Genomic DNA, 87,993 nt, shown 5'->3' on the forward strand with positions numbered 1-87,993 from the left:
CCCGCGGCCCCGCCCCCTTCTCCGTGCCGGTCGCGTGCGCGGCGGGGACGCTGGTGCCTCGCCGCGCAGGCGACCGGCACCGCCCAGCTCACCCCGGGTGCCGGCACCCCTTTGCGTCACCGCCCACGGCGCTCGGACGCACGGGGAGTCTCCTCGACCAGACGCCGCGTGATCCACAGTGGTGAGGTGACGGCGTTGCCCATGACGACGGCGTGGGCCCCGGCCTCAAAGGCCTGCCGGACCTGCTGCGCCGTGCGGTAGCGACCCTCCGCGATCACCGGTATCTCCAGCCGCTCGGCGAGCTGGGCGACGAGTCGCAGGTCGGGGCCCTCCGTCGGCGGGCTGGTCGGCGTGTAGCCGGAGAGTGTCGTGGCCACCGCGTCGGCACCGGCGTCGACCGCGGCCAGGCCCTCGGCCAGGGTGGAGATGTCGGCCAGCACCAGGGCGGCGGTGCGCGAGTGCACCGCGCGTACCGTGTCGGCGAAGCTGCCCGCGTCCGGACGGGGCCGGTCGGTGGCGTCGACGGCCACGACGTGCGCCCCGGCCGTGGCGGCCCGCACCGCGTGTGCCGGGGTCGGGGTGATCATCACTCCGGTGGTGCCGTGTTTGACCAGGCCGATCACGGGCACGTCGACGGCGGCGCGGATCGCCGCGATGTCGTCCGGCCCGTTGGCGCGGATCGCCACCGCACCGCCCGCCGCGGCCGATGCGGCCACCCGGGCCTGCACGTAGGCGTCCCGCATCGGGTCGTCGGGCTCGTCGGGCAGCGGCTGGCAGGACACCACCAGACCACCGCGCATGACGTCGAAGACCGTCACCTGTCCTCCATCGCCATTCGGGCTGCCCCGATCGCCACGGCGTTGTCACCGAGCGTCGACGGCAGCAGCGGTACGTGGGACCAGGCCGGTAGCAGTTCCGCCTGGTAGGCGCGGGTCGCCGCGGACAGCACCGCCGGCGCCGCGCCGCCGGCCAGGACGACCGCCTCCGGGTCGAGCAACGCGACGAGTCCGGCCAGGGCCGCGCCCAGCGTCTCGCCGGCGTGATCCAGCACCCGCTGGGCGGCGGCTTCGCCGGCTGCGGCCCGGGCGGCGACCTCCCGCCCGCTCACCTGCTCACCGGCGGCCAGGGCGTAGGCGGCGGCGATCCCGCTGCCGGACGCCACGGCCTCCAGGTGCCCCCGGCGCCCGCAGCCGCAGCGCAGCTGCTCCGCGCCGGGTACCGGCAGGTGGGCGACCTCGCCTCCCGCCCCCTGGGCGCCGCGTTCGAGGCTGCCGCGCCGGATCAGAGCCCCGCCGAGGCCGGTCCCGACGGCGAGCAGGAGCAGGTGCTCCCGGCCGCTCCCCGCGCCCGTCCACGCTTCCGCGAGCGCGGCGGCGTTCACGTCGTTGTCGACGTGCACCCGGCGGCCCAGCCGGGCGCTCAACTCGTCGGCGATCCTGGTGCCGGCCCAGCCGGGCAGGCTGTCCGTGGCGTACCGGACGGTGCCGGTGGCCGGATCCAGTGTGCCTGCGGCACCCACCCCGACACCCGCGACCCGGCCGCCGCCCAGGAGCCGCCCGGCCAGTTCGGCGGCCGTGTCGAGCACCATCGTCGGCCCGTGCCGGGCGGGTGTGGGGGCCTGGACCCGGGCGGCCATCCGCCCGTCGGGGGTGAGTAGTAGGGCGATCGTCTTCGTGCCCCCGATGTCGATGCCGAGATACGCGACGTCCGCGTTCCCCGTGGCGAATCTGTCGATCATGGTTCCGTTTCTCGGGGTGACCGGTGATTGTCGTGTCGATCCTGGTTGAGCTCTCGCAAGCCCTAGTTTCGGCCCAGACCGCAAGCTACGCTACGGCGGATCAGAAGCGTGTACCGGGATCGGGTGCCCGCCGCCCGCCCGCTGCGATCCGTCCCGCGTACGGCAGGGCTTCGCGGCGCCACCGGCGCTGGCCGAGGCGCTCGGTCCGGGGCGGCTCCGGGCAAGTTACGGCCCCGGCCGCAACGTTTCGAGCCACGCTCCATTGATCAGTGAAGGAGACCGATGATACGGACAGGACTGCGGTCCGCCGCCCTGCTCACCGCCGGCGGGCTGCTCGCCGGCTTCCTCGTCGTCACCGCCGGCGGCGCGGTGAACGCCGCCCCGCCGCCGGCTCCCGCCCCGATCGTCGGTGCGGAACAGGACCTGGGCCACGCCATCAATTCGCGGGTGCTCTCGCAGTACCAGGCGCAGGGCGTCGACCGGCAGGGGCGCCCACAGGCCTACTGGGTGACCGCCGGCAACAGCGAGGTCACGGCGATGTTCCAGGTCACGGACATCCGGTCGGGAAAGGTGGTCTTCGGCCAGCGGCTGCCCTCCGGTACCGGTAGCTGGGCGGTCACCTTCGCCAGGCCGCAAGGCGCCGTCTACTTCGGCATGACCAACGGCGCCGTCTACACCTGGTCCCCCGGGGACACCTCGGTCACGTCCCTGGGCGTGCCGTACCCGGACGAGCAGATCTGGCGGATGGCCGCCGCGCCGGACGGTGTCGTCTACGGCGGGACGTACCCCAGCGGGAAGCTCTTCTCCTACGACCCCGCCACGAAGCGGTTCACCGATCACGGTCAGATCGTGCCCGGGGAGACCTACGGCCAGGCGCTCGCGATCGACGACCGGTACGTCTACTTCGGCACCAAGCCGAACGCGAAGCTGGCCCGCTTCGACCGCGCCACCGGCGAGGTGCGGCCGATCGCGCTGCCCGCGCAGTACGCGGACGAGGAGGCCGTCTACGACCTCACCCTCGCCGGGGGACACCTGTTCATCCGGCTCGACCATTCCAGTGACCTGCTCGTCTACCGTCTCAGCGACGGGGTCGTCGTGAAGATCGTCCCCGCGATCTCCGGCCGGATGGTCTCCGAGACCGATCCCACGGGCCGGTACGTCTACTTCCGCATGGTGGCCGACGGCATCGTCCGGTACGACCTCCAGACCCACACCTACGCGCCGGTCGGATGGAAGCCGAACGCGCTGCCGGGCAGTTGGGAATGGGTCGACCTGGCCGACCCGGCGTGGCCCGGACCGACCCTGTCGATGACGTACTACTACGGCCGCGTCTACCTCTGGAACCCGCAGACCCGGCTGACCCGGTACATCGGCGAGCAGGACCTGGAGGGCGCCCCCAACCCGATCCAGGCGATGGGGGCCGGGCCGGACGGATCGGTCTACATCGGTGGATTCCTGTCCCCGCCCGGGATGGCGCGCTTCGACCCGGCCGACGACTCCATGACCCTGCTGTCCGGCGCCGGGCAGGTGGAGGGTTTCGGAATCCGCGGCGACCACCTGCTCTACGGTCGCTACCCGGACGGCAACCTGCTCTCCTACGACACCACCAGGCCATGGGCGTACGGGTCCAACCCGGCTCCCAGGACAGTCCTCGGCGACGAGCAGCAGCGGGCGCAGGCCTTCGTCGACCTGGGTGAGACGGTCGCCGTCGGCAGCATCCCCCGCGCGGGTCGCCTCGGCGGCGCACTGAGCTTCTGGACGCCGTCGACCGGTGCCGTGCAGACCTACCGGGACGTCGTGCCGCAGCAGAGCGTGGTCAGCCTGGTCGAGCACGACGGACTGCTCTACGGCGGCACCTCCGTCAACGGCGGGTACGGCATCGAGCCGACCGCCACCGAGGCCGAACTGTTCGTGTTCGATCCGCAGACCCGGCAGGTGGTCGAGCGCGTGGTCCCCGCACCCGGCGGCTCGGCCGTGAACGCGCTGGTCGTCGACCCGGACGGCACCATCTGGGGCCTGTCCGACGGCACGTTGTTCACCTTCGATCCGACGACCCGCACGGTCACCAGGTCGGAACGGCTCTTCCCGAACGAGACGACGATGTACGGCCACGAGCGGGGTCTCGTCCTCGCCGGCGACGGCTTCTTCTACGCGTCGGTGTCCGACAGCCTCTGGCGGATCGACCCGGCGACGTGGAACGCCGTCGAGCTGGCCGCCGGCCGGGTGGCATTCCTCACCAAGGGCGGCGACGGCAACCTCTACTACGGCCGGGTGTCCCGCCTGTATCGGTGGAACTTCGCGCTCCCGGCGGTGTGCAGCCGCGTCGTCAGTGGCAGGTACGCGGGGCCGCTCGACGTCACGACGGGGACCACCTGCCTGCGGGATGCCACGGTGTCCGGGCAGGTTTCGGTGGGCAACGGGGCGACGCTGGTGGTCCGGGACAGCACCATCGAGGGACCGGTCGTGGCCCGACGGGCGGCCGGCGTGACCGTACGGGACAGCTCGGTGGTCGGGCCGCTCTCCGTTACCGGCACCACCGGTGACTTCAGGCTGGTCGACTCGTCGGTGGCGGGGCCGGTGACCGTGGTCGACGGACGGGGGCCGTCGGTTCTGGCGGGCAACGTCATCGAGGGCCCCCTGCGCTGCACCGGCAACGAGCCGGCGCCACAGGACGACGGTCAGCCGAACGAGGTGACCGGCCCCGTGCAGGGGCAGTGCGCCACGCTCTGACCTCACGTGGCCCGCGGCCGGCGCTCCGGATGCCATCCGGAGCGCCGGCCGCGGCGTGCCGGGCCAGGTGCGGAGGTCGGGGCTCGTCCCGCTCACCGCGGCGGAGCGCCGGGGGTGCGTCCGACGGATCGAACCCGATCAGAGTCCGCAAGGGTGCGGGCGGAGGGGAGCGACTCGCGCAGAAACCGGTTACAGTGCTCGGACCGGACCACACGACGACAGGAGGTGCCCCGGTGACGAGCATCAGCGACCACCAGCCGGCAGACGCCCGATCCGACTGGGAGTCACGGATCGCGTTGCGCAGCGACGAGGCGGGCACGACTGACGGCACGCCCGTCCTCGCCCCGCCGGAAGGTCTGGCGGCGGTCGCCGGAGTCCACCACGTCCGTCTCTCGTGGTCCCCGGTGCCCGGCGCGGTGGGTTACCTGGTGCACCGCGCGCCGGTGCGCGACGGCGCCGCCGACGGCGAGCTGACCCCGATCGACCACCTCGGCGGTGACGTCCTCGCCATCCCCGACACCTGGTACGTCGACACCACCGGCGAGCCCGGCCAGCCGTACGCCTACGCGGTCGCCGCCGTCCCCGAGGTCACCGTCACCGGCCCGCTCGGGGCGCGGGTGACCTGCGCGTCGCTGCCCGCCACCGGCGTCGCCCCGACCGTCGTCCTCCAGGTCGACGCTGCCGCGGACGGCGCCGCGCTGGCCCGGCCGTGGCAGCCGATGATCGGTAGCGAGCGGCTGTCCCAGCTACTCTGCACGGACACCTCCGGCGGCCGGCAGATCGGCGGCGAGCTGCTCGCCGCGCTGCGCCGCATCCGCGACGAGATCGGCGTCGAGACGGTTCGCGCGCACTCGATCCTCCACGACGACCTCGGCGTCTACCGGGAGGTCGACGGCGAGCCGGTGATCGACTTCTCCGGCGTCGACCGGGTCTACGACCTGCTCCTGTCCGTCGGGCTGCGACCGGTCGTCGAGATCGGCTTCATGCCCCGCGACCTGGCCAGCGACCCGGAGCGGACGGTCTTCGAGTACCGGGGGGTCATCTCCCCACCGAGGGACTGGGACCGCTGGGGCGAGTTGGTCCGCGCCCTCGTCGCGCACCTGCTCGACCGGTACGGCGAGGAGGTGCTGGGCTGGGACTTCGAGGTGTGGAACGAGGCCAACCTGGAGGTGTTCTGGTCGGGCACCCGTGAGGAGTGGATGCGGCTCTACGACGTGACCGCCAAGGCGGTCAAGGACGTCGACCCCCGGATCCCCGTCGGTGGGCCGTCGTCCGCCGCCGCCGGCTGGGTCGACGCGCTGCTGGAGCACGTACGGCGCTCCGGCGCTCCGGTCGACTTCGTCTCCACGCACACCTACGGCAGCCCGCCGCTGGACCTGCGCCCCACCCTGGAGCGGCTCGGCTTCGGGCACGCCCGCATCCTGTGGACCGAGTGGGGCGTGACGCCCACCCACTTCCACCCGGTCAACGACGGCACGTCCGCGGCGACGTTCCTGCTCACCGGCATGCGCTCGGCAGCGGGCCGGGTGGACGCCCTGTCCTACTGGGTGGCCAGCGACCACTTCGAGGAGCTGGGCCGACCGCCACGGCTGTTGCACGGCGGCTTCGGTCTGATCACCGTCGGCGGGATCGCCAAGCCCCGCTACCACGCGCTGCGGATGCTCAGCCGGCTCGGCGATACCGAACTGCCGGTGCGCGCCGGCGGGGACGGCGCCGGCGGCCTCGTCCAGACCTGGGCCAGCCGGCGCGCGGACGGCAGCCTGGCCGTCCTCGTGTGGTCGTCCACGCTGGACCAGTCCAAGCGCGACGGCGACCCCGCGCTCGCCCGCCGGATCCGCCTGGTCGTCGACGGCGCGGCCGGCCGGACCGTGACCGCCACCCGGCTCGACCGCGAGCACGGCGACATCACCACCCTGGCCGAGCAGCTCGGCATCACCGAGTGGCCGGTCGGAGAGCAGTGGGACGCGCTGCGCGCCGTCGACGCGCTACCGCTCGAGGAGGTCGCCACCGCCGTCGAGGGCACGGCGGCGGTGGTGGAGCTGCACCTGCCGCAGCCGGGCGCGGTGCTCGTCGAGGTGGCCGGAGGCTGACCGTGCGGCCGAACCCTCCGCCGCCCGACGCCACGACCTCCGGCGCGGCCACGCCCGCGGCCGGCGCCTCCACGTCCGCGGCCCTTCGGGCGGGCCGCGAGCCCCCGGGCCTGCCGGGGCGGGGACACGGCCACGGCATCCGGGTACGGGCAGGTCGCGGGCAGGTCGACGTCGACTGGGATCCGGTGCCCGGCACCGCCGGCTACCTGGTGCACCGGGCCGACGGCGACGGCCCGTACCGGGTGGTCGACCATCGCGGCGGTGACCTGCTCGCGGTGCCCGGCCCGCCGTACGCCGACACGACCGTCGAGCCCGGGCGGCGCGTGCGGTACGCGGTGCGCCCGGTGCTCGACCCGGACCGGCCCGGCGACGGTCCGCTGGGGCCGGGATCGGCGCCGGTCACGGCCCGCGACGGCGGTGACGCGGTGGTCGAGGTGACCGTCGACGCCGCCCACCCGGTCGGGCCGGTGCCCCGCCCGTGGCGGGACATGGTCGGCTCGGAGCACCTGAGCCTGCTGCTCTGCACCGACCGGGTGGGCGGCGAGGAGATGGGGGCCGGGCTGGCCGCCGCGCTCGGCCGGGTGCGCCGCGAGCTGGGCGTCGAACGGGTCCGCGCGCACGGCATCCTCGGCGACGACCTGGGCGTCTACCAGGAGGTCGACGGCCGCGCGGTGCACGACTTCACCGGCGTCGACGCCGTGCTCGACGCACTCGCCCCGACCGGCCTGCGGCCGGTGCTGGAGCTGTCGTTCGTGCCGCGGGCGCTGGCCCGCGACCCGTCCCGCGAGGTCACCGCGGCGGGCGTGTCCAGCCCGCCCCGCGACTGGGACCGGTGGGCGGCGTTGGTCGGCGGCCTCATCCGGCACCTGCGGGCCCGAGTCGGCGACGCAGAGCTGCGGCGGTGGGCGGTCGAGGTGTGGAACGAACCGGACCTGGACTGCTTCTGGACCGGCACCCGCGAGGACTACCTGCGGATGTACGACGTGACGGCCAGGGCGGTGCGCGAGGCCTGCCCCGGCCTGCCGGTCGGCGGGCCGGCGACCGCCGCGACGAGATGGATAGAGCCGTTCCTCGACCACGTCGACGCCTCGGGCGCGCCGCTGGATTTCCTCTCCACCCATGTCTACGGCAGCCCGCCGCTGGACCTGCGACCGGCCCTGGAGCGGCACGGTCGGGCCGGCACCCCACTGCTCTGGACGGAGTGGGGCCCCTCCCCCACCCACTTCGCGCCGGTCAACGACTCGGTGCTCTCGGCCGCCTTCGTGGCCACCGGGATGCAGGAGGCGGCCGGCCGGGTCGCGGCGCTGGCCTGCTGGGTGGCGAGCGACCACTTCGAGGAACTGGGCCGTCCGCCCGCGCTGCTGCACGGCGGGTTCGGGCTGCTGTCGGTAGGCAACCTGGCCAAGCCCCGGTTCTGGGCACTGTGGATGCTGGAACAGCTCGCGCCCGTGCAGCTCGCCGCCCGGCTCGACGGGGACGGCGCGGGAACGCTGGTGCGGACCTGGCCGTCCGTCGACCCGGACAGCGGGCGGATCGCCGTGGTGCTCTGGAACGGCACGCTGGACCAGGGTGTGCTGGGCCGGCCCGACCAGCGCCGCCGGCTGAGCCGTACGGTGCGGCTGCGCATCGACGGGCTGCCCGCAGCCGGGTACGAACTCCGGCACCGCCGGCTGGACGAGCGGACGTCGAACCTCGCCGCGACCGCGCGCCGGCTCGGCGTCGACGGCTGGCCCACCGAGGAGCAGTGGGCCGGGCTGCGGGCCGCCGACACCCTCGCCGGTGCGGGACCGCCGGTCACCGTCGCGCCGGACGGCGGCTGCCTGCGGCTGCCGCTGACCCTGCCCCTGCCGTCCCTCGCACTGGTGGAGCTGACCCCGCGATGACCCACACCGGACCATGGTGGCGGGAGGCCGTCACCTACGAGGTGTATCTGCGTTCCTTCGCCGACGCCGACGGCGACGGTCTCGGGGACCTGCCCGGTCTGCGTTCCCGGCTGCCCTACCTGGCCGCGCTCGGCGTGGACGCCGTCTGGGTCACCCCGTTCTATCCCAGCCCCGACCGCGACGCCGGGTACGACGTCACCGACCACCGCGATGTCGACCCCCGGCTCGGCACCCTCGAGGACGTGGACCGCCTCGTCGCCGACGCGCACCGGCTCGGCCTGCGGGTGCTGGTCGATTTGGTGCTCAACCACGTCTCCTCGGCCCATCCGTGGTTCGTCACCGCCCGCGCCGCCGGCCGCGGCTCGCCGGAGCGGGCCCGGTTCCACGTCCGGCCCGGCCGCGGCCCGGCCGGTGCGGAGCCGCCGAACAATTGGCGGTCCATCTTCGGCGGCTCGGCGTGGACGCCGTTCGGCGACGGCGAGTGGTACCTGCACCTGTTCGACACCGAGCAGCCCGATCTGCGCCACGAGCACCCGGAGGTGGCCGCCGACGCGCTGGCCACGTTGCGGTTCTGGCTGGACCGCGGGGTCGACGGCGTCCGCTTCGACGCGGCCGGCTCGCTGTGGAAGGACCCCGACTACCCGGAGCTGCCGCCCGGCTGGCAGCCCGGTGACCCGGCGCCGTACAGCGACCGGGACGAGGTGCACGAGATCTACCGCCGGTGGGCGCGGGAGCTGGCGTCGTACCCGGGTGACCGGCTCGGCGTGGCGGAGACCTGGGGCGGGCCGGAGGTGATCTCGCCCTACCTGCGCCCCGACGAGCTGGGGCAGGCGTTCGCGATGGACCCGCTCTACTGGCCGTTGCGCCCGCAGCCGTGGCGCGAGGGCGTCGAGGCGCTCCTGGCCGCCACCACCCGGCACGGGCGGCTGCCCACGTGGGTGCACGGCAGTCACGACGTACGGCGAGCGGCCGACCGGTGGGGACCGGACGGCGCGCGGGCGGTGCTGCTGATGATGCTGGCGCTGCCCGGCGCGGTCTACCTGTACGCCGGGGACGAACTCGGCCTGCCCGACGTCGCGCTGCCCGACGACGCGATCCGCGACCCGGTGTTCCGCCGCTCCGGCGGCGTGGACCGGGGGCGCGACGGCGCCCGGGTGCCGCTGCCGTGGACCGCAGGCCCGGCGCCGTACGGTTTCGGCCCGGCCGGGTCCACGCCGTGGCTGCCCCAGCCGTCGGGCTGGGGAGCGCTCTCGGTGGCCCGCCAACGCCACGACCGGACGTCGGCGCTGGCCCTGGCCCGGGCGGCGCTGCCGCTGCGCGGTACCTGCTGGCGGGGTCGACCGGCGCGGCTGTCCTGGCGCGAGGCGCCGGCCTGCTGTCTCGCCTTCCGGCGCGGCGCCGGCGGGCCGACCTGCCTGGTGAACCTCGGTGACGGGCCGGTCGACTGGCGGCCCTACGGGGACCGGGTCCTACTCGCCAGCGGCGCGGCGGGAGCCGGCAAGCTGCCAGCCCGCTCGACCGCCTGGCTGGCCTGACCGGCCGGCCTCCCCTCCCCCGTCACCGTGGGGAGGCCGGTCGGGGCCCGGGGGCCGCCGGGCAATGGCGGGCGCCCTGATGTCAGGCCGACGGCGTGCTCTCCCTGCCGGTGGCTCCCGCGAACGGGTTGGGGATCGAGTCGAGCAGCAACCTGGTGTAGTCGTCCCGGGGGGTGCCGATCACCTCGCGGGTCGGGCCGCGCTCCACCAGGATCCCCTGGTGGAGCACCAGCACCTCGTCGGCGAGCAGCCGGGCGCTGAGCAGGTCGTGGGTGATGTAGAGCATCGCCAGCCGCCGCTCTCGGACCAGCTCGCCGAGCAGCTCCAGGATCTCGGCGCGGATCGACACGTCCAGCATGGAGATCGGCTCGTCGGCGATCAGCACCTGCGGCTCGGGGGCGAGGGCCCGGGCGGTCACCACCCGCTGCCGCTGCCCGCCGGAGAGCTGGTGCGGCAGCTTGTCGAGGAACTGCCCGGCCGGGGCGAGCCCCACCCGCTCCAGCAGCTGGGCCGCGCGCTCCCGGACGGCGTCGCCGCGCAGCCCGGCGAAGTTGACCAGCGGCCGGGACAGGGCGTACGCCACCGTGCGGGTCGGGTTCAGCGCGCTGAACGGGTCCTGGAAGACCATCTGCACGTGCCGCCGGTAGTCGCGCAGGGCCTGGCCGCGCAGCCGGTCCACCCGGATCCCGGTTCCGGAGCCGCCGGTGAACCGCACCTCGCCGGCGCTGGGGCGTTCCACCCCGGTGATGATCCGGGCGATCGTCGACTTGCCGCTGCCGCTCTGCCCGACCAGGGCGGTCACCGCGCCGGGGCGCAGCGCGAAGGACACCTCGCGGACGGCCTCGACGGTGCTGGTGCGCAACCCGCGCCGGCTCGTGTAGCGCTTGCTCACGTTCTCCACGGACAGCACCGCGTCGCCCTCGCCCGCGGGAGTGTCGGCCTGCCGGGTCAGGGTGCCGGCGGCCGGGAAGTGGCTGTCGAGGGTGGCGGCGGCGCCGAGGGTGACGAACGGCAGCCGGTCCTCCTGGGCGACCAGGCAGCGGACCAGCCCGCCGTGGTCGGGGAGCAGCCGCGGGTGCGTCGTCCGGCAGGCGTCCTCGGCGTGCGGACAGCGTGGGGTGAAGAGGCAGCCGGTGTGCGGCCGGGACAGGTCCGGTGGCCGACCGGGAATGTAGGTGACCCGCACGTCCGGCAACCGGGGGTCGGCGTACGAGCCGAGCAGGCCGCGCGTGTAGGGGTGCCGTGGCTCGTGGAGCATGTCGGCGGCCCGCCGGTCCTCCACGATCTCGCCGCCGTACATCACCATCACCCGGTCGGCCATGTCGAGGACGGCGCCCAGGTCGTGGCTGATGAACAGCACCGCGAAGCCGAGCTCGCGGCGCAGCTCGGCCAGCCGGGTGAGGATCCCGCGCTGCACCACCACGTCCAGCCCGGTGGTGGGCTCGTCGAGCAGCACCAGCTTGGGACGCAACGCGAGCGCGAGGGCCAGCGCCACGCGCTGTTTCATGCCGCCGGAGAGCTCGTGCGGGTACGCCCGGAGCACCCGCCGGTCCAGGGACACCAGCTCGAGCAGCTCGATGGCCCGTTCGGTGACGTCGCCGGGCACCTTGTGCGCGGCGAAGGTGTCGGCGAACTGCGCCTGGACCCGGATCACCGGGTTGAGCGAGTTCATGCTGCTCTGGAAGACGGTGGACAGGTCCGCCCAGCGCAGCTCCCGCAACTGCTCCTCCCCGGCGGTGGTCAGGTCGACGCCGTCGAAGGTGACCTGGCCACCGGTGATGCGGGCCGGCGGGGAGAGCAGCCGCAGCACGGCGTTGCCGAGCGTCGACTTGCCGCAGCCGGACTCGCCGAGCAGGCCGACGAACTCGCCCTCGGCGATGGTGAACGAGACGTCGTGCACGGCCCGGTTCGCCGGCAGGTCGCGGGGGGTGTACGTGACGGTGAGGTGGTCCACCTCGAGCAGGGTCATGTCAGTCCTCCCGCAGGTGGGGGTTGCTCAGCGCGTCGATGCCGAAGTTGATCAGCGTGAAGGAGGTGATCAGCAGGGACAGGGCCAGGCCGGGGGCGACCAGCCAGGCCCACTGGCCGGTGAGCAGGGCGCCGCCGAGGCTCGCCTGGTTGAGCATGGTGCCCCAGCTGACCGTCTGCGGGTCGCCGAGCCCGAGGAAGGCCAGGCCCGCCTCGCCGCCGATCGCGCCGAGCGCCGCGCCCATGAAGCCGACCACGATCAGCGAGGTCATGTTCGGCACGATCTCCCGGGCGATGATGCGCGCGGTGCCGTCGCCGGCGAACCGGGCCGCGGTGATGTAGTCGCGGGTGCGCAGCGTGATGATCTGGGACCGCTTGATCCGGGCGCCGTACGCCCAGCCGGTCACGCTGATCACGAAGATGATCAGCCACAGCCCGCGGACCGGGGCGTACGCGGCGAGCGTCACCATCAGCGGCAGCGCGGGCACGACCAGCCCGAGGTTGATCAGGAAGGACAGCACCTCGTCGACCCAGCCCCGCAGGTAGCCGGCGGTCAACCCGATGACCAGCCCGATCAGGGTGGACAGGGCACCGGCCGCGAGGCCGACGACGAGCGAGGTGCGGGCGCCGACGACCAGTTGGGACAGGACGTCCTCGCCTTGGGCGGTGGTGCCGAGCCAGTGGCTGCCGGTCGGGCCGAGCGAGGTGGGGAAGGCGTCGTCGCGCGGGTCGTACGGCGCGACGAGCGGCGCGAAGACCGCGACCGCGATGAACGCGGTCAGCATCAGCAGCCCGATGCGGCACTTGCGGTTGCGCCAGAGGATGACGAACCAGCCGGGCAGCCGGCTGTGGCGGGCGAGTTCGGTGGCGGCGGCCTGGACGCCTTCGGTGTCCGTGCCCGGGGCGGGTACGGCGGGGGCCGGCGTGCTCACGCGACCTCACCCCGCTCGTCGCGGGCGATTCTCATGCTGACTCCACCTTTCGCACCCGTGGGTCGAGGAAGCCGTACAGCAGGTCGGCCAGGAAGTTCGCCACCAGCACACCGATCGTGGTGAACAGGAAGATCGCCTGCATCAGCGGGTAGTCCCGGCTGGACACCGACTCGAGGAGCAGCCGGCCCATGCCGGGATAGTTGAAGACCGTCTCGACCAGCACGGTGCCGCCGAGTACGCTGCCCAGCGCGATGGCGAAGCCGGTGACGTTGGGCAGGATCGCGATGCGCGCACCGTAGGTGATGGCGATGCGTCGCCGGGGCAGGCCACGGGCGACGGCGAGGCGGGTGTGGTCCTCGCCCAGGCTCTGCACCATGTTGTTGCGCATGCCGATGATCCAGCCGATCGGGCCGGTGATGAGCAGCGCCACGGCGGGCAGCACGCTGTGCTGGAAGGCGTCGGAGATGAAGATCCAGCTCCAACCGGGTGAGCTGCCGCCGCCGTACCCGCCGCGCTCGGGGAACCAGCGCAGGGTGATCGCGAACACGTAGATGAGCAGCAGGGCGAGCCAGAAGAACGGCAGCGTCCCGAGGAACGTCGAACCGAGGGTGATGACCGAGTCGACGCGGCTGTTGCGGCGGTACGCGGCCCAGGTGCCCAGCAGTGTGCCGACGACGAACGAGATGATCTGGGTGACCCCGACGAGGATCACGGTCCACGGCAGCGCCTGCCCGATCATGTGGGTCACGCTGTAGGGGAAGTAGGTGTACGACACCCCGAAGTCGCCCTGCACCACCGCGCCGAGGTACTGCAGGTACTGCTCGAAGAGATTGCCGTCGGGGGTGCCCAACATGATCCGGACGGCCTGCAGTTGGGCCGGGTCGACGCTCTCGCTCTGCCCGGCCAGCCGGGACACGATGGCCTCGGCCGGGTCTCCGGGCTGCAGCCGGGGGATCAGGAAGTTGAGGGTGACGGCGGCCCACAGGGTGCCGAGGAAGAATGCGAAGCGTCTGGCGAAGTAGGCCACGGGAGCCATCCCTTCTCCTCCGACGGGCCGGCCGACGCGCGGGGCGCCGGCCGGCCCGTCGGCTACTTGGCGTCGGTCGCGGCGGGCTGCAGGTTGGTGATGATCAGCAGGTTGTCGCTGGGCGCGGCGTAGGGGTTCTGTTCGTTGGGCCAGCCGGTCGCCTTCGCGGTGCGGTACTGGAACCACTTGGCGCCGTACCAGAGCGGGATCATCGGCACCTGCTCGGTCATCACCCTGGTCAGGTCGGCGACCGCGGCCTTCTGCGCCGCCTCGTCGGTGGCGGTGCGCAGCCTGTCGATGAGTTCGTCGGTGCGCGGGTCGTTCCAACGGACGAAGTTGCTGACCGCCTTCTTGCCCACCGGCGCGGACTGGTCGCTGGCCAGCGGCTCCTGGAAGTTGCGGAACATGTTGCAGCTGCCGCCGTGCACGCCGAGCAGCATGTCGTAGTTGCCGATCGCGCGGTCGTTCTCGTACGCCTCAGGGGTGGGGGTCTCGGCCCGGACGGCGAAGCCGAGCGCGGTCAGGTTCGCCACGATGATCCGCTGCGCCTGCACCCAGTCGGTCCAGGAGCCGGGCACCCGGAAGCTGAAGGAGATCGGCTTGCCGTCCTTGCCGACGCGCTTGCCGTCGCCGTCGCGGGGATAGCCGGCGGCGGTCAGGTCGGCGTCGGCCTTGGCCGCGTCGTAGCCGACCACGCCCTGGTTGGGGATGTCCCTGGGCAGCCAGTCGGCCTGGCCGGGCACCACGAGACCGGTCTGGCTCGCCGGCTTGACGTAGCCGAGCTGCGCCTTGTCGACGATCTCCTGCCGGTTGAACGCGGGCACCAGCGCCTTGCGGAAGGCGGTGTCGTTGAACGGCGCCCTGGTGAGGTTCATGTAGACGCTGATCGAGCCGCCGGAGGGGTACCAGTACTTGTTGTGCTCCGGGTCCCGGTCGACGTACGCCTTCTTGACGTCCGGCACGAACATGGCGTTGGTGTCGTACTCGCCTCGGCTGAGCTTGAGCTGGTCGATCTGCCCGCCACCGTCGGCCTTGTGGAACCGCAGCTCGTCGACCTTGACCTTGTCGGCCTGCCAGTAGTCGGCGTTGCGGCCGAGCGTCAGCTGCTGGGGGTTGAACGCCTTGACGGTGAACGGTCCGGTGCCGACCGGCCGGTCGGCGTTGGTGAAGGTCACCGGGTCGCCGACGGTGGACCAGACGTGCTTCGGTACGACCTTGATCTCGCTGAACAGCGTGAACGCCGCCGCGCCGGGCTGGGTGAACCGCATGGTGACGGCGTGCGGGTCGGTCGCCTCGACCGCGCTGAGGTACCGCCAGATGCCCTTGACGTCCAGCGCCTTGTGCGCCTTGAGCATGTCGTAGGTGAAGGTGACGTCGTCGGCGGAGAACGGTTTGCCGTCGTTCCACTTCACCCCGTCGCGCAGCTTCCAGACGAGCGTCTGCGGGTCGGTCCACCTCCATTCGGTGGCGAGCCAGGGCTTGGCCTGGCACCCGTAGTTGTCGTAGGTGATCAGCTGCTCGAAGACGTACTCGGTGGCGCCGAGCCGGCTGGCCTCCAGGTACGGGTTGTAGTTGGCCTGCGGGTTGCTGCCGCCGCCGAAGTCACCGTAGTCGAGGAACGCGACCCGCCCGTCGGTGCCGGGGCCGGACTCCTGTTCGGTGCCGGTGCAGCCGCTGGCCGCGAGGGCGACGGCGGCCGCGATCGCGGCGATCCGGGCGAGCTTCGATCTCTTCATTGACCGATACCTCCAAGGGGGGCGCCCGTCGGGCAGCCGCAGCTGCGGCGCACGACGAGCTCGGTGGGGAGGACGATGCTGTCGGGAGCCGCCGCGCCAGGGGCCTCGACGGCGTTCAGGATCAGCCGGGCGGCCTCCGCGGCCAGGTCCCGCACCGGCTGCCGGACGGTGGTGAGCGGGGGCGAGACGAGCGCGGCCATGGGTGCGTCGTCGAACCCGGTGATCACGAGGTCCTCGGGCACCCGCAGGCCCCGGCCGAGGGCGCCGACGAGGACGCCGAGAGCGATCTCGTCGTTGGCGCAGACGACCGCCTGCGGCGCGGCCCCGTCACGCAGCAGCTGCTCGGCGGCGAGGACGCCGTCGGGCTGCTGCATGGCGACCCGGACCGGCTCGGCGGGCGGGGTGAGCGCCAGCTCCCGGTGGGCGGCGAGGAAACCGGCCCACCGCTCGCTGATGTCGGGCGACCCGTCCGGGTTGCCGACGAAGGCCAGGTCGCGCAGGCCGTGGTCGACGAGCAGGTGCCGGGTCAGCCGGGTAATGGCGGGCGCGTTGTCGACGCTGACCGAGGGAACCGTCCCCGCCCCCCGGCCGGCCAGCACGACGACCTGGACCATCTCGGCGAGCCGGAGCAGGACCGGTTCGGAGATGGTGCCGCCGATGACCGCGATCCCGTCGACCCGGCGGGCCATCTCCAGCACCTGCGCGTCGGAGTCCTCACGCATGTGCGTGCAGAGGATGTGCACGCTGGCCCGGGCCGGCACCGCCTCCGACTCGAAGCCCTGGATCAGCTCGGTGAAGTAGGGGCCGGACAGACCGGGAAAGACCAGGCCGAGCGCGCCGTGCCGGCCGGCGGCCAACGCCCGCCCGAGGTGGTCCGGACGGTATCCGTGCTCCTCGATGGCTTCGAGGACGCGCCGGCGCATCTCCTCTGACACCTGGCCGGTGCCGTTCCAGACCCGGGACACCGTGGCGACGGAGACGCCGGCCAGCCGGGCGATCTCCCGAACCGTGACCCGACTGTTGCCCATGGCCCCCTCGATCCGTAACGTGCGGTTTACAGAAACCGGTTTCAGGCACCATAAGCAGGTGCGAGCCAGATCACAAGTGGACGCCTGGGAAGTCCGGCGAGAGGAAGAGGGAAACCGCATGTCGCGAGTTCTTCTCCACGACCGCAGGATCGTCGTCGACGGTCGACCCCGACTGCTGCTCGCCGGGGAGGTGCACTACTTCCGGCTACCCCGGGCCCAGTGGACAGACCGGCTCGACCGGCTCCGCGAGTGCGGCGGCGACACCGTGGCGACCTACGTGCCGTGGCTCTGGCACGAACTACCGGACGGCACAGTGGACCTCACCGGCCGTACCCACGAACAGCGCGACCTCGGCGGCTTCCTGGACCTGGCCAACGCGCGGGGTCTGCAGGCGATCGTCCGGCCCGGCCCGTTCGTCATGGCCGAGATCAAGAACGAGGGCATCCCCTACCGGCTGTACGACGAACACCCGCACCTGCTGCCGACCACCTGGGACGGCGCGCCGATCGACACCCGCACCATCGACTACCTGGCGCCGGAGTTCCTCGCCGCCGCCGACGGCTGGTACGCCGAGGTGATGCCGGTGATCGCCGAGCGGCTCGCCGACCGGGGCGGGCCGGTGGTCGCCGTCCAGTTGGACAACGAGATCGGGATGCTCTCCTGGGTGACGAACTCACCCGACCTGACCGACGGGGTCTGCGAGGACCTGCGCCGGTGGGCGGTCGACCGGTACGGCAAGGGCGGCGCCGCCGAGCGGACCGGCGTCGACCCGGGCGACCCAATTGCCTGGTCGGCGGCGTTGCGAACGCCGGCCGAGCCGCGGTCCCTGGCGGTGCACGACGCCCTGGGCCGCTACATGCGCGACCGCTACCGACGCTACGTCGCGGCGCTGCGCGCCTCCGCCGAGCGGCACGGAGTGACCGGGGTGCCCTTCCTGGTCAACGTCCACGGCACCGGAGGCGGGCGCGGGCGCACCTTCCCGATCGGAATCAGCCAGCTCTTCGAGGCCTACCGGGGCCAGCCGCAGCTCACCTCCGGCTCCGACTACTACCTGGGCGACCTGACCGTCACCAACGTCGCCGACCTGTACGTCGGCAACGCCTTCCTGGCCGCCGTGCACGACGCCGACCAGCCACTGACCTCGCTGGAGTTCGAGGCCGGCAACGGCGACTACGGGCAGGACCTGTCCACCCTCTACCCGCCCGAGGCGGTCGAGCTGAAGACCCGGCTCTGCGTGGCCCAGGGCAACCGGCTGCTCAACCTCTACCTCTTCGCCGGCGGCTACAACCCGCCCCTGGCCGAGCCGGTCGGCGACGGAAACGACCGGATCGCGTTCACCGGAGAGCGGCACGGATTCGCCGCGCCGGTCGACCCCGAGGGGCGACTCAACCCGACCTTCGACGCGGCCCGGCGCGCGCTGCACGCCATCGGCGGGATCGCCGACCTGCTGGCCGACTCCGACGAGGAGCACGACGGGCTGGCGCTCGGCTTCGTGCCCGACCACTACCTGACCGAGTACCACCACCCGGCCTCGGCGTCCCGCGCCGAGCAGGTCGCCGACCTGGAACGGTTCCGCGGCATGGGCCCGCGCGACGTGCTGGCCCGGGCGTTGCTGCTCGCCGGCTTCTCGTTCCCCGCCGTCGACCTCCAGTCGGCCGACCCGGCGACCACTCCACCGGTGATCGCCCTGGCCAGCGCCGCCACCCTCGGCCGAGACGTCCAGCAGCGGCTGGTCGCGCACCTGCGCCGCGGCGGCCGGCTGCTGCTGCACGGTGTGCTGCCGGAACGGGACCACGACGGCACCCCGTGCACCCTGCTGGCCGACGCGCTCGGGCTCACCGTCACCGGACGGTCCGACGGCGGACCGCACTACTTCCCCTCGGTCGTCGGGGTCGGCTGGACGGCCGAGGTCCGGGTCGGCTACGCCCAACGGCTCGCCGGCGCGACCGCCGAGCCGCTGCTGACCGAGGTGGGCTCCGGCGAGCCGTGCGCGGTGGAGGTCAGCGTCGGCGCCGGCCGGGCCCTGGTGGTCACCGCCGACGTCCCCTGCGACCTGGGCTTCTGGCGTACCGCCCTGGACCGGCTCGGGGTGCGTCCCCGACTCGCCCCCGACCCGGACGGCCCCGGGCTGGTGCTCACGTCGACCGTGGACCGCGCCGGGCAGCGGCTGTTGCACCTGGTCAACGTGGCCCCGTCGGCGGTGACCGTCGCGCTGGGCTGGCACGGCGAGCCGGTGCTGGCCGGCCGCCGGCTGCGGGTGCCCGCGCGGACCGGGCTGGTCCTGCCGTACGGAATCAGGGTCGGCGCCGCGACGCTGGTGGAAACGACCTGCGACCTGGTCGCCCAGCACGGCGACGAGGTGCTGCTGCGCCCGACACAGGGCGACGACGAGGTGGTGCTCGCCACCGACCGGCCGGTCCACGCGAGCCGGGGCATCGTGACGGCGGCGGACGGGCGGGTGGTCGTCCGGCTGCCCGGCGGACCCGACGACGAGCCGGTCCGCATCGGCGTGGGCTGACGGCGGCGGCGCTCGACGGCAGCCGCCACGACGTCACCGAACGGGCTGCCGGGAGGGGCCGGAGGCGCGGGAGGGTCGTCTCCTCCCCAGGGAGGAGACGCGCTCCGACCGTCGGCCGTAACCCGGGCTTGAGGTCGGGCGAACTCAGCCATGCCTCGCACCAGCATCTGCAGGTATGACAACCACACTTCGTCGGGCCGCACAGTGGAACCGCCCACTGATGACCTTCGTCTGGGCGATGGCCGTCCTCGCCGTCGTCTCCGCGGTCGGCATCGTCGCCGACTCGCGGGTCCTCACCGGCGTGCCGATCTGGCTCAAGCCGTTCAAGTTCTCGGTGTCCTTCGTGCTCTACGGCACCACCCTGGCCTGGATGCTCTCCCTGCTGCCGCGCCGCAGCCGGATCGCGGAGTGGGCGGCCACCACCGTCGTCGCCGTGGGCGTGGTGGAGATGGCGATCATCGTCGGGCAGGTGCTGCGCGGCACGACCAGCCACTTCAACGAGACCAGTCCGCTGAACGCCGCCCTGTGGCAGCTGATGGGTGCGACGATCATGGTGCTGTTCGCCGCCCACGTCGTCATCGGGATCGTGGTGCTCCGGCAGCCGATCGCGAACCGGGCCGGCAAGACCGCGATCGGGTGGGCACTCGGCCTTACGCTGCTCGGCATGCTGGTGGCGATTCCGATGGCGATGCCCGACCAGGCCCAGAGCATCGAGGGGGTCGCCGGGGCGCACAGCGTGGGCGTGCCGGACGGCGGGCCGGGGCTGCCGCTGGTCGGGTGGAGCACCACCGGTGGGGACCTGCGGATCGGGCACTTCGTGGGGCTGCACGCGTTGCAGGCGCTGCCGATCCTGGCCATCCTGCTGACCCGGTTCGCCGGCGGGCGACTCGACGAGCGCACCCGGGCGCGGCTGCTGGTCGTCGCCGGCGGCGCGTACGGCGCACTCACGCTCCTGCTCACCTGGCAGGCGCTGCGCGGGCAGCCGCTGCTGCGGCCGGACGCGCTCACCCTGACCGCCGCGGCGGCCCTGGTGGTGGCCACCGCCGCGGCCAGCGCCGGCGTGGTGGCGGCCCGTCGGCGCCGACCGGAGCTGGTGCTGGCCGCATGACCGGGACGCTGTTCACCCTGACGTTCGCGGTGGCCGCGCCGTTCTGGGCGCTGATGATCCTGCTGCCGCACTGGTCCGTGACCGGCCGGGTCATCAGGTCGCCGCTGATCGTGGCGCCGGTCCTGGCGATCTACGCGATCCTGGTGGTCCCGGCGCTCGCCGAGGTGCTGCCGGCCGTCGCGTCCCCGACCCTGACCGGCATACGCGACCTGCTGGGCACCGACGACGGCGCGGCGGCGGCCTGGGCGCACATGATCGCGTTCGACCTGTTCGTCGGCCGGTGGGCGTGGCTCGACAGCCGGGAACGCGGCGTCCCGTCGCTGGTCATGGCGCCGGTGCTGGTGCTGACGATCCTGCTCGGGCCGCTCGGCCTGGCCGCCTACCTGGGCGTCCGGGCCAGGTGGACGAGCAAGGTTCCCGCCCCGAGCCGCAGCGCCTAGGCTGACGCCGTGAGGTGGGTGGGGCGGCTGTTCGACGCGCGCGACACGCTCGTGCGGATGCTGCTACTCGACCTGAGCGGCGTCGGCTACCTGGTCCTCGGCAACCCGGCCAGCGGAAACACGCCGCCCGCCATGCAGTGGGTCCTGGCCGTGGCCGCGTTCGCCGTCGCGCCGGTGCTGCACCGCCGGCCCCTGGCGAACCTGGTGGTGCAGACCGCACTGCTGGCGGTGGCGATCGGCCTGATCGACGACATTGCGATCAACCAGGTGGGCGCCAGCTGGGCGTTGCTCGAGCTGACCATGCGGGCGCGCCGACCACGGACCATCTGGCTGGCCGCCGGGCTGCTGGCCGTAGTCGACCTGACCGACTCGATCGGCGACCCGTTCCTGCGGGTCCTCTCCGGCGTCTTCGGGCTGCTGGTGGAGGTCGGCGTTCCGCTGCTGCTCGGCCTGGTCATCCGGACCACCCGGGAACTCGCCCGGCAGGCGCAGGAGCGGGCGGCGGAGGAGCAGCGCCGGCGCGAGTCGGAGAGCCGCGCCGCGCGCGCCGACGAACGCAGCGCCATCGCCCGGGAACTGCACGACGTGGTCGCGCACCACGTGGCGTCGATGGTGCTGCGGGTCGGCGTCGCGCGGCACGTGCTGACCGACCTGGACCCACGGGTGCACGAGGTGTTCGACGACGTGCACGGCACGGGAAGCGCGGCCCTGGCCGACCTGCGCCGGCTGGTCGCGGTCCTGCGCGACCCCGAGGGCGTACGCGGCGACGCGGCCCTGACCGCGATCGAGCCGTCGGCGCTTCCGGCCGCCCTCGGCGCGACCGTCGACCGGGCCCGCCAGGCCGGCGTCACCGTGGAGGCCGACATCGACCCGGCGATCGGTTCGCTCGACGCGGTCCGGGGTCTGGCGGTGTTGCGCCTGACCCAGGAGGCGCTGACCAACGTGGCCAAGCACGCCGGCACGTCCGCGCTGGCCCGGCTGTCCGTCAGCGTGGTCGACGGGGCCGTCCACTGGGAGGTGTCGGACGACGGTGGCGGGTGGGTGCCGGCGTCGGTGCCGTCCATCGGAGGCCACGGCATCACCGGCATGCGCGAACGCGTCGAGGTCCTCGGCGGTCAGCTGGAGGCCGGGCCGACGGGCGCGGGTTGGCGGGTGCGTACCGTCCTCCCGGTCGCGGCCACCGCGCCGGCGCCCGCTTCCCGCTCCCCCGCCGCCACGCCGGCCTCGTCGGTGCCGCAGGAACGCGAGGCCCCGGTGGGGCCGCGCACGGCGGAGCCGGCATGATCCGCGTCCTGCTGGTCGACGACCAGCACCTCATCCGCGCGGGCCTGCGCATGCTCTGCGACGCCCAGACCGACATCGAGGTCGTCGGCGAGGCCGACAACGGCCGCGACGCGATCCTCCTCGCCGCGCGGCTCATTCCCGACGTCGTCGTCATGGACCTGCGCATGCCCGGCGTCGACGGGATCACCGCGACCGGCCGCATCCTCGCCGACCGCCCCGCCACCCGCGTCGTGGTACTGACCACGTTCGGCGACGACGACCACCTCTACCCGGCCCTGGCCGCCGGCGCCTGCGGATTCCTGCTCAAGGACGCACCCCCCGCCGACCTGCTGGACGGCGTCCGCCGGGCCGCCGCCGGGGACAGCCCGTTCAGCCAGGAGGTGCTGCGGCGCCTCGTGCACCGCGCGGTGCACGTCCGCGCCGAGACGCCTCGGCCGGTCGAAGGGCTGACCGCCCGGGAGCAGGACGTGCTGAACCTGGTCGCCGAAGGCTTTTCCAACACGGAGATCGCCGAACGGCTCCACATCGGCGTCACCACGGTCAAGACCCACATCACCAGCCTGATGACCAAGACCGGCAGCCCCAACCGGGTACGCCTGGCCCTGTTCGCCCGCGACGCCTGAGTCCGGGCCGGCACGCCTGGGCGACACGCGACGCCGTGCGGTCCGAGGGCCGACCACGGCGTGGACGACCTCATTTCCTGGTACGGGTCACGTCCTGAAGCGACCTCACCCCCGGCTGGTGAGTCAGATGGTGATGACCACTTTCGCCCGCGCGTGTTCACCTTCGAGGTACCGGATGGCCTGGGGCACCTCGTGGAGCGGATAGGTCCGGTCGATGACCGGGGTGAGGCGGCCGGTCTCGGCGTGGGCGCGGAGCGTGTCGAGGTGTTGCCGGCCGGGTGCCGTGGTGAGTGTGACGATGCGGTGTCGAACGAAGGGTGCCAGCAGCCGTCCGCGCGCGAGGAGCCAGATCGGTCCGATGAGGCTGCCGCCCCGGTACACGCCGCCGCCGGAGAGCACCAGCGTCCCGGTCGGGGTCAGCGCCCGCCGGAGCGCGGTGAGTGAGCGGTTGCCGACCAGGTCGAACACGACGTCGTGGCGGCGGGGATCGCGGGTGAAGTCGTCGCGCGTGTAGTCGACGACGTGTTCGGCACCGAGGGAGCGAACCAGGTCGATGTTGCGGGTGCTGCACACCGCGGTCACGGTCGCGCCGAGTGCCCTGGCCAGTTGGACGGCCAGGGTGCCGACACCGCCGGAGGCGCCGTTGACGAGGACGCGGTGGCCGGGCTCGACCTGCCCGACGTCACACAGTCCCATGAGCGCGGTGGTACCGGCCAGCGGCAGGGCGGCCGCCTGCTGCGGCGTCAGGTTCGCCGGCTTCGGCGCGACCAGGGTCTCGGGCACGCATACGTACTCGGCGAACGCGCCGTTGGCGTCGCCGAGGTCGCCGAAGACGGCGTCACCCGGGCGTACCTGCCGGACGTGGGTGCCAACGGCCTCGACCCGGCCGGCGAAGTCGCGGCCACGGATGCGCGCCCGGGGCCTCGACCGGCCCATGGCCAACCGCGCCATCCGTGGGTCGCCACGCATGGCGTGCCAGTCGTACGCGTTGAGCGCGGCGGCCTCGACGCGCACGAGCACCTCGTCGGCGGCGGGCACCGGCGCGTCGACGTCCGCGAGCGTGAGCGTCTCCGGCGGGCCGTATCGGTCCTGGACGATCGCCTTCATCTTCCCTCCCCTCAAGGTGTACGGCGTACACCGCATGGAAGCAGCGTAGGTGTACGCCGTACACCCGTCAAGGCGGTTATGGTTTCCACCGTCGCCGGAAAGACGAGGACCGAGATGGCTGAGCAGGCTGACACGCTGCGCCGGACGCCGCTGAGCAGGACCCGGGTCCTGCGCGCCGCCGTCGCGCTCGCCGACGAGGCCGGGATCGAGTCCCTCAGCATGCGCAACCTCGCCCAGGATCTGGGCGTCGTGCCGATGGCCCTCTACAAGCACGTGGCCAACAAGGACGAACTGCTCGACGGCATGATCGACATGGTCGTCGGCGAGATCGACCCGCCGGTGCCCGACGCCGGCTGGAAGCACGTGGTCCGCGGGCGCATCCTCTCGGCGCGGCAGGTGCTGCGGCGCCACCCCTGGGCGCCGCTCGCGATCGAGTCGCGGAACATGGCGACGCCGGCCATCCTCGCCTACCTCGACTCGGTGGTCGGGACGTTGCGGGCCGGCGGGTTCTCCGCCGACCTCGCCCACCACGTGATGCACGCGATGGGCAGCCGGATCCTGGGCTTCAGCCAGGAACTGTTCGACGCCTCCCGGCGCGCCGGCCGGTCCGGCATCACCGACCCCGACCCGCCGGCGGCCCTACCACCGGAGGTCGCGGCCCGATTCCCGCACCTGGCCGAAATCGCCGGGGCGGCATCCCACGACGACGAGTCGGTGGTGGGGCAGGGCTGCGACGACCAGTTCGAGTTCGAGTTCGCGCTGGACCTGCTGCTGGACGGCATCGAACGGCTGCACCGGCAAGGCTGGACGTCGTCGCGCCGACCCCGGTGAGACGGTGAGCGGTTCCGGCTCGGCTGGCAGGGCCAGCAGTTCACGCATGGTTCTCGACTTGTTGGGCCTGGGCGTGACCCGCCATCGATAGCGTGCTCGCGACTTGACGTGAGAGGGAGATGGCATCCATGACAGAGCACATCGATCCGGGCCTGGCCCGTCGCGGCCTTCTCAAGCGTAGCCTCGTGACGGCAGCCGCACTCGCCGCGCTCGGCCCCCTGGAAGCTCTCAGCGCGCGTACCGCCGGCGCGGCACCGATGAGCAAGCGCCCGTCCAGCCCCGACTACGGTCCGCTCTACCCGACCAGGGACCACACCACGGGGCTGGAGTTGCTGGCCCTGCCCAAGGGCTTCGAGTACATCAGCTACGGCTGGACCGGCGACCTCATGTCGGACGGCGTGGCAACCCCGGGTTCGCACGACGGGATGGCCGCGTTCCGCCGCCCGGACGGCAAGATCGCGCTGGTCCGCAACCACGAGCGTGGCAGCTACACCGGTGCGTTCACCACACCGGCGTACAACCCGGCGGCTGGTGGCGGCACCTCCAACCTGGTGTTCGACCCGGACCAGGGCAAGTTCCTCGAGTCCTGGGGCAGCCTGTCCGGCACGATCCGCAACTGCGCTGGCGGGCCGACACCCTGGGGCACCTGGCTGACCTGCGAGGAGACCACCGAGATCGCCCCGGACGGCACTCGCCACGGGTACGTCTTCGAGGTCCCCTACGACCGCAAGGGTGACCCCCGTCCCATCAAGGCGATGGGGCGGTTCAGCCACGAGGCGGTCGCGGTCGACCCGAGGACCGGGATCGTCTACCTGACCGAGGACGCCACCCCGTCCGGCTTCTACCGCTACCTGCCCAACAAGGCGGGCGAGTTGTCCGCCGGCGGCGAACTGCAGATGCTCGTCGTGCAGACCCCGGACGGATCGTCGTACTCGACCTACGCCGACGGCACCGGCGTGGAGTACCGGACCTCCTGGGTCACGGTGCCCAACCCCGACTACGCCCCGGGCGAGACCCGCCCCGCGGTGCAGGGCGCCGCACTCGGCGCCGCCGTGTTCAAGCGGCTCGAGGGCGCCTGGTACGGCAACGACCGGGTCTACATCGTGTCCACCAGCGGCGGGCCGAAGGGCCAAGGCCAGGTCTTCGAGTACGACCCGCAGGCCGAGACGATGCGAGTGCTCTTCGCGTCGCCGGATGCCAGCGTGCTGAACAACCCCGACAACATCTGCGTCAGCCCGCGCGGCGGCATCGTGCTCTGCGAGGACGGCAGCGAGGGCGAATACCTGCACGGCCTGACCACCGACGGCGAGATCTTCCCGTTCGCGCTGAACCAGGTCGTGATCCCGGCTGGCGGGGTCCCCGGCAAGTCGGTCGCCCCCGGCGACTACGCCGGTTCCGAGTGGGCCGGGTCGACCTTCGATCCGAAGAACGGCAACTGGATGTTCGTCAACGCGCAGAGCCCCGGTATCACGTTCGCCATCACGGGCCCCTGGCGCAACGGTTCGCTCTGATGCGCTGATCGCGCCGGAGAGGCGGGTAGCCGCACGGGGGTTGCCCGGGAATCCCGGACAACCCCCGCCCCTTCCCCGCTACCCGAGCGGCTGCGCACCACGGGCATCGCGCTCGTCCAGGCCGGCCGGGCCCTGGCAGTCACGGATCGCCCAAGCCCGGAACCGCGGCCACCACCTTCCGGTGATCGATGTTCGGCAGCGGGCGGCGTCACTTTTTGTGACCCTGAACGGCGTGGGCACAGCACCCGGACATGAGACCGTTGAGCTGCGCGTGCACGGGGTTTCCGGCGCGTCGGCGGAGAAGATTCTCGACCACCCGATCGTGGTGCGCGTCGCCGGGGATCGGCACGCGGGGTTCTATCGGCCCCGGCCGGGAACCGGCGCGGCCGGCGGCGCCACCGCCGGGGTTGCCGTCGAGGCGTACCGCTGGGGCACGCTGACGGCCGGCGCCGCGGTGCGCACGGCGTCCATGCTGCTGCTGTTGCCGTTCATGCTGGGCAACCTCGCGATCTGGCTGCGCCCGACGCCGACCGACCGGTTCGGCCTGCTCGGCGCGCTGTGCCGCCTGCTCGCCGGCACCCTCACCGCCGCCTTCACGCTCTCGATCATCGGCGTCACGCTGAACCTCGTCGGCTGGCAGTGCGTGCCACACGTCGAGTGCCGGACCGGCCGGCCCCACCTGTCCTGGCTCGCCACGCTGCCGATGGGCCCGCGCCTGGCCGTGCTGTCGCTCATCCCACTGCTCGCACTCCGCCTGGTCTGGGCGATCGGCGCGCGCTCCGCCCGGGCGTTCGAGGGCTTCGGCCCGACCTCGGCCGAGCCACAGGCCTCGGAGATGACCGAGAGACTCACCACCCGCGGGTTCTGGGACGACGAGCGCGTCACCGCCTGGCTTCGCCAGATCCACGTCGGGATCAGCGCCGGCACGCTCGACGCCAGCCTGCTCGCCGCCCTGTCGGACGGCGGGCGGAGTCGGCCGGGCATGCTGCTGTTCGCCGCCGCCGCAGCCCTGGTGGCATTCTGCGCGGTGCTGCTCTGCCTGCCCGTGCCGGCCGGCCCCGCGCAGGCCCGTCGCCTCCTGCGCCCGCTGTGGGCAGCCACCGCCGGGGTGACCGTCCTGAGCCTCGGCTACGCCGCCCTCACCCGCGCGGCCCAGCCCGTGATCGGGCAGTTGCCGGGCTACGAGGGCAGCACCGGCGGCCTGGTCGCGGCACAGGGCATCCTGCTCGTGGCGATCGCCGTCGTCACGTTCGCCCGCCAGTGGACGCAGCCGACCGGGACCCGCCCGTTCCTGCGCGGACTCGGCACGCCCGTCGTGGCGGCGTTGTCGGTCAGCGTCGCCGCAGCCTTCACCGCCACCCTGGTCTTCCGGGTCGCCGACTACCTCGACCGCGGCTACATCCCCAATCCGATCCGGCCGAACCCGCCCGTCCTCGGCCCCCTGGAGCCGCCCGTCTCGTACTGGTGGGCCGCCCTCGCCGGACTCACCGCGCTGCTGATCATCACCGGGGTCACCACAGCTACGCTCGTGCTCAGTCGCCGCCGGCGGCAGACCCTGGCCGAGCGCGTCGTCGAACAGGACTACCCGCAGGTGCCCCTCGACGCGGTGCCCCGGCTACGCCTCGTGCGGGAGACCGTCGCCAAGTCGCACGTGACCGAGGAGCTGGCCCCGATCCTGGTCACGTTCTTCGTGATCTCCTCGCTGGGCCTGGCCACCATCACGCTGGACCTGATCGGGATCGGTCCCACTCAGCTCGCGGCAAAACTCAGTGGCCAACGCGACGGAACCGGCCTGCTCGTCGCTCACGTCACCGACGTGGCGATCTGGGTCATCAGCCTGCTCGTGATCGGCCTCATGATCCTCGGCTTCCGCTCGTACCGGTCGGCCGAGACCCGACGCCTCGTGGCGGTCCTGTGGGATCTGGGCACTTTCTGGCCCCGCACCGTCCACCCCTTCGCGCCCCCCTGCTACGCCGCCCGGGCAGTACCCGAACTGACCAAGCGGGTCTCCGCGCTCGCCGCGCAGGGCCCCGTGGTCATCTCCGGACACAGCCACGGTTCGGTCCTGGCCGCAGCCACCGTCCTGCAACTGCCGCCGACCGCCCTGCCCAGGGTCTCCCTGCTGACCCACGGCTCCCCGCTGCGCCGCATCTACGCCCGCCTCTACCCGGCCTACCTCGGCCAGCAGGCGCTGTGCGACCTGGGCGGGCGACTCGACTGGCGGTGGCGCAACCTCTGGCGGGACACCGACCCGATCGGTGGACCCATCTTCGAGCGCCGGGGTACAGAGCCACCATGCGACACCCCGGCAGCCGAATCGGTGGACATGCGGCTCCGCGATCCCCACGCCGTGACCATCGACCCGGCTGACACCGTGCCACCGCCCGTCGAGCGCCACTGGCCGTACCACACGCAGCCGCAATACCAGGCGGCCGTACGCGACCTCGCCGATCGGTCGGCCAGCAGCAACCCCTCGCTACGGTCATCCCCCTGAACTGGCGCGGGTTCACTCCGGCGCGAGCGAACGCCATATCCGGTCGGGCAGTACGCGGGCAGCCTGCCCGAGATCGATGCCCGGCACGCCGGCGAGCCACCGGCGCGCGGTCTCCGCCACCGGGCCGATCAGCAGCATCTCGATCAGAGGCTCCGGCAGGGTGGCGATCTCACCGGCCGCCATGCGCGGCGCCTTGGCCGCCGCCACCTGCTCGGCGTGCGCGGCCAGGTAGCCGGCGTAGGCCGAGGCGTGGATGAAGCGCGCTGCGGCCGTGTTGTCCTCGGTGAAGCGCAGGTAGGCCACGACGATGGCGCGGACGCCGGTGCGGGGGGTCCGGGCCCGGCTCAGCGCCGTGATCAACTCGTCGAACAGCGCCGCCATGCACCGGCTGTACAGCGCCGCGGTACGCCGCCAGGCTGCGCGGTGACCGCCACCATGACACTCCCTGACGGCACGCCGTTCCCCACCGCTACGGCTGCCTGCACCACGATCGGGTGCGGTGCGTCGCGGCCCACCCCCAGCTTCCCTCCCAACCGGTCCCGCGATCGCCATCGGGGTACGGATCACGATTCGCCGGCCTATCGATGGTGTTGGTGGAACGATGGAAGGCGTGGGAACTGCGAAAACTGCCATGCCTGCTGTCTCGCCGCTCGCTGGTGAGCCGATCAAGCGTGCCGATGCCGAGCGGCTCGCGGGAGTGCTGAAAGCATTCGCCGACCCGGCCCGACTGCGACTGCTCAGCCTGATCCAGTCCGCTCCGGAGGGCGAGGCGTCCGTCAGTGACCTCACCGCGCCGCTCAATCTCTCCCAGCCGACCGTGAGTCATCACCTTCGGATCCTCACCGAGGCCGGCCTGCTCGAGCGCGAGAAGCGCGGCGTCTGGGCGTACTACCGCCTGGTGCCGTCCGCGATCGCGGCGATAGCCGACCTGTTGACGCCGCCCCGCAAGCGGGCGACGAAGAAGGCCCGCTGAGCGGCGAAGAAGGCCCGCTGAGCGGCACTGTCGAGGACCGCGCCGTCGTAGCGCGCTGACAGGACGATCCGGTGCGGATCATCCCTCGCCTCGTGGATCCTCGCCGACGCCCGGACGGATCAACATGCGCCTCGTGCTGATCACCAGCGTCATCACCCGCAGCACCGACACAAGGCACCGGACCACCCGCGGCGGGCGGGGCACCGACTTGAGGCCGTTTGCGCACGGCCCACCCGGGAAGACGACGAGCGGAGTGGCGCGCGGAGCCGCCCGCGCCACCGCACCACGGGGAGGCCGACATGGGTGACCGGGAACGGCTGCACGAACTCCGCCAGCAGGCGCACAACGCGGGCATCGAGGGTAACTCCAAGATGACAGAGGAGCAGCTGCGCGAGGCCCTGCGGAGAGTCGGCAAGGGCGAACAGCCGCAGATGGCCAAACACCAGGCCAAGCGGTGACAGACGCGAACGGTGCCGGCACCCGTTGAAAGGCGGGCCGGCACCGCTCGCGGTTCTGAACTGATCGTTTTCCGGGTTCCCTGCCGCCCACCCGAAGACTCCCGACACACACCTCACCGGCCGCCCTGCCGCCCCCACACGGTCAGTACGGGCGTTCGAACGCCTGGCAGGGCCATGGCCCGCACCAGCCCAGCCTCCAGCCGACGGCATCTCCGGACGACCTACGACGGGCTCAGACCCCCGATGAGCCAGCGCGGCCATCCCACTGACGTGCGGTTTTGAACGCGGCCAGGCCCCTTCCCGGTAGGCGGTCGGGAAAGCCCGGACGGGCACTGCGGAAGGCCCGAGGACGGCCGAAGGCCGCCCACGGCAGGCCGTAGGCGGCGAGAATTGGTTCACGGAGCCGGAGGGACCTCATGCCCGACGTCCGGTACGGTCCCGCCGTGGACCTTCGATGTCGGCGAGCTGCCACCACGCGAGTAGTAGGCACTACCGCACTGCTGTCGGGCCTGCTGATCTCCGTGCTCACGATCTCCAGCGACTCAGGGCTGACCGAGCCGCACTTCCTCGCCGGGCTCCTTGTCCTCACAGGCATCGGACTGCGCATAGAGGCCGCGATCATGGCCTCCCGCGCGTAGCGCGAGCCCGGTTGGCCGCGAGCGGCCGATGCCCGCCGGAGGCCGCCAGCGGGCCGAGTGCGCCCAGCATGCCCGCACCTGCGCGGCGCCTTGATCCCGAACGGCCGTTTCGGCGGGTAAGTGGGCCTCCTGCCGGCGCCCGGGACGCCGGGGAAGCTCCGTTGCATGAGCGACGCCGCGCTCCCGCGCGCGGCCCTGCGGCAGCTCCGGGGCACCCAGGTCATCACCACCCTGTTGAGCTGCAGCCACGACCTGATGGTCACGCCTGCGACCGACTTTCCCTCCCTCCATCCAAAAGTTCCGATGGATCGATGGAAAGTGATAACGTCACCCATCGATCTTTTGATTCGCGGGAGCGTATCGACCGGTCCAGGGGAGAAAGTTGCACGGCTCTTCCCGCATGGGAGCCGCACCCACCAGGAGGAACCATGACCGCACCGAAACAACGGCGGCGTCGAGCCGCGCTCGCGGCCGCAGCCGCCGCTGCGGCGACCCTGCTCGCCGCGGCCCCCGTCACTCCGGCCACAGCCGCACCCGCCACCGCCGAAGTTCCGCCGCAGGAACCGGGCGTCACCCTGCGCTCGTACGACATGGGTGTCCCGCTGTCGGCGCTGTGCACCCTGAAGCCCGCGCAGACGCCGAACGTCGACAAGCTCATGCCGCAGATCAACTGGACCGCTACGGACGAGTTCGGCCTGTCCGACCGGTTCATCAGCCACGTGACCGCCAACCTCGCGGTGCCCACCGACGGTGACTACACGTTCCGGCTCACCAGCGACGACGGGTCACGCCTGACGATCGGCGACCAGCTCGTCGTCGACCACGACGGCCTGCACGGCGAGACCTCCCGGGAGGGATCGGTCACCTTGAGCGGCGGCCTGCACCCGTTGTTCGTCGAGTTCTTCGACAACGGCGGCGGTCAGGTGTTGCGGCTCGAGTGGCGGCGCCCCGGCGCCGACGGCTTCGAACTCGTGCCGACCTCCGCGCTGAGCACCGACGCAGGCGTCGTGCGCGTCACCGCCCCTGGCTGGAAGTACTGCGAGGGGGCAACCGACTCGGCCGGCGACGGCCTGCCCCTCGACCGGGTGCACCCCGGGTACACCCTCACCGACCTGCGTCCCGAGGGCTTCCGGCCGCAGGTCACCGGCATGGACTTCATGCCCGACGGGGACCTGGTCATCTCCACCTGGGGCGGCACCGACAACATGACCGGCGAGGTCTACGTGGTCGAGGGCGTCACCGGGAAGAGCGGCCCCGCGCAGGTGACCTACCGCAGGTTCGCCGAGGGGCTGCGCGAACCCCAGGGGGTGGCGGTGGTCGACGGGACCGTCTACGTCAGCCAGAAGCACGAGCTGACGGCCCTGCGCGACACCGACGGCGACGGCGTCGCGGATGACCACCGGACGGTTACGACCTGGCCGTGGGGCCGCAACTTCCACGAGTTCGCGTTCGGCCTGCTCCACCGGGACGGGTACTTCTATCTCAACCTGTCGGTCGCCATCAACTACGGCGGTGCCACCACGGTGCCCCAGCCCGCGCCGGACCGCGGCACCTCGATCAGGGTGAACGCCGCGACGGGCGAGATCACGTATGTCGCCGGGGGGCTGCGCACTCCGAACGGGATCGGTTGGGGTCCACGCGGCGAGGTCTTCGTCACGGACAACCAGGGGGGCTGGCTGCCGGCGTCCAAGCTGGTCGAGATCCAGCAAGGAGCGTTCTACAACCACTACACGACGCCGGCGGGTCGGTTCGACGACAAGCCGGTGACTCGTCCCGTCGTCTGGCTTCCGCAGAACGAGATCGGAAACTCGCCGTCCACCCCCGTGCTGCTGAAGCAGGGTCCGTACGCGGGGCAGCTGGTCGTCGGCGATGTGACCTACGGCGGCCTGCAACGAGTGTTCCTCGAAAAGGTCGAGGGGCAGTACCAGGGTGCGGTGTTCCGGCACACGCAGGGACTGGAGTCCGGCATCAACGAGGTGACCCTCGGCCCCGACGGCGCGCTCTACGTGGGAGGCCTGGGCGCCGGCGGCAACTGGGGTCAGGAGGGCAAGCTGACGTACGGCCTGCAGAAGCTCACGCCCAACGGCACCTCGGTCTTCGAGGTCAAGCAGATGCGCGCGTCGCATGTCGGGTTCGAGCTGGAGTACACCGAGCCGCTGTCGGCCGAGACCGCGCAGAAGCTCGCCGACGCGTACCAGGTGACGCAGTGGCGCTACGGTGCGACGAGCCAGTACGGCGGGCCCAAGCTCGAGCTGGAGACGCTCAAGGTGACCAAGGCCGAACTGTCGGCGGACGGCCGCACCGTCAAGCTGCGGATCGCGGGCCTGAAGGAGAACCGCGTGGTGCACGTGCGCTCCCCGCGTCCGTTCTCCTCGGCTGACGGCGAGGAGCTGTGGAACACTGAGGCCTGGTACACGCTCAACGAGATCCCGGGTCGCGTGGTGCAGCCGCAGACGTTCTTCGAGGCCGAGGAGGGCCGCACCGTCGGCGTCGGCATGGCCACCGACCACGCCGCCTACTCCGGTGCCGGCTTCGCCGCCGGGTTCGCCCAGAACGGCTCGTCGACCAGTATCTCCGTCGAAGTGCGGGAGAGCGGGACGTACGACCTGGCGATGCGCTACAGCAACGGCCCGAACCCCTACTCGGGCGAGAAGCAGCTGAGCATGTACGTCAACGGTGCACGAGTGGGGCGGACGGTCTTTCCCTCCACGGTGACCTGGAAGGAGTGGGGCACCGTCACCACCACCGTGCGCCTGGAGAAGGGCCGCAACCTGGTCGAGTACCGCAAGGAGGCCGCGGACTCCGGGCACGTGAACCTCGACGTGCTCGCCGTCCGGCCGCACGGCGAGCGCATCACGCTGTTCGACGGTGGAGAGCTCACCGAGTGGCAGCACAGCGACGGGCGCGAACCCGGATGGGCGGTTGCCGACGGCGCCATGACGGTGCGCAACGGGGACCTGCGCACAGTGCAGGCCTTCGGCGACTTCCGCCTGCACGTCGAGTTCAACCTGCCGCTGTACCCGCCGGACGTGACCGGCCAGGCACGCGCCAACAGCGGCGTGTACCTACAGGAGCGCTACGAGATCCAGGTGCTGGACTCGTTCGGCATCGACCCTCCACAGATCAACGACGCCGCGGCCATCTACAACCAGAAGGCCCCCGACGTGAACGCGGCGCTGCCGCCCCAGACCTGGCAGACGTACGACATCGTCTACCGGCAGGCCCGCTACGACGCGGCCGGCAACAAGGTCCAGAACGCGCGCGTCACCGTCGTGTGGAACGGCGTCACGGTGCACGACGACGTCGAGATCCTCGGCCCGACAGGAGGCAACCGCCCGGAGGGCCCGGCGACGGGCGCCATCCGGTTGCAGGACCACGGCAACCCCGTCCAATACCGCAACATCTGGATCGAGCCGCTCGACCTGTAGTTCCAGCGGCCAGAATGCGGACGGCCGGACCGGTACGCCGGCCCGGCCGACCGCCTGGCGGCCGCAGCAGCCACCCCGACGGCTCGGGTCGCCGTTCGTGGTGATGCCTGGCGGCGGGCCGGTCCGACGACCCCGAGCCGTCGGCCCGGCCCGCCACGCTCGGATCACACCGTCACGCGGACACGTGCGCCACCCCGGGCCGCCCGCTCTGCACGTGGACGCTCGCCCGCGTCGACACCGGCGCGCCCGGCGCGTTGACGAACGGCACCACCCGGTAGTCGGTGCGCATCTCGTCGCGGCCCAGGTGGCACACCTGGTACCCGCGCTGGGAGTTGTGGAACTTCATGTGCGGGTTCTCGGCCAGCCAGGTCACGCCGAGGCTGTCGTGGTCGGTCCCGTTGCCGCCCGAGCTGATCGACGTGCCGAGGAACTCGGTGCCGATCGTCCGCGACCCCGGGTCGGAGAAGTCCAGCTTGAGATCGGCGGCCACGCTGCGGTGGGCGTCACCGGTGACGACGAGGAAGTTCTCGACGTTCCGCTCCGCCACGCCGTCGAAGAGCCGCTGGCGCGCGGCGGCGTACCCGTCCCAGGTGTCCATGCCGTACCGCTCGGCCGGGCCTGCGGTGTGGTCGGCCTCCATGGCGAAGATCTGGTTGCCGAGCACGTTCCACCGTGCGGTGGACGCGGCGAGCCCGGCCAGCAGCCATGCCTCCTGCTCGGCGCCGAGCATCTGCCGCCTCGGGTCCCAGCGCAGCGACGCGTCGGTGAGCTGCCGGTCACGGAACCGCCGGGTGTCGAGCACGTCGAGCTGCAGCAGGTCGCCGAACTGCAGGCGCCGGTAGACCTGCATCTCCGGGCCCTGCGGCATCGACGACGCCCGCAGGGGCAGGTTCTCGTAGTACGCCTGGTACGCGGCGGCCCGGCGGAGCCGGAACACGGCTGGGTCCTGGTCCGGCTCGGTGTCCGGCTGGGAGTGGTCACCGGCCCAGTTGTTCTCCACGTCGTGGTCGTCCGGCGCCACCACCCAGGGCCCGGCGGCGTGCGCGGCCTGCAACGACGGGTCGAGCTTGTACTGGGCGTACCGGATCCGGTAGTCGGTCAGGGAGAACGTCTCGACGGCCGGGCAGTGGGCGCGGCCGATCGAGCCGGCGCCGCCGCCCTCATAGATGTAGTCGCCGAGGTGGACGACGAGGTCCAGGTCCTCGCGGGCCATGTGCTCGAACGCGGTGAAGTGGCCATCCGTGTAGGCCTGGCAGCTCGCGAACGCGAAGCTCAGCGACTGGAGCGCGGTCCCGGGGCGCGGTGCCGTGCGGGTACGGCCCACCGGGCTGACCTGGTCGGCGATACGGAACCGGTACCAGTACACGCGGTCCGGCCGCAGGCCGTGCACCTCGACGTGCACCGAGTACCCCCAGTCGGCCGTGGCGCGTTCGACGCCGCGACGCACCACCCGGCGGAAGTTCTCGTCCTCCGCCATCTCCCACCGCACCAGGACCGGGCGATCGGGCATGCCGCCGAGCCCGTCGAGGGCGAGCGGGTCCGGTGCCAGGCGGGTCCAGAGCACAACACCGTCGGACGTCGGGTCACCGGACGCCACACCGAGTGTGAACACGTAGCCCGGCAGGGTGACCCGGCTGTCCGAGGCGGTGGACGTCGCCGAAGCGGGCTCGGCGGCGAGGACCGCCGCACCCGCGGCGATACCGCCGAGAGCGAGAAAGCGACGTCGGGGCAGCGGGAGTGGGGAGTGTGACATGAGGCGTTGCCTTCCGGACAGGTCGGGCATCTGTTCCTCGACATCCCAACGGCCCGGTCTGACGCTCCCGGGAACGGGTGGTGAACGGAACGCATTTTGATGTGGGGTTTTCTGGTCACGTCGATCCCCGGGCGGTGACAGCCGACAACGGTCGCGCAACGTTCTCGTGTCGGTGGCCGGTCGCCGCTGGCGGATCGAGGAATCGCTCCAAGCCGCGAAGACCTGCCCTCGGACGGGAATTCGGGTCCGCCGTTCGGCTCGCGGGGCGCGCCGATAGGGCCAGCGAACCTCGACCGATTTCTGTATGGTGCCCGCCATGATCCGCACGCCCACATTTACCGCCGCCGCTGCCATACTGCTCGCCCTGACCGGATGCGGCGAAGACGGAGACAGCAGCACCTCTCCTGCGTCGGCGCCGACCACGCCCGCCCTGCTCGCATGCGGCGACCTCTTCAAGCCAGGTCAGAAGATCGAGCAAGCGGAGGCCGAACGCGGATGTCTCGACCGTTCCGGCGGCGTCCAGGTCGTCGGGGGGTTCCGCTGCGACGACGGCCGCGACCTGTGGGTGATGGACTCCTCGACGGGCGCGCCGGCCGGGTGGGGGTTCGGTGACAGCGAGTTCGTCGCGGTGCAGGACGCGGCGAGCGAATCCGGCTTCCAGAAGGCATACCAGATCTGCAAGCCGTAGCGCCGCACGCAGCACCCCGCATCCGCTGACCGAGGGCGTCACCGTCATGGTGACGCCCTCGGCACCCTGGTGGCGGTACCTGCTTCTGCTCATCGACCAACAGCTGGGGCCCGGCCGGGCCGGGCGGACGGACCGCGCGGAGCTGACGCTCCGGTGCCTTCGCCGTTACCGTGAGGGCTGTCGCCAGGAGGAGGAGGTACGGACATGTCGGAGCGGCATCCCGCGCTCGCGCGACTCGCCCCCCTCGTCGGCCGGTGGACGGTGCAGCCGAAGGTCCAGGGCCTCGGTGCCGGGTGGACGAACTTCTCCTGGGTCGAGGGCGGCAGTTTCCTGCGGCAGTTCTCCGACGCCGAGCCGCCGCCGGCCAGCGCACCGCGAGCCTGGCGAGAGAACAACCCGTTGCCCACGACGTCGCTGATCGGGCTCGACGACGCCGGCGGGGAGTTCACCATGCTGTACGCCGACGCGCGCGGCGTGCACCGGGTCTACCGGATGACCTTCGGCGACGGCGTCTGGCGGCTGACGCGGGACGCCCCCGGCTTCAACCAACGCTTCACCGGCACGCTCAGCCCGGACGGCGACACCATCGACGGGCAATGGGAGACGTCCGAGAACGGTGTCGACTGGCGGCTCGACTTCGAGCTGACGTATCGCCGCTGACCAGCCGGCCGAGCCCGCTCGCGTGGCTGATCGGCTACGCGGTCGGCGCTTCGGACAGGTTGCGGTCGATGTGGTCGGCGTGGAACAGGGCTTGCCGGAGGAGCCGCCGAACGTGCTCGTCGGCGGCGGAGTAGTAGACGAACGTTCCCTCGCGACGTCCCTTGACCAGCCCGGCGAGGCGGAGCTTGGCCAAATGCTGACTGACTGCCGTGGGGGCCGCTCCGGCCAGTTCAGCAAGGCAGGCGACGGACGATTCGCCCTGCAGGAGCGCCCAGAGGACCTTGATCCGGGTGGGGTCGGCCAGGAGTCGGAACGTCTCGGCCGCCAGATGCACCTGCTCCTCGTTGGGCATGTCGAAGTCGGGCAGCGACGTGTGCATGGCCTGAGCATACCGACCATCCCGCTATTTGCGTATCTGCATGACTGCGCATATAAGATGCCTGAGTGACGACGAGCGTGGAGAACCCGTCCACCGCCCAGCCCGTGCATCCGGTCCCGACGCGTCGGGCTGGTCAGCGGCGGACAGCCCTGTGGTCGCTGCGGGAGGTCCGCTGGGCTGCCGCGGCGACCGGCCTGTTCGGGCTGGGTCTGCTGACCCAACTGTCCCCCGCTCCGAGTTGGGCGTGGTGGGCGTTGTATCTGGCCTGCTACGTCGCCGGCGGGTGGGAGCCGGGCTGGGCGGGCGTGCAGGCGCTGCGCGAGCGCAAGCTCGACGTCGACCTGCTGATGGTCCTGGCGGCGGTCGGCGCGGCGGCCATCGGGCAGGTTCTCGACGGGGCGTTGCTCATCGTCATCTTCGCCATCTCCGGCGCGCTGGAAGCCACCGCCACCAAACGCACAGAGGACTCCGTCAACGGCCTGCTCGACCTCGCGCCCGACACAGCCACCCGCCTCACCGCGACCGGTCAGGAGACCGTCGAAGCCGCCGACCTGCACGTGGGAGACGTCATCCTGGTTCGCCCCGGCGAGCGGATCGGTGCCGACGGCGAGGTCACCCACGGCGCGAGCGAGGTCGACCAGGCCACCATTACCGGCGAGCCGCTGCCCGTGGACAAGCACCCCGGCGACGAGGTGTTCGCCGGCACCCTCAACGGCACGGGTGCGCTCGGCGTCCGCGTGACCCGTCCGGCCGGCGACACGGTCATCGCCCGGATCGTCGCCATGGTCGCCGAGGCCAGCGGGACGAAAGCCCGCGTGCAGCTGTTCATCGAGAAGATCGAACAGCGCTACTCCGTGGGCATGGTCGCCGCCACGATCGCCCTCTTCGTGATCCCGTTGGCGCTGGGTGCCGAGCTACAACCGACGCTGCTGCGCGCGATGACCTTCATGATCGTCGCCTCCCCGTGCGCGGTGGTGCTGGCCACCATGCCGCCGCTGCTGTCCGCGATCGCCAACGCCGGCCGGCACGGTGTGCTGGTCAAGTCCGCCGTGGTGATGGAACAACTCGCCACCGCCACGCGGATCGCGTTCGACAAGACCGGCACCCTCACCGAAGGCACCCCGCACCTGACCGACATCCGGCTCCTGCCCCACGCCAGCCTCACCGAAGACCGACTGCTCGCCCTCGCCGCCGCTGCCGAGAGCTCGTCTGAGCATCCCCTCGCCCGCGCTGTCGTCGCAGCCGCCCGCGATGCACAGCTCCCGCTACCCCCGTCGGACGCCTTCACCTCGGCTCCCGGGCGCGGCGTCACCGCCCACGTCGACGGCTACCAGGTCGACGTCGGCAGCCCCGTCGGACTCCTCAAGAGCCACGACGACTCACTACGTGCCATCGTCGACGAGCTGGAGCAGGCGGGCCGAACAGCGGTCGTGGTCCGGGTCGATGGCGAACCCGTCGGCGTGTTGGGCCTCGCCGACAAGCTCCGCGCGGACGCCGCCGCAACGGTCGCGCAACTCACCGCGGTGACCGGAGCGCGCCCGCTGCTCCTGACCGGCGACAACGAACGCGCCGCCCGACGGCTCGCCGCCGAAATCGGCATCACCGACGTCCGCGCCGGCCTGCTCCCCCAGGACAAGGTCACCGCGGTGCGCGAACTGGAAAACCACGGGGACCGCGTGGTCCTGGTGGGCGACGGCGTCAACGACGCCCCCGCCCTGGCCGCCGCCCACGTCGGCGTCGCAATGGGACGCGCCGGCGCCGACCTCGCGCTCGACACCGCCGACACCGTCATCACCCGCGACGAACTCGCCACCCTGCCCGCCGTCATCCAGCTGGCCCGCCGCGCCCGCCGGCTCGTCATCGCGAACCTCGCCATCGCCGGAACCTTCATCGCCGTCCTGGTCGCCTGGGACCTCATCGGCACGCTGCCCCTGCCGCTCGGCGTGGCCGGCCATGAAGGCTCCACCATCATCGTCGGCCTCAACGGCCTCCGCCTGCTCCGCCGCGCCGCCTGGAATCGGGCAGCTCGCACCGTCAGCGGTTCTGTGCCGGTGCGGCGATACCCTCCTCGATGGCCAGCCGGGTCAGCTCCGGCCGACGACGACGCCCCGTCTTCTCCCGGATCCGGTCGAGGTGGGATCGGACGGTACGGACGCTGATCGCCAACGCCTCCGCGATGTCCTGGTCCCGTTCGCCGGCTGCCAGCAGCGACAGCACCTGACGTTCCCGGTCGGACAACGGCACCCGGTACAGCGGCTGCCGTCCCCGGGACGAGTCCAGCAGGATCGAGGCCAGGGTCGGCGACACGTAGGTGTTGCCGGCGGCGATCTCCCGTACCGCCCGGAGGATCTCGTCGGCGTCGGCGTCCTTGGTCAGGTAGCCACGGGCCCCGGCGGCGATCGCCCCGAGCACGTCGGACTGGTCACCGTGCGCGGACACCACCAGCACCCGGTGGCCCATCCCGGTGACCGCGACCACCGCCGCCGCGTCGCGTACCCCCGGCAGCCGCAGATCGAGGATCGCCACTCCCCCGCCGGGCTGCCGGTACGCCGCGAACTCCTCCACCGACTTGGCGGTCACCCTGACCTGGACATCCGGTGCGTCCCCGAGCGCCCGGACCAGCGCGGCCCGGTAGAGGGGGTGGTCCTCCACCACCGACACCTCGATCGTCGGCACGCCGGTCACCGGGGCTCCCCCGCGCCGGTGGCCGGGGTGGTGACGCCCGGCGTGGCTGGCCGTCGGGCGGCGGCCGGGTCCAGCACGGGGCCGACGGGGAACAGCGCCAGCACGGTCGGTGGCACCGGTGTGGGCCGAACCGTCCCGTACCCGAGCGCCTTGAGCGCGTCGCCGTCCGGTACCGGATACCGCACGCCCTGGTCGGTGAGAAGGAAGACGGTGCCGAGGGCGGCCTGCGGCGTCGGTCGCTCGCGCACCACCGCGGCCCGACCGGCCGGTACGAACACTCTGTCGGCTCGCGTACCACCGCCGGCTGCCAGCGGCTCCGCCCCGGCCGGCACGCCGGTGGCGGCGCCCAGCCTGACCACCGCCCGATCGCCGTCCACCGTCGCACACACCGCGGCCCCTTCCTGCGGCGCCTCGGCCGGCGGGGCGAGTCGGGCCGGATAGTCGGCGGCCTTACCGGCCACCGGCCGCGACTGCGCCACGTCGGCCGGCGTCACCGGAATCTCGCGCGCCGCGCCACCCGGGTACGCCGCCCGGTTGGCCGGATTGCCGAGCACCAGCGCCGCCTCGGTCTGCCCGATCGGCAGCAGCCCGTCGGCGCGGACCAGGTAGTAGCGGGGTTCGGTGCCGACGGTCGTGGCGGCGAGCACCTGGCCGACCCGGGTGCTCCGGTCACCGATCCGCGGCCCGGCGGCGCCTACCCCCGCCACCGTGATCAGTCGCAGGTCCGGGCCAGCGATCACCGCGCTCAGCCAGGCCGCGCTGACCGGCAGCGGGCGTACCGCGTCGTAGCCGAGGGCCACCGCCGTGGCCGAGTCGGTGATCCGGTGCCGGCGACCGGCCACCAACGCGTGCTCGGTACCGTCCGGGCCGGCGACCAGCAACGCGGTCGCCGCGTCCACCTCGACGCCCACCGGCGGAACCCCGGCCAGCGCCGTGGTGACCGGCGCGGTGCCCGCCGGCCGACCGTCGGCGGTCTGCGCACAGACGGTGAACGGCCCGGTCGTCAGCCGATCCCGGCCCGGCAACGACGCCGGCGCGCCCGGTATCCCGAGCGGGACGCCGCGCGGCGCACGTGCCAGCGACTTGCTCGACACCCGGCTGGTGGCGGTGCCGTCACCGCCCGCGAGCAGGCGCGCGGAGGCGTAGTTGAGCATCGGGTGCAGCAGCCCGTCGGTGCCCATCACGTACGCCGCTCCGGTGTCCTTGTCGATCACCACCTGGCCGGGCTTGCGCCAGTCGGTGTTCGCCCCGGGCCGCAGAAAGCCGTACACACCGAAGCCGGCGGTCACCAGCAGGGCCACCGCCGCGCCGAGCGCACACCCGATGACCAGACGGCGACTCGGCGACACCGGGTGGTTGGCGTCACCGACCTGCAGCGCCGAGACGAGCCGGCGGCGAAGGAACTGGTACGCCTGTAGTTGGTCCCGCTGTGTCCACATCAGTTGGTCCCCGCCATGGTGCGATGCACGCCCGGTGCACTAGAACTACGGATATAAGGTACGGATCGCCGACGAGATCGAGCCCAAGGAGCCGAGCCATGCCGCCAGCCGCACCGGCCACCGCACCGCCCCTCGATTCCACCCGGCAGCGGAGTGCGCCGCCGATGCCCGTACCACCGGTGGGGCCGCGCACCCTGCGCGGGCTCGGCGTCGGCCGGCTGATGCTCTGGCAGACCGCGGTGCTGGGTGCGGTCGCGGCCGGCGGACCGTCCGGTGCGGCCGGCGGCACCCTCACCGGGGTGGCGGCGGGCGTGGTGCTCGCTACCGGGGTGCGCTGGCGCGGCCGGTGGCTGTCCGACTGGGTGGTGGTCCGGCACCGCTTCCGGCGCCGCGCCGGAAATGCCCTGCCGGCCCTGCCCGGCCTGCGGACCCGGACCGACGCGGACCGGGCGGGTAACCGGATCGGGCTGGCCGGTGACGGCACGTCGTGGAGCGCGCTGCTGCGCGTCGAACCCGACGGTGACCTCGACGACCTGCTGCGCCGGCTGCTGTCCCACTACGACGACCCCGATCTGCCGCTGGCCGGCGCGCAACTGGTCGACTGGACCTCGCCGGGCACCGGCAACGCGGCGCGCTGGATCGCCATCCGGCTCGACCCCGAGACGGCCACCCGGGCGGTACGGGCCCGCGGCGGCGGCCGGATCGGTGCGGTACGTGCCGCGGGCACCGCCGCGCTGCGGCTCGCCGCCGACCTGCGCGCCGGCGGGCACCAGGTCACCGCGCTCGACGGCGGTCAACTGCGCGACGCGTGGGCCGCCGTGCTCGGTGTCGATCCGCGGCGCGCGGACGACCCGGGCACGGAGACCTGGCACTACTGGTCGCTGGGCATGCTGCACCAGGTCTGCTTCCGGCCACGCCGAGCCGCCCGGAGCCTGAGCGAGGTGGCCACGCTGCTTCGCCGGCACGCCGTCACACCGGCGCTGGTCAGTGCCGTGTCGGTACGGTGGGACCGGCAACGCGGCGGCGGCACCCGCAGCACGGCGCTGATCCGGCTCGGGGTGCCCGCCGGACCAGCCCGGGAGGCGGTCGCCGAGGCGGTCGGGAAGGCCACCGCCGGCTTCGACCGGGACCTGGTCCCACTGGACGGGGCACATGCCGAGGCGGCCTGGGCCACGCTGCCGCTGGCTGGCCTGCCAGTGGGTTAGCCGCCCCATGCGCGTGCCGCGCCGTAGATGTCGAGCACCGCGCCCGCCACCGGCACCAGACTGAGCAGCGCCAGGAACTCGACCACGTCGAGCAGCCGGCCCCAGTACGGCGACGGTGTCCTGGCGGCGGCCCGGACCGCGTACGTCCCGCAGACCACTCCGGTCACCAGGAGCAGCCCGGCGAGGAGCAACCGCGTTCCGGGCCCGCCGGCCAGGCTCGCCCGAGCCGTCAGGCCGAGCACCGACGCGGCACCCGCCAGCAACAGGGCGGCCCGCTGGCCGACGCCGACGTAGGCCCGGGCGCGGAGCAACAGCGCTACGCCGGCCAGACCGGCCAGCGCCCACGCCCAGCGACCGCCGCTCCACAGCAGTATCCCGGCGCAACCGGCCACGATGACCGCCAGGCCGCAGAGCAGACCGGTCAGGATCCGTTCGGCGGCCTCGGTGTCCGCGACCACCTCGGGTCCGAGCGTGGGCCGCTCGTCCCCCCGGAACGCCTCCATGTCGGTCGGTACCCCGGGCAGCGGCAGCCGGCCGAGCCGAAGCGCGAGCATCGGCAGCGCCGGACTGGCCACCACGGCCACGCAACAGGTGACCGCCGCGACCGAAGCGGGCGAGGAGGCGGTGAGCAGGTCGGCGAGCGCGCCGAGACTACCCACCGCGGCAGCCACCGCGGCGGCGGCGAACCGCTGCTCCGCCACCACCACGGCGGCCACCGCCGTGTAAAAAGTGGCCGCCGCGCCGGCCAGCGCCAGTCGACCCGCGGTCAGCTCCATCGCCGCGCCCAGGCCACCGATCGCCGACAGCCCGCCGATCATCGCCGCCGGTACGCCACCGGCGGCCACCGCCGCGCCTAGACCTCGCTCGCCGAACGCCCGCGACAACGCTCCGCTGGCAAGCAGCAGTATCAGGGCCAGGATGCCGGACAGCAGCGCGACGGTCGACGCGGCGAGCCCGCTGTAGCCGACCGCGACCGCGACCGCGGTGAAGGCCAGCGCGGCGACCGCACCGCCGACCTTTCGGGACGCCGATGCCCGCCACACCCCGGGCCGGTCCGCGGCGGCGCTCGCGATGGCGTCCACCACGTCGTCGAAGAGCATCGGGGTGGCCCGTCGGTCGACCGTGTCCAGGTAGAGCACCTCGCCGTCGCGCACCCCGGCGCCGCTGACGGTGACCGCACCGTCCAACGGCGGCCCACCGAAGCGACGCAGTTCCCAGCCGACCCCGCCGGCCCGATCGGCCCGGTCGGCGTTGGTCGCCAGCAGCCGGACCAGTTGCGGAAGCAGCTCCGCCACCGTGCTCTGTATCGGCAACGACACGTCGAGACGGGCGTGGGGAGCTACCACGGTGACCCGCCGAGGGGCAACCGCAGTGGTCACTGCTGCGCCTCGCCGAGCAGCGGGGCGTACTTCGCCTCGTTGGCCGCCGCCAGCTTGGCCAGGCCGTCGTTCACCGCCTCCAACACGAGTTGACCGAGGGTGTGCGCGTCGTAGCGACGCATCACCTGCGGGTCGATGGTCACCTCGGTGAACCGGCCGTCACCCTTGAGCTTCACGGTGACGTCGCCGTTGCCGGCGTACGCGGTCAGCTCCATCGTCGCCACCGAGCGCTGGATCTCCTCGATCCGCTGTTGCTGCTCACGCACCTGGGCGAGCAGATCCTCGATCGCCGGTTCCATCTGTCGTCTTCCCTCCGGTGTCACCGCTACCCGCCCGTGCCGTGGCCCGCCAGTGGGCTACGGCCGCCGCCCCTGCACGTCGTATTGGATCGACTCACGGGTATGAGTCGCAAGGTTTGCGAGATACACGTACTGCGCGGCGGTGGTGTAGGCATCCATGTAGTCGGCCCGGCCCGGGTCGGCCCGGGCCCACCGTACGGCCTCCTCCGCGGCCGTGCCATGCAGCGCGCCAACCGGTACGGTCGGGGCCGATCCGCCGTTGCGTAGCTCGAAACTGGCGAGGTCGCCGGCCGCCGTGTAGACGGTCCCGTTGCCGGTGAACTGCGGGTGGTGGAACACATCGGTGGGCACGCTCTGCGGATGCACCGGAGCGGGTGCCTGCAGCGCGCCGGTGACGACGTCGGCCGCCTGCCCGAAGGCGAAGCCGGCGAACCCGCCGACCTCCGGCAACTTGCCGACACCGAACCCGACCACGTCCTTGACCGCGTTGGCGATCGCCACCTGCCGGGCGTACGCCTCCTGCGCCGTACGGGTGGCCTGCTCGGCGTCCTGCACGTTGGCGTACCAGATCGCGTTGGCGGCCGCGGCGTTGGTCAGGCCGTCGACGTTGCCGGCGTACCGGCCCGCCTGTTCCATCGGGATCGTGCCGGCGTCGGCCTGGCGCAGCAGGTACTCCTGGTACAGGTCCGCCGCCGCGCTGATCTCGTCACGACCGTCCTGGGTGACCTGACCGAGCATCAGCATGTGCCGGGCGTCGGTGCTGCCCAGGCGCTGCGCCGCCGGATCGGTGTCCAACCCGTCGAGCGGCTGGGCGTACAGGTCCAGGTTCGGCACGGTGGCCCGGGCGACCGCCTCGGCGAAGTGCGGGTTCTCCCGCGTCGCGGCCAGGGTCTGCGGGTACGACGCCGGGTCGGTCATCGTCTGCGTGAGGTTGACGTAGGCACCGCGGGCCAGGTCATGCTCGGCGGGATCGGCGGTTCCGGCGCCGATCCAGTCGACGACCCGGCCCGCGGTGCTGCCGTCGTCCGCCCACCCGAAGCCGGCCAGTCGGCGCAGTGTCTCGCCGTCGCTGGCCAGCGCCGCGTCGGCGACGTGGTTCCGGGTGGACACGTCGAGCAGCGTGGTCATCGTCGCATCCACCCGGGGCTTGTCCCAGAGCACCGCGTCGTCGGTCGACACGTAGTACCCGGGCTGGTCGGGGCTGTGCCGGGAGGGGTCGTCCAGCCGCTGGGTGACGTCGGCCATCTCGCCGACCCGACGGGTCACCGCGGCGGAGTAGTCGGCTCCGGCGACGAGATCCCGGTCGGCCGCGCCGGTCAGCTGCGACAGCGCCTCCCACTGGGCGTACCGGGGCACGTCGAGCCGGTTGGTGTAGACCGTCTCGCCGAGCACCCCGGTCAACGGTGCGCGGCCCGGCGTCGCCGGCACCTCGTGCGTGAATCCGAACGAGTTGGTGCCGATGTTGGTCTCGGTGGCCGCCGGTGTGTGCACGAGGTCGCGGACCGCGGCAGGCAGGTCGGCCGGGTCCTGCGACAGGGTGAGGATGCCGTTGCCGACGGTCCGCAGCATCTCCTGCCGGTCGGCGGGGGCGAAGCCCGGGGCGGTCTCGCCGAAAATGCCGAACAGACTGGTCTGGTAGCGGTGCTCGGTGGCGTTGACGTAGCCCGGCAGGTCGAACACCCGGTCGCCGAGCGCGCCGTAGAACGAGGTCAGGAAGGCCTTGTCCGCGGCGGACGGTGGTTGGTTGGTGCGTACCCGGTCGGTGATCACGGCGAGCTGCGCCATGCTCTGGCGGAACTGCGTTGGCGAGGCGTCTCCGGCGAGCGCGGCCCGCACCGCCTCTCCCGCCAGACGTCCGTCGGCGCCGGCCGCGGCGGCCGGACCGGCGGCGCCCACCGGGTGCGGCCCGCCGAGCTCGGTGGCGACCTGCGCCAGCACCACGCCAAGCCGGTCCCACACCCCGCGCATCGCACCCAACGCCTGCTCACCGATGTTCCGGGCGTGCCCGAGCAGAACGGAGACCTGGCTGCTCGGCACCGCCCCGGCGGCGGCCACCAGGAGCTGGGCGTTGGCCCGGAACCGGGCGATGACCGTGTCGGCGGTGCTCGCGGCGGCCTCCAGGCCGCCGGCTGCGCGTTCCAGCGCGGCGGCGTGCCGGCGCAGTCGCGCCTCGGTGCCGTCCAGCCCGGTGGTGACCCGGCCGGCGGCGGCGCCGAACGCGTCGTACGCCGAGCCGTGCCACTGCGCCGAGAGCCCGGTCCGGCGTCGGACCAGCTCACCGCAGACGCCCGCCGCCTGGTCGGCGATCGCCAGATAGGAGTGGGCCACGGTCCGCAGCCCGGCCGGGTCGCCGGTCATCTGCCGGCGGTATTCGGCGAGCACCGTGGCGTACCGGGAGAGCAGCCAGGACAGCGCGCCCGACAGGTTCACGGTGTGGCCGACCAGGGCGGGAGAGACGCCGGTCACCGGTCAGTCCACCTTGATCGAGCCGTCGGCGCCGACGCTGATGTCGGCGTTGACGCTCTGCCCACCGGAGCTGGCGGTGACCTCGATGTCGAACGCGCGTCCGGTGTCCACCGGCACCTCGACGGTCAACGTCATGTCGCCCTTGCTGGCCGTGATCGTCACCTCGTCGTCGCCGTCGTCGCCGGGCCCGGACGGGGCGGACGAAGCCGGCCCGTCAACCGGCGCGGCCGGTGGGATCGGCAGCGTCTGCACCGGGCCGTGTGGCGTCATCGTCACCGGCGCCCCACCGGGGAGCGAGGACTGACCGGGGTGGACCGCGACCCACTGGTCGGTGCCGAGCGCCGGCGGCAGATAGCTGCTCATCGAACCGCTGGCCGGGTAGCCCACGCCGGTGAACGTCGGCATGCCGTAGCCGCTGGTGCCGAAGCTGCCGCCCAGGGCCACCTGTCCCGCGCCGGTGGCGACGCTGGCCATCGGTGGTGGCGCGAGCACGGGGTTGCCCGCGCTCCCGGGCGGCAGCGCCGGAGCGGGTGCCGAGCCGCCGTCGTTGTTCTTCGAGAACAGCTGCTCGACCTGGCCGACGATGGTGGCCAGACCGGTCAGGATCTGGCCGAGGTTGGTCACCCCGATGGCGGTGAGGATGCCACCGATACCGGTGAGGAACGCCTTGAGGATCCCGGTGGTGCTGACCGCCAGGGCCCGGCCGGCCGCCCGGGTGTACGGATTGGACATCAGGGCGGCCACTGTCGGGTTGACCGCGCTGACCACTGCCCGGTAGGCCGCCTGCGCGGTGGTCAACTGCGCGGCGGCGCCCTCGAGTTCCCGAACGCCGGCGTACACGGTCTCGATGATCTGCTGGAAGCTGGCGAAGGACTTGTTCAGCTTCTGCACCACGGAGTCGCTCGCCGACCCGGCGGACCACACCTCACGCAGTTGCTCGCGGGCCCGCTCCAGGTCGGCCAACAGGGTGACCAGTCGGGCCACCCGCGCGGTCAACGCCGCTGAGTGGGCAAGGATGGCTTGCGGGTTACCGCCCACGATCGTGGGCAGTGCGACGGTGCCGGGCCCGCGTCCGCCGGCGGCGGCGTCCATCGCGCCCGAGTTGGGGATGTCAAACACGACGCACCTCTCTCGGCTTCAGGCCGTCGGGGTTCACCACAGCGAGGTCGCATCCGTCATCGGGCGGTAGACCCGGACGCGTCCGAACTCCGCCGCCGAGCCGACTGCTCCGTGGTTGTAGAGCTGGCCGCCCGCGCCGGCGACGCCGATGACCGGGCCACCGTCACCGACGACGGGCTGTACGACCACCACGTCGCCGGGGTGCACCAGGCCGGAGACGTCCCGCCCGCTGCCCGAGTAGACCGCCAACAGGCCGACCCGTTCCTGGTTGGCCGGGCTGCGGTCGAGCCAGTCGGCGAAGTCCCGCGCGTCGCGGAAGGTCACTTCGGTCAGGGGCCGGGCCGAAAGCTCACCGAGCCCCGCCCGGCCCAGGTAGTCCAGGATGTTGCCGACCGACCCGGGCTCCCCCGCCGCGCCCGCGCTGTCGTTGATCGCGTAGCCGGCGAGGGCGGCGCTGGGCGCCGCACCGGTGCCGGTGGGCGCCCCGCCCAGCGCGGCGGCGACCGCCCGGTCCGCGTCGTCGTAGTCGTTGGCGCTGCGGTGCACCAGGTCGTTGATCTCCTGCAGCAGTTGCAGCAGCGTCCGCATGGTGCCGACGACCTGCCCCTGCATCGCGATGTTCGCCGACGCGACCGGCGAGCCCAGCTTCGCGAACGACGTCGGCGCGAGGGTGAGCCGCTCCAACTCCATCACCGTGCTGTACGCCTGGAGCAGAATGCCGACGACGTTGCCGACCACTCCCCGTACGGCATCCGGCCGCACGTTGTACGACGAGCCTGTCGTCATCGTTCGCACCTTCCCGCCAGATCGCCCACGCCGGGCCGGGCAACTCGGCCGCGCTGAGGCGGTTCCCGGTTCGTTGCGGGTCATCGTAGGTTGGTGCGCGCGAGCCCTTAAACGGCAAAACTACCCACTACCTGCTCTGTCAAAGTGACCACGGGTTCCGATTCTTCGGGCCGAGGAGGCACCGCCGGATGTCCGCCGACACCTTCCGCCGCCGGGCTGTACTGCCCGAACCACCACGCGGCGAGATCATGCTGCAGTCCCCGCCCGCCCTGCCCCGCGGGTCCGGCCAGGCCGGCATGCAACTGATGTTCATGCTGCCGATGATGCTCGGCATGGGCGCCATGTCATTCGTCTACATCGGACGGTCCGGTGGGGCGATGACCTGGATCTTCGGCGCCCTGTACATCAGCGCCATGGCCGGCATGCTCATCATGAGCCTGTCCCGTGGCGGCGCCTCGAAGAAGGCGCAGATCAACGACGAACGACGAGACTACCTGCGCTACCTCGGCGGCCTGCGCGGCCAGGTCCGTGAGGTGGCGGTCCGGCAACGGGAGACGGCCCTGGCGGCGCTGCCCGACCCGGCCGACCTGTGGTCGTTCGCCGGCACCGAGCGGCTCTGGGAACGGGCCCGCACCGATCCCGACTTCGGCCGCGTCCGGGTCGGCACCGGGCCGCAGCGGCTGGCCACCGCGCTGCGGGCGCCGCAGACGGCCCCACTGGAGGACCTCGATCCGGTGGCGTCCACCTCGCTGCGGCACTTCATCCGCACCTACGCGACCGTCGGCGGGCTGCCGGTGGCGGTGTCCCTACGTTCCTTCCCGCGGGTCACCCTGGCCGGCGACCGCCCCGAGATCCTGGCCCTCGCCCGGGCCCTGCTGGCCCACCTGGTCACCTTCCACTCCCCGGACAATCTGCGCGTCGCCGCCTGCGTCGGGCCAGACCGGCAGGGCGCCTGGGACTGGCTGAAGTGGCTGCCCCACGCGGTGCATCCGGGCCGGGCCGACGCGAGTGGACCGACCCGGCTGGTCGCGCCCACCCTCACCGAGTTGGCCGCGCTACTGGCCGACGACCCGGCCGACCCGGCGGCCCGCGGCCCGTTCAGACCCGGTGCCCGGCCCGAGGCACCGCACCTGCTGATCGTGCTCGACGGGGCCGGCACGCTGCCCGATGCCGGGCTGGCCCCACCCGACGGCCTGGCCGGCACCACCATGCTGGAACTCGGCGGCGGGTCCGGCGGTGGCGCTGACGCGCTCGACCTGGTGATCTCCGAAGGTCGGCTCGGCATGCGCACCCCGGACGGCGTCTCGCTGGTCGGCGTGCCCGACCGGCTCAGCGTCGCCGGCGCCGAGGTGGTCGCCCGGCAGCTCACCGCGCTGCACACCGGCACGGCGACGGCCAGCGAGCAACCGCTGTCCACCACCTTCGGCCTGGCCGACCTGCTCGGCATCGGCGACCCGCGCCGGCTCGACCCGGCGGTCACCTGGCGCCCCCGGTCGGCCCGGGACCGGCTGCGCATCCCGATCGGAGTGGATCCCGACGGGCGCCCGGTCGACCTGGACCTCAAGGAGTCGGCCGAAGGGGGCATGGGCCCGCACGGCCTGGTCATCGGGGCCACCGGGTCCGGCAAGAGCGAGCTGCTGCGCACCCTGGTCACCGGGCTCGCCGCCACCCACTCCTCGGAGACGCTCAACCTCGCGTTGATCGACTTCAAGGGTGGCGCCACCTTCGCCGGCATGACCGGCCTGCCGCACACCTGCGCGGTGATCACCAACCTCGCGGCCGACCTGACCCTGGTCGACCGGATGGCCGACGCGCTCCGCGGCGAGCTGGTCCGCCGCCAGGAACTACTGCGGGCCGCCGGGAACTACGCCTCGGTACGCGACTACGAGCGGGCCCGGACCGAGGGCACGCCCCTGCAACCGCTGCCCTCGCTGCTGGTGATCATCGACGAGTTCAGCGAACTGCTGTCCAGCCGGCCCGAGTTCATCGACCTGTTCGTGATGATTGGTCGGCTCGGCCGCAGCCTCGGCGTACACCTGATGCTCGCCTCGCAACGGCTCGAGGAGGGGCGGCTACGCGGCCTGGACAGCCACCTGAGCTACCGGATCGGGCTGCGCACCTTCTCCGCTGCGGAGAGCCGGGCGGTACTCGGGGTGTCCGACGCGTACGAACTGCCGCCGGTACCCGGCTCGGCGTACCTGAAGTGGGACACCACCACGCTGCAACGGTTCAAGGCCGCGTACGTCTCCGGCGAACTGCCGCCCGAGCAGGCCGCCGCCGTGGCCGAGGAGATCCCGTACGAGCGGCGGGTGCTGCCGTTCGGGCTCGCCCCGCTGGCGCCGGCCGAGCCGGTACGCGCACCGGCCCCGACGAACGCCCCCGACACCGCGGCGACCAAGGGCGAGACCGTGCTGAGCGCCATGATCGGCCGGCTGCTCGGCAACGGGCCCGCCGCGCACCAGATCTGGCTGCCGCCGCTGGCCGAACCACCCGCCCTGGACCAGCTGCTGCCGCCGCTGGGCGTCGATCCGCGGCGCGGTCTGACCCCGGTGGGCTGGGCCGGCAACGGGCAGCTCACCGTGCCACTGGCCATCGTGGACAAGCCGTTCGAGCAACGCCGGGACCTGCTGTGGGCGGAGCTGTCCGGGGCAGCCGGGCACGCGCTCGTGCTCGGCGCACCGCAGAGCGGCAAGAGCACCCTGCTGCGCACCCTGGTGTCCGCGCTGGCGCTCACCCACACCCCGACCGAGGCGCAGTTCTTCCTGCTCGACTTCGGTGGCGGCGGCCTGGCCACCCTCGCCGGCCTGCCGCATGTCAGCGGCTACGCCAACCGGATGGACACCGAACGGGTCCGCCGGATCGTCGCCGAGCTGACCGGCCTGCTGGCCGAGCGGGAGCAGTCGTTCGCCGCGCACGGCATCGACTCGATCTCCGACTTCCGGCGCCGCCCACCGCCCAGCCCGGACGGGCGGACGTTCGGCGACGTGTTCCTCGTCGTCGACGGCTGGATGACCCTGCGCCAGGAGTTCGAGCCGCTGGACGAGTCGGTCACCACGCTCGCCGCCCGCGGCCTCGGGTTCGGCCTGCACGTCGTACTGTCGGCCAACCGGGCGATGGAGATCCGACCGGCCCTGCGCGACCTGATCGGCACCCACGTCGAGCTGCGCCTCGGCGACCCGGCCGACTCGGCGTACGACCGGCGGGCCGCGGCCGACGTGCCGAAGGGGGCTCCGGGACGCGGGCTCACCGCCGACAAGCTGCACTTCCTCGGCGGGCTGCCGCGCATCGACGGCCGTACCACGGTCAGCGACCTGCCCGACGGCGCGAGCGACCTGGTCAAGCAGGTGGACGCGAGCTGGCACGGCCCGCGCGCTCCGCAGGTGCGGTTGCTGCCCAGGCTGGTGCCGGCCGCCGACCTGCCCGGTCCGGTTCCCGGTGACCGACGGATCCCGATCGGGCTCGCCGAGGCGGACCTGGGACCGGCCTACCTGGACTTCGACGCCGATCCGCACTTCATCGCCTTCGGCGACGTGGAGTCCGGCAAGACCGGGCTGCTGCGGGTGCTCGCCCAGCAGATCGAGGCCCGTTATCCGGTGGCCGAGGCCGCGGTCATCGTCGCCGACTACCGGCGCGGGCTGGTGGACGCCCTCACCGGCCCGCACCTGCTCGGCTACGCCGGCAGTGAGCCGGTGCTCGAGCAGCTCGTCGCCGAGGCCGCGGAGGGACTGCGGCGACGCCTGCCCGGTCCGGAGGTGACCGCCACCGAGTTGCGCGAGCGCAGCTGGTGGAGCGGCCCCGAGCTGTTCGTCCTCGTCGACGACTACGACCTGGTGGTGTCACCGAGCCGCAACCCACTCGCGCCCCTGCTGGACTTCCTGCCGCAGGCCAAGGACGTCGGCCTGCATCTGGTGCTCACCCGCCGCTCCGGCGGCGCCAGCCGAAGCCTGTTCGAGCCGGTCGTGCAGCGGCTGCGCGACCTGGGTACACCGGGCCTGCTGCTCTCCGGTTCCCGTGACGAGGGCGCGCTGCTGGGCGACGTCAAGCCCAGCAAACAGCCACCCGGACGTGGGCAGTTGGTGGACCGACGGACCGGGGTGTCGCTGGTGCAGCTCGCCTGGGCACAGACCGACCCGGCCTGATCCGAACCGGTCGACGCAGGGACCCGGCGGCCCCGGCCGCCGGGTCCCTGTGGGTAATAGTGCCGTGTCGGCGACGGGTACTTGTGCCGTACTACCAAGGGTGACGGATGCATAGCATCCCCAGCGTGTACGGCGCCGCGAGTCGGCGCGCGACCCTGCCAAGAGGAGGTGACCCGACGTGGCCAGTCCCGGATACCAGAGTGATGCCGCCGCGATGACGCGAGCGGTCAGCGGGTTCGACGAAGCCGCCACCAACACGGCTCGGAGCATGGCACAACTCGAGAGCGAACTCGTGTCGGTCCTGAGCCGGTACGCCGGTAACCAGGCCACCGCTTTCTGGCAGCTGCAGGGCCGGCTGCAGGAGAGCATGCGGGTTGCGTCACGGGAACTGCAGACCATGTCCGGTCTGGTCAACGAGAGTTTCCGCAACTACAACACCGGTGATATGGCGGCCGCCGACTCCCTGCGGGGCCTCACCGGCGCCGTGGGCGAGGGAAGCCCCGTACTCAGCCGGCTGGCCGGCGCCTAACCTGCCCGGAAAGGGGTGATGTGAAATGACCGCCGATGTGATCAATGTGGAATTCGGCGCGCTGCGGGCCGCCGCCGACTCGCTGCAGGTCAAGGCCCAGGCCTTGAACGGCCACGTGGAACAGCTGCAGAGCAGCCTGGCCCCGATCAAGCAGACCTGGTACGCCTCCGGCAGCGCCGCCGGTCAGGCCGCGGAGCAGTCCGAGACGCGGCTGCGCGCGGCACTGGCCGACATCATCGCGGTGATCGGTCAGTTCTCCGGCAAGGTGAACGAGGCGCACGACACCCAGTTGGCGCTGGAGAACAGGAACACCAGCTTCTTCGCCTGAGCCGGGGCGATCCGCGGCGGCGTGGGGTGGGGCGGGATCCGCCTCCACCCGACGCCGCCGCCCCGCTGGCCGGCGTTGTTCCCAGCCGAGCTCCGAGACAGGAGAGCGCGACGATGTCCCACGAGGAGTCGTTCCGGGTCCACCTCGAATCGCTGCTGGCGTTCGCCCGCGAGTTGGAGGACCAACTGGAGGCGATGCGCAAACCGACGGACGGCCTCGGCCAGTTGCGCATCCGGCCGGTCCGGCTCGGCGAGTTCGGCGAGGCGGCGTCGCTGGCCGAGCGGCACCGGGCCGCCGCCGAACAGATGCACGAACTACTGCACACCGTGCGGGAGGCGATCGCCTTCGCCAACGACGTGACCCGCATGATCGCGGACGGGTACGCCGACTACGACATCGGCGTCGCCACGTCCTTCCGGGCGCACGGAAGGGACTGACACGATGCCGCGTGGACACGGTCGGGCGCGTAGCGACTTCAGCCAGTACAGCCACCCCGAACTCATGCGAATGCTGCACGCCGGCGATCCGAAGTCGGTGACCGAGGCGGCGGAGGGCTGGGGAGCCGCCGGCACCGCGCTGCACGAGCGCGCCGGCGACATCGAGCGCCAGCTCCGCGAGTTCGAGCAGTGGTGGGACGGCGGCGCCGCCCGACAGTACAAGTTGATGATCAACGATCTGACCTCGGGTATCCGGCAGGTGGCCAGCACCGCGTTCACGGTGCGCGACCTGGCCTACTCCTCCGCCGAGGCGCTCACGACGGCCCAGAAGTCGATGCCCGCCCCGGTCGCCGTACCCGATCTCGCCCCCTCCGTCGTCGCCGCCGCGACCACGCCCCTGGTCGTACCCGCGGACACTCCGGCCAGCACGGTCGACACGCTCCGCCAGCACCAGGCCGAGGCGGTCGCCGAGGTCCACGCCCAGCAGCGGGCACAGGCCGCCTCGAACGCGGCCCACCAGCAGGCGGTGCAGGTGATGTCCACCCTCGCCACCGAGTACGTCACCGCCGAGGACGCGATGCCGGTCACCCCCAGCGCCGCGTCCCGACCGGCCACCGGCACACCGATCGAGGAGCCACCGCCGGTCACGCCAGCCCCACCGCTGGCTCCGCAGCCCGGTGGCGACCCGCCGTCCGTACCGGCCGGGACACCGGTCGACCCGGACAAGGCGCCCGTCGACCCGGACGCGGTACCGCCGGCGACCCAGCCCCGGCCGCTGTTCGGCACGATGTTCACCGCCGGGTTGGCCGCGGCCGCCGCCGCGCTCGGCGGGCGGTTCGCCACCGTGCCGCCTGGGCTGGGGGCCAGGCCGAAGGACGAGAAGAACGGCGAGAAGAAGGAAACCGCCCCGGTCGCCACGGCCAACGACAAGGCCACCGCCGGCGGTGCCCGGATCTCCGCCGGCGGCGCGGGTGGCGGTGTGGGTGGCGGCGGAGGCGGCGTCGACATGTCGCCGGTGGCGAGCCAGTCCTTGGCTGGTCAGGCCGGCGGCCCGACGGCGAGCGGGCTCGCCGGAGCCGTGGGGACCGCCGCCGGGGTAGCCGCGGCGAAGGGCATGGCCGGCGGCTTCATGCCGGCGATGCCCTTCGCCCCGATGGGCGCGGGCGACGCCGCCGGCGGCCGGCGCATCCCGCCCTGGCTGGTCGAGACCGAAGACGTGTGGGGCGAGCAGTCGGTGGTGACGCCCGCGGTGATCGGCGAGGAGCCTGAGTCGGACCAGCCCGGGACCCGGTCATGGAGGTGACCAGCGCCGGATTCCGAGCCGTCCCGACCGCACTGGACGCCGCGGCGACCGAGCTCACCGGAAGCGCCGACCGGTTGAACACCATCCGCGGGCAGCTCACCACGCATGCCATCGACGGCCAGGCGTTCGGGTTGGTGCCGCAGTCCCAACGAGCCATGCAGGCACACGGCAACAGCCTGCAGCTCAGCAGCACCGAGCTGGAGTCGGCGGCGACGCAGACCCGGCGGTTGGCCACCGGGGTGACCGCCGCGGTGACCAACTACCGGCAGGGCGACACCCAGGTCAGCCAGGCATTCCGACAGTTGCTGGGTGGTCTGGCCGGTGGCACCACCCTGGCCGCCGCCGGGGCCACCGCGCCCGCCGGCACTACCCCCTTCGGCACCCGGATCGCGGCCAACCGGTCGGCGATCACCGCCGAGTTGGCCGCCGAACGGCAACGCCTCGCCGGCTATCAGGCCCAGCTCACCGGGGACCCGGTCGCCGACCACCGTCTGCAGGAGACCATCACCCGGTCGCAGGCGCGCATCGAACTGTACGAGAACGTCATCGCCGAAAACCGCAAGATCCTCTCGTTCGACCCGTCCGGTGACGGATCGATGGTCGAGCTGGTCGGCGACATCGACGCCGGCACCCGGAACGTCGCCGTGTTCGTCCCGGGCACCTTCTCCGAGCTGGCCAACTTCGAGCGGTACCGCGACGCGGCGGCCGGTTTCGTCGACGCCGCCCCCCGGCGGGACCTGGCCATGGTCACCTGGATGGACGGCGACCTGCCCTCCAACCTGTTCCCGCAGGCCCCGTCGGCCAGCTACGCCGACGAACTCGGGCCCCGGCTCGCCGACTTCTCCCGTGAGCTGCGTGCCGAGATCGCCGGCTCCGCTGCGGCCGGCAACGACGTGCAGGTCACCTTCGCCGGCCACTCGTACGGCGGCGCCGTGGTCGGCACCGCCGAGCAGCACGGGTTGGACGCCGACCGGGTCCTGCACATCGAGTCGGCGGGCATGGGTCACCGCGTGGACGGCCCGGAGGACCTGCGCCCGGCCCAGCCCGATGTGCAGCGCTACTCGATGACCGCCCCGGGCGACCCGATCGCCTGGGTCCGGGACATCAACATCTTCAACTGGGGGCACGGGGCCGACCCCGACGAGTTCCCCGGTGTGGTCCGGCTGGAGACCGGCAACTACCCCGACGGCCGACCGCTGGAGGGCACCTCCGCGCACTCCGACGTGCTGACCTACCACAGTGACGCGTGGTGGAACATGTACCAGGTGTTCACCGGCGGCCCGGTGGTGACGGTACCGTCGACGCCATGACCAGCCCGATCGACTACGAGCCGCTGGCCGCCGTGGCGGGGCCGCTGCGGGCCGTGCTGCACGCGGTCGCCGCGCGGTTCGGCGCCGACGCCCGCATCAGCCGCGACGAGCAGCTCGACTGCGACCCGTTCCGGCCGGCCGGCGTACCGAGCGAGTCGGTGCGCTGGGAGTACAACCTCCGGGTTCCCGTCCCGCCCGGCGCCGTCGAGATCCTGTTGACCGAGGTGGTGCCGGAGCTGAGCGCGGACGGTTGGCGAGCCACCGACCGCAGCGGCGAGTCCGAGGTGGCCTACCAGTTCCAGCGGGACGGGGCGAACCTCGGCGTACACATCTCCCGGGACGGCACCGGCGAGGTGGTGGTCGGCGGCTCCAGCCGCTGCGTACCGACCGAGATGCCGTAGCACCAGCCGCACCACGGGTGGGGCCGGTCAGCCGCCGGGACGCCAACCGCGGGCCCGGCCTCGACGCGCCACGGCCGTACCGATCCCGAGCAGCAGCGCCGCCCCGAGTCCCGCCGACGCCAGCGGCAGCACCAACGGATCCACACGGGTGCCAGGGGCCGCACGGGCCGCGGCGACCGGCTGCGCGCTCGCGCCCACGGGTCCCGGCGGATCCTCGACGCCCTCTGCGGCCACCGCCCGGTACGGATCCACCATTCCCCAGCCGAGCTGCGGGTGGTGCCCGTCAACCGCGGTTCGCTGCGCGGTCGACTCGATCCGCCGCACCACCTCGGCGGCGCTGAGTTCCGGTCGGTAGGACCGCAGCAGCGCCGCCGTGCCCGCCACGTACGCCGCCGCGTAGGCCGGATCGTCGACCGTGGGTGAGTGTCCCAGCCGACCGGCCGCTCCGGCGGAGAGGCTCACCAGTTGTCGTCCCGGGGCGGCCACCCCGATGTGGTCACCGGATTCGGTCGAGGCCACCGCGCCGTCCGGCCCGAAGGCACCGACCGCCAGCACCCCGGGCAGGGCGGTCGGGTAGCTGGTCGCACCCTGGTTCCGCGCGCCGGAAGCGGCCGGCGACACCACCACGATGTCGGCCGCGATCGCCCGTGCGGTGGCGTCCCGCAACTGGGCGCTGTTCCTGGTCGCCGGCAGTACCACGTAGATCACTCGGGCGCGGGCGGTGACCGCGAAGTCGATGGCGGCGGCGAGCCGGCCGGGGTCGACGTTCCCGTCTCCCTGCCTGGTGGTCTGGGTGTAGCGAACCGGGAGCACGGACACGCCGGGAGCCAGACCGGCGAAGGTGGTCTTGTCGTGCGGCCGGGCGGCGATCAGGCCGGCGGCGAAGGTACCTCGGCCATCACAGTCGTCGGTGGCCCCGGAGCGGTTGGCCAGGACGTCCCGACCTTCCTCGACCTGGCCTGGGCGAAACTGTGCGTTACGGGCGTCGACGCCGGTGCCGAGCACCGCGGTCCGCACCCCGGACCCCGTGCTCAGTGGCCACACCCGGCGCGGCCCGAGCAGTTCCAGCGCCCACGGGGTGCCGGCGGTGTGCACTCCCACCGGGCTGGCGCAGCCGGCCGGTGCCGCGTGGCTGGCCGGCGGGGCTACCGGCAGCGCCCCGACCAGCGCGCCGACGACGCCCGCCAGCGCGCCGAGAGCGGGTCGCGGGCCAGCCGGCCGGGCCGCCGTGCCGGCGCCGCGCCTGGGACGGCCCAGCCGGATCATGCCGGCACCCGCAGGGTTACCCGGGTGCCGCGGCCGGGCCAGGACTCCACGGTCGCTTTGCCGCCGACCTCGCGCATCCGGGCCACGATCGACTCCCGGATGCCGAACCCGAGCCGGCCGGCGACATCGAAGCCACAGCCGTGGTCACGGACCACCACGACCAGGCCGCTGCTCTCCTCGTCGGCGCGGACCACCGCGTCACCGGTCCCGGCGTGCTTGGCCACGTTGCCCAGCGCCTCCCGCACCCCACCGAGGACCGCGTCCCGGTACGGGCCGGACATCCGGCTGCCGGCGCCGGCGGCCACCGCCAACTCCACCCGCAGCCCGCGTCCCGCGAGTTCCTCCACCAGTTCGGCCAACCCGTCGGCGAGCGGGTTGTCTCTGCCGCCACCGGGATCGTCGAGCGTCCTCCGCAGCCGAGCGGCCTGGACCCGGGCGGTGGCCCGCACCTGGGCGAGCTGCACCGCTGACGCCGTCTCATCCGCCGCGCTGTGCAGGGCGATCGCCTCCAGGGTCTGCAACACCGTGTCGTGCAGCGACCGCAGCCACCGGGCCTGCTCGGCCTCCCGACCGGCTTGGATCCCGTACGACATGGTCAGGTGCAGACTCAGCCCACAGATCACGAGCGCCGCCAACGCGACCACCACCGCCAGTCCGAGCCACCCGGCCCGGCCGGCGACCGTTCCGCTGTCCACGGCGGCGCCGAACGCGACCGTCGCCAACTGGATTGGCATCGACAGCAGCACCGCGAGCACGCCACCGACCAGCCCGTACGCGCCGGTCACCAGGACCACGGCACCGGCCAGGTACGACCAGAACACCTCGGTGTGGGGCACCACCGCGCTTCCCACCACGTTCACCCCGTACGCCACGGCGAGGTCGACCAGCACGGCCCCGCGTACCCGTTCGAGGTCCACCGTCGACCGCCGGTGGACCGTGACGATCGCCGCGACGTTGGCGGCCAGCAGCAGGGCCGCAATCGGCAGCAGAGCAACCAGTGCCACCGGCTCCCCGCGCACCACGAGCAGGCCCATGGCGACGGGCAGGACGCACACCCGGTATGCCAGAGCACCGAGCAGCAGGCAACGCGAGGTCTGGCGATGCAGCACGGCAGCGGCGGTGCCGTCGACCGGGCCGGAACCCTTCGCGACGGCCGCCGGCGTCCACATCGGAGGCCGGCGCGGGAATGCGACCCCGGCCACGGCGGCGCGGGTCAGCAGTGTGAACACCATGGCCGGCATGGCGACACTGTCGACTGTCACGGACCCTCCCGCGCTGCGCCGACCAATGCCCACGTGTCAGCTCCTTGTCCACATCACGGACCGCGCGTCGCGGCTGGCCCACGAGGATCATGGCCAGTTTTCCCGACATTTGACCTTCGAAGCAAGAGCCGGCCGCGCATTGATCCGGGCCGACGCCGAATGGCGCCCGGCCCTGCGAAGGTCATCCCGCTGTGGCCCGCCCCACCCCCGGTGGGAGTCGCTCGCCTCTACAGCGATGATCCGTAACAATCCGCCGAAAACCGGTGAACGTTGGTGGACACCGCACCAGGGCTGCACAGCGGAGGGCTGCCCACAGCACGAGAGGTGTCTTCTCGCTGGAGAGCGTGCAGCTGATCGCCCACGAGGTGCGTCACCATCCGCCGTCGAAGAAGGCCAGGAGTGCCGGCGCCGGGTCCGCTGCGGTGGTCGTGTTCGCCACAACGACAACGATCACGACCAGCGACAACAACGCCGAGAGAACACCGAAGGACCCCAACACGCGCCTCGTTCGCCTGTCGGACGGCGCTGTTCTCGCAACCCTCTTCCACAACCCCACGCTCGTGCCGACGAGGACGACCGCCACGATCGCAGCAACCACGGCCATCGCCACGTGATATCGGGAGAAGTCGCTGATCATCACCTCGAGGGCCGGCGGGGTCTGGTCACCCGCGCTCAGGGAATCCGCCAGTCGCTGCCTGACCTGATCGAGCGTGTCGGCGAGCTCTCCGTCGGTTTCGCCGGCCGTCAACATCGGCAACAGCGAGGCGTAGGGCGCTACCGCACCCTGCACGTTGGCCATCACCATCGCCAACGAGAACAGCGCGAGCATCGTGACAAGAACGCCGCCCGACGTGAGGGCGGCCCTCCTTCCCGCCCCGATACCGCCGGCCCTCAGGAATGCCTTCCAGAGAAGAAGGCCGAGTGCGACGAGCACGATCAGCAAGATCGCAGCGATCACGGCCTTGGCCAGGTGGTAACGGAACCAGTAATCGACAACCCTCTGCATTCCCGGGGAAAAATCCCGGTCGCCGGAACGCCAATACTTGACGAATTCTTCGCCCAGGGCCTCGACGAGGTCGCGCCTCTCGACGAAGCCGCCGCCCGACCCGCTCGCCGCCAGCGTGCGCGGGGCGACGACGAAGGCGGCGGCGAGGGCCACAGCGAGGGCGACGAGCATGACGAGGATGCGACCGGAGACACCTGCGGATCGCGACGGGGCTGCGGGACTGCGCAAGGAGATTCCTTCGGCTCGGTCGAGTGTGTGTAGACGGCCCGGCCGCAGCCAGGAGGGCCGCCGCCACCATGAGGCGGTTACCACGTCGGCGGTGAGCAGATCGTGTTCGGGATCGTTCGTGCGCGCCGGTGGGTTGTGATGCTGTCGGTCATTCCGATCACCATCCCGCACCGGCGGTCGCCCGGTCACGGGGGTGCGCCGGACACTTGGAGGTGGGGCCTGCCCCACCTCTCGGGCAGGGCGGGCGCAGAGAGGCGGCCGCGGCAGGCGTCGGCCCCGCAGGCCACGCTCGGTCAGCCTGGCGTACGGCGCGCGGTGTGATGGCCGGCGCATCCCCCGCTGATCGCGCTCATCGGCCTGGGCATCGGCGCGACCATCCGGCACGCCGCGGGCGCCATCCGCGCCATGGTCGGCGTGCTGTTCGTGCTGCCGCTGCTCTCCGTTCCGGCACGCCCTCGATCCTGCTGCGCACGTATACGATGGACGCGCTAGCGGCCGGGGTTCGGCTCTCACCCGCCGTGATGCCTGAACCGCCACGGCAGCACCACGATGTCAGAACCGCTGCGCCAGAACAGGGAACAATGGGGCATGAACACGGTCCAGCGGGCCGGGCGACGAGTTACCGCCAGCGCACGTCCACATCGGCGCTGTGCATCCTGGTCTTCGAGGACCACAGCCGGACCGGCACCGGGTCACCTCCACCGGGCAGATGGTCGACCTGAAGGCGGATCGGCGTGCGCTCGACGGTGGGGAATCCGCCGTCGTGGTCGATCCAGGCCGAGCGGTGGCGAGCCGCGGGCGTCGGTGGCGGTCGGGCGTCAGGTTCGTCTTCCGTACGGGGCGTCGCACGGTCGTGGAGTCGCTGTACCTGCTCACCGCGCCGGTGACCGCCGCGGCCGGCCTGTTGCTGGTGCTCACTGGTCTGTGTGTCGGAGCGGTCGGTCTGCTGCTGCCGGGCCGGTCGCCGGTCGTGGCCGGCGGTTTGGCGCTGGTGCGGTGGTTCGCCGACGTGGAACGGTGGCGGATCGCCAAGGTGCGTCCCCCGGCCGTCGGCGTGGAGGGTGTGGGCCAGCGGCGGAGACCGAAGGAGACAGCCGCCGCGTCCGGCCCGGGGCTGTGGCTCGGCGTGGCGCACGCGGTGGCGGTGCTCCCTGTCGCCCTGGTCACCTCAGTGGTGACGGTGCTGTGGTGGTTCGTCGGACTCGGCGCCGGCACGTCCGCCCTGCGCAGCCCCTACTCCGCCGCGGGACCGATGCGGCCCACGACCCTGACCGTGGGCAGCCCCCGGTCCCACATCGCCTTGACCCTTGGCCTGACGTCGCCGACCGAGCGGCTCGCCTTCGGGACAGCAGTCGGCCTGCTGTTGCTGTTCACCCTGCCGCTGGTGACCCGGGCGTGCGTCGCCGCCCAGGCCGGGCTGGGGCAGACGATGCTGTCTGACGCGTCCGCGTTGCACCGCAGGATCAGCGGACTGGAGCGGGAGCGGGACACCGCACGCGCGCGGCCCGTCGCCGCGGTGACCGCCGAGGCGACCGCGCTGCGCCGGCTCGAACGCGACATCCACGACGGGCCCCAGCAGCGGCTGGTCCGCCTGGCGATGGAACTGGGCCGCGCCCAGCACCACCTCGACAGCAGGCCGGAGGCCGTCCGCGCGGCGCTCGCCGACGCGATCGTCCAGACCGAGGAGGCGCTGGACGAGCTACGGGCCCTGTCGCGTGGCATCGCCCCGCCGATCCTCGTCGACCGCGGTCTGCGCGCGGCGCTCACCGCCCTGGCCGCGCGCTCGACCGTACCGGTCGAACTCGATGCCGACCCCCTGAACGACCGGCTGGACGCTGCGGTCGAGACGGCCGCGTATTTCGTGATCGCCGAGGCCCTGACCAACGTCGCCAAGCACAGCCGCGCCGACCGGTGTGCGATCGGGCTGCGCCACCGTGAGGGAACCTTGCGGGTCTGGGTGACGGACGACGGGGTGGGCGGCGCCGCGCTGGACAAGGGACACGGGCTGCGCGGGTTGGAAGACCGGCTGCACGCGGTCGGCGGCCGGCTGTGGGTCACCAGTCCCTACGGCGGCCCGACGGCGATCACCGCGGAACTGCCGTGCTGCTGAACCCGCACGAACCACCACCGGACCGCGCGGCCCGCGGTCCGCTGCGGATCGTCCTGGCCGACGACGCGGTACTGCTGCGCGAGGGCCTGGTCCGCCTGCTCGCCGAGGACGGTCACCAGGTGGTGGCCGCGATCGGTGACGGCCCGGCCCTGGTCGAGGCGGTGCTCAGACACCGCCCGGACGTGTCGATCGTCGATGTGCGGATGCCGCCGACCTACACGGACGAGGGCTTGCGCGCGGCGATCACCGCCCGCTCACAGTTGCCCGGCGCCCCCATGCTGGTGCTCAGCCAGTACGTGGAGGCGTCCTACGCCGGCGATCTGCTCGCGGACGGCTCCGGCGCGGTCGGGTACCTGCTGAAGAACCGGGTCGCCAGGGTCGAGGAGTTTCTGGATGCCCTGCATCGCGTCGCCCGCGGCGCGACGGTGCTCGACCCGCAGGTCGTCGCGCAGTTGCTGGCCGGGCAGCGCCGGGACGACGCCCTGGGGGCGCTGACCACGCGTGAACGGCAACTCCTGGCGCTGATGGCCGAAGGTCATTCCAACACGGCCATCGCCGAGCGGCTGGTGGTCACCGCCAGCACGGTGGAAAAGCACATCGGCAACGTCTTCGCCAAGCTCGGCCTGCCGCCTGACGACGCCCGGCACCGTCGGGTGCTCGCTGTCCTTGCCTACCTCAGGGCCTGACGGCGGCCCGTCCGCGCCCACCCTCGGTGGGGCACGCTGCCCCACCCCGTACGCCGGCCGGGCCCGCGAGCGTCTCGGCGCCCTCAGAGAGTGCTGCGGTACGGCGGCATGAACCGCAGTCGGGGCATCTGGTCAGCGAGCACTCCCCCGTCGACGACCAGGTGGGTGCCGTTGATGTAACGGCCGGCCTCGGAGGCGAGCAACAGGAGCGCGCCGACGCAGTCGGCCGGCGTGCCGTAGCCGCCGCGCAGGGGGATCCGCTCCTCCCAGGCGGCCTCGAACGCCTGCCGGTCCAGCGGGAACTCACCGTCGATAGGGGTGGCGATCATCCCGGGAGCGATCGTGTTGGCGGTGATGCCGTGCGGTCCCAGCTCGGCGGCGAGCGACCGGGTGAGGAGCTCGACGGCGCCCTTGGATGCGTTGTAGTGGGCCAGTCCGGCCTCGGCCATCAGCCCGTTCTTCGAGGAGACGTTGACGATGCGGCCAGCCACCCCGTCGGCGATCATGTGCTCGGCGACGCGTTGCGCGAGGAAGAAGACGGCGTCCACGTTCACCCGCATCACCTCCCGCCAGTTGGCGACGGTGATCTCGTTGAAGTGCTCCAGCCGGGCCACCCCGGCGTTGTTGACCAGGACGTGCACCGGCCCGTGGGCGCGCCGCAGGTCGTCCACCCAGGGTGCGATCGCCTCGGTGTCGGCCAGGTCGAAGGCGTACGGGTGGCAGGCGCGGCCGCGGTCGGTGATCGCGGCGACGACCGCGCCGAGGTCGACGCCGGGCCGGTCGACGACCACGACGTCGGCGCCGGCGGCGGCGAGCCCGGTGGCGAAGGCCGCCCCGAGCCCGCGCGCCGCACCGGTCACCACGGCCAGCCGGCCGGATAGGTCGAAGGAGGGCGGGACGATGGTCATGCCAACCCCAGCAGGTCGAGCGACGGGCGGTGGATGAGCTGCTCGATCTGCTCGGTGTCGAGCGGGTCGAGGCCGGGGATGCCGGGCACCCGACCCACCGCCCGCAGCCCCTCGATCGAGGCGTCGACGGTGGTGAAGGGATAGTCGCTGCCGAAGAGCAACTTGTGCCACACCCCGTAGTCCTGGACGAGCCGGAGGCTGTGCCAGAGCTGGAAGGGTCGGTAGTGCAGCGCGGAGACGTCGGCGTAGACGTGCCGGTGCTTGCGGATGACCGCGATGCACTCCCCCTCGTACGGGTGGCCGAGGTGGGCCAGCACCATCCGCAGCTCCGGGTGGCGGATCGCCACCTCGTCGAGGTGCACCGGCAGGGCGAAGCGCAGCGGTGCGGTGGAGACGAAGGTGGTCCCGGTGTGCACGAGCAGTGGCAGTCCGTGCCGGACGGCGTACGTGTACAGGTCGTCGTAGGCCGGGTCGGCGGGGTCGAACCCGGCGTACATCGGCATCAGCTTGATGCCGCGCAGGCCGAGGTCGCGGTGCCCGTGCTCCAGTTCGTCGCGCCAGCCGGGCTGGGTGGGGTCCAGGGCGAGGTAGCCGACGAGCCGGTCGGGCTGGGCGGCGACGTACGCGGCCACGGCGGCGTCGTCGACCCACAGCCCGGAGCGGCGGGCCTTGCCGCCGACCACGATCGTCTTCGTGTCCTCCGGTGCGGTGGCCGCGTACTCCGACCACCGCACCGTCAGGTCGACCTCGCCGCCGTGCGCCCGGGCCGCCTCGGCGGCGAACGGGTCGCCGACGTGGTCCGGGCAGTCGAACAGGTGCGAGTGCACGTCGACGATCATCGGCGGTCCCGTTTCTCCCAACCCTCGGCGAACATGTTCCAGAAGCCGTGGCTCGGCGGGTGCTCGACGAACACCTCGTCGACCAGCTCGACGCCGAGGCCGGGCGCGGTGGGCAGGTCGATGTGCCCGTCGACCACGGGCAGGGCACCGCGCACGGCGTCGAAGACGTACTCCTCCAACAGGCCGTCGAACGTCTCGAGGATCTTGAAGTTCGGCATCCCGAGGACGGCGTGCACCGAGGCGGTGGTGCACAGCGGCGAGTTGGAGTTGTGCGGGGCGACCACCATGGCGTGCTGGTCGGCGATGGCGGCGAGCTTGCGCACCTCGGTGAACCCGCCGGCCATGGACAGGTCGGGTTGGATGATGTCGACCGCGTTGGTGGCGAACAGCCGGGCGTACTCGTAACGGTTGTGGAAGTGCTCGCCGCCGGAGATCGGCATGGTGGCGCGGGCGCGCAGCTCGGCGTACCGCTCGACGTGGGTCCACGGCAGCGGTTCCTCAAACCAGCCGAGGTCGAACGGCTCCAGCTCCCGGACGAGCCGGGCGGCGGTGTGCATGGCGAAACGGGCGTGGCCCTCGACGAACAGCTCGGTCTCGGGCCCGACGGCCTCGCGGACGGCGGCGACGATGTCGACCGAGCGGCGCAGCTCGGCGCGGGACAGCTCGCCGAGACCGGCGCCGAACGGGTCGAACTTCAGCGCGGTGTACCCCTTGGCGACGGTGGCGACGGCCCGTTCGGCGAAGGCGGCGGGCTCCCGGTCGCCGGTGTACCAGCCGTTGGCGTAGACCCGGACGCGGTCGCGACAGGCTCCGCCGGTCAGCCGGTACGCGGGCACGCCGAGGGCCTTGCCCATGATGTCGTAGAGGGCCTGGTCGACGCCGGAGACGACGATCCCGCCGACGTCGCCGCCGCGCAGGAAGTCGCCCTGGTACATGCGCAGCCAGATCTCCTCGACGTCGAACGGGTCGGCGCCGATCAGGTGCCGCCCGGCCATCGCCTCGGCGAGCTGGCAGGTCTCCCGGGCCCGGTACGGGTGGGTGATCTCGCCGACGCCGGAGAGCCCGGCGTCGGTGTGCACCCGTACGTAGGAGAAGTCGCGCCAGGCGGTGCCGAGGGTGAGCGTCTCCACCCGGCTGATCCGCCCGGCCGGGCCGACCGGGCGTGTCTTGTCGACGGTCAGCATCACCGCCGCCCTCCCCCGGTGGGGGTCGCGCCGCCCATGGTGGCGGTGCCGGCCAGCTCGGTCACCCCGCCGGCGGCGAGGGTGTCGCGGACGGCCGCCCGGGTGGCGTCGACGAGGTGGTCGATGTCGGCGTCGGTGTGGGCGTACGAGATGTGGTTGCGCTTGAGGTTCAGCGGCAGCTCGAAGATGCCGTGCTCGGGCATCCGCCGACGGTAGCCGATGAACATGCCGGCATCGTTGCGCAGCAGGTCGTCGTAGCTGCGCGGTGCCGGGCCGGCCATGAAGTACGTCACGAAGACGGAGCCGTGGCCGGTGACCACGGCGGGGACGCCGAGGTCGGCGAGGACCTCGGTGATGCCGGCGCGGGCCCGCTCGCCGAGCCGGTAGACGTGCTCGTGCACGGGCTCGGCGCGCAGCTTGTCGAGGGTGGCGATGGCGGCGGCGACCACGGCCGGGTGGCCGTTGTAGGTGCCGGCGAAGAACGCGGGCGCGCCGGGGTGGGTGCTGAACATGTCCATCAGGTCGGCCCGGCCGCCCAGGGCGCCGATCGGGTAGCCGTTGGCGATGGCCTTGCCGAGAGTGGTCAGGTCCGGGGTGACGCCGCTGATCTTCTGCCAGCCGCCGAGGTCGTGCCGGAAGCCGGTGATCACCTCGTCGAAGACGAGCACGCTGCCGGCCCGGGTGCACTCCTCGCGCAGGGTGCGCAGGAACTCCTGGTCGGGCAGGAGGCAGCCGACGTTGTGCGGCACCGGCTCGACGATGACGGCGGCGATGTCGTCGCCGTGCGCGGCGAAGGCGGCCCGGACGGCGGCCACGTCGTTGAAGCGCAACACGAGGGTGGCGTCGAGGACCTCGGGCAGGATGCCGGTGGAGATCGGGTCGGCCACGCCCACCTTGTCCGGGGCGGAGATGACGTTGAGGCTGACCGAGTCGTGCCAGCCGTGGTAGCAGCCCTGGAACTTGACCACCAGGCGCCGGCCGGTGGCGGCGCGGGCGACCCGCAGGGCGTGGAAGGTGGCCTCGCTGCCGGTGCTGGTCAGCAGCACCTTCTCGATGCTGGGCACCAGCTCGGCGAGGGTCTCGGCGAGCTGGACCTCCCCGTCGGTGACGGCCACGCCGCACAGGTCCAGCCGCCTGCCGGCCTCGGTGACGGCGGCGTTGACGTCGGGGTCGTTGTGACCGAGCAGGGGTGGCCCGAAGGCCGCGTGGTAGTCGGTGTACTGGCGTCCGTCGGCGTCCCAGAAGTGCGCTCCGGAGGCCCGGGCGATCACCAGCTCGGTGAGGCCGGGGATGCTGCGCTGTCCACTGTTGACGCCGCCGGGGATGACCCGGCGCGCCCGCTCGGCGAGCGTGGCGCCGGTCGGGGCCGATCGTGAATTCACACCTTCTCCTCATCGGTGCGGCGCGGCGACCCAGCCCGGTCGCGGCGCCGCGGGGTGTCCGCCGCAGGAGGAACATTTCGAAGTTTCGGAACACTGTTCGGCATTGCCAAACGATGTTCGGCATACTAAGCACGCTTGTTCGCCACGGTCAACACGCCGGGATGCCAAATCTCGAACAGCTTTGTTACGCTGTTCGGCCTTGGCGAACAGCTCGGCTTCCCCCTGCCCGAAAGAAGGACCATGACCACCACCGAAGACGGGGACAGCTCCCGCTACCTGGTGCGCAGCGTCAGTCGCGCGGCCGAGGTGCTGGAGGCGTTGTCCGCCGCCACCCCCGGCGAGGGGCTCAGCGTCACCGACGTCGCCCGCGTCTGCGGCCTGTCCAAGAGCGCCGCGTTCGCCACCCTGCACACCCTGTGCCACCACGGCCTGGCCGCCGACGACGGCGAGGGGATGAACCGGCGCTACCGGCTCGGGATGTCCCTGGCGCGCCTCGGCGTCCGCGCCCAGGAGCAGCTCTCCCTGCGCGACATCGCCCGCCCGGTGCTGGCCCGGCTGACCCGCGACACCGGGCTCAGCTCCCGGCTGGCCGTCCCCGAGGGGGCGCACGCGGTCGTCGTCGACCAGGTCAGCAACGGCGAACGGATCCAGATCGAGCTGCGGATGGGCACGCGCGAGCTGCCGCACTGCACCGGGCTGGGCAAGGCCCTGCTGGCCGAGATGACCCCGCCGCAGGTCGCCGAGTTGATCGGCCGCGTCGGGCTGCCCCGACGCACCGACCACACCATCTGCGACCTGGACTCCCTGCTGGCCCACCTGGCCGACGTCCGCCGCGCCGGGTACGCCCTCGACGACGAGGAGGACGCCGAGGGGGTGTTCTGCATCGGCAGCGCCCTGCGCGACCACACCGGCGCGTGCTGCGGAGCCATCAGCGTGACCGGGCTGAAGCTCGGCCTACCCAGCTGGCGATACCAGGAGCTGGGACGACAGGTGCGCCAGGCCGCCGACGCCATCTCCGTCCGGCTCGGCCACGTCCCGGCGGAACAGACCCCTTGACAGCGGGTTCACCTGCTGTTTAACGTTCCGCCAGCGTCGCGGCCCGGCCGCGACCGTCTCGGGCGAACCAGCTGACTCCCGTCGTGCCGCAGCCCCGGCACCGGGCGTTCCGGTCAGCAGCTCCGCCGCCTGCGCGCCTCGCGCGTTTGCCCGACCTTCCCCCCGTCCTGTGGCGCCCCGCGGCGCCCACAGACCCCCAGCACCGCCGTCCGGCGCACCCGCCGGCCGGCGGGACCGCGAAGGTTGAGGCTCTCCATGGGTCTACTCGGCACGTCCGTTCCCACCCCCCACGACCAGGTCCTGCGCGTCGACACTGTCGCCGACCTGGCCGACCTCACCCCCGCCGCGCTGACGGCCCGCACGCTCGTACGGGTCGCCGGCTACCACACCCCCGGCGACGGCGGCGGCATGCTGCTGCGCTGGGACCCCACCAGCACCGCCGCCGGCAACGGCGGCACCGTGCGCGACCCGTACCCGGGCGGGCGCGGCGACCGGCGCGGCCGATGGTCGGCCGTGCACGACGGGGTCGGCGACTTCCGGATGTTCGGGATCTTCGGCCGGGACACCCCCGCCGACGCCGCGCTGGACGCGATGGTCGCCGACCCGGCGATCCATCGGATCGAGGCCCACACCGACCTGCGCTTCGTCAAGCGACACACCTTCGGCCGAAGCGACGTCGAGCTGGACTTCGGCGGTCACACGGTGCACACCGACGGCATCGAGCGCAATACCCACGACAACCCGTTCGGCGCGGTGCTCTACTTCCGGGGCGCGGTGACCGACACGAGGATCACCCACACCCTCACCGAGACCGTCCCCGAGCTGACCGACGTGTTCCCGGTGCCCGACTCGGGGCGCTTCACCGTCGGCCAGTGGTGGACCGCCACCAGCAATGCCCTCACCGGCGCCGACGAGCGCGAACTGCAGAAGATGGTCCAGGTCACCCAGATCGTCGACGGCACCCACATCCGGGTGGGCTACCTCAACGGCTGGGCGCTGGAGCCCGGACGCACGATCACCTGGCGGCGGGTCGAGCCGGTCCAGCGCGCCCACGTACGCAACATGGTCTTCCTCGGCCACGTCGCCTTCACCGGCGAGTACCCCGGGTCCGGGCCGGACGACCGCGAGTACAGCGGCTCCCACCCGGTCGCCTACGAGTACGCGGTGCGCTGCGACGTCTCCGGCATCGACGCCACCGGCACCTGGTGGCCGGTGATCATGCGCCGCTGGTGCACCCATTTCACCACCGCCGACTGCACCCTGAAGAACCCGCCGACCGTGATGTACGGCGGCGCCGGCTACCTCACCCAGCAGATCTACTGCCTGTACGGGCACGTCGTGGACTGCCGCAGCTCCAACGCCCGGCACCTCAACGACCTCACCGCCTCGGCGTACTGCACCGTGGAGAACTGCCACGGCGACGGCGACGACGCCGGGGGCAACCCGTTCACCACCCACGGCCAGTACGAGCACGACCTCGTCTTCACCGGCAACTCCGGCCTGATGGACATCGCCAACAGCGGTGGCCAGTGGGGCATCAGCGCCAAGCGGATCACCGTCCGCCGACACGTCTGCTCCTGGTTCGTCGCCGGCACCAAGATCACCGACCTGACCCTGGAGGACGTGCGGGTCGTCGCCCGCTCCACCTTCGACCCGGCCGGCACGCTCCAGGTCAACGCCGACGGCGCGCAGCTGCGCGGCTGCTCGGCGCGGACGCTGAGCATCGCCCAGCGCTCGACCCGTTCCCGCCGGCCCACGGTCATCGCCGACTGCGACTTCGACCAGCCCGCCGGCACGGTGATCGTGCAGACCCCGGTGAGCAACCCGGTGCACTTCGTCCGAACCACCTTCCGCGGCCTGGACGGCGCGATCATGCGCGGCGCCGGCCCCGTCCACTTCACCGACTGCACCCTGACCGGGGCGCCGGGCGCGGCACCGCTGCTGATCGGCGCGGCCGAGGTGGTGGTACGCGGCGGCACCCTGACCGACACCGGCATCGAGCTGTCGGCCGTCCGCGACCAGCGCCTCGTCGTCGACGGCGGTGCGGTGGTCACCGGCAGCAACGCCCGCCGGGCGCTGCTGGCCCGGGCCGCCGGCACCGGCACGGTCCGGATCGAGCTGGGCGACTACCGCAGCGCGGCGGCCGACGCGGAGACCGCGCACGTGCGCATCGACACGGGCGTCAACCGGTACCGGGCCGTCGGCGCCCGCTTCTCCGGCGGACGGCTGGCGCTCGCCGACGCGGCCTTCGGCGCCGCCTCCACCCTGCTGCACACCGGGTGCGTCGAGGAGGGGGTCGCCCGCGAACTGCCCGCCGACTCCGCCCGCGTCGCCACCGGCGACAACCTCACCCTCTGATCGCCTCGCCCCCCTGGAAGAGGAGACACCCCCATGGACCGTTCCGAACCGACCTCCCGCCGCACCCTGCTGCGCGCCACCGGGGTCGGCGGGCTCGCCCTCGCCGGCGCCGCCCTCACCCTCGCCCCCGCCACCGCCGCGTCCGCCGCCCCCGAGCCCGACAGCACGGCGAACCCCCTGGCCCCCGGCCTCGACGCGGTCCTGCACGTCGGCACCGTCGCCGCCCTGCTCAGCCTGAATCCCGGCACCCTGCACGACGGGCGGGTCGTGCACGTCGACGGGCACTACGCCGCCGGCGACGGCGGCGCCCGTTTCGTCCGGTGGAACGCGGCCAGCACCGCCGCGGGCAACGGCGGCACCGTGCTCGACCCGCACGGCGACCGGCCCGGCCCCGGCCGCTGGCTCCAGCTGCACGACGGCGTTGTCGAGTTCCGGCACTTCGGCATCTTCGACGCGAAGACCCCCGCCGACGCCGCGCTGGACGCCATGGTGAACGACCCGTCGGTGCACCGCATCGAGGCCCACTCCGACCTGCACTTCGTCAAGCGGCACCGGTTCACCCGCAGCGACCTCGTGCTCGACTTCGGCGGGCACACCATGTCCACCGACGGAATCGAGGACGCCGGCCGCGACGACCCGTTCGCCGCCGTGCTGTTCTTCCGCGGCACGGTCACCGACGAGGTGCGCACCCACACCCTGACCGAGCCGGTCCGGGAGGGCTGGGACTCCTTCCAGGTCGCCGACTCCGGCGCGTTCGCCGTCGGCCAGTGGTACGCCGTCGAGGTCAACCAGCTCGCCGGCCGCTGGGAGAAGGAGCTGCAGAAGCTCGTCCAGGTCACCCAGATCGTCGACGGCACCCACATCCGGGTCAACTACAAGAACGGCTGGGAGCTGGCCCCCGGACGCACCCTCACCTGGACCCGGGTCGAGCCGGTCAGCCGGGTGCACGTACGCGACCTGGTGTTCACCGGCAACGGCGGCGACCAGTACACCGGCTCCCACCCGATCGCCTACGAGTACGCCGTGCACTGCGACGTCGCCGACGTCGACGCCACCGGCTCGTTCTGGCCGGTGATCATGCGCCGCTGGTGCACGTACTTCCACACCACCCGGTGCACCCTGAAGAACCCCACCTCGGTCACCTGGGGCGGCGCGGGCTACCTGACCCAGCAGATCTACTGCCTGTACGGGCACGTCGAGGACTGCCGCACCTCCAACGCCCGGCACCTCAACGACTGGACCGCCTCGGCGTACTGCTACGTCACCAACTGTCACGGCGACGGCGACGACCAGGGTCCCTTCGTCACCCACGGCCAGTACGAGCACGACCTCGTCTACACCGGCAACTCCGGGCTGATGACCTTCGCCAACTCGGGAGCGGCCTGGGGCTCGGCGGCCAAGCGGATCACCGTGCGCAAGCACGTCTGCTCCTGGTTCGTGGCCCGGGTGAAGGTCACCGACCTGACCCTGGAGGACGTGCAGGTCATCCGCAAGGCCGGGCTGGCCGGCTCCGGGATGATGTGGGTCAACGCCGACGGCGTGCACCTGCGCGGCTGCTCCGCCGACGACACGCTGATCATCTCCCAGCAGTCCACCCGGTCGCAGCGGCCGAACGTCATCGAGGGCTGCTCCTTCACCCTCGCCACCGCCGGCACGGACGTGGTGCAGGCCAGCGTCACCACCCCGGTGCACCTGGTCCGCACCACTCTCCGGGGGGTCAACGGCCACACCTTCAGCGGCACCGGGCGGCTGCACCTGACCGACGTGACGTTCGTCGGCACCCCCGACGCCGCGCCGGTCACCGTGAAGTCCGCCGACCTGCGCGTCTCCGGCGGCACGTTCACCGACACCGGCATCCGCCTCGCCGGCGCGGCCGACCAGCGGATCAGCGTCGGATCCGGGGCGCTGTTCAGCGGGACGAACGCGGCGAAGGCGCTGCTGTCCCGCGCCGCGGCCACCGGCGTCGTGCGGTGGGAACTGGGCGGCTACCGCAGTAGCACCGTCGACGCCGGCACCGCCCACGTCAGCGTCGACGCCGGCACCAACCGGTACTCCGCCGTCGGGGCGCAGTTCACCGGCGGGAAGCTGCGGCTGGCCGACGCCGGCTTCGGCGAGGGGTCGTACCTGCACCACACCGGGTGCGTCGAGGAGGGCGTGGCCCGGGAGCTGCCCGCCGCCTCGCCCCGGGTGCGCGACGCCGGAAACCTGACGGTCTGAGCGCGGCGACGGCGAGCGAGAGAGAAAGCGAGGAACAGGTGGAACAGCAGGACCGGCCGGTGCGGGTGGCGCTGGTGGGCGCCGGGAACCGGGGACAGACGTACGCCCGGTGGGTGGCCGCCAACCCCGCACGCGCGCGGCTCGTCGCGGTCGCCGACCCGCGCCCCCACCAGCGGGGGCTGATCACCGCCGCCCACCCCGGCGCGGCGGCGTACGCCGACTGGCGGGACCTGCTGGCGGCGGACGCGCCGGCCGACGCGGTCGTCGTGGCCACCCAGGACCGGATGCACGTGGAGCCGGCCGTCGCGTTCGCCAAGGCGGGCCGGCACCTGCTGGTGGAGAAACCGCTCGCGCCGACGGCGGACCAGTGCCGGGAGATCGTCGACGCGGTCCGCGCCACCGGGGTGCTGTTCGCCGTCTGCCACGTGCTGCGCTACACCCCCTACACCGACATGGTGAAGCGGGTGGTCGACAGCGGGGTGCTGGGCGAGATCGTCAGCGTCCAGCACCTCGAACCGGTCGGCTGGTGGCACTACGCCCACTCCTACGTACGCGGCCCGTGGCGGCGGGAGGACCTGGCCACCCCGATGCTGCTGGCCAAGTCCAGCCACGACCTGGACTGGCTCGGCTACGTCACCGGCCGGCGCATCGAACGCGTCGCCAGCTTCGGCGGGCTGCGCCACTTCCGGCCCGACCAGGCCCCGGCCGGCGCCGCGCAGCGGTGCCTGGACTGCCCGGTCGAGCCGGACTGCCCGTACTCGGCGCCGAAGCTGTACCTGCCGGTGCTGCGCGAGCACGGGCCGATCTGGCCGGTCAGCGTGGTCACCGACGGCACCGACGAGGCCGCGCTGGTCGAGGCGCTGCGCACCGGCCCGTACGGGCGCTGCGTCTACGCCGGCGACAACGACGTCGTCGACCACCAGGTCGTGGCGATGGAGCTGACCGGCGGGGTCACCGCCACCTTCACCATGGCCGCCTTCACCGAACAGACCCACCGCCAGACCCAGCTGTTCGGCACCCACGGCTCGCTCTCCGGCGACGGCGAGCGGGTCCGGGTGCACGACTTCCGCACCGACCGGATCGAGGTCCTCGACGCCGGCACGGTCGGCGGGTCCACCGCCGCCGACGACCACGGCGGCGGCGACACCGGGCTGATGGACGCCTTCGTCCGCGCCGTCGCCACCGGCGACGGCCGGCACATCCGGTCCGGACTGGACGAGACCCTCGCCAGCCACCTCGCGGTCTTCGCCGCCGAGGCGGCCCGGCACACCGGCACGGTCGTCACCGTGCCCGCGCAGTGAACCCTTCAGAGAGGAACGGACAGATGCGAGTTCGCAGGTTCGCGCCGGTCGCGGTCGCCGCGCTGGCGGCCGGGCTGCTCACCGCGTGCGGCGGCGGGTCCGACGCCGGCGGCGACAAGCAGAACGTCACCATGTGGATCTACCCGGTGATCCCCGACGAGGCCACCCACCGGGGCTTCTGGGACAAGCAGGTCGCCGCGTTCGAGGCCGACCACCCGAACGTCGACGTGAAGGTCGAGATCTTCCCGTGGGCCAAGCGGGAGGAGTCGCTGACCACCGCGATCGCCGGCGGCAAGGGCCCCGACGTGGTCTACCTGATCCCCGACCAGCTCGGGAAGTTCGGCAGGATGATCGAACCGGTCGACGAGTACCTGCCGGCCGACGCGAAGGCCGACTACCTGGACAACCTCCGCGAGGCGGTCACCCAGGACGGCAAGATGCTCGGCGCGCCCATCCTGACCAGCGCCAACCCGCTGATGTGCAACGCGAAGGTGTTCGCCGCCGCCGGCGTCACCGAGTACCCGAAGACCTGGGCGGACCTGCTCGCCATCGCGCCGACGTTCAAGGCCAAGGGCTTCGACGTGACCAACTACTACGCCGACCCGAACGCCACCCTGAACCAGTCCTTCTACCCCCTGCTGTGGCAGGCCGGTGGGGACGTGTTCGGCGCCGACGGCAAGTCGGTGGCGTTCGACGGCCCCGAGGGCGTCAAGGCGCTGACCTTCCTCAAGCAGCTCGTCGACGGCGGCTACGTGGAGAAGGACCTGCTCACCAACATCCCCGCCTTCGAGCAGACCAACGTCGCCAAGAACAAGGTGGCCTGCACCTGGCAGCACGTCCCGGCCGACGTCGAGACGTTCTGGGGCAAGGAGAACATCAAGATCTTCCCGCCGCTGACCGACGTCAAGAGCGTCGGCTACGGCGCGGTGGGCAGCCTGTCGATGCTCAAGGGCAGCAAGGCCAAGAAGGCCGCCGGCGAGTGGATCACCTTCGCCACCCAGCCGTCCGTGGCCACCGCGTACGACACGGCGGGCGGCTACTTCTCCACGAAGAAGTCCGCCGGCTCGCTCTACGCCCAGGACCCGGTCAACGGCGAGTTGGAGAAGACCCTGCCGAGCATGACCGTCGGCTCGCTGAACGAGAAGAGCCGCGAGGTGATGGGCGTGCTCGGCCCCGAGATCCAGGCCGCGCTGATCGGCAAGAAGACCCCCGAGCAGGCCCTCGCCGACGCGGCCAAGGCCGCCGACGCACTGCTCTGACCCACGCCGGCCCGCCGTCGCCGCGTCGCGGCGGCGGGCCGGGCACCACCCGACCGGCCACGTCGGCCGGTCCGTACCCGCGAAGAGGATGGCGAGATGGCCGTACCTGCTCAGCTGCCGGCCCGCAGGGCCCGGCGGGTGATCGCCCGGCGCGAGGCACGATGGGGTCTGCTCTTCGTCCTCCCCGCGTTCCTGCTGTTCCTGGCGTTCCGCTTCGGCCCGGCCATCGCCGGGCTGGTGCTCGGCTTCATGGAGTACACGATCGGCGGCGACGCCGAGTGGACCGGGCTGGACAACGCCCGCCACCTGGTCGACGACCCGGTGTTCTGGCAGTCGCTGCGGGTCACCGTCGCCTACACCCTGCTGTACGTGCCGCTGACCGTGGCCGTGTCGGTCGGGCTGGCGCTGCTGGTCCGGCGCGGCTTCCGCGGCGTCGGCTTCTTCCGGTCGGTGTTCTTCCTGCCGGTGGTCACCAGCCTGGTCCTCGTCGCCACCATCTTCTCCTGGGTGTTCTCCTCCGACGGCCCTTGGTCGCGGATCATGGGCTGGCTCGGCCTGCCCGACGACTCGTGGCTGGCCTCCAGCGCGCTGGTGGTGCCGGCGCTGGCGCTGGTCGGCGTGTGGTCACACTTCGGGTACGGCATGCTGATCGTGCTGGCCCGGCTCCAGGACCTGCCCCGCGAGCAGGAGGAGGCGGCGCTCACCGACGGCGCCGGCCCGTGGCAGCGGTTCCGCTGGATCGTGCTGCCGCAGCTCAAGCCGGTCCTGTTCTTCCTGCTGGTGATCGAGACCACCGCCTCCTTCCAGGTCTTCGACCTCGTGTACGCGATGACCGGCGGCGGCCCGGCCCGCGCCAGCTACACCCTCGTCATGGCCCTGTACGACCAGGGCTTCAAGTACTTCGACCTCGGCTACGCCAGCGCGATCGGGGTGGCCCTGTTCGTGATGACCCTGGTCGTCGCCCTGGTCCAGCGGCTGGCCCTCGGGAGGAACAAGTGACCGCCACGAGCACCGCCCCCACGCCCGCGCCCACCACGTCACCCCCGCCGGCGAGGCGGCGGCGCCGGTCGTACCGGGCGTTGCAGCCGGGTCCGGCCGGCACCGCGCTGCGGTACGTGCTGCTCGCCGTCGCCAGCGTGGTCACCCTGTTCCCGTTCTACGCGATGGTCGTGTTGAGCCTGAAGCCGACCGCCGCCGTCGAGTTCCCCGGCAGCCTGCTGCCCTGGCCGATCGACCTCGACGCGTACGCCACCGTGCTCGACTCGCGGGACATCCTGCGGTGGCTGCTGAACACCACGATCTACTCGGTGGTCAGCGTCGTCGCGGTGCTCCTGCTCGCCGCGATGGCCGGGTACGCGTTCGCGAAGAAGCGCTTCCCCGGCCGGGAGACGATGTTCTGGTCGTTCCTGGCGATGGTGATGGTGCCCTACCACGTCACCCTCATCCCGACCTTCATCCTGATCGCGAAGGTCGGCGGGGTGGACACCTACTGGGGGCTGATCCTGCCGACGCTCGCGAACGCGCAGGCGGTCTTCCTCATGCGGCAGTTCATCCAGGGCCTGCCGGACGAACTGTTCGAGGCGGCGCGCATCGACGGCGCGTCGGAGTGGCGGATGTTCGTGCAGATCGTGCTGCCGCTGTGCAAGCCGATCCTGGCCACCCTCGGCGTGTTCGTCTTCCTGTGGCACTGGAACGACCTGCTCTGGCCGCTGATCATCGGGCAGAGCGGGGACATGCGCACGCTCACCGTCGGCATCGCCTCCCTCCAGCAGGAGAACGTGCCGCTCAACGTCATGCTCGCCGGCTCGGTCGTCGCGTTCGTGCCGATCTTCGCCGCCTACCTCGTCGGCCAGCGGTACTTCACCGAGGGCGTCACGATGTCCGGAATCAAGGGATGAGAAGACCAGTGTTCAACAGTGAGTCCGAGTTGGAGGACCGGCTGGCCCGGCCGTCGGCGGCGCTCGTCGCCGACCTGGCCGGCGACTCCGGCGACCTGGTGGTGCTCGGCGCCGGGGGCAAGATGGGCCCGTCGCTGTGCCGGCGGGCCCGCCGGGGGCTCGACGCCGCCGGCCGCACCGGCGACCGGGTGTACGCGGTGTCGCGCTGGTCGGACCGGGCGGCGGCCGACGCGCTGGCCGCCGACGGGGTGGAGCCGGTGGCGTTCGACCTGCTGGGCGACGGCGACCTGGGCGGCCTGCCCGACGCCCGCGACGTGATCTTCATGGTGGGCGCGAAGTTCGGCACCGCCACCGCCCCCTACCTGGCCTGGATGGTCAACGCGGTGCTGCCCGCCGCGGTGGCCCGCCGCTACCCGGCCGCCCGGATCGCCGCATTCTCCACCGGCAACGTCTACCCGATGGTGCCGGTGGCCTCCGGCGGCTGTGTGGAGACCGACCCGACCGGCCCGGTCGGCGACTACGCGATGAGCTGCCTCGGCCGCGAGCAGGTCTTCGCGCACGCCGCCGCGACCCGGGGCACCCCGGTCGCGGTGCTCCGGCTCAACTACGCCGTCGACCTGCGCTACGGGGTACTCGCCGACATCGGACAGGCGGTGCTGGCCGGCGACCCGGTCGACGTCACCACCGGCCACGTCAACGTGGTCTGGCAGGGTTACGCCAACGAGGTCGCCCTGCGGGCGCTGCGGCACGCCAGCGCCGACGTGTGCACCCTGAACCTGACCGGCCCGGAGACCGCGCCGGTGCGCCGGATCGCCGCCCGGTTCGGCGCGCGCCTGGGCAGGCCGGTGACGTACGCCGGCACCGAGGCGCCCACGGCGCTGCTCAACGACGCCACCCGCTGCCACGCGCTGTTCGGCTATCCGGACGTCCCGCTGGGCACCCTGATCGACTGGCAGGCCGACTGGCTGGCGGCCGGGCTGCCGACCTCCGGCAAGCCCACCAAGTTCGCCGTCCGCGACGGGAGGTTCTGACCGTGTCCCTGGAACTGCTGCGCGAAGGCACCGTCATCCCGGCGCACCCGCTGGCGCTGACCGCCGACCGTTGCCTCGACGAGCGGCGGCAGCGAGCGCTGACCCGCTACTACCTGGCCGCCGGGGCGGGCGGACTCGCCGTCGGCGTGCATACCACCCAGTTCGCCGTCCGGGAGGCCGGACTGCTGCGGCCGGTGCTCGCCCTGGCCGCCGAGACCGTCGACGCCGAGGCCGGCCGGCCGGTGGTGAAGGTCGCCGGGGCGTGCGGCCCCACCGTCCAGGCCGTCGCCGAGGCCGAACTGGCGGCCGGGCTGGGCTACCACGCCGTGCTGCTGTCCCCCGTCGTGCCGGGCGCCGACGAGGCGTACCTGCTCCAGCGGGCGCGCGCGGTCGGCGACGTACTGCCGGTGATCGGCTTCTACCTCCAGCCGGCCATCGGCGGCCCGCGCCTGTCCCCGGCGTTCTGGCGGGCGTTCGCCGACCTGCCGTCGGTGGTCGCGGTGAAGCTGGCCCCGTTCGACAGGTACCGCACCCTGGAGGCGGTGCGCGGGATCGCCGCCGCCGACCGGGGCGCGGAGGTGGCTCTGTACACCGGCAACGACGACCACATCCTCGGCGACCTGCTCGGCGAGTTCGCCGGCCGCCGGTTCGTCGGCGGGTTGCTCGGCCAGTGGGCGGTGTGGACCCGCGCGGCGGTGGCGATGTTCGACCGGGTGCGGGCGGCCCGCTCGGGCGACGCGGCGGCGCTGGCGGAGCTGACCGCCCGCGCGGCGGCGCTCACGGACGCGAACGCGGCGGTGTTCGACGCGGCGAACGACTTCGACGGCTGCATCGCCGGGGTCCACGAGGTGCTGCGCCGGCAGGGGCTGCTCGACGGGGTGTGGTGCCTCGACCCGGCCGAGGGGCTGTCGCCCGGCCAGGCCGAGGAGCTGACCCGGGTGACCACCGCCTACCCGTGGCTGACGGACGACGACTTCGTCGCGGAGCGTCGCGATGACTGGCTCCGGTGAGCCCCCCGGGGCCCGCGCGGCCGGCAGGCCCGAGCCGCCGGACGACCGGCCCGTGACCACGCTCCCCGGCGGGCACCGTCCGGTCACCGTGGTGTCCGTACCGGCCACACTGCGCGCCCAGTTCTTCCCCGACCGGGTCGGCGACCGGCTGACCACGCTCACCGACGCCACGCTGGTCGACGAACACGCAGCACTCACCCGCACCGACCTGGCGCCGCTGCTGGCCCGGGCCGAGGTGCTGGTGACCTCCTGGAGCGTTCCTCGGCTCGACGCGGCCCTGCTGGACCGCGCCCCCGCGCTCCGGCTGGTCGCGCACACCGGCGCGTCGGTCAAGCCGTTCGTGACCCCCGAGGTGTTCGCCCGCGGCATCACGGTCACCCAGGCGGGGCAGGGCATGGCCCGGTCGGTGGCCGAGGTCGCGCTCGCGTTCACCCTGGCCCTGCTGCACCAGACGCCCCGCTTCGACCACGCGCTGCGCGGCGGCACGAGCTGGAGCCGGGCGGAACAGGCGCCACCCCGGCACGAGATCCTCGGCTGCCCGGTCGGCGTCGTCGGCGCGTCCCGCACCGGGCGGGCGTACCTGGAGCTGGTCCGGGCCCTGGGGGCGGAGGTCAGCGTGTACGACCCGACCCTGACCACGGCGGACGCCGCCGCGCTCGGCGTCCGGCTGGTCGGCCTGGACGAACTGCTCGCCGGTAGCCGGATCGTCGCGCTGCACGCACCGACCCTGCCGGAGACCCGGCACCTGCTCGGTGCCCGCGAGCTGGCGCTGCTGCCCGACGGCGCCGGGCTGGTCAACACCGCCCGGTCCTGGCTGGTCGACGAGGCGGCGCTCGTCGCGGAGCTGTCCCGTGGCCGGATCGACGCCGCGCTGGACGTCTTCGACGAGGAGCCGCTGCCCACCGGCCACCCGCTGCGGGCGCTGCCCAACGTGCTGCTCACCCCGCACCAGGCCGCCGGGACCGTGCAGGGTCGCCGGCGGCAGGGCGAGATCGTCGTCGACGAGATCATCCGGCACGTGACCGGTCGACCCCTCGCCCACGCGGTGACACCCGAGATGCTGGCCCGCACGGGCTGACCCGACGCCCCCCACCCCGACCCGTACACGCTGGACCCGGGCCCGCCCGCGGCCCGCTGTCGGCAGAGAGGAAACCATGAAGTTCATGCGAATCGGCCCGGTCGGCGCCGAGCGGCCGGTGCTGTTCGACGGCACCAACCACTTCGACCTGAGCGGGATCACCGCCGACATCGACGCGGCGTTCCTCGCCGCGGACCCCGTGGGGCGCGTGCGAGCGGCTGGGCCGCTGCCGCCGCTCGACGTGACCGGGGAGCGGATCGGCGCCCCGATCGCCCGGCCCGGGGCGGTGCTCTGCATCGGGCAGAACTACAGCGCGCACGCCGCCGAGTCCGGAGTCGCCCCGCCCGGCGAGCCGATCCTGTTCCACAAGTCGCCGAACACCGTGGTGGGCCCGTACGACCAGGTGCTGGTGCCGCGTGGCTCGACGAGGACCGACTGGGAGGTGGAACTGGCCGTGGTGATCGGGAGACGCGCCCGCTACCTGGACTCCCCGGCTGAGTCGCTGGCCCACGTGGCAGGGTACGCGGTCACCAACGACGTGTCCGAACGGGACTACCAGTTCGCGGACCCCGGCGGCCAGTGGTCCAAGGGCAAGTCGTGCGAGACCTTCAACCCGCTCGGCCCGTGGCTGGTCACGCCGGACGAGGTGGGCGACCCGCAGGCGCTGCGGCTACGTTCGTGGGTCAACGGCGAGCCCCGGCAGGACTCCCGCACGGCCGACATGATCTTCGACGTGGCGTACCTGATCTGGCACCTGTCCCAGTTCACCGTGCTGGAACCGGGCGACGTCCTCAACACCGGCACCCCGCAGGGGGTGGCGCTGTCCGGCCGGTTCCCCTACCTGGCGGCCGGCGACGTGATGGAGACGGCGATCGACGGGCTCGGCCGGCAGCGCAACGCGCTCGCGCCCGCGTGACCGCCCTCGTCGAGTACCGTCCGGCCACGCCGGCGGACGTACCGTCGCTCTACGCCACGTGGGCCGAGGCGTTCACGGACGCGCACGTGACCCGGCTCTACGCCCACGACCGTGACCGCTTCCGGCGCACGTTCGTCGCGGTGGAGGCCGGAGCGGTCGTCGCCGCCGTCTACTACCTGCCCCGCCGGGTACGCAACGCCGCCGGCGGCGTCGACCTGGTCGGCGGCGTCGCCAACGTCGCCACCCGGGTCCAGGCCCGCGGCCGGGGTCACATCCGCCGCCTGCTCGACCTGGCCGTCGCCGCGATGGCGGCGGACGGCTGCGCCTGGTCGTTGCTGTTCACCGGCACACCGGGCGTCTACCTGAGCAGCGGCTACGGCACGTTCACCCTGCGCCACCCGAGCGGCCGACCGGCGGCGGGCACTCCCCTGCCGCCGGACTGGACCGTGCGGGAGCAATCCCTGGTGGACTGGGCGGAGCTCGCCCCCGTGCACGAGTCGTTCAACGCCCACCGGCCGCTGAGCACCGTGCGGGACGCCGACGACTGGCGGCTCCGGGTACCGGTCTGGTACGCCCCACCCACCCAGATGCTGGTGGCCCGGCACCACGGCCGCACGGCGGGCTACCTGGCCGCGCAGTGGTCTCCCTGGCTCGTCCGAGTGGTCGAGGCCGCCGCCCGGCCCGACCGGCCGGACGCCCTGCGTGCCCTGTTCGGCGCCGTCGCCCGCACCGCCGCCGAACGCGGCGTACGGCACTGTACGGCCCGGCTGCCGGCCGACCCGGCGATCGAGGCGGCGCTACCGTGTCTCCTGGCCGACCCGGTGACCGAGGCCGACGCCACCGGCATGGTCCGGCCGATCCACGCGGCACCCGACCACCTGGCCGCGATCACCGGCGCGCCCGGGGCCTTCCACTGGCCGGCCGACTACCTGTGAACACCGGACGAGCCGCACCCCGCCTGCGGTACCGAGGATGGTGACGTGGTGGGCGGGGCGAACCACGCCACGTACGGCACGTCAGGGAGGTCCGATGGTCGTCGCGGAACAGGTCACGCCAGCGGTCGCGGGACACGGCGAAGGGCCGGTGTGGTGCCCCGCCGACCAGCGGCTGCGCTGGGTCGACATGCTGGTCGGGGACGTCCTGGCGCTGGACCCGGCCACCGGGGCGGTCAGCCGCCGGCACGTCGCCCCGGTGGTCGCGGCCCTGCGCCCGCGATCCGGCGGTGGCCTCGTCGCCGCCGTCGAGCGGGGCTTCGCGCTGCTCGGGGACGACTCGGTGGAGTTGCTGCCCGAGCTCTGGTCGGACCCGTCGGTCCGGATGAACGACGGCGGATGCGACCCGCTCGGGCGCTTCTACTGCGGCTCGATGGCGTACGACGCCGCGCCGGGTCGGGCCGCGCTGCACCGGCTCAGCCCGAGCGGCGCCGTCGAGACGGTGCTCACCGGGCTCACCGTCTCCAACGGCCTGGCCTGGACCCGGGACGGCAGGACCGCCTGGTATGTCGACTCGGCCACCCACCGGATGGACGCCTTCGCCTTCGACCTGGCCACGGGCGAACTGCACGACCGACGGCCGATGGTCGCGGTGCCGCCCGACGCGGGCACGCCGGACGGGCTCTGCCTCGACGTCGAGGGCGGTGTCTGGGTCGCCCTGTGGGACGGGGGCGTCGTCCACCGGTACGCCCCGGACGGCGGCCTCACCGCCGTCGTGGAGCTGCCGGTTCGGCGCCCCACCGCATGCGCGTTCGGCGGCCCCGACCACGCTGACCTCTACGTCACCACCTCCCGCCAGGGCCTGCCGACCGACGACCGTTCCCCGGCGGGGGCACTGTTCCGGATCCGACCCGAGGTGCCGGGGTTCCCCGAGTACACCTTCGCGGGCTGACAGCGGCGCCAGGCCCGATCGGCCGCCACGTCTCGCCACCCGCCGCTGATCGCCGTCGCCGGGGGCGCTCGTCGGCGACCAGCGCGTCGCGGTCGCCGGCAAGGGTGTTTGTTCAGCGTCGGCCCGTCTCGGCTCCGATCGCCGACAGCATGACGTCACGAGCCGGCACGGGTGAGTCCTCCGTGATGCGGGTGAGCCCGGCGAGCCCGACTCCGAGCATGAGGATCCGCCAGGCGGCCATTCGCGCCTGCGCGGCCTCGGAGTCCCCGGCCAGGACCGCGGCGAGGACGTCGGTCAGCCGTGAGAGCGTCTCGACGTAGCTCCTCGCGACGAGGGGGCGCTGCTGCGCGTGTGCGCCCGCCTCGGCCCACCGCGCAAGCGCGTGCCCGTCCCCGTCGGTGCTCACGAGGTCGGCGAAGAAGAGCACGAGCGCGTCGTACGCATCGAGGCCGTCGACGTTGCGCTCGTACTCATCGATCTGCTGCGCGGCGTAGTGCCGCCAGGCCTCGGCGGCGAGTTCGTCGGTTGACGCGAAGTGGTGGTGGATCTGGCCCTGCGACCCGCCAAGTTCGTCCGCCACGATTCTGGCCGTCACCGCACTCAAGCCGTCGCGCTCGACCACGGCGGCCCCCGCCTCGACGATCGAACGGCGCCGTTCCGCACGCGCCAGGTACGCCATCATCCCCTCCCTCGTACGGTTCTCGGAGTGGTCGACACCGAGCGTAGGAACGCGACGGTACGCATCCGCAGCCCCTCCCTACGCTCCCGGATGATCTCGTCGACCGGTGGGTCGAGCGGCCCGAGGATGGGTGCGCTGTGCACCTTCGTGGCGCAGTCGAGGTCGGTGCACACGAGGATGCCGAGCGTGCTCAGCCGCTGGCGCTTGTCCGCGGAGGGGCGCGGCGCGGAGAAGAGGGCGACCTCGTTGAAGCGCCGCATGAAGTGGCACAGCGAGCACATGACCGCTCGCCCGCCGAGCTCAGCCCGGCTCGGACTCTGGCGGAGCAAGGCGCCCGACGCCGTGCCGTCGATGTCGGTGACCAGGTAGGCCCGCAATGGCGCTCGGGGATCTCGCCACCCGAGGTAGTCGAGCTTGCCCCACGCGACCTCGTCGAACCAGGCCGGCAGACGGACCTTGCTCTCGACCGCGTCCAGGTTCGCGATCGCACCGCGCACCTCGTCCCGGCTCATTGCCCGCACGACGTCACCTCCTGGCCAATCCTGTACATGTGTACAATTTGTAACTCGATACAAGTTCCCTGTCCACTCGATTTCCGGTGCGACCCACCGTGCGAACTTCCATCGCCAACCAGCAGGAGCGCCCACCTCGTCGACCCTGCGTCGAGTCCCCGTCCACCTGCCGCGTCGCCGATCACCACAGAAGTGCGCAGGGCGTCGCGAGCCCAGTCGCCAGACGCCGGCGAAGCCTGGCCTGCGGAAGGGTCAGCGCCGCCGCAACGCGTAGAGCGCCGCGCTGCCGGCGAAGAGAACCCCGCTGATCGCCAGCCAGCGGGCCAGCAGCGGTCGCGGGGCCAGGCCGGTCGCCGCCGTGTACGTCTCGTCGCCGAGACCGAGGATGCCGGGAAGGTAGACGAGTAGCAGCAGCCCGGCAGCAAGCGCGGGCACCCGCACGTGGTTCAGTGCCGACGGTGCGCCTCGGTGCCCCGGGCCGGCGCGCAGCCCCCGGTCGATCAACGCGTAGACCGGGAACAGGAGCAGGTCGTGGGCGATGACCGCGCCGAGGAACCAGAGCAGCATCCCGCCTGCGGCCGGTTCCCCGGACAGCCGCAACGCGATCCAGCCCGTCACTGCGAAACAGCCGAGCAGGAGCAGCAGGTGCCAGGGCGCGGCGCCGTAGCCGCGCCGGAACTCAACCATCGGCACGTTCCTCGAAGGTGATCTCCCGGACCCACTTGGTGCAGTGCACGCCGGGCAGTGCCGGCACGATGATCCGCGCGGGGTAGCCGTGGTCGAGGGACAGGTCGACGCCGTTGACCCGCAGGGCGAGCAACGATTCCGGGTCGCGGACCTGGTTGGGCTGCAACCGGGCCTGACGGAACAGGCCGCTCCGTTCCATCGATCGGACCCGTGCCGGGGCGGACTCGGGCACGCCGACCAGGGCGGCGAGGTCGCGCAGCCGCACCCCGGTCCAGGTCTGCGCCGTCGACCAACCCTCGACGCAGGCGATCGGCAGGTCCGCGGTGTGCTGCGCCATCGCGAGCAGGCCGTCACGGTCCAACTCCACGCTGCGGCCGCCGCCCCGCACGCTGAGCCGCCAGTTCGCCCCGGTGTCGGCGGACCGGATGCCGGCTGCGGCAGCGCTGCGGTTCACCGGGAAGCCGTTCGGCCCGTCGCCGTGCCGCCGGCCCCGGGGCAGCAGCAGCGCGGTGCGGCGCAGCACGCCGTCCATGCTCTGCCCGACGGTCAGCGCCGCGAGCAGCAGCGCGCCGCCCCCGGTCAGGGCCAGGACACCGCGTCGGCTCATCGTCGCCGGACCCGGGCGCCGGGCAACCAGACCGTCCGGGTCCGCCGGCTCCGGTCGGGTCCCGGCCAGCCGGGTACGCGCGAAGCCCGGACCGCGCAACGCGGAGACCATCCGGGGCAACTTGATCGCCACGTGGGTGACCAGGGCGGCGGTGAAGACCCAGGCGCCGTACCAGTGCGCGGTGTAGAAGTCGAACCCGAACAGGTAGGCGTACTGGATGTCGAGCAGGCCGGTGGCCATCTCGAAGAGGATCCCGCCGACCAGCAGCAACAGCGACAGTCGCTCCAAAGCCTGAGCCGTCGATCGAGCCGGCGGCCAGTCGAACAGCTTCGGCACCACCGACCAGAGTTTGGCCAGCACCACCGGCACCAGCACGATGCCGAGTGTCACGTGCAGGCCCTGGGTGACCCGGAACAGCCAGGCCGGGCGGGTCGGCCAGTCGAAGACGGGCGGGTGCAGCCAGCCCACGCCGCGGGGAAGGGCCTGGCCGAGGCGGGGACCGTAGGCGATCCAGTCCAACAGTCCGGTGATGATCACCAGCGGTAGAGCGGCAAGCAGGACAGCACCGAACACCGAGGTCAGCCACGGGCCGCGTACCGGGCTGCGCCAGGCGCCGGCGGCAGCCTCGGCACCCGGTGGGCGGTGCCGGTCCAGCGCCCGCCACAGCCGCGCCGGGTAGGCGTACCCCTGGCTGTCGGTCGTCCCGGCGGCGGGCGGCCGGGGTGGCACGGCGGCAGGCTCGGGCCGGCCGGACGCCCGCGTCGGCTCTCCGGGGTCGGGCCCCGGAGGCGGGTCTGGCGGCGGATCGGCGGGCACGTTTCTCCTGGCGGCGAGTCGTCGAGCCCGGCACGGCGGGCCCTCGTGCAGCACGCTAACCGGCAGCACCGCCCGCCGGCTGGCTTTGCCGCATTACCGAAGGCTCACCACCGGTCCGCATTACCGAGCGGGCTCACCGCCGGGCCTTTCGGAATGCTGACGCCCGACCCGAATCGGCCCGCGGGGCCACCGGTCTGACCTATTGCTGTGTCCACTAACGTTCACCGGGTTTCCGGTGGGGCTGTGGATCCTCGCCGAATTGGCGAGCGACTCCCCACCAATGGCTGGTGGGGCGGGCCACAGCGGGCCGTCTTGACCTTCGCGCCGCCCTGTGGTGGGCGGCGGGGGTCACGTCGGGACCGGCCGGTGCCGGGGAGGTGCCGGCCGGCTCGACGGTGCGTGACCACCCCAGGCAGCACAGGCAGGGC

The 87,993-nt window shown here is 72.6% G+C and carries 69 protein-coding genes and 1 pseudogene; 41 read left to right on the plus strand and 29 right to left on the minus strand.

Features of this window, described 5'->3' with window-relative positions; all coding sequences use genetic code 11:
- Positions 1-116: 116 nt before the first annotated feature.
- On the minus strand, positions 117-818 hold the full coding sequence (locus ABZ793_RS17430) for a putative N-acetylmannosamine-6-phosphate 2-epimerase (RefSeq protein WP_357458016.1): 702 nt from the start codon (positions 816-818) through the stop codon (positions 117-119).
- Complete coding sequence (locus tag ABZ793_RS17435) at positions 815-1,738, minus strand: ROK family protein (RefSeq protein WP_357458018.1); 924 nt, start codon at positions 1,736-1,738, stop codon at positions 815-817. The genes ABZ793_RS17430 and ABZ793_RS17435 overlap by 4 nt, the downstream gene beginning before the upstream one ends.
- Positions 1,739-2,020: 282 nt before the next feature.
- On the opposite strand from ABZ793_RS17435, the gene ABZ793_RS17440 reads away from it, so the two are divergent.
- The 4 genes from ABZ793_RS17440 to ABZ793_RS17455 all read left to right on the plus strand — a co-directional run bounded on the left by ABZ793_RS17440 (position 2,021) and on the right by ABZ793_RS17455 (position 9,976).
- A complete protein-coding gene (locus ABZ793_RS17440) occupies positions 2,021-4,468 on the plus strand; it encodes a hypothetical protein (RefSeq protein WP_357458020.1) in 2,448 nt (815 codons plus the stop codon).
- 233 nt (positions 4,469-4,701) lie between these two features.
- Complete coding sequence (locus ABZ793_RS17445) at positions 4,702-6,558, plus strand: xylan 1,4-beta-xylosidase (protein WP_357458022.1); 1,857 nt, start codon at positions 4,702-4,704, stop codon at positions 6,556-6,558.
- Between the two features lie 2 nt (positions 6,559-6,560).
- A complete protein-coding gene (locus tag ABZ793_RS17450) occupies positions 6,561-8,441 on the plus strand; it encodes a xylan 1,4-beta-xylosidase (RefSeq protein WP_357458025.1) in 1,881 nt (626 codons plus the stop codon).
- Entirely contained in the window at positions 8,438-9,976 is a 1,539-nt protein-coding gene (locus ABZ793_RS17455; protein WP_357458028.1) for an alpha-amylase family glycosyl hydrolase, read from the plus strand. Before ABZ793_RS17450 ends, ABZ793_RS17455 begins: the two co-directional genes overlap by 4 nt.
- A gap of 82 nt (positions 9,977-10,058) precedes the next feature.
- Here the strand turns inward: ABZ793_RS17455 and ABZ793_RS17460 are convergent, their stop codons facing one another.
- Genes ABZ793_RS17460 through ABZ793_RS17480 form a run of 5 tightly spaced genes read right to left on the minus strand, consistent with a single transcriptional unit; the run spans position 10,059 to position 16,667 of the window.
- Positions 10,059-11,945 (minus strand): ABC transporter ATP-binding protein, encoded by a 1,887-nt coding sequence (locus tag ABZ793_RS17460; protein WP_357458031.1) that lies wholly within the window; start codon positions 11,943-11,945, stop codon positions 10,059-10,061.
- A gap of 1 nt (position 11,946) precedes the next feature.
- Positions 11,947-12,876, minus strand: a complete 930-nt coding sequence (locus ABZ793_RS17465; protein WP_357458034.1) for an ABC transporter permease — start codon at positions 12,874-12,876, stop codon at positions 11,947-11,949.
- A gap of 31 nt (positions 12,877-12,907) precedes the next feature.
- Positions 12,908-13,912 (minus strand): ABC transporter permease, encoded by a 1,005-nt coding sequence (locus ABZ793_RS17470; RefSeq protein ID WP_357458037.1) that lies wholly within the window; start codon positions 13,910-13,912, stop codon positions 12,908-12,910.
- 53 nt (positions 13,913-13,965) lie between these two features.
- Positions 13,966-15,639, minus strand: a complete 1,674-nt coding sequence (locus tag ABZ793_RS17475; RefSeq protein WP_357458039.1) for an ABC transporter substrate-binding protein — start codon at positions 15,637-15,639, stop codon at positions 13,966-13,968.
- Positions 15,636-16,667, minus strand: a complete 1,032-nt coding sequence (locus ABZ793_RS17480) for a LacI family DNA-binding transcriptional regulator (RefSeq protein WP_357458041.1) — start codon at positions 16,665-16,667, stop codon at positions 15,636-15,638. The genes ABZ793_RS17475 and ABZ793_RS17480 overlap by 4 nt, the downstream gene beginning before the upstream one ends.
- Positions 16,668-16,785: 118 nt before the next feature.
- Here ABZ793_RS17480 and ABZ793_RS17485 point away from each other — a divergent pair, with 118 nt between their 5' ends.
- The 5 genes from ABZ793_RS17485 to ABZ793_RS17505 all read left to right on the plus strand — a co-directional run bounded on the left by ABZ793_RS17485 (position 16,786) and on the right by ABZ793_RS17505 (position 22,640).
- Positions 16,786-19,185: a beta-galactosidase gene (locus ABZ793_RS17485; protein WP_357458044.1), complete on the plus strand. Its 2,400-nt coding sequence runs from the start codon at positions 16,786-16,788 to the stop codon at positions 19,183-19,185.
- Positions 19,186-19,360: 175 nt separating this feature from the next.
- Positions 19,361-20,293 carry a hypothetical protein gene (locus tag ABZ793_RS17490; RefSeq protein WP_357458047.1) on the plus strand — a complete coding sequence of 311 codons (933 nt, stop codon included), beginning with the start codon at positions 19,361-19,363 and terminating at the stop codon, positions 20,291-20,293.
- On the plus strand, positions 20,290-20,733 hold the full coding sequence (locus ABZ793_RS17495) for an ABA4-like family protein (RefSeq protein WP_357458049.1): 444 nt from the start codon (positions 20,290-20,292) through the stop codon (positions 20,731-20,733). Before ABZ793_RS17490 ends, ABZ793_RS17495 begins: the two co-directional genes overlap by 4 nt.
- A gap of 9 nt (positions 20,734-20,742) precedes the next feature.
- Complete coding sequence (locus tag ABZ793_RS17500; RefSeq protein ID WP_357458052.1) at positions 20,743-22,017, plus strand: histidine kinase; 1,275 nt, start codon at positions 20,743-20,745, stop codon at positions 22,015-22,017.
- Positions 22,014-22,640, plus strand: a complete 627-nt coding sequence (locus ABZ793_RS17505) for a response regulator transcription factor (RefSeq protein WP_357458055.1) — start codon at positions 22,014-22,016, stop codon at positions 22,638-22,640. The genes ABZ793_RS17500 and ABZ793_RS17505 overlap by 4 nt, the downstream gene beginning before the upstream one ends.
- 123 nt (positions 22,641-22,763) lie before the next feature.
- Here ABZ793_RS17505 and ABZ793_RS17510 read toward each other — a convergent pair whose 3' ends face one another.
- The gene (locus tag ABZ793_RS17510) at positions 22,764-23,747 is read right to left on the minus strand and encodes an NAD(P)-dependent alcohol dehydrogenase (protein WP_357458057.1); all 984 of its coding nucleotides are present in this window, start codon (positions 23,745-23,747) and stop codon (positions 22,764-22,766) included.
- Between the two features lie 114 nt (positions 23,748-23,861).
- On the opposite strand from ABZ793_RS17510, the gene ABZ793_RS17515 reads away from it, so the two are divergent.
- The 3 genes from ABZ793_RS17515 (at position 23,862) to ABZ793_RS17525 (ending at position 28,583) form a co-directional block, all read left to right on the plus strand.
- Positions 23,862-24,578: a TetR/AcrR family transcriptional regulator C-terminal domain-containing protein gene (locus ABZ793_RS17515; RefSeq protein WP_357458060.1), complete on the plus strand. Its 717-nt coding sequence runs from the start codon at positions 23,862-23,864 to the stop codon at positions 24,576-24,578.
- 185 nt (positions 24,579-24,763) lie between these two features.
- Positions 24,764-26,089: an alkaline phosphatase PhoX gene (locus tag ABZ793_RS17520; protein ID WP_357458063.1), complete on the plus strand. Its 1,326-nt coding sequence runs from the start codon at positions 24,764-24,766 to the stop codon at positions 26,087-26,089.
- 232 nt (positions 26,090-26,321) lie between these two features.
- Positions 26,322-28,583: a hypothetical protein gene (locus tag ABZ793_RS17525; RefSeq protein WP_357458065.1), complete on the plus strand. Its 2,262-nt coding sequence runs from the start codon at positions 26,322-26,324 to the stop codon at positions 28,581-28,583.
- Between the two features lie 12 nt (positions 28,584-28,595).
- On the opposite strand, the gene ABZ793_RS17530 is transcribed toward ABZ793_RS17525, so the two are convergent.
- Positions 28,596-28,964 carry a hypothetical protein gene (locus ABZ793_RS17530; protein WP_357458068.1) on the minus strand — a complete coding sequence of 123 codons (369 nt, stop codon included), beginning with the start codon at positions 28,962-28,964 and terminating at the stop codon, positions 28,596-28,598.
- A gap of 220 nt (positions 28,965-29,184) precedes the next feature.
- Between ABZ793_RS17530 and ABZ793_RS17535 the strand changes: the two genes are divergently transcribed.
- The 3 genes from ABZ793_RS17535 to ABZ793_RS17545 all read left to right on the plus strand — a co-directional run bounded on the left by ABZ793_RS17535 (position 29,185) and on the right by ABZ793_RS17545 (position 34,080).
- Positions 29,185-29,556, plus strand: coding sequence for a metalloregulator ArsR/SmtB family transcription factor (locus tag ABZ793_RS17535; protein WP_357458070.1), 372 nt, complete (start codon positions 29,185-29,187; stop codon positions 29,554-29,556).
- Positions 29,557-29,855: 299 nt separating this feature from the next.
- Entirely contained in the window at positions 29,856-30,014 is a 159-nt protein-coding gene (locus tag ABZ793_RS17540; protein WP_357458072.1) for a hypothetical protein, read from the plus strand.
- A 1,066-nt stretch (positions 30,015-31,080) separates the two neighbouring features.
- Positions 31,081-34,080: a family 16 glycoside hydrolase gene (locus ABZ793_RS17545; RefSeq protein ID WP_357458074.1), complete on the plus strand. Its 3,000-nt coding sequence runs from the start codon at positions 31,081-31,083 to the stop codon at positions 34,078-34,080.
- Positions 34,081-34,252: 172 nt separating this feature from the next.
- Here the strand turns inward: ABZ793_RS17545 and ABZ793_RS17550 are convergent, their stop codons facing one another.
- A complete protein-coding gene (locus ABZ793_RS17550; protein ID WP_357458076.1) occupies positions 34,253-35,833 on the minus strand; it encodes an alkaline phosphatase D family protein in 1,581 nt (526 codons plus the stop codon).
- A gap of 316 nt (positions 35,834-36,149) precedes the next feature.
- Between ABZ793_RS17550 and ABZ793_RS17555 the strand changes: the two genes are divergently transcribed.
- On the plus strand, positions 36,150-36,521 hold the full coding sequence (locus ABZ793_RS17555) for a hypothetical protein (protein WP_357458079.1): 372 nt from the start codon (positions 36,150-36,152) through the stop codon (positions 36,519-36,521).
- A gap of 204 nt (positions 36,522-36,725) precedes the next feature.
- The gene (locus ABZ793_RS17560) at positions 36,726-37,181 is read left to right on the plus strand and encodes a hypothetical protein (RefSeq protein ID WP_357458081.1); all 456 of its coding nucleotides are present in this window, start codon (positions 36,726-36,728) and stop codon (positions 37,179-37,181) included.
- A 34-nt stretch (positions 37,182-37,215) separates the two neighbouring features.
- On the opposite strand, the gene ABZ793_RS17565 is transcribed toward ABZ793_RS17560, so the two are convergent.
- Complete coding sequence (locus tag ABZ793_RS17565) at positions 37,216-37,560, minus strand: metalloregulator ArsR/SmtB family transcription factor (protein WP_357458084.1); 345 nt, start codon at positions 37,558-37,560, stop codon at positions 37,216-37,218.
- A gap of 104 nt (positions 37,561-37,664) precedes the next feature.
- On the opposite strand from ABZ793_RS17565, the gene ABZ793_RS17570 reads away from it, so the two are divergent.
- Entirely contained in the window at positions 37,665-39,719 is a 2,055-nt protein-coding gene (locus tag ABZ793_RS17570; protein ID WP_357458186.1) for a heavy metal translocating P-type ATPase, read from the plus strand.
- Here the strand turns inward: ABZ793_RS17570 and ABZ793_RS17575 are convergent.
- A pseudogene (locus ABZ793_RS17575) lies at positions 39,694-40,245 on the minus strand (response regulator transcription factor); the annotation flags it as partial. The gene ABZ793_RS17570 and the pseudogene ABZ793_RS17575 sit on opposite strands and share 26 nt — an antisense overlap.
- Entirely contained in the window at positions 40,242-41,684 is a 1,443-nt protein-coding gene (gene eccB / locus ABZ793_RS17580; protein ID WP_357458087.1) for a type VII secretion protein EccB, read from the minus strand. The gene eccB and the pseudogene ABZ793_RS17575, both read right to left, overlap by 4 nt.
- A 164-nt stretch (positions 41,685-41,848) precedes the next feature.
- Here eccB and ABZ793_RS17585 point away from each other — a divergent pair, with 164 nt between their 5' ends.
- On the plus strand, positions 41,849-42,889 hold the full coding sequence (locus ABZ793_RS17585; protein WP_357458090.1) for a type VII secretion protein EccE: 1,041 nt from the start codon (positions 41,849-41,851) through the stop codon (positions 42,887-42,889).
- On the opposite strand, the gene eccD is transcribed toward ABZ793_RS17585, so the two are convergent.
- From eccD to ABZ793_RS17610, 5 genes are read right to left on the minus strand one after another with little or no spacing between them, the layout of a single operon-like run.
- Positions 42,886-44,268, minus strand: a complete 1,383-nt coding sequence (gene eccD / locus ABZ793_RS17590) for a type VII secretion integral membrane protein EccD (protein ID WP_357458093.1) — start codon at positions 44,266-44,268, stop codon at positions 42,886-42,888. The two genes, ABZ793_RS17585 and eccD, sit on opposite strands and share 4 nt — an antisense overlap.
- A complete protein-coding gene (locus ABZ793_RS17595; RefSeq protein ID WP_357458095.1) occupies positions 44,265-44,567 on the minus strand; it encodes a YbaB/EbfC family nucleoid-associated protein in 303 nt (100 codons plus the stop codon). The genes eccD and ABZ793_RS17595 overlap by 4 nt, the downstream gene beginning before the upstream one ends.
- Positions 44,568-44,624: 57 nt before the next feature.
- Positions 44,625-47,033: a WXG100 family type VII secretion target gene (locus ABZ793_RS17600; protein WP_357458098.1), complete on the minus strand. Its 2,409-nt coding sequence runs from the start codon at positions 47,031-47,033 to the stop codon at positions 44,625-44,627.
- A gap of 3 nt (positions 47,034-47,036) precedes the next feature.
- Complete coding sequence (locus ABZ793_RS17605) at positions 47,037-48,152, minus strand: hypothetical protein (protein WP_357458101.1); 1,116 nt, start codon at positions 48,150-48,152, stop codon at positions 47,037-47,039.
- Positions 48,153-48,185: 33 nt separating this feature from the next.
- Entirely contained in the window at positions 48,186-48,938 is a 753-nt protein-coding gene (locus ABZ793_RS17610; RefSeq protein WP_350705962.1) for a WXG100 family type VII secretion target, read from the minus strand.
- 188 nt (positions 48,939-49,126) lie between these two features.
- Here ABZ793_RS17610 and eccCa point away from each other — a divergent pair, with 188 nt between their 5' ends.
- The 7 genes from eccCa (at position 49,127) to ABZ793_RS17645 (ending at position 57,385) form a co-directional block, all read left to right on the plus strand.
- Positions 49,127-53,077 (plus strand): type VII secretion protein EccCa, encoded by a 3,951-nt coding sequence (gene eccCa, locus ABZ793_RS17615; RefSeq protein ID WP_357458105.1) that lies wholly within the window; start codon positions 49,127-49,129, stop codon positions 53,075-53,077.
- A gap of 178 nt (positions 53,078-53,255) precedes the next feature.
- On the plus strand, positions 53,256-53,606 hold the full coding sequence (locus ABZ793_RS17620; protein WP_350705959.1) for a hypothetical protein: 351 nt from the start codon (positions 53,256-53,258) through the stop codon (positions 53,604-53,606).
- Between the two features lie 25 nt (positions 53,607-53,631).
- A complete protein-coding gene (locus ABZ793_RS17625) occupies positions 53,632-53,934 on the plus strand; it encodes a WXG100 family type VII secretion target (protein WP_350705957.1) in 303 nt (100 codons plus the stop codon).
- 113 nt (positions 53,935-54,047) lie between these two features.
- Positions 54,048-54,371 carry a hypothetical protein gene (locus tag ABZ793_RS17630; RefSeq protein WP_350678828.1) on the plus strand — a complete coding sequence of 108 codons (324 nt, stop codon included), beginning with the start codon at positions 54,048-54,050 and terminating at the stop codon, positions 54,369-54,371.
- 4 nt (positions 54,372-54,375) lie between these two features.
- Positions 54,376-55,674 carry a WXG100 family type VII secretion target gene (locus tag ABZ793_RS17635; protein WP_357458109.1) on the plus strand — a complete coding sequence of 433 codons (1,299 nt, stop codon included), beginning with the start codon at positions 54,376-54,378 and terminating at the stop codon, positions 55,672-55,674.
- Entirely contained in the window at positions 55,665-56,984 is a 1,320-nt protein-coding gene (locus tag ABZ793_RS17640; protein ID WP_357458112.1) for an alpha/beta hydrolase, read from the plus strand. The genes ABZ793_RS17635 and ABZ793_RS17640 overlap by 10 nt, the downstream gene beginning before the upstream one ends.
- Positions 56,981-57,385, plus strand: a complete 405-nt coding sequence (locus ABZ793_RS17645; RefSeq protein ID WP_357458115.1) for a hypothetical protein — start codon at positions 56,981-56,983, stop codon at positions 57,383-57,385. The genes ABZ793_RS17640 and ABZ793_RS17645 overlap by 4 nt, the downstream gene beginning before the upstream one ends.
- 27 nt (positions 57,386-57,412) lie before the next feature.
- On the opposite strand, the gene ABZ793_RS17650 is transcribed toward ABZ793_RS17645, so the two are convergent.
- From ABZ793_RS17650 to ABZ793_RS17660, 3 genes are all read right to left on the minus strand, one after another.
- Positions 57,413-58,651: a S8 family serine peptidase gene (locus tag ABZ793_RS17650; protein WP_357458117.1), complete on the minus strand. Its 1,239-nt coding sequence runs from the start codon at positions 58,649-58,651 to the stop codon at positions 57,413-57,415.
- Positions 58,648-59,913, minus strand: a complete 1,266-nt coding sequence (locus ABZ793_RS17655; protein WP_357458120.1) for an ATP-binding protein — start codon at positions 59,911-59,913, stop codon at positions 58,648-58,650. Before ABZ793_RS17655 ends, ABZ793_RS17650 begins: the two co-directional genes overlap by 4 nt.
- 370 nt (positions 59,914-60,283) lie before the next feature.
- Positions 60,284-61,090 carry a hypothetical protein gene (locus tag ABZ793_RS17660; protein ID WP_357458123.1) on the minus strand — a complete coding sequence of 269 codons (807 nt, stop codon included), beginning with the start codon at positions 61,088-61,090 and terminating at the stop codon, positions 60,284-60,286.
- 910 nt (positions 61,091-62,000) lie between these two features.
- Between ABZ793_RS17660 and ABZ793_RS17665 the strand changes: the two genes are divergently transcribed.
- Positions 62,001-63,257, plus strand: coding sequence for a sensor domain-containing protein (locus ABZ793_RS17665; protein WP_357458126.1), 1,257 nt, complete (start codon positions 62,001-62,003; stop codon positions 63,255-63,257).
- 41 nt (positions 63,258-63,298) lie between these two features.
- Positions 63,299-63,943 (plus strand): response regulator transcription factor, encoded by a 645-nt coding sequence (locus tag ABZ793_RS17670; protein ID WP_357458189.1) that lies wholly within the window; start codon positions 63,299-63,301, stop codon positions 63,941-63,943.
- Positions 63,944-64,026: 83 nt separating this feature from the next.
- Here the strand turns inward: ABZ793_RS17670 and ABZ793_RS17675 are convergent, their stop codons facing one another.
- The 4 genes from ABZ793_RS17675 to ABZ793_RS17690 are packed head-to-tail and all read right to left on the minus strand — an operon-like array spanning position 64,027 to position 68,256.
- Complete coding sequence (locus ABZ793_RS17675; RefSeq protein WP_357458128.1) at positions 64,027-64,851, minus strand: SDR family oxidoreductase; 825 nt, start codon at positions 64,849-64,851, stop codon at positions 64,027-64,029.
- Complete coding sequence (locus ABZ793_RS17680) at positions 64,848-65,690, minus strand: amidohydrolase family protein (protein WP_350705937.1); 843 nt, start codon at positions 65,688-65,690, stop codon at positions 64,848-64,850. The genes ABZ793_RS17675 and ABZ793_RS17680 overlap by 4 nt, the downstream gene beginning before the upstream one ends.
- A complete protein-coding gene (locus ABZ793_RS17685; protein WP_357458131.1) occupies positions 65,687-66,874 on the minus strand; it encodes a mandelate racemase/muconate lactonizing enzyme family protein in 1,188 nt (395 codons plus the stop codon). The genes ABZ793_RS17680 and ABZ793_RS17685 overlap by 4 nt, the downstream gene beginning before the upstream one ends.
- The gene (locus tag ABZ793_RS17690; RefSeq protein WP_357458134.1) at positions 66,874-68,256 is read right to left on the minus strand and encodes an aspartate aminotransferase family protein; all 1,383 of its coding nucleotides are present in this window, start codon (positions 68,254-68,256) and stop codon (positions 66,874-66,876) included. Before ABZ793_RS17690 ends, ABZ793_RS17685 begins: the two co-directional genes overlap by 1 nt.
- Positions 68,257-68,496: 240 nt before the next feature.
- Between ABZ793_RS17690 and ABZ793_RS17695 the strand changes: the two genes are divergently transcribed.
- The 13 genes from ABZ793_RS17695 (at position 68,497) to ABZ793_RS17755 (ending at position 84,264) form a co-directional block, all read left to right on the plus strand.
- On the plus strand, positions 68,497-69,312 hold the full coding sequence (locus tag ABZ793_RS17695) for an IclR family transcriptional regulator (RefSeq protein ID WP_357458136.1): 816 nt from the start codon (positions 68,497-68,499) through the stop codon (positions 69,310-69,312).
- A gap of 255 nt (positions 69,313-69,567) precedes the next feature.
- Positions 69,568-71,670, plus strand: a complete 2,103-nt coding sequence (locus tag ABZ793_RS17700; protein WP_357458138.1) for a hypothetical protein — start codon at positions 69,568-69,570, stop codon at positions 71,668-71,670.
- 33 nt (positions 71,671-71,703) lie between these two features.
- Positions 71,704-73,887: a hypothetical protein gene (locus ABZ793_RS17705; RefSeq protein ID WP_357458141.1), complete on the plus strand. Its 2,184-nt coding sequence runs from the start codon at positions 71,704-71,706 to the stop codon at positions 73,885-73,887.
- A 38-nt stretch (positions 73,888-73,925) separates the two neighbouring features.
- Complete coding sequence (locus tag ABZ793_RS17710; RefSeq protein WP_357458144.1) at positions 73,926-75,188, plus strand: Gfo/Idh/MocA family oxidoreductase; 1,263 nt, start codon at positions 73,926-73,928, stop codon at positions 75,186-75,188.
- Between the two features lie 23 nt (positions 75,189-75,211).
- Entirely contained in the window at positions 75,212-76,447 is a 1,236-nt protein-coding gene (locus ABZ793_RS17715) for a sugar ABC transporter substrate-binding protein (RefSeq protein WP_357458147.1), read from the plus strand.
- Positions 76,448-76,543: 96 nt separating this feature from the next.
- The gene (locus ABZ793_RS17720) at positions 76,544-77,446 is read left to right on the plus strand and encodes a sugar ABC transporter permease (protein WP_357458149.1); all 903 of its coding nucleotides are present in this window, start codon (positions 76,544-76,546) and stop codon (positions 77,444-77,446) included.
- Complete coding sequence (locus ABZ793_RS17725) at positions 77,443-78,345, plus strand: carbohydrate ABC transporter permease (protein WP_357458152.1); 903 nt, start codon at positions 77,443-77,445, stop codon at positions 78,343-78,345. The genes ABZ793_RS17720 and ABZ793_RS17725 overlap by 4 nt, the downstream gene beginning before the upstream one ends.
- 8 nt (positions 78,346-78,353) lie before the next feature.
- Entirely contained in the window at positions 78,354-79,376 is a 1,023-nt protein-coding gene (locus ABZ793_RS17730; protein ID WP_357458155.1) for an NAD-dependent epimerase/dehydratase family protein, read from the plus strand.
- A gap of 2 nt (positions 79,377-79,378) precedes the next feature.
- Positions 79,379-80,386, plus strand: a complete 1,008-nt coding sequence (locus ABZ793_RS17735) for a dihydrodipicolinate synthase family protein (protein WP_357458157.1) — start codon at positions 79,379-79,381, stop codon at positions 80,384-80,386.
- 52 nt (positions 80,387-80,438) lie between these two features.
- Positions 80,439-81,464 (plus strand): hydroxyacid dehydrogenase, encoded by a 1,026-nt coding sequence (locus tag ABZ793_RS17740; RefSeq protein ID WP_357458160.1) that lies wholly within the window; start codon positions 80,439-80,441, stop codon positions 81,462-81,464.
- A gap of 76 nt (positions 81,465-81,540) precedes the next feature.
- Positions 81,541-82,380, plus strand: a complete 840-nt coding sequence (locus ABZ793_RS17745; protein ID WP_357458163.1) for a fumarylacetoacetate hydrolase family protein — start codon at positions 81,541-81,543, stop codon at positions 82,378-82,380.
- A complete protein-coding gene (locus ABZ793_RS17750; protein ID WP_357458165.1) occupies positions 82,377-83,315 on the plus strand; it encodes a GNAT family N-acetyltransferase in 939 nt (312 codons plus the stop codon). Before ABZ793_RS17745 ends, ABZ793_RS17750 begins: the two co-directional genes overlap by 4 nt.
- Positions 83,316-83,409: 94 nt before the next feature.
- Positions 83,410-84,264: an SMP-30/gluconolactonase/LRE family protein gene (locus tag ABZ793_RS17755; RefSeq protein WP_357458168.1), complete on the plus strand. Its 855-nt coding sequence runs from the start codon at positions 83,410-83,412 to the stop codon at positions 84,262-84,264.
- 112 nt (positions 84,265-84,376) lie between these two features.
- On the opposite strand, the gene ABZ793_RS17760 is transcribed toward ABZ793_RS17755, so the two are convergent.
- The 4 genes from ABZ793_RS17760 to ABZ793_RS17775 form a co-directional block, all read right to left on the minus strand.
- Positions 84,377-84,943 (minus strand): TetR family transcriptional regulator, encoded by a 567-nt coding sequence (locus ABZ793_RS17760; RefSeq protein WP_357458171.1) that lies wholly within the window; start codon positions 84,941-84,943, stop codon positions 84,377-84,379.
- Positions 84,943-85,455 carry an FBP domain-containing protein gene (locus ABZ793_RS17765; protein WP_357458192.1) on the minus strand — a complete coding sequence of 171 codons (513 nt, stop codon included), beginning with the start codon at positions 85,453-85,455 and terminating at the stop codon, positions 84,943-84,945. Before ABZ793_RS17765 ends, ABZ793_RS17760 begins: the two co-directional genes overlap by 1 nt.
- Positions 85,456-85,707: 252 nt before the next feature.
- Positions 85,708-86,142 carry a hypothetical protein gene (locus tag ABZ793_RS17770; RefSeq protein ID WP_357458174.1) on the minus strand — a complete coding sequence of 145 codons (435 nt, stop codon included), beginning with the start codon at positions 86,140-86,142 and terminating at the stop codon, positions 85,708-85,710.
- Positions 86,135-87,478, minus strand: a complete 1,344-nt coding sequence (locus tag ABZ793_RS17775; RefSeq protein ID WP_357458177.1) for a molybdopterin-dependent oxidoreductase — start codon at positions 87,476-87,478, stop codon at positions 86,135-86,137. The genes ABZ793_RS17770 and ABZ793_RS17775 overlap by 8 nt, the downstream gene beginning before the upstream one ends.
- Positions 87,479-87,993 lie beyond the last annotated feature (515 nt).

Source organism: Micromonospora sp. NPDC047465, assembly GCF_040643125.1.
Classification (GTDB): Bacteria; Actinomycetota; Actinomycetes; order Mycobacteriales; family Micromonosporaceae; genus Micromonospora.

Coding starts and splice junctions, on each gene's coding strand:
- ABZ793_RS17435 (WP_357458018.1), bottom strand. CDS start 1,738: ATGATCGACAGATTCGCCACGGGGAACGCGGACGTCGCGTATCTCGGC.
- ABZ793_RS17440 (WP_357458020.1), top strand. CDS start 2,021: ATGATACGGACAGGACTGCGGTCCGCCGCCCTGCTCACCGCCGGCGGG.
- ABZ793_RS17455 (WP_357458028.1), top strand. CDS start 8,438: ATGACCCACACCGGACCATGGTGGCGGGAGGCCGTCACCTACGAGGTG.
- ABZ793_RS17460 (WP_357458031.1), bottom strand. CDS start 11,945: ATGACCCTGCTCGAGGTGGACCACCTCACCGTCACGTACACCCCCCGC.
- ABZ793_RS17470 (WP_357458037.1), bottom strand. CDS start 13,912: ATGGCTCCCGTGGCCTACTTCGCCAGACGCTTCGCATTCTTCCTCGGC.
- ABZ793_RS17475 (WP_357458039.1), bottom strand. CDS start 15,639: ATGAAGAGATCGAAGCTCGCCCGGATCGCCGCGATCGCGGCCGCCGTC.
- ABZ793_RS17480 (WP_357458041.1), bottom strand. CDS start 16,667: ATGGGCAACAGTCGGGTCACGGTTCGGGAGATCGCCCGGCTGGCCGGC.
- ABZ793_RS17485 (WP_357458044.1), top strand. CDS start 16,786: ATGTCGCGAGTTCTTCTCCACGACCGCAGGATCGTCGTCGACGGTCGA.
- ABZ793_RS17490 (WP_357458047.1), top strand. CDS start 19,361: ATGACAACCACACTTCGTCGGGCCGCACAGTGGAACCGCCCACTGATG.
- ABZ793_RS17495 (WP_357458049.1), top strand. CDS start 20,290: ATGACCGGGACGCTGTTCACCCTGACGTTCGCGGTGGCCGCGCCGTTC.
- ABZ793_RS17505 (WP_357458055.1), top strand. CDS start 22,014: ATGATCCGCGTCCTGCTGGTCGACGACCAGCACCTCATCCGCGCGGGC.
- ABZ793_RS17510 (WP_357458057.1), bottom strand. CDS start 23,747: ATGAAGGCGATCGTCCAGGACCGATACGGCCCGCCGGAGACGCTCACG.
- ABZ793_RS17515 (WP_357458060.1), top strand. CDS start 23,862: ATGGCTGAGCAGGCTGACACGCTGCGCCGGACGCCGCTGAGCAGGACC.
- ABZ793_RS17530 (WP_357458068.1), bottom strand. CDS start 28,964: ATGGCGGCGCTGTTCGACGAGTTGATCACGGCGCTGAGCCGGGCCCGG.
- ABZ793_RS17535 (WP_357458070.1), top strand. CDS start 29,185: ATGGAAGGCGTGGGAACTGCGAAAACTGCCATGCCTGCTGTCTCGCCG.
- ABZ793_RS17540 (WP_357458072.1), top strand. CDS start 29,856: ATGGGTGACCGGGAACGGCTGCACGAACTCCGCCAGCAGGCGCACAAC.
- ABZ793_RS17545 (WP_357458074.1), top strand. CDS start 31,081: ATGACCGCACCGAAACAACGGCGGCGTCGAGCCGCGCTCGCGGCCGCA.
- ABZ793_RS17550 (WP_357458076.1), bottom strand. CDS start 35,833: ATGTCACACTCCCCACTCCCGCTGCCCCGACGTCGCTTTCTCGCTCTC.
- ABZ793_RS17555 (WP_357458079.1), top strand. CDS start 36,150: ATGATCCGCACGCCCACATTTACCGCCGCCGCTGCCATACTGCTCGCC.
- ABZ793_RS17560 (WP_357458081.1), top strand. CDS start 36,726: ATGTCGGAGCGGCATCCCGCGCTCGCGCGACTCGCCCCCCTCGTCGGC.
- ABZ793_RS17565 (WP_357458084.1), bottom strand. CDS start 37,560: ATGCACACGTCGCTGCCCGACTTCGACATGCCCAACGAGGAGCAGGTG.
- eccB (WP_357458087.1), bottom strand. CDS start 41,684: ATGTGGACACAGCGGGACCAACTACAGGCGTACCAGTTCCTTCGCCGC.
- ABZ793_RS17585 (WP_357458090.1), top strand. CDS start 41,849: ATGCCCGTACCACCGGTGGGGCCGCGCACCCTGCGCGGGCTCGGCGTC.
- ABZ793_RS17595 (WP_357458095.1), bottom strand. CDS start 44,567: ATGGAACCGGCGATCGAGGATCTGCTCGCCCAGGTGCGTGAGCAGCAA.
- ABZ793_RS17610 (WP_350705962.1), bottom strand. CDS start 48,938: ATGACGACAGGCTCGTCGTACAACGTGCGGCCGGATGCCGTACGGGGA.
- eccCa (WP_357458105.1), top strand. CDS start 49,127: ATGTCCGCCGACACCTTCCGCCGCCGGGCTGTACTGCCCGAACCACCA.
- ABZ793_RS17625 (WP_350705957.1), top strand. CDS start 53,632: ATGACCGCCGATGTGATCAATGTGGAATTCGGCGCGCTGCGGGCCGCC.
- ABZ793_RS17630 (WP_350678828.1), top strand. CDS start 54,048: ATGTCCCACGAGGAGTCGTTCCGGGTCCACCTCGAATCGCTGCTGGCG.
- ABZ793_RS17635 (WP_357458109.1), top strand. CDS start 54,376: ATGCCGCGTGGACACGGTCGGGCGCGTAGCGACTTCAGCCAGTACAGC.
- ABZ793_RS17640 (WP_357458112.1), top strand. CDS start 55,665: ATGGAGGTGACCAGCGCCGGATTCCGAGCCGTCCCGACCGCACTGGAC.
- ABZ793_RS17645 (WP_357458115.1), top strand. CDS start 56,981: ATGACCAGCCCGATCGACTACGAGCCGCTGGCCGCCGTGGCGGGGCCG.
- ABZ793_RS17650 (WP_357458117.1), bottom strand. CDS start 58,651: ATGATCCGGCTGGGCCGTCCCAGGCGCGGCGCCGGCACGGCGGCCCGG.
- ABZ793_RS17660 (WP_357458123.1), bottom strand. CDS start 61,090: ATGCTCGTCGCCCTCGCTGTGGCCCTCGCCGCCGCCTTCGTCGTCGCC.
- ABZ793_RS17675 (WP_357458128.1), bottom strand. CDS start 64,851: ATGACCATCGTCCCGCCCTCCTTCGACCTATCCGGCCGGCTGGCCGTG.
- ABZ793_RS17680 (WP_350705937.1), bottom strand. CDS start 65,690: ATGATCGTCGACGTGCACTCGCACCTGTTCGACTGCCCGGACCACGTC.
- ABZ793_RS17685 (WP_357458131.1), bottom strand. CDS start 66,874: ATGCTGACCGTCGACAAGACACGCCCGGTCGGCCCGGCCGGGCGGATC.
- ABZ793_RS17695 (WP_357458136.1), top strand. CDS start 68,497: ATGACCACCACCGAAGACGGGGACAGCTCCCGCTACCTGGTGCGCAGC.
- ABZ793_RS17700 (WP_357458138.1), top strand. CDS start 69,568: ATGGGTCTACTCGGCACGTCCGTTCCCACCCCCCACGACCAGGTCCTG.
- ABZ793_RS17705 (WP_357458141.1), top strand. CDS start 71,704: ATGGACCGTTCCGAACCGACCTCCCGCCGCACCCTGCTGCGCGCCACC.
- ABZ793_RS17715 (WP_357458147.1), top strand. CDS start 75,212: ATGCGAGTTCGCAGGTTCGCGCCGGTCGCGGTCGCCGCGCTGGCGGCC.
- ABZ793_RS17720 (WP_357458149.1), top strand. CDS start 76,544: ATGGCCGTACCTGCTCAGCTGCCGGCCCGCAGGGCCCGGCGGGTGATC.
- ABZ793_RS17745 (WP_357458163.1), top strand. CDS start 81,541: ATGAAGTTCATGCGAATCGGCCCGGTCGGCGCCGAGCGGCCGGTGCTG.
- ABZ793_RS17755 (WP_357458168.1), top strand. CDS start 83,410: ATGGTCGTCGCGGAACAGGTCACGCCAGCGGTCGCGGGACACGGCGAA.
- ABZ793_RS17760 (WP_357458171.1), bottom strand. CDS start 84,943: ATGGCGTACCTGGCGCGTGCGGAACGGCGCCGTTCGATCGTCGAGGCG.
- ABZ793_RS17765 (WP_357458192.1), bottom strand. CDS start 85,455: ATGAGCCGGGACGAGGTGCGCGGTGCGATCGCGAACCTGGACGCGGTC.
- ABZ793_RS17770 (WP_357458174.1), bottom strand. CDS start 86,142: ATGGTTGAGTTCCGGCGCGGCTACGGCGCCGCGCCCTGGCACCTGCTG.